Here is a 115,343-nt window from a genome sequence, read left to right as displayed (position 1 = left end):
TCGCCATGCACCAGACCAAGGTCGCCTGCCTGGTGCGTCACGGCCGCGGCAGCGCCTACATGGAATCCCTGATGCGCCGTATCGCATCCGAGCAGCTGCTGATGGCCTCGTCCACCACCGAGGGACAGAACGGCGGCAACATCCGCGCAAGCGCTGCGGCCGTCGGCCACGAGAATGGCCGCATCTCGCTGAAGCGCGACGCCACGGTCATCTCCTATGGCGCGGAAGCCGATGGCCTCGTCACGATTGCACGGCGCGCCGACGGCGCCGCCGCCTCCGATCAGGTGCTGCTGGCGCTGACCAGGGACGACTACACGATCTCGCGCACCCTTGGCTGGGAAACGCTGGGCATGCGCGGCACCTGCTCAACAGGATTCGCGCTCGAGGTGAGTTGTCCATCCGACCGCATGTTCACCGAGCCCTATGAGCGAATCCACGGCCAGACGATGACGCCGTTCGCACATCTGTGCTGGTCGTCGGCCTGGGCCGGCATCGCTGCGGCCGCAGTGGAGCGCGCTCAGCGCTTCCTGCGCAAGGCCGCACGCGGCGCCGGCGGACAGATGCCGCCGGCAGCTGCGCATTACACCGCGGCGAAGATGGCGCTGGCCCGGCTGCGCGCGATGATCGTCACCAACATGGATGCCTTCGTCGCCCATGAGTATGACGAGCGGGCGCTGGGTTCGCTCGACTTCCAATCCTCCATCACGCTGTTGAAGGTGCAGGCCTCTGAACTTGCCGTCGAGACCGTGATGCATGCCATGCGCGCCTGCGGTCTCTCGGGCTATCGCAACGACGGCGAGTTCTCGATCGGCCGCCACCTGCGCGACGTTCTGTCGGCGCCGATCATGATCAACAACGACCGTATTCTCGCAAACATTGCCACGGCCAACTTGATGAGCACGGTACCGACTTCGCTCCATGAATGATCGCGCCGATTGCAGCCATTGCCTCCACCCAGGATTTGCACAATGACGATTCCCGTTCTCCCGCAGTCGCCCGAGATTGCACCCCAGCCGGCCGACGCGCTCGATCATCTGACCGGCGCGCTGTTCCATCGCATGGGCGCGGATGGCGTCTATGCGCGGACCGCGCTGTATGAAGGCGTGGTGGAGCGGCTCGCGACGCTCATCACGCGGCATCGCGAGCCCGGCACGGAGGTCATGCGCTTTCCGCCCGTCATGAGCCGCGCCCAGCTCGAAAAATCGGGCTATCTCAAGAGTTTCCCCAACCTGCTCGGCTGCGTCTGCGGCCTGCACGGCACCGAGCGGGACATCCATGAAGCCGTGGCACGGTTCGACAAGGGCGGCGACTGGACCACCTCATTGTCACCAGCCGACCTCGTGCTGTCGCCCGCGGCCTGCTATCCGGTCTATCCGATCGCGGCGAGCCGCGGCGCGCTGCCGGTCGGCGGCCTGCGCTTCGACGTCGCGGCCGATTGCTTCCGCCGCGAGCCGTCGCGTCATCTCGACCGCCTGCAGTCGTTCCGGATGCGCGAATATGTCTGTATCGGCACGCCCGACGACGTCTCGGCATTCCGCGACCGCTGGATGGTAAAGGCACAGGCGATTGCGCGCGATCTCGGCCTGTCGTTCCGCGTCGATCACGCCAGCGACCCGTTCTTCGGCCGCGTCGGCCAGATGAAGGCGGTCAGCCAGAAGCAGCAGGCGCTGAAATTCGAGCTGCTGGTGCCGTTGCGCTCGGAGGAGCAGCCCACCGCCTGCATGAGCTTCAACTATCATCGCGAGCATTTCGGCACCACCTGGGGCATCGACGATGCCGACGGTGCGCCGGCGCACACCGGTTGCGTGGCCTTCGGCATGGACCGCCTGGCAGTCGCGCTGTTCCACACCCACGGCATCGATCCGACGCGCTGGCCGTCGCGCGTGCGGGAAGCGCTGCAATTCGAGCGCCAGGCAAGCACCGTCGGCTGACGCCACCAAGCCGCCGGCGAGGGATCGGCAGACCATCTCATGAGCGCGCTCCAGCCACCGATCCGGTGCCGCGAGATCGGAGCCTCCGATCTGGACGCGGTCGCCGATCTCTTGGCGCGCGGCTTTCCCCGGCGCCCCCGCCGCTATTGGTCGAGCGGCCTGCAGCGACAGGCCGCGCGCCCGACGCCCGAGGGCTATCCACGCTACGGCTACCTGCTCGAGCAGGGCGGCAATGCGGTTGGCGTCCTGCTGCTGATCTACAGCAATCGAGGCACACCAGCGCAGCCCCGGATCTGGTGCAATCTCTCGAGCTGGTATGTCGAGCCGGCGTTCCGCAACTACGCGACGATGCTCACCGCGATCGCCCAGCGGCGGCCCGAGGTCACCTACGTCAACATCAGCGCCGCGCGCCGGACCTGGCCGATCATCGAGGCTCAGGGGTTTCGTGCCTATTGTCGCGGCCTGTTGTTTTCCATTCCGGTACTCTCGGCTGCGGGCCAGGGTGCTCGAGTCCAACAGGTCGCGGCAGATGCGCACGCTGTAGACGGCATTCCATCCGACGAAGCGGATCTGCTGATCCGCCACGCCGGCCATGGCTGTCTCAGCATCGTGGTCAGGTCGAAGCAGAGCAGCATTCCCCTGGTGCTGCAGCAGGCGCGCATCCGGCAAGGACGGTTCGCACTGCCCGCCATGCAGCTGATCTATTGCCGCGACATCTCAGACTATGTCGCCTGCGCCGGCGCCGTCGGCCGTTTCCTGCTGCTGCGGGGCCGCGTGTCCGTCATCGTCGACGCCAACGGACCGGTCGCCGGGCTGTACGGCGTCTACACCGAACGCCGCGGCCGCAAGTACATCAAGGGGCCGCAGCCGGCGCGGCTCGGCGATCTCAGCGACACCGAGCTTCCGATCTACGGGTCCTGACCTATGCCGCCGCCCTGGCCTGGTGCGCATAGTTCCAGTACAGCGTGCGCGCACGGCTGAACACCGGACCGATCGGCATCGTCCGCTCGTCGATGCGGATCACCGGCGCGACCTTGGCGAAGTTGCCCGATGAGAATATCTCGTCGGCGTTCAGAAAATCGTCATATCGAAGCGTCGTCTCGACCACACTGACGCCGTCGCCTCGCAGCAATTCGATCACGCGCTGTCGCGTGATCCCGTTGAGGAAGGTTCCGTTCGGCACTGGCGTGAAGACAACGCCATCCTTGACCATGAACACGTTGGCATTGCCGAACTCGGCGACGTTGCCGAGCAGATCCAGCATCAGGCAATTGTTGAAGCCGCGCGAGGCCGCCTCGATCAGCGCGCGCGAATTGTTCGGATAGAGGCACGCCGCCTTGGCGTCGACCGGCGCGCATTCGGCCGTCGGCCGCCGGAACGGCGACAGCGTGATGGCGTTGCCCGTCGGCTGCGGCATCGGCGCCTCATAGATGCACAGGCACCAATTGGTGGTCTCGGGATCGAACATGACACCTCCGCCGGCGCCGTGCTGCGCCCAGTACATCGGGCGGATGTAGAGCTCGGCTCTTGCTGCGAAGCGCGCGACGCCCTCCCGCGCCAGCCCCATCCAGGTCTCGACGTCCACCACGGGCTTGAGCCGGAAATTGATCGCGGACTGATTCACCCGCGCGCAGTGCCGATCGAGATCGGGCGTCACGCCTTCGAATGCGCGCGCCCCGTCGAACACGGTCGATGCGAGCCACGTCGCGTGGGTCCGGACGCCCATGATCGGTGCATTGCCCTCGCGCCATTCGCCGTCGAAGAAGGTCCAGGTCTGCGAGTAACTGACAGGCTTGACGATGTGGGTCATGGCGGCGCTCCCGTTCGGCATCGATCGTATCTGCACTTCTGGCGTGAATATTTTAAGGATTTCCCGGTCGCGACCTGCCGCTCATGATCGATTCACTGCTGATGGGCACAATGCCCGATGCCTTGGTTAACTGGAGCTGTCATGCCGCTCGACCCTCGCGCCCAGCGCCTGCTTTCGATGGTGGCGGCCGTTGTGACGGAAAGCCGGGAGCCTCCGAGTCCCCGGCAACGCCGGCAGTCGCTGGCGAAGCTGATGCAGTTCGCGCGCAACGACTGCGGCGCCGTCATCACGCGGGACGGCGATTTCTCCGGTCCCTCCGGGCTGCTTCGTTATCGCCTGTATACGCCTGCAGCAGGCCTGGACGATACCGGGATGCCGCCCGGCTTCGTATACTTTCACGGCGGCGGTCTCGTGGCAGGCAGCATCGACACGCACGACAAGGTCGCCGCCGCGCTTGCCGCCGCCGCCGGCTGCCGGCTGCTCTCGATCGACTACCGTCTCGCTCCCGAGCACACGTTCCCCGCAGCAATCGAGGATGCGATCGCTGCGGTTCACTTCGCCATCGATCACGCGGCCGCGCTCGGCATCGACGGCAATCGCATTGTGATCGGCGGCGATTCCGCGGGCGCCACGCTCGCCGCCGCGGTTTGTCAGCAGGCTGCCGGCAGCACCGGTCTCAGGATCGCGCTGCAATGCCTGATCTGCCCGGTGCTTGATTTTTCCAACCCCTGGCCGTCGCGCGAGTTGTTCGGGACCGGCTATCTGATCGACAGGGCGACCTGGCAGGCCGACCTCGCCGACTATCTGGCCGGCGAGGTCGATGTCGCCAATCCACTGATATCGCCCTTGTGCCGCGAGACGCTGGCTGGGCTTCCCCCCGCCGTGATCCACACCGCGGAGTTCGATCCGATGCGCGACGAGGGCAATGCCTATGCCGCACGACTCGCGGAGGCCGGCGTCACGGTCGCGCATGTCTGTCACGACGGCATGGTTCACAATTTCCACGCCCTCGGTGCGATCCTGCCGCAGGCGAAGGTCGCACTGGATCTGGTCGGGCAGCAGATCCGGTCGCTCCTGCGTGTCCCTGTTGCGCGCTAATTCGAAGCTCTTCGGCCACATATCGTTAGGGTTATTTCGTCGTTCTTGTCGCGAATTATTGCCCGCTTTACGCCTGCGCTCCTACAACGACACCACTCGCGGAATACGAGCAGCTCGCCGCATTGATCGAAGCGAGCGGGGAGATCGCCGATGCGCAACGAGACGATTGCAATCCACGCCGGCTATGAGCCGGAGGCGACCACCAAGGCCGTCGCGGTTCCGATCTATCAGACCGCCGCCTACGCCTTCGACAGCGCCGATCACGGCGCCGCGCTGTTCAATCTCGAAGCCGAGGGCTATCGCTACAGCCGGATCTCGAACCCGACCACGGCGGTGCTCGAGAAGCGCGTCACCGAGCTCGAGGGCGGCGTTGGCGCGCTCGCCGTCGGCACCGGGCAGGCGGCGCTTCACTTCGCATTCGTCAATCTTGCCGATGGCGGCGGCAATATCGTCTCGGTGCCGCAGCTCTACGGCACCACGCACACGCTGCTCGGTCACATCCTGCCGCGCCAGGGCATCACCGGACGCTTTGCCGAAAGCGATGCGTCCGACGCCATCGAGCGTCTCATCGACGAAAACACCAAGGCCGTCTTCGCCGAGACGATCGGCAATCCCGCCGGCAATGTCTGCGACATCGAGGCGCTGGCGAAGGTCGCGCATCGCAACGGCGTCCCGCTGATCGTCGACAACACCGTCGCAACACCGATCCTGCTGCGGCCGTTCGATTACGGCGCCGACATCGCGGTGCATTCGCTGACCAAGTTTCTCGGCGGTCACGGCACGACGCTGGGCGGCATGCTGGTCGACAGCGGCAACTTCCCCTGGAAGGATCACGCCGACCGCTTTCCCGCCTTCACCCAGCCCGACGCGTCCTATCACGGGATGGTCTACACCGATCATTTCGGCCGCAGCGCCTATATCCAGCGCGCGCGCAGCGTCTATCAGCGGACCATGGGCGCGGTGCTGTCGCCGTTCAATGCCTTCCTGCTGCTGCAGGGCATCGAAACGGTCGCCCTGCGCATGGAGCGCCACGTCGAGAATGCGCGCAAGGTCGCCGAATTCCTGCGCAACGATCCGCGCGTCGCGTGGGTCAACTACGCCGGTTTCGCCGACAGCCGCTATTATCCCCTGGTCCAGAAATATCTCGACGGCCGGGCGTCGTCGCTGTTCACATTCGGGATCAAGGGCGGCATGGAGGCGGGCAAGGCGTTCTATGACGCCCTGAAGCTGGTCACACGGCTGGTCAATATCGGCGATGCGAAGTCGCTGGCCTGCCATCCCGCATCGACCACGCATCGGCAGATGCCGCCGGACGACCAGCGCAAGGCGGGCGTCCTCCCGGAGACGATCCGGCTGTCGATCGGCATCGAGCATGTCAGCGACATCATCGAGGATCTCGACCAGGCGCTCGCCCAGGCCTGCCCTCGCACGCGTCAGCTGGATGCGGCGGAGTAGAGCGATCAGCCGATGACCCTGCTGTTCGACCGACATCGCAGGATCGCGAGCCCTGCCCTCGCGCCCGCTGAATTCGACGACCGCGGCCGACGCCCGATCGAGCTTTCGATCGGCCTCGTCAACAACATGCCGGACAGCGCCCTGAAGGCGACTGATCTCCAGATCGGCCGCCTGCTGCGGCAGTGCGCGCCGCGGCACGTCCGCATCCGCCTGCACTGCTTCTCGCTGCCCTCCATCTCTCGCTCGCAGGCGGCCAGGAGCCACGTCGCCCAGTCCTACGCCGACATCGGGTCGCTCGATCGGCTCGGCATCGACGGCCTGATCGTGACCGGCGCCGAGCCTGTCGCCGCGGCCTTGCGCGACGAGCCCTATTGGTCGGACCTCACCTCCGTGATCGACTGGGCCAGAACCAACACGCGCTCGACCATCTGGTCGTGTCTCGCGGCCCACGCGGCCGTGCTGCATCTCGACGACATCGAGCGGCAGCGGCTGGCGAGCAAATGCTCCGGCATCTTCGACTGCGTGAAGGTCCAGGACGACTGGCTCACGCACGGCATCCATTTGCCGCTTCAGGTGCCGCACTCGCGCCTCAACGCCGTCAACGAGCCGCTGCTGGCGGAGCGCGGCTACGACATCCTGACCCGCTCGGACGAAGTCGGCGTCGACATTTTCGCGCGCTCGACGCCGAGCCGGTTCGTGTTCTTTCAAGGCCATCCCGAGTATGACGCGCTCTCCCTGCAGCGCGAATACATGCGCGACATCGCGCGCTTTCTCGCCGGGCAGCGCGACGACTACCCACGGCTGCCGAAATCCTATTTCAGCGCCGAGAGCGAGGCGGTGCTCAACGCGTTCGAGTGGCGGGCCAAGGAAAGGCGCGACCCGACGCTGGCGGCCGAGCTCCCGGGATTGACGCTGCGGCCCGATCTCGCCGCAGAAAGCGCCGCCCAGACGCTGTTCAGCAACTGGATCGGTCATCTCGGGCAAACCGGATAGCGCCAAGGCCCGCCTTTCATCGGGGCGATCGCGCAATGGCGCGCTATCTGTTAGATTGGCACGGCACACTTCGCTTGCAAGGTTCCGATGGCCCGACGCACCGGCAGCGCCGATCTTCCGCTCCATTCCGGACGCGTCCCGGCCTGGCTCGGCACGCGCATGGCCTCGCTCGGCGCCATCATCACCCAGGCGATCGTGCATCATTACGGCCGCGACGAATTCCTGGCGCGGATGTCGCATCCGTTCTGGTTCCAGTCGTTCGGCGCCGTCATGGGCATGGACTGGCATTCCTCCGGGATCACCACGAGCGTGATCGGCGCGCTGAAGCGCGGGCTGAAGCCGCTGTCCGGCGAGCTCGGCATCTACGTCTGCGGCGGCCGCGGCGAGCATTCGCGCAAGACGCCCGACGAGCTGCGCCTGCTCGGCGACCGGCTCGGCCTCGACGGCGAGGAGCTGGTGCGGACCAGCAAGCTCGTCGCCAAGGTCGACAGCGCCGCGGTGCAGGACGGCTTCGACCTCTATCTGCACGGCTTCTTCGTCACCGCCGACGGCAAATGGACCGTGGTGCAGCAGGGCATGAATGGCGACGCCCGCCAGGCCCGGCGCTACCATTGGCATTCGCAACAGCTCGCGAGCTTCGTCGACGCGCCGCACAGCGCCATCGACGGTCCCGTCCAGGGCGAGATCGTCAACCTCACCGACAAGCGCGCCGCGCCGTCGCGCGACGCCCAGCTCGAGCTGCTCACCGAGCTCGGCCCCGACCGCGTCGTCGCCGAGTTCGCGCGGCTGAGCACGCCGGAGCCGGCGCAGGGCCTGCTGCCGCATCTCGTCATGCCGGCGCATCACGACGTCAGGCCGAAGGACGTATTCGCCCGCCGCCTGCACGGCACGCTGGCGGCCGCGGCCGAGCGCGGCCCGGTCGACTTCCCCGACCTGCTGCTGACGCCGGGCGTCGGCGCCCGCACCGTGCGCTCGCTCGCCATGGTCGCCGAAGTCGTGCATGGCGCGCCGTATCGATTCGGCGACCCGGCGCGGTTCTCGCTGGCGCATGGCGGCAAGGACCGGCATCCCTATCCGGTGCCGATCAAGGTCTATGACGAGACCATCCGCGTGCTCAAATCGGCCGTCGGCAACGCCAAGCTCGGCCGCGACGAGGCGCTGTCGGCGCTGAAGCGGCTCGACGACCAGGCCCGCCGGCTGGAGCGCAGCGCGACCGGCCCCTCGCTCGATGCCTACATCGCGACAGAGCGCGCCGCCTCGCCAGAGCTCGACGGCCGTTCGGTGTTCGGCTGGGAGCGCGATCTCATCCAGCGCACCGGCGAGGCGTAGCGGCATGCCGGCGCGCAGCGCGGGCGTGCTCGCCTTTCGCCGCACCGCCGATGGACTCGAGGTGCTGCTGGTGCATCCCGGCGGCCCGTTCTGGCGCAACAAGGATCTCGGCGCCTGGTCGATCCCGAAGGGCGAGTTCGGCGCCGGCGAGGCGGCCGAGGCGGTGGCGCGGCGCGAATTCGCCGAAGAGCTCGGCACGACCCTGACGGCGCCGCTCGTTCCGCTCGGCGAGATCAAACAGCGCGGCGGCAAGGTGGTCGAGGCATTCGCCGCCGAAATCGATCTCGATGCCGACAGCATCACCAGCAACGCGTTCGAGCTCGAATGGCCGCCGCGTAGCGGCCACGTCAGGCGTTTTCCCGAGGTGGACCGCGCCGCCTGGTTCGACCTCGCCGAGGCGAGGGTCCGGATCAATCCAGCCCAGGCCGCACTGCTCGACCGTCTCGTGGCGATCGGCGGAGGGTGAGCTGTCACCATCCGCCGCCGACGTCACGCCGCTCGGACGTTGCCGAGGAATCGCCCGGTCTGGGTCTTGAGCTGATCCGACTGGCTGCCGAGCTGGGAGGCCGCGCTCAGCACCTGCGCCGCCGCGGCGCCGACCTGGCCGGACGCCTCGCGCACGCCGACGATGTGCTGCATGACCCCCTGGGTGCCCTGCGCCGCCTGCTGGACGCTGCGGGCAATTTCCTTGGTCGCGGCACCCTGCTCCTCGACAGCGGCTGCGATCGCGTCCGTGATCTCGTTCATCTGGCCGATGGTCGCGCCGATCTCGCGGATGGCGTTGACCGTCGAGCCGGTGGCGTCGCGGATGGCTTCGATCTGGCTGGTGATCTCCTCGGTCGCCTTGGCGGTCTGCGCCGACAGCGCCTTGACCTCGTTGGCGACCACCGCGAAGCCCTTGCCGGCCTCGCCGGCACGCGCCGATTCGATGGTGGCGTTCAGCGCCAGCAGGTTGGTCTGGCCGGCGATGGTCTGGATCAGCGCCATGACCTCGCCGATCTTCTGCGACGCGTGGACCAGCCGGTCGACCATCGCCTCCGTCCGCGTCGCCTGCCCGACCGCGTTCTGAGCGATCGAGGACGACTGCGTGACCTGCTTGGCGATCTCCTGGATCGATGACGACAGCTGCTCGGCGGAGGCCGACACCGTCTGCACGTTCTTGGCGGTCTGCTCGGCGGCCGCGGCCACCTTCGCGCTCTGGTCGGTCGTGCCGGCGACGATGCTCGACATCGATTGCGCCGAGGTCTGCAGCTCGCCGGCGGCGGTCGCGGTGGTCTGGATCACGCCGCCGATCGAGCGCTCGAACTCGTCGGCGATCCGCACCAGCACCGTGCGGCGCTCCTCGGCGGCCTGCTGCTTGGACTGCTCCTGCTCGGCCCGGAGACGCTCGCTCTCGGCGAGATGGTCCTTGAAGACCTGCAGGCTGCGCGCCATGCGGCCGATCTCGTTCCTGCGATCCGTGAACGGCACCTCGAGGCCCAGATTGCCCTTGGTCAGCTCGTCCATCACGGCGCAGGTACGGTCGAGCGGAACGACGACGCTGCGTCCGAGCCAGAAGGCGACGACCGCGGCCACCAGCAGACCTGCGAGCGCGCCGAAGCCGGCCCACAGCGCGCGCTGATAGACGACCGCATCGACGTCGTCGACATACACGCCGGCCTGGATCGCCAGCATCTTGTCGCCGCTGCCATAGGCGCCGACATAGGACATCTTCGGCAGCTCGGTCGTCCCCCCCGCGCGCGGCACCTTGTACTCGACGAAGCCGCCGCCGGCGCGCGCCATGCGCACGATGTCCTGGATCAGGAGCTTGCCGGTGGAATCCTTGAAGTCCCAGCGGTTGACGTTGATGTATTTCGGGTTGGCGTGGACATAGGTCACGCCCGCGTCCGACGATCCGGTTCCGTAGACGCCGAGATAGTCGTTGTACTGGCCCCAGCGCATTGCGCCGATCGCGGCGTAGGCCTGCTGCCGCGCCTGCTCCGGCGCCATCTTGCCGGCGGTCGCCGCGGCGTCATAATAGCTCAGCACCTTGACGGCGGACTCGACGAGGTTGCGGACCATGGTCTGCCGCTCCTCGAGAACGGTTCCGCGCAGCATCAGGATCTGCATGGCGGAGACGGCGAACAGTGCGATCGACATCACGGCGATGATCGCCGCGAGACGCTGATAGACAGTCAGGTGTCGCATTTTCTGGTTCTCGTTGCGTGGACTGTATGCACGATACCAACCGTACATTAATGGTTTGCTATCCGTGCCGTCCGAACCCTGGCGAACTAATTAGTTTTTGGACAGATCATGTCCACTCACGCGAACTCAAGCCTGAGAACAACCAACCCGAGCTGGGTTGGCGATCGTTCGAATAACATGCGATAATCAGAGAAGTATCGTCCAACGGGACGGCCGGTTCCCTGCCAGTTCCAGTGGGTCAGGTGTTGAGTTCCCACGAAGTTTCGTCGTCGCGACGCGTCAGGCGCCCGAACTTTGTGCAGCGAAGCCCTCACGTCATCGAGGGCGCAGGGAAGACCAGGCATCGGCTGATTCCTGCGGCCCCCGTGCGGAAAGGAATGCACGGGGCAGGAACCACAGGTTCAGCCGGGTTTGCCCGGCCTTCCCTGCGCAATGGTGTTACGGCTGCTTCGCACTCTCCTCGGGGACCGGCGTTCTTGCCCCCGTTTGCGACAACGCGCCAATGGCACGCCGCGCAGGCATCAGCGTCGGGATGCCAGGACCATGCGACTTGACCGTCCGTGCCGGCGCCGCTCGTCAGTCGGCGCCTGCCCGTCCATCACATCCCACCTCAACGCTCCTGACGATGCGCAGCGCCCCTCGTCGATGAGGCGGGACAATCAGAGAGAAGCACAAATTCCGATAAAACGAAAGAACAAAATTTGCGCAAGCGAGCGCGATTGCGCCGATGTCGTTGAGACGGCGAATGAACTTCGTGTTTCGGCGCAGGGGGAATGGGGCATGTCGCGGCGCTCCCGGCGAGCCCATGTCCGGCCCGACGGGCGACTCGGTCGAACGCCTCAGGGAGAGACCGCCGCGCGCGCCGGCCGGCGCTGCCGCAGCAGCAACAGGATGACCACCGCCGCGCACGAGCAGGCCAGGCTCAGCGCCAGCGGCGCTTTGCTGCCGTAGCGGGTCAAGAGCTCGACGAGGATGGGCGCCGACACCGCCGACAGCAGGTTGAGCGGCAGTCCGATCTGGGCGGACGCCTTGGCGAACGCCGCCTTGTCGTAGAACACCAGCGGCATCGTGGCTCGCGCCACGGCGAGCGCGCCGCTGCCAAGGCCGTAGATCAGGATGAAGCCGCCGATCGCGGCGTGCGAGCCGTCGCTCAGCATCAGCAGCAGCATCGCCACCGGCAGCGCCAGGCCGGCGACGATCGCGGTGGTGATGCCGTCCCAGCGGCCGCCGCCGAGAAAATCGATGGCGCGGGCGCTGATCTGGATCACCCCCAGCATCGAGCCGAAACCGACCGCCTCGGCCGCCGACAGGCCCTTGGCCTTCAGGAGCTCGATCAGCACGGCCCCCATCCCGAACGCGACGAAGGCGTTGAGGCCGGAGGCGCCGACCAGCAGATAGAACGTGCCGCGCGACGGCGTCGATGCGGGAGCCGACGCCGGCGCATCCGATGACGGCGGCAGATGATCATGGACGCGCCGCGGCAGCAGGAACACGAACAGCGGCAGCGAGACCAGCAGCAGCAGGCCGGCATAGACGAGACAGGTGCTGCGCCAGCCGATATGCGCGGAGAGGGCCGAGGTGACCGGCCAGAAGATGCTGCTCGACAGGCCCGTGACCAGCATCAGCGCGCCGATGGCGCTGCGCGCGCGCAGGCCCGCGATCTCGTTGAGCACGATGTAGGAGGCGGTCGAGAGGGTGGCGCTGCCGGCCACGCCGAGCAGCAGCCAGGCGGCATAATAAGAGAGCGGCCCCTGCGCCGCAGACAGCAGCGCGTAGCCCGGCGCCGCCAGCAGAGTGCCCGCGATCATCACCCGCCGCCCGCCATGCTTGACGAACGGTCGCGCCAGCAGCGGCGAGCACAGCCCCATCGACATGTACAGCACCGTCGTGCTGGCGAAGATCGCCGTCAGCTCCATCTCCAGATCCGCCGCCATCGCCCGGCCGATCACCGCCGGCAGGCTGAGCGTGCCCCAGGCGATCAGCTGGGTGATGGCGAGCACGATCAGGACGCGCAGGAGGGATGGGTCGGCGATGACGGAGGGCATTTCGGACGGGGGCACTGCACGGAGGTGACGCGCGGCGCGCGTTGCAATCCTAATCCTAGAGCATTCGCGCCGAATCAGCCCCGCTGTTTCGGAATTGCGGCCCCGCCACCGGCGGGGTGCTCGTGCCAGGTGCCGGCAACTGCACGCACGGCCGCCGGCCCGAGCAGGAACAGCATGAGCAGCGCCGCACGGGAGCAGCCGATCGTCAGCCCCCATGGGTCTCAAGGCGAAGCAAGAGCATCGCCTAACGCGCCGCAGAGCGGCGCTCCTCACCATGAGGGCCGCGAAAAAGACCCTCATCCCGAGAGGCCGCCTTAGGCGGCCATCGCGAAGGATGGCCGCGAAACGAGCGCTCGCCACAGCTTGTCGCCTCATATGCGATCGCCCCACCCTATCGGCGGAGCTCAAGCTTCGCGCGTCTGAAGGAGGTGTGATCGGAACCAGTCACGCGCAGCCGAGGATGATCGTTCGAAGTGCTCGACATAGGGCGCGAAATGCCCGCAAGGCAAACTAACAAACTGTTTTGGCTCGCCGGCGCGCGCGAACGCCTCCCGGGACGCCTCGATCGGCATCAGCATGTCGCCCTCGGCCGCGATCAACATCAGGGGCCGCGGCGCGATGCGATGTAAGAAGGCGACCGGCTCGAAGCTGAAGGTGAGCTCCAGGCTGCGCACGGTAACCTCGTTGCGCCACAGCGGCGAGATCTTCGCCGCCTCCATGCACCAGTCGTAGGCGTCCGATGTCCCCAGGATGCACGGCGTCGTCGCCGGATCCTGCGCCACAACCTGCATGGTCATCGGCGGCTCGCCCGCGGCACGGGCCAATCGCTCGCCGACGAACAGCTGCGACAGCTGCGCCTTCGTCTCCGCCGGAATGTGGCTCCAGATCGCGCCGCCGCTGAGGAACGAGACCTGCACTGCCACGCAGCGGATGCGCTGATCGATCGCCGCCGCCTGGATGGCGACACCGCCGCCATAGCTGGAGCCCCAAGCGCCGATCCTTCTGGGATCGACGCGCGGCAGGGTCATTGCGAAGGTGATGGCATCGCGGTAGTCGGCCAGTTGCTGCATCGGGTCGATCTCCTGCCGGACGCGCCCTTCGCTCTCGCCAAAATTGCGGGATCATAGACCAGCGCGCCGAGACCGGCTGCGCTGAACGCGGCGGCATATTTGTCGAGATAGCTTTCCTTGAGCCCGCTGAAGCCGTGATGAAGCACGACGATGGGCGCTGTCGGCGCGTCCCCCTGCGGCGGCACGTGCCAGCCGCGCAGCACCGTACCATCGTCGGCCTTGAAGGCCACCTTCTGGAACCCAGCCCGCAGCTCCGAACCGACCATTGCAACCTCCCTTTGCTCTCGTCTCTCCGCCTTGTCTGCACGGCGGTCACAGCCTAGGCTCTAGTCCAAGCGCGGCACCGACGTCCCGGACGGCAGCGAAAGCGAACCCGGACGACGGCGAAACGCGGGCGGACGCAGCCGCCGCAAGCGAGGGCCTCCGGGCGGCCGAGGGAAAGCGTTGCAGATGCCGAACGTGCAAGGGTTTGCCTCGCTGACCGCGCCCACGACGTCCCTCGACCCAATGCTCGGCTGGACCATTCACGAGGCCATCTCGCTCCGTCAGCAGTTGAGGCAGCTAGGCGATGCTCTCGTGATCGAAGCGCAGGTCGCACAGGGCTGCGCCGGGATGCGCCGCGCTTCCGATGCCGGTCTGGTGGTCGTGATGACCGTGATCGAAGGCCGGGAGCGCGGCGAGGACTCAACGGGCACGGTGCTGTTCGAAGCGGGCGACGTGATCGTCTGGAACACGCGCGAGACGCTCGCCTTCGCCACGCTCAGTCCGCTGCGCAAGATGATGATCGCCTGCCCTGAAGCCGTGATCCGGAATTTTCACCCCGACCTGATCGGACGCGGCCCCCTGCATCTGCCCGGCCGGCACGGCTTCGGCGCCGCCGTGTCCGGTTACTTCGAGGGCTTCGCCGGCACGCTGGCCGAGATGGACGACCGCGAGGCCCATGCCGCCGTCGATACCGGGCTCGAGATCGTCGCCAGGGCTGCGCGCCTCGTGCGCCGCGACGCTGCACCGCGCCGCTCATCCGCGCGGCTCGCGCGCATCATGAGCTACATCGACGCACAGCTGCACGACCCCGATCTCGACAGCGCCGAGATCGCCGCCCACTTCGGACTATCCGTCCGCTCCTTACAATTGTTGTTCGCCGAGCACGGCACCACGCCCTCAGAATGCATCCGCCAGCGCCGCCTCAACCGCTGCCGCCGCGACCTCCAAGCCGCGCGCCGAACCGAGAGCATCACCGACATCGCCCTGCGCTGGGGCTTCAACGACCCCTCGCATTTTAGCCGCCTCTTCCGCCGTCGATATGGCGTGCCCCCGCGCACGCTCGTGCGGAAGAGGCCGGAGGGCTGACGGCCCGCAGCGATTTCATCTTCTCGCAAATGAACGGAATGGCTGGGATGGACGACTGGCGGAGAGAGTGGGATTCGAACCCACGGTACGGTTTCCCGCACACACGCTTTCCAAGCGTGCGCCTTAAGCCACTCGGCCATCTCTCCGGCGGCCCTCTCTTGGCGGGGTCGGCGGCGTTTTGCAAGCCGGGCGGGGGCCTCGGCGGCAAATTTCCCCCAAATCGCTGATAAAAATCATCAATCCGCCCTGGTTGCGGGCTCGGCCGGGGGCCGCCGCCGCTCGCCGGCCGATCGATGAACCGGCCGGCCGGCCGGCACGACCACTGATTTGCAGCCCGTCGGTCCGGCTGCACACGAGGGACCTCGCGATGCCGTCATCCACCCCTGCCCGTCTCGCCGTGCTGCTGGCGGCAGCATTCAGCCTGACTGCCGCCGGCCCGGCGCGCGCCGATCAATGCACCAAGCAGGGCGTCGACGTGACCTGCGACGACGGCCGCAAGGGGATCTGGCAGGGCGATGCGATCCTGTGGCCGGACGGGACCAAGTCCAGCCTGAAGCCGCACCCGTCCGTCATCGTCGGCAACAAGGCATCGGTGGTGGTGGGACCCGGCGTGTTCGTCGGACAGGGCAACGGGATGGTGCCGATGGACAATCCGAGTTCGCCAAACAAGCTGCGCTGCGCCGTGCTCGACGGCGTCTCCTACTGCCATTGAGCCTCGCCGCCGTGCGGCGGCGAGGTGTAACGCCCGGTTCAGTGATAGCGCGCGCCGGGCGACAGCATCCGGCCGGCCAGAAAACCCGCCGGCGCTGCAGGCAGAGGCTCGATCTCGACCTCGGCCGAGTCACCGTCCTGCAGGGTCTCGACGAAGTCGGCAAACCATTGCTGGATCGAATGGCGGCGCAGCTTCGTCATCATGATCTCATAGCGCATGCGGCGCTCGTTGAGCGGCATCGACAGCGCCATCGCGATGGTCCGCGCCATGCCGTCGATGTCATGCGGATTGACGATCAGCGCCGCGTCGAGCTCGTTGGCGGCGCCGGCGAATTTCGACAGCACCAGCACGCCGGGATCGACTGGGCTCTGCGCGGCGACATACTCCTTCGCCACCAGGTTCATGCCGTCGTGCAGCGGCGTGACGACGCCGACCTGGGCGCTGCGATAGAGGCCGGCCAGCACGCCCTGACCATAGCCCTTGTTGAGGTAGCGGATCGGCGTCCAGTCGACCTCGCCATGGCGGCCATTGACCTCGCTGACGAGGCGCGCGACCTCGCTCTGCAGATTGCCATAGGCCTCGATCGATTCGCGCGACGGCGTTGCGATCTGCAGCAGTGACGCGGCGCGCAGCAGGCTCGGGTGCATCGTCCACATCCGGTCGAACGCACTGATGCGGTTGACGAGGCCCTTGGAGTAGTCGAGCCGGTCGACGCCGATGGCGAGCTTCTCGCCATTCAGGCTGCGGCGCAGCCGCGACACGTCCGGATGCGCCACCGCCTTGGCCGCCTGCTGCGCAAACTTGTCGGCATCGATGCCGATCGGGAACACCGCCAGACGGGTGCGGCCGTGCAGCGACCTGACCACGCCGTCACGCACCTGCAAGCCGAGATCGGCGCGGATGCAGGCGGTGAAGTTCTCACGATCGTCCTCGGTCTGGAAGCCGATCAGATCATAGGCGAGCATCGCGGTGACGAGATCGCGGTGATTCGGCACGCTGTCGATGACGCTGCGCGCGGGCCACGGCGTGTGCAGGAAGAAACCGATCGGGCTCTTGACACCGAGCGAGCGCAACTCCGCGCCGAGCGACAGGAAGTGATAGTCCTGGATCCAGAACAAGGTGTCCGGCTTCTGGAACCGGAGCAGCGCGCGCGCCACGAAGGCGTTGACCTCGCGATAGGAACGATAATCATCATGCGAGACGCTGATCAGATCGCTGCGTGAATGCAGCGCCGGCCACAGCGCCGAATTGGCGAAGCCTTCGTAGTAGCCGGCATAGTGCGCAGCCGGCAGATCCAGCAGCGCGAGCGCACCTTCACCGATCTGCTCGATCTCCGCGATCGGCTCCGTCTGCGCGCCGTCGCGCACACGTCCCGACGATCCCACCCATACTGCCCCCGATTTCTCCACAACGGGCAGCAATGCTGCCGCAAGTCCGCCGGTCATTGGCTCGTTGGCTTTGCCACGTGCCACCCGATTCGAAACCACGACGAGGTTCACAGCTCCCTCCTGTTGGTCATGTCGGTTAACAGCTGTTCATCAATATGGTTCCAGGCCACCCTTTCAACCAAATGAAACCAAATTCGGGCATTCGCGCGGTGTAATCACAGCGTCAATCAAGTCAGAACGTTTCTAATCAAGAGCGACGCATGCAACATGCGAATGCATGGCGGATGGAACTAATAACGCGGCGATACCGACCCACTGCGCAGACCGCTAGGTCGATGAATTAGTTCCGTCGTCGGCGAGGCGCGCCAGGAACGCGCGCACGTCGTCCGGAGCGTCGAAATGTCCGTCGACACCGAGTGCCCGACGGCCGACCGAGAACGACAGGCCGGCGAAATCCGGCATGATCGCGAACACCGTCTCGTCGGTGACGTCGTCGCCGATGAAGAACGGCTTGCGTCCCTTGAAGGGCGCGTGCCGCATCAGCTCGCGCACGCCGCTCGCCTTGGTGAAGCCGGCATGCTTGATCTCGCACACACATTTTCCGGGCAGCACCTCGATCGGCGCCTCCGGCAACTCGGCGCGGATGCGCGACACCTCCTCGTAGATCGCCTTCTCCGCCTGCGGCGCGAGGCGATAATGCAGCGCCAGCGAGTACCCCTTGTCCTCGAGCAGAATGCCGGGGCTGAGCTTGGCGATCGCAGCGAGCCTGCGCTTCAGCTCCTTGTCCAGCGGCGGCGCCTTGATCGCATCTGCCTCACTGCCACCGCCGAGCCGCATCTCCGCGCCATGACCGCCGACGGCGGGGTAGACCTCCGGCGCGAAGATGAGATCGATGTCGTTGAGCGAGCGGCCCGAGACCAGCGCCAGCGCCCCGGAGGTTCGTTGCAGCAACGCGTTCAGTGCCTCGGCAAGGCCCGGCGGGACCCACACCTCGCGCGGCGTCGGCGCAAGATCGAGCAGGGTGCCGTCGATATCGAGCAGGATCGCCACCTCGCGAAGATGCGGCACGAGACTCACCGGCGTCGGAACGATCTCGGCGGGCTCCGCCGCAGGAGAACCGATCAGATCGGAGTTGTCGGACATCATCATCTACTCCATGACAGCGAGCGGGCGCGCCACCTGCTCGAGCGATTTGCGCTCGGCCGCGATGGCATAGCGCCAAGCGACGAGCGCCGCCACCAGCATCAGCGCGGCACCGAACAGATAGCCGCCGAACACCGCGCCGCGCGCCCCGCTGTCGAGCAGCGCGCCGAACAGCGCGGGTCCCGCCACGCCGCCGATCCCGGTGCCGATGGCGTAGAACAGCGCGATCGCGAGCGCGCGCACTTCCAGCGGAAAATTCTCCGACACGGTGAGATAGGCGGCGCTCGCCGCCGGTGACGCGAAGAAGAAGATCACCATCCAGGCCGCGGTCTGCGTCGCGGCGCTCAGCACTCCGATCGAGAACAGATAGCCGGTGAGCGCGAGCAGCACGCCGGAGACGCCATAGGTGAAGGTGATCATGGCGCGGCGGCCGAGCGTGTCGAACAGACGGCCGAGCAGCAGCGGCCCGAGCACGTTGCCGGCCGCGAAGGGCAGGATGTACCAGCCGACATGATCGGACTTGATGCCGTAGAAGTCGGTCAGCACCAGCGCGAAGGTGAAGAAGATCGCGTTGTAGAAGAACGCCTGGGCGATCATCAGCGTCAGCCCGACCAGCGAGCGCTGACGATAGACCGAGAACAGCGTATGCGCGACCTCTCGTAACGGCGTGTGGCTACGCATCCGCAGCCGCATCCTCGGCAATTCCTTTGCGCGCGCCTCCCGGTCGTGGCCGGTGACGTCGCGTTCGATCTCCGCCACGATCCGATGCGCCTCTTCGGGATGGCCGTGAATCATCAGCCAGCGCGGACTTTCCGGAATCCACATCCGCATGACCAGCACGACCAGGCCGAGACAGGCGCCGATGCCGTAGGCCAGCCGCCAGCCGACATCCGGGCCGGCGACGTCAGGATCGAGCAGCACGATGGCGCCGACGGCGCCGAGCGCGGCACCCAGCCAGAAGCTGCCGTTGATCATGAGATCGGTCCAGCCGCGATAGCGCGCCGGCACCAGCTCCTGGATCGTCGAGTTGATCGCGGTATACTCGCCGCCGATGCCGGCGCCGGTCAGGAAGCGGAACAGCGCGTAGGTCGCGACATTCCACGACAGGGCGGTGGCGGCCGTCGCGGACAGATAGAGCGCGAGCGTGATGAAGAACAGCTTCCGGCGGCCGATGCGGTCGGTCAGCCAGCCGAAGCCGAGCGCGCCGAGCACGGCGCCGGCGAGATAGGCGCTGTTGGCAAGCCCGATGTCGAGATTGGAGAAGTGCAGCGCCGGGCTCTGCTTCAGCGCGCCCGACAAGGCGCCGGCAAGCGTCACTTCGAGCCCGTCGAGCACCCAGGTGATGCCGAGCGCCAGCACGACGCGGGTGTGAAAGGCGCTCCAGCGGAGGTCGTCGAGCCGGGCGGGGATGTTGGTTTCGATGATACGATCCTGGCCAGCCGTGTCGCTCGGCGGCGCGCTGGATTGCGGCGCTGACGTGATGACGCGGAGGTGCGGAAAGGATGCCTGTCGGGGTGCCATGGAATCCCAATGCGACGGCGCGGGTCGCACCGCATGCTCGACCGAGAGGATGAAGCAAATGCGGCAATGAAACCCTGCCGCTGCGACCCAACGTCTCGCCGCGCGCCGGGTTCCCGGAAGTGGGGCGGGGTTCGGCGCTCGACCCGTCCGGGGGCGCAGCGTCTCCTGGGTGAGGCCCAGGCGCGCCTCATTTCAGGTGTCGTCCCGAGCAAGCGGGCGGAGCGAGCGCGACCTGGCATACCGCGTGATGCAAGATTGGGGCACGCGATCGATATCGCCCGCCACATATCGGCCGCGGCGTATGGATCCCGGCGTTCGCCGGGATGACAGCGGAGGGTTTGGCCGCGGGCTCGCCAGCGCATTTGCGAGCGGCGTGAAGACCAGCCGGTCGCCGCAAGACTCACGCCGCGCGGATGTTCGCCATGAAGCGGTTGAGCTCCGCGCGCAGGCGGGCGCTTTCCGAGGACAGCGACTGGGCCGAGCGCAGCACCTCCTCCGAGGCCTCGCCGGTCTGGGTCGCGCCGCGATTGACCTGGGTGATATCGGCGGCGGCGGCCTGCGTGCCTGCCGCGACGCTCTGCACGTTCCTGGCGATCTCCTGGGTCGCGCCGCCCTGCTGCTCGACCGCGGTCGCGATCGACGAGGCGATGGTCGAGATCTGACGGATCGTGCCGCCGATCTGCTTGATCGCGGTCACCGACTCCTGGGTCGCTGCCTGCATGCCGGAGATGTGGTTGGAGATGTCGTCGGTCGCCTTGGCGGTCTGCTCCGCCAGCGACTTGACCTCGGAAGCCACCACCGCGAAGCCGCGGCCGGCATCGCCGGCGCGTGCCGCCTCGATGGTGGCGTTCAGCGCCAGCAGGTTGGTCTGCTCGGCGATCGCGGTGATCAGCTTGACGACGTCGCCGATCTCCTGCGCCGCGCGCGACAGCTTGCCGATGCGCCCGTCGGTCTCCTCGGCCTGGGCCACGGCGGATTCCGCGATGCGGCTGGACTCGCGGACCTGGCGGCCGATCTCGTCGACCGAGGCCGACAGCTCGTCGGTCGCGCTCGCGACCGAGTGGATGCGGCCGGTGGCCTGGTCGGAGGTGCCGCTCACGCGGCTCGCCAGCGACTGCGTGGTCTCGGCGGTGCGCGTCAGGGTCGAGGCCGCCTGCTCGAGGTGCTCGGCCGAGGTCGAGACGTTGGACACGATCGAGCCGACGGCGGTCTCGAACTCGTCGGCGAAGCGGATGAGCTCGGCCCGGCGCGCGGCGCCCGCAGCCTTGTTCTGGGCGTCCTGCGTCGCGGCGTCGCGCTCGGCCTTGGCGACCGCCTGGACCTTGAACTCCTCGACGGCGGCCGCCATCTCGCTGATCTCATCGGCGCGCCCGAGGCCGGGCAGCCGGACGTCGAAATTGCCCGAGGCGAGCTCGCGCATCGCCTTGCACATCGTGATCATCGGCCTGGAAATGCCGTTGCCGAGCATCAGCGCCAGCACGGCGCCGAGCGTCAGCCCGCCGATCGCCAGCATCGCGATCAGCCGCTCGATGTCCGCGATGGTGGTGTTGGCGGCGGCCTCGATGCGCTGCTGGTCGGACGCGACCTCGGATTTCAGCCCGTTCGACAGCGCGATGATCTCGGTCCCGACGACGCCCATCTCCTGTTCGAGCTTGCCGAGCGCTTTCATGTTCTCCGACAGCTTGATGAAGGCGGCGCGGTACTGCTTGATCAGGTCGCCGAGCTCGGCGACGCGCTGGGTGATCTTCTCGTCATTGGCATAGATCGTCACCAGCGAGGTTTCCAGGAAGCGCGTGCGCGCGATGGCGCTGTCGGCCGTCTTGGCATCGGGCTTGGCGATGTAGGTCCCGACCAGCGCGGACACGGTCAGGTACTGGCCGGTGAGGTCCTTGGCCGTCGTCTGCACGGACGGCAGGCCGGCGAGCGCGGCGGTGTCCGCCAGATCATCGAACTTGAAGCGGATCTTGTTGCCGATGATGCCGATCTGGTCGGTCGCCAGCTTCGCGTTCTCGCGGGTCAGGGCAACGATGCTCGAGAATGTCTTGGCGAAGGCCTGAAACTGCGCCTGCAGCTTGCCGACCTGGGCCCGCCGCTCGGCACCGGTCGCAGCCATCGATTTGTCGATCGCGGCCTGGAGCGCCTGCTGGGCAGCGGTGGCCGCCGCCTCGTCGTCGGCTTTGCCGGTCAGGGCATAGTATCGGGCGAGAGCCTGGTACGAGACCAGCTCGCGATCGATGGTGCGGGTGGTGTCGGCTTCCGCAACGCTGCTGCGATAGGCCGCCACCGCTGCGGCGACCCGCTCGAACCCCAGATAGGAGAAGCCGATGCTGACGGCGGAGATGGCCAGCACCACGGCAAAGCCCAGGAAGATCTTGCCGCGAAATCGCAGGGTCAGAAAATTGGCACGCCGCGACTGCGGCGCAAGCTGCGCAGACATTCCCACCCCCGACACGCCATTCTTTATATTGGCCAGAAACCAACTGCCCGGCAGCAACGCACCAGAGCGTGATCAAAACTACGTCACAATGGCTAAGGGGCGGTAAATGGGCGGCATCGGCCTGCGGCCTGCGCTCACCCGCGCCGGTGCCGCCTCGCATGGCGTGCCACATGCGACCGAATCGCCGGGGCCGCGCGCAAGACGTCGCAATGACATCAGAGACGAAAATTCGAGTTGCAAAGTCCTGAGGGCGCTGTTTCTAATCAGAATAAGAAAAATTCATCGGGAGGTTACTCGTGTCGACAGTCAAACTGACGGTGAACGGCAAGGCGGTCTCGGTCGAGGCCGAGGATCGCACCCTGCTCGTTCACCTCCTGCGGGATCATCTGAACCTCACCGGCACCCATGTCGGCTGTGACACCAGCCAATGCGGCGCCTGCGTCGTCCATATCGACGGCCGTGCCGTGAAATCCTGCACCGTGCTGGCCGGCCAGGCCGCGGGCGCCAACGTCACCACCATCGAAGGCATCGCCAAGGGTGACGAGCTGCACCCGATGCAGGCGGCCTTCCGCGACAATCACGGCCTGCAATGCGGTTATTGCACGCCGGGGATGATCATGTCGGCCATCGACATTGTGCACCGCCACGGAGGCGAGCTCGACGAGAGCACGGTGCGCGAGGAGCTGGAAGGCAACATCTGCCGCTGCACCGGCTATCACAACATCGTCAAGGCCGTGCTCGACGCTGCCGGACGGATGAAGGTCGCGCAAGCTGCCGAATGAGGCCGGCGAGAGCCGCCGTTTACCGCAATACCGAGACCACGACCGCTGCGCGCGATGGCCGCGGCGGGACAATAGAACTCCAGTAGGGGAGAGATTCGCATGGGTATGGAAGGCATTGGCGCCAGCGTCGTCCGCAAGGAGGACAAGCGTTTCATCACCGGCAAGGGCCGTTACGTCGACGACGTCAAGCTGTTGGGCATGACCTTTGCCCATTTCATCCGCAGCCCGCACGCGCACGCCAAGGTCAAGAGCATCGACTCCTCGGCCGCCGAGGCAATGCCCGGCGTGGTCGCGGTGCTCACGGGCAGGCAGATCGTCGACGACAAGGTCGGCAACCTGATCTGCGGCTGGGCCATCACCTCGAAGGACGGCTCGCCGATGAGGATGGGCGCATGGCCGGCGATGGCGCCGGAGACCGTGCGATTCGTCGGCCAGGCCGTGGCGGTCGTGATCGCCGAGAGCAAGAACCTCGCCCGCGACGCCGCCGAGGCCGTCGTGGTCGAATATGAGGAGCTGCCGGCGGTCGCCGACATGCCCTCCGCGCTGAAGCCCGGCGCGCCGCAGCTTCACCCGGAGGCCCCCGGCAACGTCGTCTATGACTGGCATATTGGCGACGAGGGGGCGGTCAACGCCGCCTTCGCCAAGGCCGCCAACGTCGTCACCCTGGAATTGACCAACAACCGGCTGGCGCCGAACGCGATGGAGCCGCGCGCGGCGATCGCCGAGTACGATGCGGCCGAGGAGCATTTCACGCTCTATACGACGTCGCAGAACCCGCACGTCGCTCGCCTGGTGCTGTCGGCGTTCTACAACATCGCACCAGAACACAAGCTGCGCGTCATCGCGCCCGACGTCGGCGGCGGCTTCGGCTCCAAGATCTTCATCTATCCCGAGGAGATGGTGGCGCTGTGGGCCTCCAAGAAGGTCGGCCGTCCGGTGAAGTGGACCGGCGATCGCACCGAGGCGTTCCTGACCGACGCGCACGGCCGCGACCACATCTCCAAGGCCGAGATGGCGCTCGATGCCGACAACAAGATCCTGGGGCTGCGGGTCAAGACCCACGCCAATTTCGGCGCCTACATGTCGCTGTTCTCGTCCTCGGTGCCGACCTATCTGTACGCGACCCTGCTGTCGGGCCAGTACAACATCCCGGCGATCTATGCCGAGGTGATGGGCGTCTATACCAACACCACGCCGGTCGACGCCTATCGTGGCGCCGGACGCCCTGAGGCGAGCTACCTGCTGGAGCGGCTGATGGAGACCGCAGCGCGTCAGCTTAAGGTCGATCCGGCCGAGCTGCGGCGCAAGAACTTCATCACCCAGTTCCCGCACCAGACCCCCGTGATCATGGCCTACGACACCGGCGACTTCAACGCCTCGCTCGACGCGGCGATGAAGGCGATCGACTACGCCGGCTTCCCGGCGCGCAAGGCGGCCGCCAAGGCGCAGGGCAAGCTGCGCGGCCTCGGCTTCTCCTGCTACATCGAGGCCTGCGGCATCGCGCCGTCAAAGGCAGTCGGCAGCCTTGGCGCCGGCGTCGGTCTGTGGGAATCGGCCGAGATCCGCGTCAACCCGGTCGGCACCATCGAGGTGCTCACCGGATCACACAGCCACGGCCAGGGCCACGAGACCACCTTCTGCCAGCTGATCGCCGAGCGCCTGGGCGTGCCGATCAGCCAAGTCTCGATCGTTCATGGCGACACCGACAAGGTGCAGTTCGGCATGGGCACCTACGGCTCGCGCTCGGCCGCAGTCGGCCTCACCGCGATCCTCAAGGCGATGGAGAAGGTCGAGGCCAAGGCCAAGAAGATCGCAGCGCATGCGCTGGAGGCCTCGGAAGGCGACATCGTCATCGAGAACGGCGAGTTCAAGGTGACCGGCACCGACAAGTCGATCGCGCTGCCGATGGTCGCGCTCGCTGCCTACACCGCGCACAACCTGCCGGACGGCATGGAGCCCGGATTGAAGGAGACTGCGTTCTACGATCCGACCAACTTCACCTTCCCGGCCGGCACCTATATCTGCGAGCTCGAGGTCGACGAGGCCACCGGCAAGACGTCGTTCGTCAACTTCGTCGCGGCGGACGATTTCGGCCGGCTGATCAACCCGATGATCGTCGAGGGCCAGGTCCATGGCGGTCTGGTCCAGGGCATTGGCCAGGCGCTGCTCGAGCACGCAATCTATGACAGCAACGGCCAGCCGGTGACGGCATCGTTCATGGACTACGCGATGCCGCGCGCCGACGACGTGCCGTCCTTCAAGCTGAGCCACACCACGACCCTGTGCCCGGGTAATCCGCTCGGCGTGAAGGGCTGCGGCGAGGCCGGCGCGATCGGCGCATCCGCCGCCGTGATCAACGCGATCACGGATGCGATCGGCAACAACAAGCTGGAAATGCCGGCGACGCCGGACCGCGTCTGGCACGCGATCCACGGCAACGCCTGATCGAACGGAGGAGCAACCATGTATCAGACGACTTATCATCGTGCCTCCTCGGTCGACGAGGCGGCGGCGCTGTTCGCCAAGGGCAGCGAAGCCAAGTTCCTTGCCGGCGGTCACACCTTGATCCCGGTGATGAAGCAGCGCCTTGCTGCTCCGTCCGATGTCATCGACATCGGCAAGATCAAGGACCTGATCGGGGTGCAGTTGTCGGGCGACACGCTCGTCATCAAGGCCGCGACGACCTACTACGACATCATGACCAATGCCGATGTGAAGAGGGCGATCCCCGCGATCGCCCATCTCACCTCGGTACTCGGCGATCCCGCGGTGCGCGCCCGCGGCACGATTGGCGGCTCGATCGCGAACAACGATCCGGCGGCGGATTTCCCGGCGGCGCTGATCTCGCTCGGCGCCACCGTGAAGACGAACAAGCGGTCGATCTCGGCGGATGATTTCTTCAAGGGCCTGTTCACGACGGCGCTGGAGGACGGCGAGATCATCACCGAGGTGTCGTTCCCGGTGCCGGAAAAGGCCGGCTACGCCAAGATGCGCCACCCGGCGTCGCGTTTCGCGCTCACTGGCGTGTTCGTCACAAAGACGAAGGGCGGCGACGTCCGCGTTGCGGCCACCGGCGCTTCGCAGAGCGGCGTGATGCGGGTGCCGGCGATCGAGGCGGCGCTGAAGTCGAACTGGTCGGCCTCGGCGATCGACGGGGTCACGGTGTCGGCGTCAGGCCTCTTGAGCGACATCCACGGCTCCGCCGATTACCGCGCCAATCTGGTGAAGGTGATGGCGCAGCGCGCGGTGCAAGCCGCGGGCTAAGTCCGCGGCGCGGATCATTCCGCGCAACGGCAGATCAAATTCCACACGGCGCGCAGCGATGCGCGCCGTTTTGCTTTGCGGCATACGGCGCGCTTGCGTTGGCCTGATGCACGCGGGACAATCAAAGGATCAGGAAACGCATCGCGCGTGATGATGTTTGATTGATGCGGACAGCAGCCAAGCACACCCACCCTCCCCTGGAGGCGGAGGGTGAAGGTCACGGCGACCATCTTTGTCCGATCGACCTCATCACGCGCCGAAGCACCGCAGGGACAAGACAAACGTGCTCGACAAGACCGCACCACAGACCGAGATCCGCGCCACCGGACCGCTCGCGGGCTTCCGCATCGTCGAGTTCGCCGGCATTGGACCGGGTCCGTTCGCCTGTATGCTGCTGGCCGACATGGGCGCGGAGGTGGTGACGCTCGATCGCGTCGGTGCGCGCAAGACCATGAAGTCGGTCGCCGGCCGCGGCCGCAAGGTGATCGAGCTGGATCTCAAGGACAAGGGGGTCATCCCCCAGGTGCTCGATCTGCTCGCCGGTGCCGACGCGCTGATCGAGGGTTTCCGGCCCGGCGTGATGGAGCGGCTGGGCCTCGGCCCCGAGGTCGTGCTCGCGCGTAATCCGAGGCTCGTCTACGGCCGCATGACCGGCTGGGGCCAGGACGGACCGCTGGCGCATGCGGCCGGTCACGACATCAACTACATCTCGATCACCGGCGCGCTGGCCGCGATCGGACCCAGGGAGCGGCCGGTGCCGCCGCTCAACCTGGTCGGGGATTTCGGCGGCGGCGCGCTCTATCTGGTCGTCGGCGTGCTTGCCGCACTGCTCGAAGCCTCGAAGTCCGGTAAGGGGCAGGTGGTGGATACCGCGATGTGCGACGGCGCGGCCTCGCTGCTCGCGATGTTCTTCGACCTCACCGCGATGGGCCGCTGGACCGAGGGGCGCGAGCGCAACTTCCTCGACGGCGGCGCGCACTTCTACGGCGTCTACGAATGCGCCTGTGGCAACTTCATCTCCATCGGCTCGATCGAGCCGCAGTTCTACGCGCTGCTGCGGCAGCATGCCGACCTCTCCGATCCCGCCTTCGATGCGCAGATGGACCCGCGCGCCTGGCCGGCGCTGAAGGAGAAGCTGGTCGCGGTGTTCAAGAGCAAGACGCGCGAGGAATGGTGCGCGATCATGGAGGGCACCGACATCTGCTTCGCGCCGGTGCTGACGATGTCGGAGGCGCCGAAGCATGCGCACATGGCCGCGCGTGGCGTGTTCGTCGAGCGGCACGGCGTGACGCAGCCCGCGCCGGCGCCAAGGTTCTCGCGGACGCCGTCGAATATCCGCGAGCCGAAGGTGACGGAGATCGGCGCTGTGGTAAGCGCTTGGCAGGCAGGGCGGTAAAGCTCGATCGCTGCAGCAGCGCCGATCGAGCGCTGCTCGACTGTTCCGATGTCAACGAGTTGGCTACGCCGTCGCCTCAATCTCAGTGTCGTCCCCGCGAACGCGGGGACCCATAACCACCGGCCGTCCTGAGACGACGATTATCTGTCGCCGTGCCTCATCGACGCACCCTGCGGTATGGGTCCCGAGTCGGTGCCCAACGCCGCTTACGCGCCGTCGGGCTGGCCCGGGACGACAGTTGAGAGTTTGGCGGCAAACTGCCTCCAATCACGCCGTCATTGCCAGCGAAGCCAAGCATTCCAGGGACAGACGGAAGTCTGGATTGCTCGTCGCTCCGCTTCCCGCAATGACGGCCTGCTTCCTTCGCCTACTCCGCCGCCTCCACCTTCAGCACGCCGCGGCGGATCTGGTCTTCCTCGATCGACTCGAACAGCGCCTTGAAGTTGCCTTCGCCAAAACCGTCGTCGCCCTTGCGCTGGATGAACTCGAAGAAGATCGGCCCGATCGCATTGGCCGAGAAGATCTGCAGCAACACCTTGGTGTGACCGCCAGCGACGACTCCCTCGCCATCGATCAGGATGCCGTTTCTCTGCAGGCGGGTGAGGTCCTCGCCATGTTTGGGCAGGCGAGACTCGATGCGCTCGAAATAGGTGTCGGGCGGCGACGGCATGAACGGCAGGCCTGATGCGCGCAGGCCCTCGACGGTGGCGTAGATGTCGCGGGCGCCGCAAGCAATGTGCTGGATGCCTTCACCGCAATAGATCTTGAGATACTCCTCGATCTGCCCGGAATCGCCGGCATCCTCGTTGATCGGAATCCGAATCTTGCCGTCGGGGCTGGTCAGCGCGCGCGAGAACAGGCCGGAGGCGCGGCCCTCGATGTCGAAGAAGCGGATCTGGCGGAAGTTGAACAGTTTCTCGTAGAAGCCGGCCCAGACATCCATTCGGCCGCGGTGCACGTTGTGGGTCAGGTGATCGATGTAGTACAGGCCGGAGCCTACGGGGCGCGGGTCGCGCGCGCCGGTCCACTCGAATTCGAGATCATAGGCCGAGCCCTTGGCGCCGTAGCGATCGACCAGATACAGCAGGCTGCCGCCGATGCCCTTGATGACAGGAACGTCCAAGGTCTTCTGCGATGCAGGCAGGTCGGCCGGCTCGGCACCGAGCGCGATCGCGCGGTCGTAAGCCTTGTTGGCGTCGACCACGCGGAACGCCATCGACGGTGCACACGGCCCGTGCGCGGCGACGAAGTCGTGGCCGTGGCTGCCCGGCTCCTCGTTGACGAGGTAGTTGATGTCACCCTGGCGGTACAGCGTGATCGCCTTGGTCTTGTGGCGCGCGACCGCGGCGAAGCCCATCAGCTTGAACAGCGCGTGCAGCTCGCTTGCTTCGGGGTGCGCATATTCGACGAACTCGAAGCCGTCCGTGCCCATCGGGTTGTCGGCGGAGATGGTGGCAGGAGGCGCATCGTGCGGAAATGGACCCATCGGGGGAAGCTCCTTCAGCTTGATGTGCCGATCATCTCCCGAATTCCGCGCACAGGGCATGCAAACCATTGTCATTTTCGCCTGGATATGCACGATCCATGCACGACCAGAGGAAATGGCGCATGATTTCGGTCGACAGCTTCGATCTCCGTATCCTGGCCGCGCTGCAGGACGACGGCCGGCTCACAAACCAGGAGCTGGCCGACATCGCCGGCCTGTCGGCCTCGCAGTGCTCGCGGCGCCGGATGCGGCTGGAGCAGGACGGCGTGATCGCGGGGTATCGCGCGCAGCTCGCCAGCCAGGCGCTCGGCTTCGAGCTGATTGCCTTCATCCAGATCACCCTGGCGACGCATTCGCCCGACAATGCGCAGAAGTTTCGCGCGCTGGTCAACCGCGTCGACGACATCCAGGAGGCCTACGCGCTGACCGGCGATTCCGACTATTTGCTCAAGGTCGTGCTGCGCGATCTCAAGAGCCTGTCCGACATCGTCAACAACGTGCTGATGCCGCACCAGAGCGTGGCGCATGTCCGCTCGTCGATCGTACTCGACCGTCTCAAGGAGAGCACCAGGCTGCCGCTGGCGTTGCTGCCATCGAGCTGATCCGGCCTGGCGCAAATCGAGGGAAATCCGCCATTCAACATCGCTGGCACCTCTGCGACACTCACCTGTTTCAATCACCCGGCGAGACGACCATGGCCCTGCAGCTTCGTCCCAACTGCGAGTACTGCGACAAGGACCTGCCGCCACAGGCGCAGGACGCGCGCATCTGCTCCTATGAATGCACCTTCTGCGCCAACTGCGTCGAGACGAAGCTATTCAACGTCTGCCCGAATTGCGGTGGCGGCTTCGCGCCGCGGCCGATCCGCCCCGAACACGAATGGCGGCCGGGCGTCTGCGCGGTGAAACAAGTGCCGTCGGACAAGCGCGTGCATCTGAAATATTCGGCCGAGGATGTAACTGCCTTCGTCGCTGGCGTGAAGGACGTGCCGCCGGTGGAGCGCTAGGCCCTTCCCCCCGTCATTCCGGGGCGCGCGTAGCGCGAGCGCGGAATCCATACTCACAAGCGAACGTGTAGCTCGAGCTATTCGTGGCTATGCCCTCCATCCACACTCTCGATCGTGATTATGGATTCCGGGCTCGGCCCTGCGGGCCGCCCCGGAATGACTGCGGAGGGTATGGCGGCTATTCGGCTACGACGATCGTCCCTTCCACCTCGCCGAAGCCGACGCGATAGCCCTCGCCCTGACACCAGCCGCGCATCACCAACGAATCGCCATCCTCCAGGAATGTGCGCTTGATTCCACCCGCGAGCTCGACCGGCTCGGTGCCGTTCCAACTGATCTCCAGCAGGCTGCCGCGCTGGTGCTTTTCCGGACCGGAGATGGTGCCGCTCCCCAGGAGATCGCCGACACTCATGGCGCAGCCGGACGAGGCATGGTGCATCAGCTGCTGCACGCTCGACCAGTACATGTACTTGAAATTGGTCTGCGCGATGGTCTGCGCGGCGTTGCTGCCGGAGGCGCGCAAGGCCACGTCGAGGGAGAGATCGTAGTTCTGCGCCTCCTTCTGCCGCAGGTAGGGCAGCGGCGTCGGATCCTGCGTTGGCCCCGACACGCGGAACGGCTCCAGCGCCTCCCGCGTCACCACCCACGGGCTGATCGACGTCGCAAACGCCTTGGCCTGGAACGGGCCGAGGGGCACATATTCCCATTGCTGGATGTCGCGCGCGCTCCAGTCGTTGAGCAGCACGAAGCCGAAGATCATCGCCTCCGCCTGCGCCTCGGTCAGCATCTCGCCGAGCGGCGAGGACTGGCCGATGACGACGCCCATCTCCAGCTCGAAATCGAGCCGCTTGCATGGCCCGAAGCTCGGCACGTCAGCGCCCGGCGGCTTCAGCTGTCCGCGCGGCCGACGCACTCGGGTGCCCGACACGACCACGGTCGACGCGCGGCCGTTATAGCCGATCGGCATGTGCAGCCAGTTCGGCTGCAGCGCATTGTCCTTGCCGCGGAACATGACGCCGACATTGGTGGCGTGCTCCTTCGACGAATAGAAATCCGTGTAGCCGGCGACATGGAACGGCAGATGCAGCGTAACGTCGGAGCGCGGCAGCAGCGCCCGGCTACGCAACGGCTTGTCGTCGCGCAGCCGCGGATTGTCCTGGCGCAAGAGGGCGCTGATCGCAGCCCGCGTCTTCGACCACACGGCGGGGCCGAGCGCCATGAAGGCATTCAGCGAGGATTGCGCGAACACCTCATAGGCCGGCGCCAGATCGAGCAGGCCTTCGTCCTCGAGCACCGCGAGGTCGAGGACGACGTCGCCGATCGCCACGCCGACGCGCGGCTTCGGCGAGTCGGCGGCGGAGAACACGCCGTAGGGCAGGTTCTGGATCGGGAAGTCCGAGGCCGGATCGACCGGGATGAAGGAGCGGAGCGAGGGATCGTTGGGGTGGGGCACAGTTGTCTTCCTGAGTTCGGACCATGTCTCCGCTCGTCATTCCGGGGCGCGCGCAGCGCGAGCCCGGAATCCATAGCAACGGGCAGATGTGTGGGGCACAGTGGTTGTGGCCGAGCTTTGCATCCCCACGGCCGATCGTGGTTATGGATTCCGGGCTCGCCGCTGCGCGGCGCCCCGGAATGACGGCGGAGGTCGTGGCTACGGCCGGTTCGGATCGAAGCGCTTTTCGAGCCCGTTCCAGCAATCGGCATAGTCCGGCTGCAAGGTGCCGGACTCCGCCGCATGCTTCGTGATGCGCTGGGGAAAGCGCGTCTCGAACATGAAGGCCATGGTGCCTGTGAGCTTGACCGGCTTCAACTCGCCATTGCTGGCGTGATCGAACGCCTCGCGATCCGGCCCGTGCGGCAGCATGCAGTTGTGCAGGCTCATGCCACCCGGCACAAAGCCCTGCGGCTTGGCGTCGTAGACGCCGTAGATCAGCCCCATGAACTCCGACATGATGTTCATGTGATACCACGGCGGACGGAAGGTGTTGTCGGCCACCATCCAGCGCTCGGGGAAGATCACGAAGTCGATGTTGGCGGTGCCGGCCGTCTCCGACGGCGAGGTCAGCACGGTGAAGATCGACGGATCGGGATGGTCGAAGCCGATGGCGCCGACCGGCGAGAAGGTGCGCAGGTCGTATTTGTAGGGCGCGTAGTTGCCGTGCCAGGCGACGACGTCGATCGGAGAATGTTCGAGCTCGGTCTTGAACAGCGCGCCGCCCCACTTGACGTAGAGCTCGGTCGGGGTGTCCTTGTCCTCGTAGGAGGCGACCGGCGTCAGGAAGTCGCGGGCATTGGCGAGGCAGTTGGCGCCGATCGGTCCGCGCTCCGGCAGCGTGAAGGCGCCGCCATAATTCTCGCAGAGATAGCCGCGCGCCGGCCCCGCCGGGATCTCGACCCGGAACTTGACGCCGCGCGGGATCACGACGATCTCGCCGGGCTCCGCATCGATGCGGCCGAACTCGGTGACGAGCTTGAGGCGCCCCTGCTGCAGGACGAACATCAGCTCGCCGTCGGCATTGTAGAAATGCTGGTCGACCATCGACTTGGTGATGACGTAGACATGCGCGGCCATGCCGGCCTGCGTCGCGGCGTCGCCGGCCGTCGTCATGGTCTGCACGCCCTGCAGGAACGTCACATCGCCCGATGGCAACGGTGTCGGATCCCAGCGCAGTTGCTGCACCGTGATCTCCCGCTCGTGGCAGGGCGCGGTGCGCCACAGCCCGGCATCGACCTTGGCGAAGCGGCCGGAATGCTTCACCGAGGGCCGGATGCGATACAGCCAGGAGCGCTCGTTGGACCCGCGCGGCGCGGTGAACGGCGAGCCCGAGAGCTGCTCGGCATAGAGCCCGTAGGCGCAGCGCTGCGGCGAGTTGCGCCCGATCGGCAGTGCGCCGGGCAGCGCCTCGGTCTCGAACGAATTGCCGAAGCCGGACATGTAGCCCGGCATCACCTGCCCGGTGGCGCGGTTGAGCTGGTCAGGCGATGTGTTGACGTTCATCATCCTTCTCCTTGCAGGCGGGCCCACATCTCGCGGTCGCGCTCGGCGGTCCAGATCACGGGATCGTCGATACCGCTGGCCTCGTCATAGGCGCGCGACACGTTGAACGGCAGGCAGTGCTCGTAGATGGCGAAGCTCGAGAATTTCGGATCCATCACCTCGCGCGTCGCCGCCATCGACTCCTTCAGGCTGCGTCCCTTCGCGACCGACATCTCGGCCGCGCCATACAACGATGTGACGAAGTCGCGCGTCATCGCGATCGCCTCGCGCACGGTGGCCTCGCCCTTCAGCGCATCGCCGCGGCCTGGCGCGATCGACTTGGGATTGAAGTCGCGGATCTCGTTCAGGGTCGACGGCCATTCGCGCAAATAGGCGTCGCCGCAATAGCAGGCCGAGTGATATTCGATGAGATCGCCGGAGAACATCACCTCGGCGTCCGGCACCCAGGCGACGATGTCACCGGAGGTGTGGCCCGCACCGAGCTGGATCAGTTGCACCTCGCGCTTGCCGAGATGGATCGTCATCTCGCCTTCGAAGGTGAGCGTCGGCCAGGTCAGGCCGGGAATGCTCTCGGCGTCCTGGAACAGCCGCGGGAAGCGGCCGTATTCGGAGTCCCAATCCTGCTGGCCGCGCTCGACGATCAGCCGGCGCGTCTCCTGCGAGGCGACGATGCCCTGGGCATGATAGGCCGAGGCGCCGAGCACGCGCACGGCGTGGTAGTGCGACAGCACGACATATTTGATCGGCTTGTCGGTGACGGTCCTGACGCGCTCGATCACCTTGTTGGCCATCGCCGGCGTGGCCTGCGCGTCGAACACGATGCAGCCGTCGTCGCCGACGATCACCGCCGAGTTCGGATCGCCCTCTGCCGTGAACGCATAGAGATCCGGACCGATCTCCGAGAAGGTGACCTTCTTCTCGGCGAGATCCGTGGTCGATGCGAAACCTTTCGCCATCAGTTCATTCCTTGTGTGCGCAGCAACCTATTGCTGCTGCTGTTGTTGCTGTTGACCGGTATCGGCCATGCTGCGTTTCGCCAGCGCGATCGCCTCGCCCAGCACACCGATGTCACCGATGTGATTGGCGAGGATCAGCACCAATGCCGCATCGAGATCGGCGCTTTCGAGGTCCGAGAGGCCGCGATGCGCTTCGACAATGGCGCGGAAGGCATCGTCGGGCTTGGCGAAATTGGAAACGGTCGAGAGTGTCATCGTTGCGGCTCCCTCAGCTCAGACCGGAGGCGCGCGCGACCGCTGCCGCGATGGTGGCGCGGCTCGGGTGCCGGAAGCGCGCCGCGACATAGCCGTCCGGACGCAGCAGATAGGATGTGCCGGGTTCGGCCCCGTAACGCTTGCCTGCGAAACCCTCGCCATCGGCAAGTCCATTCGGACCGCCGATGCTGACGACACCGACATCGTCGGGCACATCGATCGCCTCACCATTGGCAAAGGACAGCAGGGTGAAACGCCGGCCCTGAGCATTGAATGCATCGGTGAGGTGAAGGTGCCGTCCGTCTGCCGTCTCGAGCGGCGCATCCGGCATCGATGTTCCCGGACGAGGGCCACTATGCCAAGCCTCGTCGTCGTCGGTCGACAGCGGCGTCTGGTAGACCGAGGGAACCGACAGCCGTCCGCCATTGACCATGCGCTTGCCGAATTCGGTGTCCCTGGCGAGCGCGAGCACCACCTTGCGCAGCCGCGCCTCCTGGTGCGAATTCGGCGCCATGAAATCCGTCGCCCGCGTGGATTCGCGAATGTTTTCGTCGGCGGCCGCGCTTCGCTCCAGATGGTAGGTCTCGAGCAGCGCCGCGGGCGAGGTTCCGCGCAGCACGCGATCGAGCTTCCAGGCCAGATTCTCGGCATCCTCCAGCCCCGAATTGGCACCGCGCGCGCCGAACGGCGAGACCTGATGGGCGGAATCGCCAGCGAAGACGACGCGACCATGAATGAAGCGCTCCATGCGCCGGCACTGGAATTTGTAGAGCGAGATCCATTCGAATTCGAACTGATCATGGCCGAGCATGCGTGCGATCCGGGGCCGCACATTCTCCGGCTGCTTCTCGACGTTGGGATCGGCATAGCGGCTGAGCTGCAGGTCGATGCGCCAGACATTGTCCGGCTGCCGGTGCAACAGCGCCGAGCGCCCGGCATGGAACGGCGGATCGAACCAGAACCAGCGCTCGGTGGGAAATTCGGCCGTCATCCTGACGTCGGCGATGAGGAACTGATCCTCGAACACCTTGCCGGAGAAACCCGCGCCGACCATCTGGCGCAGCGACGAGCGCGCACCGTCGCAGGCGATCACATATTGCGCCGACAGTCGATAGGGGCCGTCCGGCGTCTCGATCGTCAGCACGACATGATCGTTGCGCTGTTCGAGCGCGGTGACCTTGTTACGCCAGCGCAGCGAGATCGAAGGCAGCGCGTTGACGCGATCGACCAGATAGGCCTCGGCATAGAACTGCTGCAGGTTGATGAAGGCCGGCCGCTTGTGTCCGGGCTCCGGCAGCAGGTTGAACTGATAGAGCTCGGACGGACCGTGAAAGATGCGGCCGACGTTCCACACCACGCCCTTGTCGACCATCCGGTCGCCAACGCCGAGACGATCCCAATATTCCAGCGAGCGCTTGGAGAAGCAGATCGCGCGCGAGCCCTCGCCGATCCGGTCGGCATCATCGAGCACCACGACCGCATGGCCGCGCTGGGCAAGATCGATGGCAAACGACAGCCCGACGGGACCCGCGCCCACGACGACGACCGGATGCGCGGCCGGCGTGGCCTGATCCTGGTCTTCGTGCCGATGATAGCCGAACTGAACCTTCGCCTGGCTCGCGCCCTGCCCCGGATTGGCCTGCACCATGGCTTGCTCGCCTTGTGGTTTTCTTGGACTTTCGAAGCGACGACTTTCGAAGCGACCGACATTTCCTCGGGCGAGGCATCTGGCCGTCTTGCCAGATAGTCTCACCTGCAACTATTCTAAAGCCGACGGCTTCGGCCGCGTCAACTCAAAAATCGGAGCGCGATCTTGGCGAAGCCATCTACCGCGGCGTCCGGGCGGCAGGCGAAGCCGGTCGAGGATGACCGAAATGCGGCAGTGCCGCAGGACGACGAGCGGCTCGACCTGTTCAAGTTCGCGCCATTCCGGCTCAACCGTCTGGCCGCCGAGGTCAGCGCGGCGCTCGCCGTCGAGTATCGGGAGCGCTACGGGCTCGACATTCCGGAATGGCGCGTGCTGGCGACGCTCGGCTTCCGCCGCGAGGCCTGCAGCGCGCAATATGTCGCAGCGTGCACCCGCACGCACAAATCGACTATCAGCCGGGCCGTGACGTCGTTGCTGGAGCGGCGGCTGATCGAGCGCGTCGAGAACGCCGAGGACCGCCGCGAGTTCCGTCTGCGCCTGACACGTAAGGGCAAGACGCTGTACGAGGAGCTGATCCCGCGTTTGCAGCAGCGCGAGCGCGAAATCATGGCATGCCTCTCCGCCGACGAGCGCAAGACGTTCGACCGCCTGATCGGCAAGATCGAGGCGAGCCTCGATCTGATCCAGACCAGCGAGGAGGCCGACGCGAAGCAGGCCTATTGAGCCGAGCTTCGTCGGGTGGGCAAAGCGCCGAAGGCGACCCGTGCCCACCATCCTTCGTCAAACGACAGCGATGGGCACGGGCGCGCGCGAGACTGCCGTCGACGACGAGCAAGGCGCCGCGCGCCTTTGCCCGCCCTACTTGTTAGTCGCCGACGATCGCCGCGGCTCCTCGACTTCGACCACGTCGGCACCCTCCCCCCGCCAGCGCAAGATCTCCATCGCCAGCACCGGGTGATTGAAGCCCTTGAGATGCAGGTCGTCGATCGGCCTGGCATCGACCGACTGTTCGACGACGCCGAACACCCGGCGCGACACGATCACTTGGCCTGCCTTGGCCTCGTCGCACAGCCGCGAGGCGAGATTGGTGACGCTGCCGATCGCGGCGTATTCGAGCCGGTGCTCGAAGCCGACCTGGCCGAGCGTCGCATATCCCAGTGCGATGCCGACGCCGAACCCCAGGCTGTGGCCGCGATTTTTCCAGCGCTCCGTCAATTGGCCGATCTCGTCGCGCATTTCGAGCGCCATCTTCACCGCGCGCGTCGTGTGGTCCTCGAACGGGATCGGCGCATTGAACAGGATCATCACGCCGTCGCCGGCATAGCGATCGAGCGTGCCCTCATATTTGAAGATGAGCTTGCCGAGCGCGGCGTGATATTCGCGCAGCACGTTCATCGCCTCTTCGGGCTCGGTCGTCTCGGTAAACGCTGTGAAGCCGCGCAGATCGCAGAACACCACCGTGACCTCGCGGCGGTGGCTTTCCAGCAGCGCATCATGGCCGTCCGACGACGCGATGATCTGCGCCACCTGCGGCGCCAGGAAGCGCTCCAGCCGCCTGATCCGCTCGATCTCCGCCAGTTGCTTCTCGACGCGCTCCTCGAGCGACTTGTTCCATTCGCGCAGCTGCTCGGTCTGCTCGGTGAGCTTTTCGGCCTGCTGCTGCACCGTCGCGTGGGTCAGCGCGAGCTCGCGGCCCTTCTGATCGACCTCGGTGAACAGTCGTGCGTTGCGCATCGCCAGCACGGCCTGGTTGGCGAACGTTCGCATCAGTCCGATCAGGTTCGGCGGGAACGTACCGGCCGACCGGCGGAGCACCACGAGCGCGCCGAGCACGCCCTGCTGATCGACCAGCGGCGTGAACAGCACGGCGTGAAAGCCGGCGGCAACCGCGACGTCGCGCAGCGGGTGATCGGGCGCGTTTTCCAGCTCGGCGATCGCGATCGGCTCGCCGCTGCGCACGGAGTCGGAGAGCAGGCTCGTCCGCTCGTCCAGCACATTGTGCGGGCCGTCCCGGTCGACGCCCTTGGCCTCCACCAGCCTGAAGCGGCGTTCGGCGGCCTCATAGGAATAGATCAGCACGGCGTCGGTCTTGGTGATCTCCAGTGCCCGGGCCGCCACCGTCGGCAGCACCGCATTGAGATCGAGCGAGGAGGCCACCGCGCGGCCAACCTCCTCGAGCACCTTCAGCTCATTGATCGACTGGGCCAGATCCCGCGTGCGTTCCTCGACCTTGGCTTCCAGCACGGCATAGGACTGCGCGAGCTGGCCGGCCATGCTGTTGAACTGATCGGCGAGCTCCTCCAGTTCGTCATGCGTCCTCACCTCGATGCGCTGGGCGAAATCGCCGGCGCCGAGCTTGCGCGCGCCGGCGCGCAACGCGGTGATCGGGACGAGCATGCGTCGCGCCAGCACCGAGCCCGCGAGGATCGCAACCGCAAGGCCGAGCGCGATCAACAGCGCACCGCGCAACAGCTGATCGCGGATCGGCGCCAGCGCGTGAGCCGTGGACTGCTCGAAGAACACGGCCCAGCCGAGCTTGGGCAGCGTCGCGGCCGCCGAGAGCACCGCGTGCCCCTCGCCGTCGGTGCCGGAGGCCAGCGGCTCGCCATCCGGCGTGAGCACCGCCGCGACCTGCGGCAGCTTGGAGAGGTCCTGACCGACCGCCGGTCCCCTCGCCGAGCTCGCCAACACCTGGCCCCGCGGATCGACCACGTAGGCGGTGCCGACCTTGCCGATCTGCGCCTCGGTCATGAAGTCTTCGAGAAAGTCGAGGTCGATGTCGGCCACAGTCACCCCGGCATTGAAGCCGGAATGCGCGACCGAGATCGACATCATCGGCTGCGCGCCCTTGAAGGTCACGGCGGAGAAATTGCTTCCGTGTGTGACGGTGTCGGTGAAGCGCAGATCGCGTGACAAGTCGTTGCCCGAGGCAAACGAGATCGAGGTGCGCGACACGCGGAGCTGTTCCCGGCCCTGGCCGTCGAGCTGATACAGCTGCCGCACAGCCGGCGCCTGACTCAGCAGTTGTACATAGTCGGCGCGGCGGAGCTCCAGCGTATTGGCGCTCGCCCGCGTCACCCAGCTGATCTGTCGCTGCAGATCCGAGAGCGCCTGATCGATCCGCCGGGCGCTGGCGTCGGCCTTTTCGGCCATGGCGGCGGTCAGGCTCGCCTTGGTGGACTGATAGCTGATCCAGGTTTCGGTCGCGCCATTCACGGCCAGGACGAACACGACGAGCCCGACCAGCGACACGACGTATTTGGCGAACAGGCCCTGCCGCAACGACCAGCCTCTGTTCTCGACCTCGTTCATCCGGACCCCTCACGCGCATCATCGCCGAGGTCAGCCTCGGACAAGCGCGTCCGCTGCCGTCCTCGCGGCAGCAACACTTTGGAGGCGGGACCGCTCGGGTGCGAGACGCTCCGTCGCCGGCACCCGTTTAGCACAGAATGGCGTGCACAGCGGCGCCCATGCCGGCGCCCCGCGCCAACTCGTTATTGCTCGGCTGGCCCTGAATCGCATGCACCGATCGAGGAGATCCTCCGCGAGCTCGGTCGATCGCGGCTATATATTACCTATTGAAGATGCGCTTCAGAACGTCGTTCATCGGCTGGCTGTCCTGCACACCGTCCTGCAAGGGCTCGGCGGGAGCTGCCTCTGCCGCGCCCTGGCCGGCGGCGCCCGGAGGCCGAGAAACAGCGCCGTCCTGGGGCGCAACCAGCGTACGGCCGCGGCTCTTGGCTGGCGGCTGCGCGGCCTGCAGTCCTTGCTGAATCAGATTGCCGATCGCCGATCCGAGATCGCCGCCGAGCAGGTCGGATTGGCCGGCCGCCGGGGCCTGCGCATTCGGGGCTGCCGTTGACGGCGCGCCGTTCGGACCAGCAGCACCGGTGGGCGCAGAATTTCCGATGAGGCCGCCGATGCCGTTGATCAAATTGTTCAGCCCGACCCCGTCCTTGCCGAACAGGCCCTGGCCCATCTGCTTGAGCCTGGCGTAGGCAGCATCCGGATTGTCGAGGATGCCGGCCATGTCGGGGTAGAAGCGCGGCTGACTCCAGGGGCCGTCGATGACGACGGGAATCCCGAGGCCTATCGGCTCCGAGGTGCGGCCCTGCCCCTCGGTCGTCATCACGAGCTTCGGCTCGACCCGCATCGCCAGCGCCCGATTCCCCAGATCGATCGTCCCCGTACCGGTGACCTTGACCAGCGGTCCGACCAGGTTGAGGTCACTGGTGGCGGCCTGCCCGCGCTCGACCTGAAACGAGGCCGAGAGCTGCGTGAGATCGGTCGTCAGTTCCTTGGAATCCTGCCATCCGGACAGCGGATTGGACGTCAATGAGCGGATCATCTGCGCAACGTTGATGCCGCGGATCGCGCCGTCCTGGAACAGCAGGAACGCCGAGCCGCTCAGGTTGCTCATGAGAGCCTGCTGGCTGGCGCCGGTGGAGCGCAAGGCCAGCTTGCCCTGCATCCGCGCATCCAGCTTGTCGAATCCGGCGACGCGCGAGAGCAGCGGCAGCGCCCGGATGCCGACGAGATCACAGTGCATCGCATAGGCCGGATTGCCCGTGGAGGCGTCGATCACGACCTCGCCACTGGCCTGCCCCTCATAGGCGCCGAGATTGGCGACGGTCGCCTTCAGCAGGCCGCCGGCCAGCGAGGCTTCGAGATCGAGCGGACCGAGGCGAGCCCCGGAGAGAACGACATCCGTCGCCGACAGCTTCACGCGCGCATCGACGTAGTTCAGACCGCGCAAGTCGATTGCCGCCGTGCTCCATCCCGACGCGCCGGCAGAGCCCTGCGCGGCAGGCGCTCCCAAGTCGAGCCGGCGAACGTCGAGATCGACCTTCACCAGCGGCTTGCTCGCCAGATCGACCGAGGCCCAGCCGTTGAAATCGCCGTCGCCAAGCGTGCCGCTGAGGCCGTTGATCATCACCACCGGGCCATTCAGCCGAACGTCGGCGCGGCCGGCAAGGCTTCCGCGAAATGCAGAAGCCATTTCGATCTTGAAATCGACCGGCAGCGTCTGGCGCTCAATAGGCAGCGCGGGCGCGGCCGCCGTGAGGTCGAAGGTCACCGGGCGGTCGCCGGCCCGGGCCGCGCCCGTGATCTTGACCTTGCCATCGGACAGAGACGCCGTCGCACCGATGCCCTCGAGCCGATTCTCGACGCGGTCGCGCGGGTTGGAGAGGACGACGGCGCCGTCCCTGACGGTGACCCGTTCGATCCGGACCGCAAGCGCCGCTTCCGGCTTCGCCGAGGCACGGCTGCGGGGCGCATTGTCCCGCAGCCGTTCGCGCAGCAACGGCAGATAAAGTGTGGGCTTGTCGATGATGATCTCGCCGATGTCGGGCCGGCCGGACCACAGGCTCGACAGCGCCACGTCGGCCTGCAGCTTGCCGATCGTCAGCCGATTGTTGCCGTCACGCTCCTTCGGATCCTGCAGGGTGATGTCCGTCAGGGTCGCATGCAGCGACGGCCACAGGCTGACGCTCGCCGAGCCGGCGATGCTCAGGCGATAGCCGGTGTCACGCTCGACGCGGTCCTGGATGGCCACCGTGAGGAAGCTCGCCGGAAGTCCAAAAGCCAGCGCCAGAGCCAGCACGACGATGACGGCGCCAATCAAACCGCCTGCGATCTTCAATGCCTTCATGTCGATGTCCCAAGCGCGAGGCGCGAGCGGTCTCCACGGGTTAGCGTGCGGCAATGCCGACCCGGTTCAATCCGAAATTTTCTCGGAACGAAGACCGCTCCCAGCGCGACCAAAATAGTCGGAAGCCCGTGCGTCATTATGTGACTTATGACACACTTCCGCCCGGGGGGTTTCTGTAACTGAGGCTTTGAACCGTTGCCGAAGGTATAGTGATGAGCAAGCAGGCCGAATTTGCGGTCATTCTGAAGATGAACCCGATGTTCGCCGACCTCGGCGCGGACGAGCTGCAGCGAATCTCGAGCCTCTGCCACACCCAGCATCTGTCGTCGGGCGAGGTGCTGTTCCAGAAGGGCGACCCCGGCAATGCCCTGTTTGGGGTGCGGCGCGGCCAGATTCGCATCGAGACCGGTGCCACCGACGGCAGCCGGCTGACGCTCAACTTCATGGGGCCCGGCGATCTGTTCGGCGAGGTCGCCGTGCTCGACGGGCAGGAGCGCACGGCCGACGCCACCGCCGGTGAAGCGACCGAGCTGTTCGTGCTTCGCCGCGAGGATTTCCTCAGCTTCCTGGAACGCGAGCCCAAGGTGGCGATCAGGATCATTCAGCTGCTGTGCCAGCGCATCCGCTGGCAGAGCGAGCGAATGGAGGAATCGGTGCTGCAGCCGCTGCCGGTCCGGCTGGCACGCCGGCTGTGCGCCTTGGCGGAGGATTTCGGCTCCGAGGTTCATATCTCGCAGGAACAGCTTGGCGTCTTCGTCGGCGCGGCGCGTGAAAGCGTGAACCGCCAGTTGCAGGCCTGGCGCAAGGACAAGATCCTGGATCTGCAACGCGGCCGCATCCTTCTGCATGACCTGACCAAGCTGAACACGATCGCACGCAACGACTAATTGGCCGAGCGCGCAGCTTCGCTCACCGCAAATTTGTCGATTGCGGGTCCGGTCCATGGCGGGAACCGCCCGCCATGCATCGTTTCGTATCAGCATCGGCCAAACATGATCGCAATTGGGCCACCACGCCTCACAATTTGCGACATGAACTCTTTTTAACAATTCTAACAGGGTTCAATCCGGCAGCGGAGAGTTCCATTTGCTCGCGCGCGGCGGCGCGCGGGGTGGAGCTTTGCGCGCCAGGCAAGCGTGGTTGGAAGTGACGTCATGAGTCTTGCGTTGCCGGCAATCGCCATCGAGGCCAGTGGTTCTGTTGGCCGTTGGCGCAGAGCTCTCGCGGTCTGGATCGACGCCGTGGAGGACGGCTGGGCCGTTCCGGCCTTGATCGTCGGGTTCGTCGCGGTCTGGATGGTGTATTTCTCGATCGCCTATCTCGGGGGCGATCTCCACCAGGACGTGATCGAGACCTGGTCGCTTGGACGCAGCTTCGACTGGGGTTCGACCAAGCATCCGCCGCTGATGGGCTGGGCGGCGTGGGCCTGGACCACCGTGTTTCCGCTGACCAACTGGTCGTTCAACCTGCTGGCGCTGACCAACGCAGCCGTCGGCCTCTTCGCCGTCGACCTCATCACGCGGCGTTTCGCGCGCGGTGACAAGCGGCTGGTCGTGCTGCTGTTGCTCATGCTGCTGCCGGTCTATCAACTGCATGCGCAGCGCTTCAACGCCAACGCCGTGCTGCTGTCGAGCTGGCCGCTGGCGACCTGGTGTTTCCTGCGCTCGTTCGAGACACGTCACGTCGGCTGGGCCATCGCGGTCGGCCTGACCGGGGCGCTCGCGATGCTCGGCAAGTATTACTCGGTCTTCCTGATCGCGAGCTTTGCGGTCGCAGCGTTGTGCCACGGCGAGCGTCGGGCCTATTTCACCTCGCCCGCGCCGTGGATCGCGGCGCTGTCCGGCCTGGTCGCGCTCGCACCTCACATCTATTGGCTGGCCACGACCGGCGCCCAGCCGTTCTCGCATGCAATCGAGCATCACGTCGGCAAGACCGCTGCGGCCGCCCTGGTCGAGGGCGGCGGCTTCCTGTTGGCGATGGCCGGCATCGCCGGTATCCCCGGCCTCATATGGCTCGCCATGACGCGGCCTCGCCCCACCCGCGTGCTGAACGATGCGCTCAGCCTCGACTCCGGACTCCGGCTGCTGGCGATGATCAGCATCGGGACCGTGCTGTTCCCCGCACTGGTCTCGATCGTGTTCGGCACCGACATGCCGCCGCTGTGGGGCCTGCAGGGCGTCTTCCTGTTCGTCATCGTGATCGTGTGTGGCGCGAGCTATCACGCCCCCCGCGACATCACTATCAATCTCGCCGTGGCGACGATCGCGATCGCCGCATTCGCGGCCACCGTCGTGGCGCCCCTCCATGCAGTGTACCGGAACTACGTTCCGTTGAACGAGGGCCGCAACTTCTACGAGCCGGCCGTGACCGAGCTGGACCGCCTGTGGCAGACGGCATCGAACGGCGCCCTTGTCTCCGTCGGCGGCGATGACGGCCTCGCCTTTGCCGCAGCGTTCTACAGTCCCGACCATCCGCACTATGAAATGGCGCTGGTGCACCCGCATGAGCTGCAACCTCCGTCCGAAGCGCTGACTGCGCAGGGCTGGGCGGCGCTGTGCTACGACACCGACATCTCCTGCATCTCCGGCATGCAAGCCGCGGCGGCGCAGGCGCGGCGTTCGGTGCGGGCCGATTTCACGCTCCGGACCAAGCTGTTCGGCCTGGAAGGCGCCAGCCAGGGCTTCGTTGCCCTGATCGTGCCGCCTGAGACCGCCGCGCCAGTCGACGGCGCCCCGAGCGGGGGTCTCGATCTCAGCGCGCGCCGCCGCATGCCCTCGACCGCGAACTGAAACAGCTCGTTCCGGCACGTCATCTCATTCCGCTGCCGGCGACATCGCCGACGGCGGCTTTGGCTGATGCGCCGCCTCCGGCCCATGGCCGGACTGCGCCTCGTCGGCGGCATCGCCGGAAGAGACGATCAGCTTGCGGCCAAGGCGGGCGAACAACGCGCCGACATCGTCCATCACCAGGAACATCGCCGGCACGAACAACAGCGACAGCACGGTCGAGAATACCAGCCCGCCGATCACCGCCAGCGCCATCGGCGAGCGGAATTCGCCGCCGGCACCGACCGCGAGCGCGCTCGGCATCATGCCGGCGACCATCGCGATCGTGGTCATCACGATCGGACGGGCCCGCTTCATGCCGGCATCGATGATCGCCTCGTCACGCCTGACGCCGGCATGGATCGCCTCGACCGCGAACTCGACCAGCATGATCGCGTTCTTGGTGACGATGCCCATGAGCATCATCATGCCGATATAGACGGGGATGGTGAGCTGCTTGCCCGTCAGCATCAGCGCGGCGATCGCACCGCCGATCGACAACGGCAGCGAGAACAGGATCGTGATCGGCTGCAGGAAGGTGCCGAACAGCAGCACCAGCACGGCGTAGACGATCATCAAGCCCGCCGTGATCGCCGTGATGAAGCCCGACGCCAGCTCGTTCAAGCTTTCGGCATCATCGGACGGGATCAGCTTGACGCTGGCCGGCATGCTCTTTCTGACCGGCAGCTCGTCGATCTGCTTGGTTGCGTCGCCGAGCGCCGCAAGTCCGACGAGGTCGGCGGCGACGGTGGCCTGCCGCCCGCGATCGTAGCGACTGATGCTGGTCGGGCCCTGGTCGAGCTTGATGTCGGCGACGACGGCCAGCGGCACGCCGCCTTTTTCGCCGTACTGCCCGAGCGGCACCCGCAACTGTTCGAGGATCTTCACGTCGCTGCGCGCCGCGTCCTCGAGTTGTACCCGGATCGGGACCAGCCGGCCGCCGGCGTCATACTTCGCCAGCGCAGGTCCAACATCTCCGATCGTGGCGACGCGGATCGTCTGCGACAGGCTTTCGGTCGACACGCCCAGACGTGCCGCCAGATCCGCGCGCGGCTGCACCCGCAACTCCGGCCGGTCGAGCGAAGTGTCCGACACCACGTTGGAGATGATCGGAATCCGCTTCATCTGCGAGGCGAGCTCGCTCGCAACGTTGTCGACCAGCTTGGGATCCGAGCCCGTCAGCACCAGCTTGATCGGGCGCAGACCATTTTCGTCGGTGAACCAGAAACGGATGTCCGGAATGGTTTCGAGATCCTTGGTGATCTCGAGCTCGAGCTCTTTCTGGGTGATCTTGCGCTCGGTCTTCGGCGTGTAGTTGACGATCATTCCGGCGCGACGAACCTCCATCGCGCCCTGAAGCCGGCCGCCGTCGACGAACACGCTGCGGACCTCGGGCCGCTTGCGCAGGCGCGCGACGATGTCCTCGGTGACCTTCTCGGTGTAGGCGAGCTGCGCGCCTGGCGGCAGCTCGATCGCGAGCAGCGATCGCGCCGCGTCCTGCGCCGGCAAGAACCCTTGCGACAGCAGCGTCGTGCTCCAGATCGAGGCAGCGAAGATCCCGATGCCGAGCAGCACCGTGACGAAGTAGTGCTTTACCGACCAGGTCACGATGCGCTGATAGGCACGCAGGATGAACCCCGGCGGCGGATCGTCGTGCTTGTGGTCCTTGAGGAAGTAGGCCGCCAGCATCGGCGTGACGAAGCGCGCCGCCAGCAGCGAGAAGAACACCTGCACCGAGACGGTGATGCCGAACTGCTTGAAGAACTGTCCGGCGATGCCGGACATGAAGCTCGCCGGCGCAAAGATCGCGATGATGGTGAGGCTGATCGCGATGACCGCGAGCCCGATCTCGTCGGCGGCATCGAGCGCCGCGCGATAGGGCGACTTCCCCATCCGCATGTGGCGCACGATGTTCTCGATCTCAACGATGGCGTCGTCGACGAGAATACCGGTCGACAACGTGATCGCCAGGAACGACACCATGTTCAGCGAGAAGCCGAGAATATCCATCGCCCAGAAGGCCGGAAAGATCGACAGCGGCAGCGAGATCGCCGCGATCACCGTGGCCCTGAAGTCGCGCAGGAACAAGAGCACGATGATGACGGCCAGGATCGCGCCCTCGAACAGGGTCGAGATCGCCGCTTCGTAATTGCCCTTGGTGAAATCGACCGACGTATCGATCAGCTTCAGCTCGACATCGGGATGGGCGGCTCTGACCTGGTCGATGCGCTTCTGGACCGCGGCGGCGACGACCACATCGCTCGCGCCCTTGGCGCGCTTGATGCCGAGCGCGACCACCGGCTCGCCGTTGAAGCGCGCAAAGGTGCGCCGATCGGCAATCGTGTCGGTGACCGTCCCGAGATCGGCGAGCCGGACCTCGCCGCCGCCGAACAAGGGAATCATCGTGTTGGACAGCTCGTTCAGCGTCTTGGCGCCGGCAAGCGTGCGGATCGCCTGGTCGTTCTTGCCGATCTCGGCGCGGCCGCCGGCGACGTCCACATTGGTGCCGCGCAGACTCTGGCTGACATTGACGGCGGTGAGACCCATGGCCTGCAGCCGGTCAGGATCGAGCGAGACCAGAATCTCGCGCTCGACGCCGCCGATGCGCTCGACCTGGCTGACGCCGCGCACGCCCTGCAGCTCGCGCTTGACGACGTCGTCGACGAAGAACGACAGCTGCTCCGGGGTCTTGCCCGGTGAGATCGCCGCATAGGTGACGATCGGCAGGCCGATCTTGTCGACGCGCGAGATCAGCGGCTCGGTGACGTTCTGCGGCAGGTCGGAACGAACCCGGGTGACGGCGTCCTTGACGTCGTTGATGGCGCGATCGGTGTTGGTCTCGAGCGCGAACGTAATCGTCGTCACCGACAGGCCGTCGGTGATCAGCGACTGGATGTGGCGCGCGCCCTCGACGCCGGAGACGCCGTCCTCGATGATCTTGGTGACCTGGGATTCAAGCTCCGACGGCGCCGCGCCGAACTGCGCCACCGCGACCGAGATCACCGGAATGTCGGCGTTCGGCAGCCGGGTGACCGCGAGCTTGGTGAAGCTCATCCAGCCCAGGATCAGCAGGATGATGGAGAAGAGGATCGACGGCAGCGGGTTCCTGATCGACCATGCCGAAATGTTCAGTGCCATCAGCGTACCCGCGTGCGATCGATGTCTTCGGCAAACATGGTCTTGATCTGGTCGCCATCGTGCAGCGAGCTGCCGGCGTCGGCCACCACGATTTCACCCTCCGTCAATCCGTCGAGGATTTCAGTCGACGTATCCGACACCAGGCCGACCCGCACCCGGCGGGTCTCGATCGTGTTGCCCTTCACGACCTGGATGGTGAGATGATCGATCGCCGTATTGGGCACGGCGACGCCGCAGCTCCGCCGGGCATCGATATTGGCGCGCGCGAACATGCCGGGCTTGAGCGACGGATTGCTGGTCAGCGCGATACGCACATGGCCCAGCTGGGTGGTCCGGTCGACCTGCGGCGCCACCACGCGCAGGCGGCCGACAATGTCGGGTAGGTTGTCGCGAGTGATGCGCACCGGCGCGCCCGTGCCGAGCTTCAGGAGATGAACGCTCGGAACTTCGGCGTCGAGCTCCAGCTCGTTGTTCACGGCGATGCGGAACATCGGACCGGCCTGCGGCGAGGCCGGCGCACCGGCGATCGTGCGGACCTCGGTGACGAGTCCTGCGGCCGGCGCGCGCAGCGACACCGGCCGGTTCGCGGCCGCCGCCGGCGCTCCCGGCTGCGGCGGTGACGGCGTCAGGTGCGCCAGCTCCTGGTTCTCGGTAACGGTGTCGCCCTCCTTGACCAGAACGTCGATGACCCGCGAGCCTTCCTGGTCGGCGCCGACCACCGCCTCGCGGCGGGCCACGACGAAGCCGGTGACGCGCACGAGATCTGAGAAGCAGGCCTTCACCGCCTTGGTCACCAGCACCTGGGCCTGCATTGGCGGCTCCTCGGCGGTGTGATGGGGACGATGCTCATACCAGTAATAGCCGGCGAACAGGGTCACGAAGACGACCGCACTGGCCGCGGACTTGAGGGATTTTGGCAGCTTCATCGGCAGGGGGATCCGGTCGGCGCGAGATGCGGGTTATGGATGCTGCGAATTTGGCACGGCGCGCTCCGACAAGGCGATGCGCCCCGCAATCCTGCGGGACGCATCCGGCCACCTCGATCTCCGGCCACGCGACCTCCGACGGCGCTTGATGGACGCGGCGCTACTTGGCCGCCGCCGTCTTGCTCTGCATGTTGACGACCTGAACGCGGCGATTCACCTCGGCGAGCGGCTGGCTCGGATCCTTCAGCTTGCTCTTGCCATAGCCCACCGTCACCAGGTCGGCGCCGGCGATGCCGAACTTCTCGACCAGATAGCGCTTGATCGAATCGGCGCGGCGCTCGGAGAGATCCTGATTGTAGGCCTCGCCACCGGCGGCATCGGTATGACCGGCGACGACGAAGGTCGACCCTTTCAGCTCGGCGTTGGTCAGCGCCCGGCCGAGCGCCTGCACCGACTGCAGCGACTTCTGGCTGATGTTGGCGGAGTTGTAGTCGAAGGTGATCTCGAGGTCGATGTTCGGCTTGGTCTTGGCGACCGCCGCGATCTCCTCGCGCTCGGCAGTGGACAGCGACCGCGTCGAGCGGCCGCGAATGCTCTGCAGGAACTTATCCTGCTCCGGCGCGACCGCGGGTGTGGCCTCCGACGGCGGCGACATCGACAGTCCCCGCGTCAGCGGCTTCTTCTGCCCGGCCAGGGCGCGGACGATCTGATCCTCACTGACATCATCGGCCGCGAAAGCCGGCATCGTGCCGAACAAAGCGGCCGCGCTCAGGACCGTCGCGGCCAGGAGAGCCGTCAGGCCGGCGGTCATGGTCGAATTCGTTTTCGGTGCGGTCATTGCCAATCCCTCCTCACGCGAACTGATCGTCCCGGTCTCCGCCGCGCCCGGCGCGACACCCGGCTGTTCGCTGTTATGTCGGTCCGGCCTGCCGCATGGTTCGAGCCGGCCGGCCGACGCGCGCAACAAATCAGCGCACGCCGTAGGCTTCGAACTCGCGGACGATGTTGGGGTCCATCGCCTTGGCGTTGGCGATGTCGAGCGCGCCCTCCTGCGCGGCGCCGTTACGCTGCTTGGCGAGACCGCGGCCATACAATGATGACGTCAGGCGCGGATTGATCTTCAGCGCCGCATCGAAATCGGCGATGGCGTTCTTGACCGCGCCGCTCTTGAGGTTGACCAGCCCGCGGCTATCGAGCGCGTCCACGAAATTCGGCCGCAGCCGCAGCGCCTCGTTGCAGTCGCGCAGCGCAGGTTGCAGCTCGCCGACGACGGTGCGCGCCCAGCAGCGGTTGTTGAGCGCCTCGACGTCCTTTGGATTGATTCGGATGGTGTCGTCGAAATCGCGGATCGCTTGCGCGTAGGCGCCCTTGCTCGCATACACTTGGCCGCGTCGGTACAGCGCGCCGGCATCCTCCGGATTGGCCGCGATCTTGGCGCTCAGGCTCTTGATCGTCGGATCGTCGGCGAACGGATCCTGCGCGGGCGCTGCTGGGGCCGCGGGCGCAGCAGGCGCGGCGGGCGCCACGTTCGCGATCACAGGAGATGGCGCGGGCGCCGGCGGCGCCGGAGCAACCGGCGCTGGCGGCGGAGTGTCCACCTTCTGCACCGGCGTCGGCTGCGGCGCGGGCGGAGCCGGCGGCAGCGGTGACGGCACCGGCGGCGCCACCACGACCTGCGTCGGGGTCGGCGCAGGTACAGGTGCAGGCGCCGGCGCCGCATTGCTCTCGGCCGGCGGCGGCCTGACGCCATTGCCCGGCACGAAGGAGAAGTCCTCCGCCAACGACGACGAGATCCACGGCACCTGCTCGCTGCGCGAGGCGCGGGTGACGCCGACGCGGGTGCGGTTCAGCGTCTCCTCGGCGGTGAGGTCGGGAACGCGGATCTCCTTCAGGAGCTCCTGCACGAACAGGCTGCGATCGCGCCCGCCATCCGTCACGACAGCGGACAGCGCCGCCGAGTACATCACCAAAGTACCGCTCGGTGCGATGACCGGCGCGAGGCCGGCCGAGGCGGTGCGGAACCTGCGCTCATAGGGATTGCGCCGGGAAGCATCGAGCAGCGCGATCTTCACGCCGGCGCCGCGGCTGTTGATCTCCTGCAGCACCTGCTCGAGGCCGATGCCGTCGCGCCGCACGTCGGCCTCCTGCCAGATCTGCGCATCGACCGGGATCATGTAGCTCTGCCGGCTCGACTGGATGCCGTAGCCGGAGAAGAACAGCAGCGCCACCGAGCCCGGCTTGATCTTGCCATAGAGCCGATCGAGGCCGCGGCGCATCGCGTCGCCGCCGGCATTTTCCAGCGTCTCGACGCTGAAACCGTCGCGCTTCAACTCGTCGGTGAGATCGCGGGCATCGTTGACCGGCTCCTTGAGCGGCGCCTCAGCATCCGGATATTTCGCATTGCCGATCACCAGGGCGAAGCGGTCGCCGGCCGCATGCGCGGGCCAGGAGACCACGGCCGAGAACGCGACGGAGAACATCAGGCCGAGCGGCAACAGCAGGCGGAAAGTCATCACGATGGCGGTCCAGCGGTCAGCAATCAGGCGCCGTCCAGCTTGCGCCGCGGCGACCATATCCCACGCGTCAGGCATTATCAAATCGCCGTGACGGCACGTCAACCGCTTGCAGAGGTTGACGAATCGTCTGAGGCGGCGACCGCCCGCAGGAGCCTCTTGCGAGCTGCGGGCCATGACACGAGCGGACCATGCAACGATCCCAATGGCTTGAAATGTGAGATGCCTCACGCTGTGTCGCAGCAGCGCAGCGTCCGGTTCGACGAGCACCGCGATTGACCTCGATGCGATTGACCTCGATCCGTGCCGATGGCTCGATGGTGGCCGCGCCCAACCAACGAGAAGGCCATCATGGGGAACGCCGCCGAGATCTACGCGCTGCGCTACGCGACGATGTCGCCGCGCACGCCGCACATGAACTTCCTGCAGCCCGATCCGCACGACAGCGCGGCGCAGGACCTCGACTATTTCGTGTGGCTGATCCGCCGTGACGGGCGTGACATCCTGGTCGATACCGGCTTCAACGCCGGGGAGGCCGAGATCCGCCACCGCACCCTGACGCGCGATCCGATCGACGCGCTCGCTTCCTTCGGCGTCGCGGCGGCCGACATCCGCGACATCATCGTGACCCATCTGCACTACGATCACGCCGGCAATCTCGACCGCTTCCCGAACGCGCGCTTTCACCTGCAGGAGCGCGAGATGGCCTATGCCACCGGCCGCTGCATGTGCAACGGCATGCTGCGCTACCCGTTCACGGTCGAGCATGTCACCACGATGGTGCGCCACGTCTATGGCGAGCGCGTCACCTTCCACAACGGCGACGGCGAGGTCGCGCCGGGCGTCACCGTGCACCGGGTCGGCGGCCATTCCGACGGGCTGCAGGTAGTGCGCGTCGACACCGCGCGCGGCCCGGTCGTGCTCGCCTCCGACGCTGCGCACTACTACGCCAATCTGCAGCGCCGCAGCCCGTTTCCGATCGTGCTCAATATCGGCGACATGATCCAGGGCTGGGAGATCATCGAGCGCCTCGCCGGGCATCCGGATCGATTCATTCCGGGCCACGATCCGCTGGTGACCGAACTCTATCCGCGCGTGAGCGAGGCGGCCGATGCCTACGCACTGCATGTGGCGCCGTCGCGGTCGTTTGCGAGATAGCGGCGCGGCAGGACCAAGTGACGTGACAGGAATGAGCATCGTTTCCGCCATCCCGAGGCGGTGCTGATTTTCTCCGCCGTCATCGCCCGGCTCGATGTTTAACCCGGAGCGGGTGATGACACCTGAATCGACGAAGCGCCGCGCGAACATGACACTTCGGTCTCGCGGCGCGTTTCGCGTCCGAGCTTTACTCATCGAGACACCCTCTTCTGAACAGAGGGCGCAGGGAGAGCCAGGCCTCGGCTGAGGCCTGCGGTCCGCCTGCGAGAAAAAATGCAGGCGGCAGAACCACAGGTACAGCCGGAATGACCCGGCCCTCCCTGCGCGATGGCTTTACGATTTATACGCAGTCTCCTCGGTGACCGGCTTGTTTGTCACCGTGGCGACGACGCGCGCATCACGCGCGCCGCGCGGACCTCAGCGTCGGGAGGCCAGGACCCTGCGACTTCACCGTCCGCAGCATGGCGTACGTCCGCGTGCTCTCACGCTGCGCCCCGCCGCGGCCATCGCATCCCACCTCAACGCGTCGTGACGTTCGCGAAAGCGCCCCTCTTCAATGAGGCGGGACGGGCGGAAGTCTCCACCTGATTTGCCCGACGGCGCAAGCGGTTTCTTTTTATCGGAAGATCTGGACAGGCCAGATCAGTTTGAGATCACTGGACGAATTGACCGTTGCGCGCACGCATTGGCGTCGCGATGACGGTGTAGGGTAGGCAAAGGCGCGACGCGCCATCTCTCGGCATGCACCAATGCTCGGCGCGCCGTGCCCACCATCCGATCGCTGATGGGAGCGGTGGCACGGCGCGCGATGCACCACGCGCGGGGCTGACAGCGTCGCGGGCGAGCCTTTGCCCACCCAACGGCCGTGAACCAATTGACTTGCTCCGTCCTGCGCGCACCGTGAACAGTGCAGAGTCTCGCGCCTCTGCACTGTCGACGGGTGTAGCCCGAGTGACAACCTTACATTTGTCAACGGACGTGAAGTGCTAGAGCGCACAGCCGCGCGCATGGCGCTGAGCTTTGGCAACGGCATAAAGTCGACGGTTTTCGGATCTTCTCCGGATGCGGCAGAAACGCCGCTATGTCGCAGCACGTGTTACCCAAGGCAGATCTTCGCAACCGAGTTGCCGGCGTCCACTGGTGGCGGCCGGCTGCTCTCAGTTGGTGCGCTTAGGCACTGCGACGCCGCCCTTGCGCAAGATTTCAGCCTCGACACGAAAGATGTCGGGAACGTTGATCTTGCCGTTCGCACGTTCTTCCATGACGCCGACGTCACGCATGGAAGACAGCAATGCGGAAGGTTCGTTTCCGGAAGTGAACTTTACTGGCGTGTATCTGGGCTCGGTGGCTGCATTGCTTTCAATCGCCTCAATCACGTGTTGATTCTTCCAGATTTCAAGCAACTGCTCGCGTTCCATCGGGACGAATTGTCGCCGAAGGGCTTCGAGCGCTGGCTTAATCCAGGGGTAGTCCTCGTAAAGTTCCTCCAATCGGTTTCTCGACGCCAAACGTACGCCCTCAAGGAGGCCCAGATGGTCGATGGCTCTCCCCGCAGAGGTCGGGTGATGCTCGGCTGCCTTCTTCCACGCGGTCAGGAAGCTGCGTGGCGAGCAGGTGTGCGCGGCATCGCTCAGATGAAGCGGCAACCAAGTATAAACCCGGCCACGTTTCTTATTGGTTCCCATAAACTCGCCGGCGATTCCGTTGATCAGCCGTGCCTGCGCCTCGGGATCGGCTCTACTATCGATACCGGCCACGGGGAGCACATTGCTCGCGCCTTCCCGCCGCGCCAACGCCTTAAGCGGTTCTCGCGCGGCATCGTTGCGGAGCAACTCAAACAGCAACAGCCCATAGAGATCGATCGGGCGCCAGAGTAGCTCCACATAGTCATTCTTAATCTTGGAGCTATCGGGAAAGCGGAAGAGTTCTTGATCGGCAAACTGGTCCGCACGCATGAATATCTTGGCGCGAATGGAACGGAACGATTGCAGACCGACTGCTAGTGAGAGCAGGGCTCGCGTCAGGCTACGAATGCTGTCCCAATCGCGACCGAAACGGTCGAGCGCATCGAACACCACCAGCAGAGTCTTTTTAGACCGCACCAATTCGTCATCCGCCACCGAGAGCACCACTGAATAGCGGTTCGGATCGGCCTTGAGACCATCGATGACATCGCCGAGTGGTTCATCAGTGCTGCCTGGGACCAGCCTGCATGCGATCCTGATTAGGACCGCCCGCCAGATCAGATCTGGACTTTTGCCTTGTGCAAACAAATTAGTGATTTCGTCAATCGTGGGCGCGCTTTCGCTGACCTTGTCTGAGCCGTTGAACCCGACAACTACTTCGGCAGTTGATAGAAGTCGTTGTCCATACGCCTTAGCAAGCCGCTCGCGCAGCGGCTTGCTAAGCAGCGCATGGGTCCAAAAACTCTTGCCCATGCCACGGTTGCCAACAACCAACTGTCGCCGCAGGTCGAGAACGCCACGATGCCCCTCCGGCAGAAAGGCCTGCTCGACCGAGATCATCGCATTCGGTTCAACGCGAGGCGATGGATCGAACGTTGCCATGGCCTCACGGATTTTCGATAAATCCGGTTCGGATGCACTCATGCTTTAAGTCCGTTGACTGTGCCGCCGAACGACATTGCCGTCTCGAGCCCCGAAAGGAAGGTTCGGTAGGTCTGCTCATAGAAAGATTCGGTAAGCTGGTCCGGAATGCGACCAGGATCGAAGTCAATGAAGCTCTGATTGAACGGAATGATCAAGGGCCAGTGCGGAGCTGCCTCGTCGCTCCGCGCGAACCTCAGCGAGTCCGGCGCGTCCTCGCCGCTATCCTCTGCGTCATAAATGTGCGCCGAATAGAGTTCATAGATATCGTCGATGAACCGCTCGGACACGGTCGTATCGAGGCTTGCCTTGGCATAGACTGGTCGAATCATCGTTCGCCATTCGGTGTCGCGCCCCTGTGCTTTGTCCCGCTGGGCGAGCAGTTGGAGAGCTGCGAATAGCGCCCGATAGCCCTCGATCGTCTGCTTCTGCGCGGTGCCAAACAGCAACACGGTAGCGCCAAGTCCAAGAACCGCGGGTGCCGCAAGCTCCGACAGCCCGGCACGACTGTCAATGAACACCACATCATATTGATCACGCTCCGTAATACGCGAGATCATCGACGATATCTGCTCGACGAGTGGGATGGCGCGATCTTCGACAACGTCTTCGATCATCGCTCGCGAAATTTTGGGCAGGATGTTCCAGGGATGGGCGAGCGAACGACGGCCGAGCGCGGGTAGCACATCGACCCGGCCGCCACCGGCAGCCGTAAGGGCGCTCGACCCGATGTAGGCATGAAGACTGGCCATAGGTACCCCGCCAAGTCCATTCTCGACCAGATAGTCGATCACGCCAAACTCGGGCGTCCGATCTGCATCCAAGAGCAAGTCACCTAGCCCCGGCGCTTCCAAGTCGAGGTCAACGACCAGTACGTTGTAGTTCCGACGCGCGAAATCGGCGGCAGCGATGGCCAGCGCGGTCGAGCGGCCGACTCCGCCTTTTAGCGTGGCAAAAACCACCCTCGGAGGCTGCGTTTGCGCAGCCATGGGTGCATCGAGCCATCCCGCGCCTACGATTCGACGATCGACTAAATAGCAGAAGCCGTCGCTTATCTGGACTGGCAACCGCTCGGGAGATGCCAGGATCTGTTCGGTTCCGCCGTCGCCCTTGAAGCTGATTGGTCTGTCGGTTCGCGCGTAGGAGCCAAGGCTGGCGATTAACGCCTGCCCGAGCATTTCCCGCTCATTGTCATCCTTTGGTGGACGATTCGCGATAAAGGTAAGACGGCCGGAAGCGTCTCGTAGCGCCGTTCCAGTCTCGACGAACTCCCGGCCGGCGAGATTGGTCAGCGTCATTACAAGTTCTGGCAGCGATTCATCGAACAGGGGCTCAGCCATCAGAACGAATCCATTCGGTTAACCAAATCAGTGGCGCTCGTTTTCCACGATTCGATCCATTCATCGCGAATATCCAAGGTCTTCGCATACCGCATATCGGTGTCCCAATATCGAAATAGAGCTGACGTGTTGGCGATTGTCAGGAGTTCACCGGACCGCCGTCCCTTCGCCGTGTTCAAAAGAAAGGTCTTGAGCTCGGGAAAATGCTTATAATATGGATCTTCGCGGCGACGATCTGGCTCCAACGGTGGCATTCCGCTATCTCGCATGATTGCTTTGACTGCGAGTTCTCCGCAAAGGCCGAACAGATATCCCGCAACCGCGCGGCATCCGGGCTGCGCACCGGCGGACGCCAGTCCGTACAGCTCGCTGGCCGCCCGCAGATGCCGCCTTGCCGAGTTTGATAAATCCTGCCGATACGTCATGTCGCCTCCCAGGGGGACATCTGGCAGTTTCGGCTGCGAGCCGTCAATTCCGCGATCACTCTGACCATTGCCGGTCTCACGATCGTCCACGCATCATGCGGCTCTAAACTCTGCTTAAGGGTTCGGAAACGGATAGCAGTTTGGCGGCGAGAGTGCCAACCTGTCCAACTTGTCGGCTGCCTCGCCACGCCCGCTCTTCGCCCCGAAGGGATAATCCCGGACTCCGATGTGAGGTGCGCTGTTGCCTACGGGCTGCCGACTTTGGCGCTGCGGCAAGTCCCGCGCCATCTTGAGGCACGCCTGACGTCTCTCGCAGCCCGCAACGATCTCCCGTGTAGAAGTACTGGCCGCGGGTGACGTTTGGATTGCTTCCGCCTTCGCCCGTTGAGCCTCTGCGGACGGGTTGCTGCGCTCGCAGTGACGTGACACCGTGATCATGAACGATCATGTCGAGATTCGGGACTTGGTCGTTGTCGGCGCCCACCGGAATGACGGGTATGGCTCATAGAACGGCGTGTCGCTGACCGAGATTCGCTGCGGAGATGCGCGAGGCTTGCACGTCGCCTCAATGCAGCTCCACCTTCGCCTTCTTCGCCAGGTGGTCGCCGAGGAATCGCACGTCCCAATTGGTCAGCCGCACGCAGCCATGCGACTCCGACTTGCCGACCTTGGACGGCTCGGCCGTGCCGTGGATGCCGTAGCCGTTGCCGACCGACAGGCCGATCCAATAGGCACCGACCGGGTTGTTCGGGCCGGGCTTGATGGTGAACGGCTTGCGCGACTTGACGCCCTTGAACTCGTAGTCCGGATTGTAGCGGTAGTTGGGATCGGCATCCCGCGAGGTGACCTTGAAGGTGCCGTCGGGCGTCGGCTTTTCGTCGCTGCCGACCGTGGCGGGAAACACCGCCACCAGCTTGCCGTCGCGGTCGAACGCCTGCACCGTGCCGGCGTCCTTGCTGATGTCGAGCCGCATGATGTCCGGCGACTTCTCGTCCGGCCTGATCACATTGGCGACGGCGATCTGCTCGCCCTCCTTGTCGAAGCTGGCTTTCGGATTGAGCGCCGACAGCAGCGCCTCGCTCATGTGGAATTTCTCGGCCAGCGCCTCGCGCGGCGAGGTGTAGCCGAGCGCCGGGAGGTCCTTCATGTCCTCCATGTGCTGCGGCAGCTTCTTCAGGAACGGCCCTTTCACATCGTCGCGGGTGATCGTGTAGGAGACGATCGCCGGCGCCTGGTCGCCGCGCAGCAGCGCCTCCCACAGCTCGGGCGTCAGCTTCGCATCACCGGCAAGCTCCTTGGCGCGCGCGAACGCGGCGAGCGCCTTGCGCGCATTGTCGCCGAAGCGGCCGTCGATCTCGCCGGGAGAGACATGCGCGCGATCGAGCAGCACCTGGGCGCGGATCGCCACCGGATCCATCTTCTCCTCGGCAGGCGGCCGCTTGCGCAGCTCGGCGCTGTTGACGGCGTCGGCGGTGAGCTCGGCGGAGACCGCAGGCGTGACGACGACGGCGCAGAGCAGAAGCGGTATCCAGAGCCGAAGCATGGTCGTGAGTCCCAGGTGAAAGACGGCTGACATTCGGCAGCGTCAACGTGGACCCGGCCGAGAAGTTCGGCACCATCGGCTGAACGTCGCGGCATCCTGGCGCGACTACCAGGGACGCGGGTCGGCTGGCCCGGCGGCGGCACGTCTGCTATCCCGGCGACAGCCGTGCAATGAATTGGGTTCGCGAGGATCGGTTTCGGATGGGACATGCCGCAATTGCCGCCACGATGCGCCGGATGCCGATGCTCGCCGCCGCCGGCCTGCTGGCGATGATCCAGGCTGCGGCAGCCGATGACGGCGCGCCGAAGGGCGCCGCGGTCAGCGTGCTCAAGGCGACCAAGGCCTGCTTCGACAACACGGTCGAGGTGTCCGGCATGGTGCTGGCGCGCGACGAGACCGCCGTCAGGCCCGATCGTCCCGGCCTGAAGGTCGCGGAGGTGCTGGTCGATGCCGGCGACACCGTCACGGCCGGACAGAACCTGGCGCGGCTGACGCCGCCGGAGGGCGGCACGATCATGATCCAGGCGCCGGTCGCGGGCACCATCCTGTCGTCGAGCGCCACCATCGGGGCGTTCGCCTCCGGTCGCGGCGAGGCGCTGTTCTCGATTCTCGCCCGCAACGAATATGATCTCGTCGGCCTGGTGCCATCAGCCCAGCTCGGCAAGCTCGCGGTCAACCAGACGGCGCGGATCCGCATCGTCGGGGCCGGCGAGGTCGAGGGCAAGATCCGAAGGGTGGCGCCGACCGTCGAGCCGAACAGCCAGCTCGGCCAGGCCTTCATCGGCATCACCGGCACGGCGCGGTTGCTGGTCAATTCGTTCGGCCGCGCCGTGATCAAGATCGGCCAGAGCTGCGGCGTCGCGGTGCCGCTGACCGCCGTGCTGTACGATCCCGACGGCACGGTGGTGCAGGTGGTCCGGGCTCAGCGGATCGAGACCAAGCGGGTCGAGATCGGCCTGATGGCCGGCGGCCAGGTCGAGATCCGCGACGGCCTCGCCGAGGGCGACGTCGTCGTCACCCGCGCCGGCGCGCTGCTGCGCGAGGGCGACCCGGTGCGGCCGGTGATGGCGAGCAATTGAAAGACGCGACGCCGCAGGGGTCTGAGGGGCACGCGGCCCCACCCTCCCCCGGAGGGGGAGGGTCGTCGCGCGGCGCGCCAGCGTCGTGCGGCGGGGGGTGGAGCCAGGGATGACGGTGCAAGTGGAGAGATCACCCCACCCCGCCCCACGGTTCGCTTCGCTCGCCGTGAGGCGACCCTCCCCCTCCAGGGGAGGGTGGGAGGCCGCCGAGAGGGCGGAGCATCTCAGGCGCGGGACAGGCTAAGCTCAGCTGCCGGCGTTCGCGACGTCGGCGCTGAAGCGGATGTCCTCGACCAGCGAGGATGACACGGTCGGCACCTGCTCGCCGTCGGAGCTGCGGGCGATGGCGTTGCGGGTCTTGTTGAACACGGTCTCGGCGCTCGGGCTCTTGCCGAGCTGGTTCAGCAGCTCGCCGACCAGCACGCTGTTCTGGCCCTTCGGATCGTCCAGCACCTTGCCTGGCGTCGCCGACGACAGGATCAGGGCGTTGGCCGGCGCATTGATCGGCGCCAGGCCGTGCGAATAGGCGCGGAAGCGGCGCTCATAGGGATTGCGGCGGGCGGCGTCGATCACCACCAGCTTGGCGCGCGCACCCTGCTCGCGGACGGTGTCGAGCAGGCGCTCGATGCTGGTGCCGTCGCGGCGCACGTCGGCTTCCCGCCAGATCTTGGCGTCGACCGGGATCATGTAGCTCTCGCGTCCGGCCTGGATGGCGTAGCCGCCGAAGAACAGCATCACGACCGAGTCGGGCTTGATCCTGGCCTTGAGGCGCTCGACCGCGCGGGCCATGTCGTCCTTGTTGGCATCCTCGACGACATCGACGTCGAAGCCGTCGCGGCGCAGCGCGCCGGTCAGTGCACGGGCATCGTTGATCGGCTGGACCAGTGGCGCGTTGGCGTCGGGATAGTGACCATTGCCGATCACGAGCGCGAGGCGCGCGCCGTTGCCGGTCGCCACGCTGCTCTGCTCGGAGGCCGCGGCCTTGGGCGCCTCGAGCGAACGCTTGTTCAGGGCAGCATGCGCGCCGATCGCGAGCGACACCGTGCAGAGAAGCGCGGCGGCGATCACGGCCGATCGGCGGGAAAGAGAAGGCTGCCTTGCGGTCATCACGTCAATCCTGGTCCGAGCCTGCCCATCGATGCCAAAGGGGTGCACCCTTTGGTCGCGCTGGCGCCTCTGAGGTTTGAGGGGTTGCGAGACGATGTGTCGTCTCAATGCGCGCAAATTGCGGCGCCGCAACGAAGAAAGGCTTAACCCGAACGCGCATCCCAAGCAACATCGGAACACCATTGACTTTTCAAGCACTTGAAGAGAAACGCAAATTTAACCATGACGGCGATCTCCAAACGGCCCCGGACGGACCGCCGGGAGACCACATTGCCGCCAAATCCGCCTCCCGCGCCGTGACCGCCGTCACGTTGTCTTTGGCCGTCCAGCGTGTCAGTTTGCCCAATGCATGCGCGTGACGCGCCGTTTGCCGGGCGTCTCGAGCAACGCATGCCGCTCGTCCTGCCTTCGACAACCCGCGAGTCCTCGCTTGAGTTTCCAGTATTTCGCCGGCGCGGCCTGTCGCGCACTGACGGCCCGGAAGGATGGGCCCTCGCTGTACGAGGTCTGCGATCCCATCCTGCGCCGGCCCGGCAGCGGCGACCCGCATCTGTCGAAATTCTACCGGACCGCGCTCGGGAACCCGGCGCTGCGCGCATTGCTGCGCCGTGCCGGCCTGCCCGAGTTGAACGATCCCGCTGTTCTCAATGCGCTGCGCGACGCGCTGGTTCTTGCCCGCGACAATCCGACGCCGGATTGGGAGCAGGTCGGCCGCCCCGTCGCCGATCTGGTCGACAGCGTCGCCTTGCACCACCCTGCCCCGCCGCGCCGGACTGCGGCGGCGGCCATGCCGCCGGCCGGCGAGGTCGATCGCGTGATCCGGGCCTGTGGCGCCGACCTGCTCGGCTCGTTCAGCCGCAATGGCTTCATCCCGACCTATGCCGCCTTCAACCTGATCGGCGATCCCGACATGAAGGGCCGCGAGGTCAAGATGGCGCTGCAGGGGCTCGACGCCCGCGGCTACAAGAACTCGACCTTGCTGTTCAACCTCGCCCGCGTCTTCATCGCGCGATCGCCGGCGGCCGCGGTGATCAATCCGCCGTGGCGCGGCATCGCCGAGCCGATGTGGGAGCCGGTGCAGATCCGCCACCGCTCGGCCTATTACGACGCGTTCTTCACCGAGGCGCTGCTGAGCTATCTGGAGACGGGCCTCGCGTCATCGGAGCAGACAAGCGCGGCGCGCAGCGCCATCGCCGCCATGGTCGAGTTCTGCCTGACCATCAGCCGCGAGGAGGTGCGCGGCGCCGACGGCAAGAGCTACAATGTCGTCACCGCGCTGGCGCCGCCGCCGCATCCGCGCTTCTCGCGCTTCTTCACCCAGATCAAGCAGGACCTCGGCTTCGGCATCTACGTGCCGGATTGCGACACCACGGCGTGCTCGTTCTCGGCGGCGACGCAGGCCGGCTCGGACGATCCGATGTTGAGCCAACCGCTGCTGGATTTCTATGCGGGCTACCAGGTGCGCGCCGGCGGCAACGAGCCGCGCGTGACGGTGCCGATCAACGACAACATCGACTATGAAGGCGGTGTCGCGACCTGGATCGACAGCCTGGCCGGCGAGCGGCCCTACGGCAATGATCTCGATCCGACGTTGAACCTCGACGTGCTCGAGGTATCGTTCCGCAATCTCGGGCGCTGGCAGATCCTGGAGACGCAAGCCCGGCTCGACGTCGTCAGGCGGATCGTCGGCTTCCAGCAGCGGCTGGTGCTGAGCGGCGCCTTCGCCGACCCCCGCTCGCACATCTATTATCTGCCGGAGCTGTACTGCGCCTATTTCGGCCGCTGCTACCACGCCTTCATGGCGCTGCCGCCGGCGGCGCGGCAGGCGATCGATCCCGACGGCGCGTTCGAGCTCATTCGCCTGCGCGTGCTGGCCTATGTCGAGGACGAGCTGGTCGGCCGCGAGATGAACCCGTTCGACGCCGCGCTGGCGCTGATCGCGCTCGGCCATCTCGGCGGCGCTGCGGCGAGCTTCGCGCCCGCAGTGCATTGCATCGTGACGTCGTTCGGCGAGGGTGGCCGGCGGCATCCGTACCGCGCCTATGAGTGGAACAAGATGAAGACCCCGACCCGCATCCTGGTCGGCGGCCCCGAGGTCACCTCGGCCTTCGTGCTGATGGGCCTGGCGCTGGCAAAGCGGGTGGCGGTGAACTGATCGAGCGATATGTCAGCGGCCCCGGCGGTGCACTCCCCTCCCCCTTGCGGGGAGGGGAGCACAGCGACGCCCTGGCAATAGCTCGGCTCCTCCTTTCAGCCGCCATCGCGCGAAGTTGAGCGGCTCAGCCAATCACGGCGCTGGAACCGCGGGCCGATCCGCCGCACAATTGCTCCAGCCTTCCCATCCCCAAGGACGACCCGCGCCCGTTGATGTCGATGAAACCAGCTTTGCTTGCGCTCCTCCTGCTGCTGCCCTCCGTCGCGTCCGCGGCCGACATCACCGGGATTCCCAAGATCCGTGAGGCCGATGGGATCACGATCGGGACCACCCGCATCCGGCTCGGCGGCATCGACGCGCCCTCCGTGGATCAGCTCTGCCTCAACAAGAACGGCGAGCGCTGGACCTGCGGCGTGGCGGCGCGTGACGAGCTGATCAAGTACGTCGACGGCAAGAGCTGGACCTGCCATCCGCGCTCGATCGACCGCCGCGGCCGCCAGGTCGCGCGCTGCGACGTCGATGGCGAGGACATCCAGAAATGGCTGGTGCGCAGCGGCTGGGCGCTGGCCTATCGCACCCTCTCGCATGACTACGAGCCCGACGAGGCGGAGGCGCGCGCAGCCAAGGCCGGCATGTGGCAGGGCGCGTTCATCGCGCCATGGGACTGGCGCGTGCGCAACAAGAAGACTGCGATCCTCGGGGCCACCAACCCGCCGGAGGGCGCGCGCAAAATCCTGCTCGCCTCGGCCTCGGGCCCGGTCGCGCCCTCGCCGGACTGCACCATCAAGGGCAATGTCAACGGCGCCGGCGAGTGCATCTATCACACGCCGCAGAGCCGCTGGTACGCGCAGATCAAGATGCACGTCGCGAAGGGCACCCGCTGGTTCTGCTCGGTCGAGGAGGCCGAGGCCGCCGGCTGCCGCGAAACGAGGCGCTGACGGCCCAACCCGCCGGCCTGCCGGGGCATGCCAGCCCCCCGGCTTCTCCGGCTTTTCTTAATGCGCCGCGCCACGTAAAACGACCATGGGCCGGCCGTGTGCGAGAGCCCGTCACCACCCTCAACCGCCAAACCACATCGCCGAGGACACTGACAATGACCGTTCGCGCGGGCCGGGAGTTTCTGGCCATCCCGGGACCCACCACGATGCCCGACGAGGTGCTGCAGGCGATGCACCGCCCGGCGCTCGACATCTACTCCAAGCAGATGGTCGAGCTGACCGACGGCATCATGTCCGATCTCGGCCGGCTGTTCGCCACCAAGGGCAAGACCTACATCTACATCGCCAACGGTCACGGCGCCTGGGAGGCGGTGCTCTCCAACGTGCTGGCGCGCGGCGACAAGGTGCTGGTGCTGGAGAGCGGCCGCTTCGCGATCGGCTGGGGCAATGCGGCGCGCGCGATGGGCGCCGAGGTCGAGGTGCTCCGCGGCGACTGGCGCCGCGCGGTGCGGCCGGCCGAGGTCGAGGCGCGGCTGCGCGCCGACAAGGAGCACAGCATCAAGGCGATCGTGGTGGCGCAGATCGATACGGCGTCCGGCGTCGTCAACGACGTCGAGGCGATCGGCCGCGCCATCAAGGCCGCGGGCCACCCGGCACTCTACATGGTCGACACCGTGGCCTCGCTCGGCTGCATGCCGTTCGAGATGGATGCCTGGGGCATCGACGTCGCGATGTCCGGCTCGCAGAAAGGCCTGATGACGCCGCCGGGTCTCGGCTTCGTCGCCGCCAATGACCGCGCACTCGAGGCGCACAAGCGCGCCAACATGCGCACGCCCTATTGGGACTGGAGCGAGCGCGAGGGCACCGAGCACTATCGCAAATATGGCGGCACCGCGCCGGTGCATCTGCTGTTCGCACTGCGCCAGGCCATGGACATGCTGTTCGCCGAAGGGCTGCCGCACGCCTTCCGCCGCCATGAGCTGTTGGCCGAGGCCGTACGCCGCGCGGTGGCGAAGTGGAGCGAGGGCCAGGTGATCGGCTTCAACATCGCAGACGCCGCCGAGCGCTCCAACACCGTGACCACTGTGCTGGTCGGCGAAGGTTATGATCCGGCCGTGTTGCAGACCTACTGCAAGGAGCAGTGCGGCGTCGTGCTCGGCACCGGGATCGGCGATCTCCAGGGCCAGGCGTTCCGCATCGCCCATATGGGCCATGTCAACGCGCCGATGGTGCTGGGCACGCTCGGCGTGATCGAAATGGCGCTGGTGGCGTTGAAGATTCCGCACGGCCGCGGCGGCCTCGACGCCGCGATCCAATGGCTCGGCGAGAGCGTGACCCCGTAAAGGACGACATGACCGACTTGAGCACCAAGGCGCCGGTGGCGCCGCGCCATCCGCACAGCTTCACCCGTCACGGCATCACCGTAAGCGACGACTATGCGTGGCTGAAAGACGCGCGGTGGCAGGAGGTGCTGCACGATCCGTCGCTGCTGGATGCTGATATCCGCGCCTATCTCGAGGCCGAGAACGCCTATGCGGAATCCGTGCTCGGCCACACCTCACCGCTGCAGAAGAAGCTCGTCGCGGAGATGCGCGGCCGCATCAAGGAGGACGATTCCTCGGTGCCGTCGCCGGACGGGCCCTACGCCTATTTCCGCAAGTATCGCGAGGGCGGCCAGCACGAGCTGTTCTGCCGGACGCCGCGCAACGGCGGGGCGGAGACGATCGGGCTCGATGGCGATGCGCTGGCGCGAGGCCACGACTATTTCAAGTTCGGCGGCAGCAGGCATTCGCACGACCACAAGCGCGTCGCCTGGAGCGCCGACACCAAGGGCTCCGAATATTTCACCATCCGCGTCCGCGACTGGGATAGCGGCAACGATCTCGACGACGTGGTCGAGGAGACCGACGGCGGTGTGGTGTGGTCACGCGATTGCACGAGCTTCTTCTACGTCAAGCTCGACGACAATCACCGCCCGATGCAGGTGTGGCGGCATAAGCTCGGCACCAGGCAGGCCGAAGACGCGCTGGTGTACGAGGAGAAGGACACCGGCTGGTTCACCCATGTGCACGAGTCGACGTCGGGCCGGTTCTGCGTCATCGCCGGCGGCGACCACGAGACGTCAGAACAACGTTTGATCGATCTCGATGCTCCCGAGGCGCCGCCACGGCTGGTGGCCGCGCGCGAGAACGGCGTGCAATATTCGATCGCCGACCGCGGCGACGAGCTGTTCATCCTGACCAATGCCGACGGCGCCATCGACTTCAAGATCGTCACCGCGCCGCTGGCCGCGCCCGAGCGCGCCAACTGGCGCGACCTCATTCCGCACCGCGCCGGCATCTACGTGCTCGATCACGATCTCTACACCGGGCACCTGGTGCGGCTGGAGCGCGCCAATGCGCTGCCGTCGATCGTCATCCGCGATCTCGCATCCGGCGAGGAGCACGCGATCGCCTTCGACGAAGGCGCCTATTCGCTCGACGCGATGGGCTCCTACGAGTTCGACACCACCAATCTGCGCTTTGCCTATTCGTCGATGACGACGCCGTCGGAGGTGTGGGACTACGACATGGTGACGCGCGCAAAAACCTTGCGCAAGCGCCAGGAGATTCCGTCCGGGCACAATCCGGCCGACTACGTCACCACGCGCATCATGGCCAAGGCGGAGGACGGCGCCGAGGTGCCGGTGTCGCTGCTGCACCGGCGCGACCTCAGGGCCGATGGCTCAGCGCCGCTGCTGCTCTATGGCTACGGCTCCTATGGCCATGCGATGCCGGCCTCGTTCTCGGCCAACCGGCTGTCGCTGGTCGACCGCGGCTTCGTCTACGCCATCGCCCATATCCGCGGCGGCACCGACAAGGGCTGGGGCTGGTATCTCGACGGCAAGCGCGAGAAGAAGACCAACAGCTTTGACGATTTCGCGGCCTGCGCACGGGCGCTGATCGCGGCGAACTACACCAGCGCCAGGCGCATCGTCGGCCATGGCGGCAGCGCCGGTGGCATGCTGATGGGCGCGGTCGCCAACCGCGCGGGCGAGCTGTTCGCCGGCATCGTCGCCGAGGTGCCGTTCGTCGACGTGCTGAACACGATGCTCGACGATACCCTGCCGCTGACGCCGCCGGAATGGCCCGAATGGGGCAACCCGATCGAGAGCGAAAAGGACTTCCGCACCATCCTGTCCTACTCGCCCTACGACAACGTCGCGGCCAAGGAGTATCCCGCGATCCTCGCGATGGCCGGACTGACCGACCCGCGCGTCACCTATTGGGAGCCTGCAAAGTGGATCGCGCGGCTGCGCGCGACGATGACCGGCGGCGGGCCGGTCCTCCTGCGCACCAACATGGGCGCCGGCCACGGCGGCGCCTCCGGCCGCTTCAACCGGCTGGATGAGGTCGCGATCGTCTACGCGTTCGCGCTATGGGCGGTGGGTCTGGCAGATCGGAGCGTTTGAGCCATGATCGCGCCTGAACACCAATGTCGTCCCTGCGAACGCAGGGACCCATAACCACCGGCGGCAATTGTTGAGCGCGCTGGAGCTACGTCCCTCGTCATCACAACCGCCTGTGGTTATGGGTCCCTGTGTCTGGAAAGTCTGCCATGATGATGGTGGGCGGGAAGCCGTTGGGTCCTTGGCGCTAGACGCCGTGAGCCGGCTCGGTCTCCCGCCCGTTCCATTTATCAACCTGAACAGTTGCACGAGGCTGCGCCAACAGACCTCGCATCACAGGGACAGGCACCGTGATCGTACCTTTTCGTTGCGTCGGAATCGACGTTTGCAAACCCTATCTCGATATTTTTGATGAAGCCGTGGGGGCGCCGGAGCGCATCGCCAACGGGCCACAGGCCATCACACAGCTGGTGGCGCGTTGGCGATGCGATGTTCTGGTGGTCTTTGAGGCCACGGGTGTCTACGACCTCGAACTGCGCGAGGCCCTGCGTCGGGCGGGCATCCGCTTTGCGCGGATCAACCCGGCTCGAGCTCGCGATTTCGCCCGCGCCAGCGGCCAACTCGCCAAGACCGATCCGATCGACGCGCGAACGCTGGCAGCCTTTGGGCGCGCCATGCAGCCAGCCACCGAGCAGGCCATGACGCCTGCCCAAAGCGCCCTCGCGAGGCTTGCAAAACGGCGGGATCAACTGGTTGCCATGCGCGCCCAGGAAAAGAACCGCCGCAGCGAGGCCGAGGACCGCGCCATGGCCGAACGCATCAGCCGCCTGATCGAGGTCCTCAATGACGAGATCGTCGAGATCGAGGCCGAGATCAACGCGCTCATCAAAGCCGAGCCGGTGCTTGCGGAGCAGGCACAGCTGATGCGCTCCGTGCCCGGTGTGGGACCCGTCGCCTGCATGCAACTCATCACCCAGATGCCGGAACTCGGCCATCTCGGGCCAAAGGAGGTAGCCGCTCTTGCGGGCCTGGCTCCCTTCAATCGCGATAGCGGGGCGTATCGTGGCAAGCGCAAGATCGGCGGCGGCCGGAAGCGTGTCCGCGACGCCCTCTACATGGCCGCCCTCAACGCCGTCCGCCGCGCCGATCGCTTCAAGATCTTTTACAACCGTCTGCGCCAAGCCGGTAAACCCGCCAAGCTCGCCCTCATCGCCGTCGCCAGGAAGCTTCTAACCATCCTGAATGCCATGATGCGCGACCGAAAACCTTATGCGATCACTCCATCAACATAACAGTTGCCGGCTCAAGGCCGGGACGACAGCGGAGTATGGGGCCAATCTCGCCTCGCAATCGGCGTCGCATCCGCAACGACAGCCGAGGACGTAGCGGCTACCGGTTGTTCTTCGCGCGCCACGCCGCGAAGTCGGCGGGCGTCTGCGGATCGGTCGCCGGATAGAGGCCGAGGATCGAGCGGCCCTTGGCAACTTCCTCGGCAACGAAATCCTCGAACGCGGTCATCTCGAACGTCTCGTCCGCGATCTCGTCGGCGAGATGGGCGGGGATGACGATGACGCCGTCGGAATCGCCGAGGATGACGTCACCGGGAAACACCGGCGCGTCGCCGCAGGCGATCGGGCCGTTGATCTCGATCGCATGATGCAGGGTGAGATTGGTCGGCGCGCTCGGACGCTGGTGGAAGGCGGGGATGCCGAGCTTGGCAATCTCGGCGGCGTCACGGAAGCCGCCGTCGGTGACGACGCCGGCGACGCCGCGCTGCTGCAGGCGGCTCACGAGAATTGCGCCGGCCGAAGCGGCGCGCGCGTCCTTGCGGCTGTCCATCACCAGCACGGCGCCGGGCGGACAATCCTCGACGGCCTTGCGCTGCGGATGGCCGCGGTCGCGAAACACCTCGATGGTGTTGAGATCCTCGCGCGCTGGGATGTAGCGCAAGGTGAAGGCTTCGCCGACCATGGTCGGCTGCGCCGGGCTGAGCGGATGGACGTTCTCGATGCACTGGATGCGCAGGCCGCGCTTGAACAGCGCGGTAGCGACCGTGGCCGTCGAGACGGTCTTGAGCTTGTTGCGGGTGGCGGTGCTGAGTCTGGTCATGCGGTGCTCGTCGTTCTCCCCTCCCCCTTGCGGGGAGGGGTTGGGGGTGGGGGTCCACATCAACGGTGTCGCTTTGGGTACCCCCCTCCCCCGCAAGGGGGGAGGGAGCGCACCTCGATCGCGGAAACAGCGCGGGCTAACGCGGCGCTATGAACTAATAAATCGCGGGTTCCCCGACCGGCGCGCCGAAGCCGGTCTCCAGGAAGTCGAAGTCGCAACCGTCATTGGCTTGGCGGATGTGGCGGGCGAACATCCAGCCATAGCCGCGCTCGAAACGCGGCGCCGGCGGTGTCCAGGCGGCGCGGCGGCGCGCCAGCTCCTCCTCGGGCACGTCGAGATTGATGGTGCGCGCGGCGACGTCGAGCGTGATCAGGTCGCCATTCTTCACCAGCGCCAGCGGGCCGCCGACATAGGCCTCCGGCGCCACATGCAGGATGCAGGCGCCATAGCTCGTGCCGCTCATGCGCGCGTCGGACAGCCGGACCATGTCGCGCACGCCCTCGCGCACGAGCTTGGTCGGGATCGGCAGCATGCCCCATTCCGGCATCCCCGGCCCGCCCTGGGGCCCGGCATTGCGCAGGATCAGCACATGGTCGGCGGTGACGTCGAGATCGGGATCGTCGATCGCCTTCTTCATCGAGGGATAGTCGTCGAACACCAGCGCCGGGCCGGTGTGCCTGAGGAAGCGCGGATCGCAGGCAGAGGGCTTGATGACGCAGCCGTCCGGCGCAAGGTTGCCCTTGAGCACGGCGAGCGCGCCCTCGCGGTAGATCGGGTTCGACTGCGGACGGATGACGTCGTCATTGTAGACGCCGGCGTCAGCGATGTTGTCGCCGAGCGTACGGCCGTTGACAGTGAGGCAGTCGAGATGGAGATGCTCTTTCATCCGGCTCATCAGCCCGGGCAGGCCGCCGGCGTAGTAGAAATCCTCCATCAGATAGGCGTCGCCGCTCGGCCGGACATTGGCGAGCACCGGCACCTTGCGGCTGGCGGCCTCGAAATCGTCGAGGCCTATATCGGCGCCGGCGCGGCGCGCCTGCGCGATCACATGGATGATGGCGTTGGTCGAGCAGCCCATCGCCATGGCGACCGCGATCGCATTCTCGAACGCTGCGTGGGTCTGGATCTTCGATGGCGTCAGGTCCTCCCACACCATCTCGACGACGCGGCGGCCGCATTCCGAGCTCATGCGGATGTGCTCGGCATCGGCAGCCGGAATCGACGAGGCGCCGGGCAAGGTCATGCCGATCGCTTCCGCGATCGCGGTCATGGTCGAGGCCGTCCCCATGGTCATGCAGGTGCCGTGGCTGCGGGCGATGCCGGCCTCCATGGCATTCCAATCGGCGTCCGACAGCTTGCCGGCGCGGCGTTCATCCCAGTACTTCCAGGCGTCGGACCCGGAGCCGAGCGTCTTGCCCTTCCAGTTGCCGCGCAGCATCGGCCCGGCCGGGAGATAGATCGCCGGCAGGTTCATGCTGGTGGCGCCGAGCAGCAGCGCCGGCGTGGTCTTGTCGCAGCCGCCCATCAGCACGACGCCATCGACGGGGTGTCCGCGCAAGAGCTCCTCGACATCCATCGCCAGCATGTTGCGATAGAGCATCGTGGTCGGCTTCAACAGCGACTCCGACAGCGACAGCGCCGGCAGCTCGATCGGGAAACCGCCGGCCATCAGCACGCCGCGCTTGACGTCGTCGACGCGCTGCTTGAAGTGCATGTGGCAGGGCTGCGCGTCGGACCAGGTGTTGATGATGGCGATGACCGGACGGCCCTTCCACTCCTCCTGGGCATAGCCCATCTGCATCACCCGCGAACGATGGCCGAAGGAACGGAGATCGTCGGGCGCGAACCAGCGCGCGCTGCGCAGCTGATCGGGGCTCTTCTTGTGGCTCATGATTGCGTTCCCCAGGTCAGCACGGTCTTGCGCTCGATGGTGCGGAAGATCAGATTCTCGACCACGAGGCCGATCAGGATCACGGTCAGCAGGCCGGCGAACACCGCGGGGATCTCGAGCAGATTGCGGTTCTCGAAGATGAACCAGCCGAGGCCGCCCTGCCCCGAGGAGACACCGAACACCAGCTCGGCCGCGATCAGGGTGCGCCAGGCGAAGGCCCAGCCGATCTTCAAACCCGTGAGGATGGCGCCGAACGCCGCCGGAATCAGGATGCGGATCACATAGGAGAAGCCGCTGAGACCGTAGTTGCGCCCGACCATGCGCAGCGTGTTCGAGACGCTTTTGAAGCCGGAATGGGTGTTGAGCGCGACGGGCCACAGCACCGAATGGATCAGCACGAAGACGAGACTGCCGCTGCCGAGCCCGAACCAGATCAGCGCCAGCGGCAGCAGCGCGATCGCCGGCAAGGGATTGAACATCGCCGTGATCGTCTCGAGGAAATCGGTGCCGATGCGGGTCGAGATCGCGAGCACAGTCAGGATCGCCGCGAGAACGATGCCGGCGGCATAGCCCATGAACAGCACCTTCAGCGAGGTCCAGACGCGCATCGGGATGGTGCCGTCGCGGACCTTCTCCCACAGCGCCGCGATGGTGTCGGAGAAGGTCGGGAACAGCAGGGGATTGTCGAGATAGCTGCCATAGGCCTGCCAGATCGCGGCGAGCAAGACGATGATCAGGCTCTTGCGCACGAAGCCGTCGTTCCACAGCAGCTCGAGCACGCCGAGCTTGCGCGCGACATCTGCAGGCGCGGCGCTCGCGGGCGACGTATCGCGCAGGATGATCTTGGCTTCAGCCATGGGCGCCGTCCTCAATGCGTCGTTGCAGGTTCGGAGAACAAAAGATCATGGATCTGCTTCTCCAGGCGCGCCGCGCTGCCGTCCTCGGCCGAGACCTTGTCGACGTCGACCACCTCGGCCTTGACGCGGCCGGGATGCGGCGACAGCAGCAGAATGCGGTTGCCGATCTTGATGGCTTCGGCGATCGAATGCGTCACGAACAAGACGGTGAATTTCGTCTCGTTCCACAACTGCAGCAGCTCGTCCTGGCAGGTGCGCCGCGTCAGCGCATCGAGCGCGGCGAACGGCTCGTCCATCAGCAGGATGTCCGGCTCCATCGCCATGCCCCGGGCGATCGCGACGCGCTGCTTCATGCCGCCCGACAGCGTGTGCGGATAGGCATCGACGACGCGCGTCAGCCCGACTTTCTCGATATAGGTGCGGGCGCGGCTCTCGGCCTCCTCGCGCGGCATGCGCCGCGCCGTCAGCAGCGGGAACATCACGTTGGCGAGCACGGTCTTCCACGGCAGCAGCTGGTCGAACTCCTGGAAGATCATCATGCGATCGGCGCCAGGACCGGTGATCTCGCGGCCGCTGATGCGCATCCGGCCCTCGCTCGGCTTGATGTAGCCACCGACCGCCTTCAGCAAGGTCGACTTGCCGCAACCGGACGGTCCCAGCAGCACGAAGCGATCGGAGCGGTCGACGGAGAAGCCGACCCGCTCCGTCGCGGTGATTACCGCGCTGGAGGTCTTGTAGCGCAGGGTGACGCCATCGACGTCGAGCAGCGCGGACATCAGTTGCCCTTCAGATCATGCGCGACCGGCAGATAATAGTCGGTCCAGGCCTTGGGCTGGGTCTTGATGGTACCGATCTTGGCGAGATGGGCCGCGAACTTCATGGTGCCCTGCGGCTCCAGATTCCATTCCATCATGCCGGGCTCCTTGAGCCAGGCGAGCAGGTCATCGACCGAGGTCTTGTCGCCGGTGATCTCCTTGTAGATCTCGACCGCCGTCCTGGTATCGCTGCGGATCAGGTCCTGCGCTTCCTTGGTCGCATCGCGCACCGCCTGGATGATCTTCGGATTGGCGTCGGCGAACTTCGTGGTGGTGAAGAACTGCGCCTGGCTCAGCGGTCCGCCCATGACGTCGGGCGAATTCATCACGACATGCGCGCCGGGCACGTTCTTCAATTCGAGGAACGTGTAGGGCGGGATCGAGAAATGATTGTGCACCTCGTGCTGCGGGTTCGACAGCGCCGTATAGGCGTCGGGGTGACCGAGCTGCACGGTGTTGGCGTCGAGCTTGTTCCACTGATCGGCGCCGAACGCCTCGGCGGCCGCGATCTGCAGCACGATGGCCTGGGTCGAGACCTTGACGGTCGGCACGGCGATCTTGTCACTGGGACCGAAGTCCTTGATCGACTTGATGTTGGGATCGCGGCTGATCAGGGTCATCGGCTGCGCCGAGGTGGCGACGATGCCCTTCACGCCACCGCGGGTACGATCCCACAACAGCAGCAGATTGCCGGTGCCGGTGTTGAGGATGTCGACGCTGCCCGACAACAGCGCATCGGTCTGCGCGCCGCCGCCGGAGAAGGTCAGCCATTTGGTGGTGACGCCGGGCACGCCGAGCGCGGCCGCATGCTTCTCGATCAGCTTGTTCTTCTCGATGATGTGGCTCGGCATGTAGAAGATGCCAGGCTGGCGCGACAGCGAGATTTCGGTCTTCTGCTGGGCCTGCGCGGCGTCATTCCAGGCCGCCGCGACCAGCAGCGTGGCCAGCAGGCCGCCGGCTCGTGCGGCCGAGCGCGCGAACTTCTCGAACATGGGACATCCCTCCTCGCGTGCCGGCTCCTTCTTGACGGCCAGCGGAGAGATGCACTAATGCATTAGTGCATCTCTGACAAGGGCTGTTCTCCCCCTGCGACATTCGAGCCGGACGTCCCACCAAATGGCATTGCCCGCGACGCGTGCGGTTCTCCCGCCCGAACGGCTCGATCCGAGCCGGCGCGCGGCACCGCAGGTCTTCGAGCGGTTGCGCGACCAGATCATCGCCCTCGCGCTCCCACCGGGAGCGCCATTGTCGCGGCCGGCGCTGCAGGCCGAGTTCGGCCTCAGCTCGACGCCGATCCGCGACGCGCTGATGCGCCTCGCCGAGGAAGGCCTCGTCGACGTGTTCCCGCAGCACGCGACCCTGGTCAGCCGCATCGATGTTGGTCGGGCGCAGCAGGCGCAGTTCCTGCGCCAGGCGCTGGAGCTCGAGATCGTGCGCCTGCTCGCGCTGCGGCCGGCGGCGGCGCCGATCGACGAACTCCATGCTCTGATCGCCCAGCAGCGGCGATTCGCCAGGGACGGCGACTTCGCGTCATTCACGGTGGTCGACAACGCATTCCACGAGCGGCTCTACACCGCCGCGGACAAGCACGAGCTGTGGACCCTGGTGCGCAGCCGCAGCGGTCACATCGACCGGTTGCGCCGGCTGCATCTGCCCTCGCCCGGCAAGGCGCAGACGATCCTGCGCCATCACAAGCAGATCGTCGATGCGATCGCCGCCGGCCGGCCGAACGACGCGCAGACGCATCTGCGCGAGCACCTGACCGGGACGCTGAGCGACCTCGCGACCATTCGCGGCCGCTGGCCGGACTATCTCAGTGGCTAGCAGCCCCGCCCAATCGGAGGACGTGAGCGGTGTCACGCCGCACGCTGGTCCGCACCGTCTGTCGCGCCACCTGGGATCGCAAATCCTCAGACATGTGCTCAAATATTGTGCATTCGGCGCGAGGACGAGGCGATTATGGAGCGCTCCGTGCCATGCAACTACGGCGCGAGCGCCTCGAATGCAGGCCCGGCGCCCGGATAGTCCACCCTTGTCCCGTACAGGACATCGATCACCGCGCCCCATCCTGCATGTGACTTGCCCGGCGAAACGCTTGCGGCGCGCCGCGAATTGGGCAAAACCTTACAACTGACCGTTGGTCTTGCTGCCAGCCAATCGGGAGATGCGGAGCGTGGCGAAGATTCTGGTCGTGGACGACGATCCGCTCATGCAGCTGACAATTCAGCGCGTGCTCGAACGGGCCGGTCACGTCGTCGGCATCGCGGGCGACGGCCAGAAGGCGCTCGTCCGCTTCACGAGCGAGAGCTTTGACTTGGTGATCCTGGACATCTTCATGCCGGGCATGGACGGGCTGGAGGCGATGCGCTTGATCCTCAAGCACACGCCCGGCGTTCCGATCATCATGACCTCGGGACGTGCCCACACCCCGACCTCTGCGATAGAGCCCGATTATCTTACCATGGCCACGAGGCTGGGAGCGGTGTCCGCATTGCCCAAGCCGTTCAAACCGGCAGCCCTCCTGACGATGGTTTCCGAATGCCTGGCATCGGCAGGCGATCGGGCTGCTCGACCCCGGCCAGGCCAAGATGCTGTTCCGAAATCCTGACGGCCGAACCGAAGGGCTCCTGCTCAGCGGCGCGCAGCGCGCGAGCGAGGCGCCGCGGTTCGGCGGCCGCCTCACGCTGACGACGCGGCTGGCCATCGCGATGATCCTGCTGGTCGCGATCGCGGTGTTCGCCGTCGGCTGGCTCGGCTATCGCAGCCTCGAGCGGGCGCTGTTGCCGCGCGCGCTCGATCGAATCGAGTCGCATTCGCGCCTGATGGCGACCGAGCTCGAAAACTATGTCGGCAGCGCCCGGAACGACATCAACGGCTATCGCGCCTCTCCGAATCTGGCAACGTTGATACGCACACTGAAGACGGGAGCTCCCGATCCCCGCGAAGGGCTGCCGGCGCAGTCGTGGCGCGAGCGGGTCGCAACGCGCTACTTCGCCGAGCTGCAGGCCAAGCCGACCTACGCGATGATCCGCCTGGTCGGGATCGAGAACGATTATCGCGAGCTGATCCGGGTCGACCGGCTCGGGCCGGGCAACACGGTTCGGATCGTTCCGGAGAACGAGCTGATCACGCGCGGCGAGCGCAACTACATCAAGGAGACGCTGAGCCTGCCGCCCGGCGGCATCCGGCTCTCGCCGATCATTCTCGACGGCAACACGACGGACCCCAAGACAGGCGTGCCGATGCTGTGCGTCGGCACGCCGGTGTTCGCGCCGGACGGCAAGCCGTACGCGATCCTGATGGTCGATCTCGACATGCGCCCGATCTTCGCGCATCTGCGCATGGCGGCCCGCCCGGGCGCGCAGCTCTATGTCGTGAACGCCCGCGGCGACTATCTCTTCCATCCCGAATCAGACCGGGAATTCGCCTCGAAACGCGGCCGATCGACGCGATGGCAGGACGATTTTCCGACGCTCGCAGGCGCGACCGGCACCGCCGAGGGTTTCGCGCAGATCCTGCACGACGAAGCCGATCGTCCCGGCGGTGTCGCCTTCGCCCCGGCGCTGCTCGCGGGACAGGAATGGGTGGCGGTGATCGAGACGATCCCGAACACCGCCTTCATGGCGCCCGCCCTCGCCATCCGCAAGACGGCGATCGAGGTCGGCCTGATCGCGATGCTGTGCGCGGCCGCGCTCGCCTTCGTGGTCGCGCGCTCGCTGACGCGGCCGATCAACCAGCTGACCCAGGCCGTCGAGGGCGTGGGGCGCGGCGAGGCGGTGAATATCCCGCTCGAGGCGGTCGGCGAGACCGGCGTGCTGGCGCGCGCCTTCGCCCGCGTGCTGGACGAGGTTCGCACCAAGACCGCCGAGCTCGAGCGCGAGGTCCAGGAGCATTACCTGACCGAAGCAGCGCGCGACCATTTCGCCGCCCGCGAACGGCTCTACAGTGCCGCGGTGGAATCGTCGAACGACGCGATCGTGACGCTGTCGCTGGACGGCACCATCACCGCCTGGAATCCGGCAGCCGAGGCCATGCTGGGCTACTCCGCCGAGGAGGCCGTGGGCCGCCTTGCGGATTTCCTCGTGCCGCCCGAGCGCATGGCCGAGGCCCAGGACCTTCTGGCGCGCATGGCCCGCGGCGAGCGGATCCAGCATTTCGAGACGGTGCGGATCCGCAAGGACGGTGAGCTGGTCCAGGTCTCGCTCAGCGTCTCGCCGATCAAATCACCGACGGGCCAGATCATCGGCGCCTCCAAGATCGCACGCGACGTCACCGAGAGCCGCCGGACCGAACTGGCGCTGCGCCAGCAGACCGAGGAACGGCGGCGCATCTTCGAGACGTCGCAGGACCTGATCCTCATCACCGACCGCAATGGCATCCTGGTTCAGGTCTCACCGAGCGTGGAGGCGATTCTCGGCTATACGCCGGCGGAGATGATCGGCCGCAGCGGCGCGGATTTCATCCACCCGGACGATCTACCCAAGGCACGCGAGGAGCTTCGCGCCTCGCGCCTAGGCCTTCGGGCGCGCACCTCCGACTGCCGCTACGTCCACAAGGACGGCCGCGTGGTGACGCTGTCCTGGACCTCGAACTGGTCGGAGCCGGTGCAGCGCCACTTCTTCATCGGCCGCGACATGACCGAGAGCCGGCTGGCGCAGGAGACGCTCCGGGAGAGCGAACAGCTCGCCCGCAACATCGTCGAGACCGCGCTCGATGCCTTCGTCCAGGTCGACGACAACGGGGCCATTCTCAACTGGAACTCCCAGGCCGAGAAGATCTTCGGCTGGTCGCGCGCCGAGATCATCGGCAAGGACGTCTTCGACGTGATCACGGTCGGGGACGTCGGCGAGGAGCTGCGCGCCGCGCTCGGCCGCATCCTGATGACCGGACAAGCGAGCGCACTCGGGGTCGGCCGCCGACGCGAGGTCATGGTGAAGCGGCGCGACGGCCGCGAGTTCAAGGCCGAGCTCAGCGTGACCGCGCTGAAGACCCGCAACGGCTTCGTGCTGAACGGCTTCTTCCGCGACCTCACCGACAAGATCGCGACCGAGGAGCGGATCCGCCAGTCCGAGAAGATGGAGGCGATCGGCCAGCTCACCGGCGGCATCGCACACGACTTCAACAACATCCTCACCGTGATCACCGGCACGATCGAGATTCTCGCCGCGGCCGTGGCCAAGGAGCCGCAGCTCGCCGCGATCACCAGGATGATCGACGAGGCCGCCGCGCGCGGGGCCGATCTCACCCAGCATCTGCTCGCCTTTGCGCGCCGGCAGCCGCTGCAGCCGCGCGAGGTCGACGTCAACACACTGATGATCGACACAGCCAAGCTGCTGCGGCCGACGCTCGGAGAGCAGATCGAGATCGAGTCCGTCTTCCAGGACGAGACCTGCGTGGCGCATGTCGATCCGAACCAGCTCGCCACGGCGGTCATCAACCTCGCGCTCAATGCCCGCGACGCGATGCCGAATGGCGGCAAGCTCATCCTGGAGACCGGCTGGGCCGACCTCGACGAGAACTACGCAAGTCTCTACGACGACGTGCGGCCCGGTCGCTACGCGATGATCGCGGTGAGCGACAGTGGCAGCGGCATTCCCGCCGCCATCATCGACAAGGTGTTCAATCCGTTCTTCACCTCGAAGGGGCCTGGCAAGGGGACGGGGCTCGGATTGTCGATGGTGTACGGCTTCGTGAAGCAATCGGCCGGCCACATCAGGATCTATAGCGAAGAGGGCCACGGCACCACGATCCGGATGTACCTGCCGCCGGGCAGCGAAGAAGCGATCACGCAGCCCTCGGGCGACGCGCCGGCGATCCAGGGCGGCCAGGAGACGATCCTGGTGGTGGAGGACGACCGGCTGGTGCGCGGCTACGTTCTCGCCCAGCTCCATGCACTGGGCTATGCGACGCTGGAGGCGGCCAATGCCGCCGAAGCGCTGGCGATCACCAATGCCGGAGAGCCGTTCGATCTGCTCTTCACCGACATCATCATGCCGGGGACGATGAACGGCCGCCAGCTCGCATCCGAGATCCAGCGGATTCGTCCGACGCAGCGAGTCCTGTTCACCTCCGGCTACACCGAGAATGCCGTGGTGCATCACGGCCGGCTCGACGAAGGAATTCTTCTGCTGCCGAAGCCGTACCGCAAATCCGAGCTCGCCAAGATGATCCGCAAGGCGCTCGCCGCGACCGAGGCTTGAAAAACCAGGCATGAAAAACGAGGCTTGACCGATGCGGCCCGACCAACGCGGCCTGGCGCTTGCGGTTGCCGCTATTCCAGCTTGAGGCCACGTGCGGGCGGCCCGGCCATCGGCTCAATTGGCGCGCGACGCCGTCATCACGATGCGGATCAGATCGGCCGCGTTGCGCGCGCCGAGCTTCTTCATGATGTTGGCGCGGTGATCCTCGATCGTGCGCGGGCTGATGCCCAGCGTGCGCCCCGCCTCCTTGTTCGAGGCCCCCGCCGTGAATTGTTCCAGGACCTCGCGCTCGCGCCGCGTCAGCGGCTCGCGACCGGGGAAATGCAGCGAGCCGATCTTCGGCGAGGCATTCTCCTTCTGCCGCCGCGCGAACGCGCCGATCGCCTCGTTCAGACGGGCCACGATCTCACTGCCGCGGAACGGCTTCTCGATGAAGTCGAGCGCCCCGTTCTTGATCGCATTGACGGCCATCGGGATGTCGCCCTGGCCCGAGATCATGAAGATCGGAGCCGGATAGTCCTCGCCGTGCAGTTCCCTGAGAATGTCGAGACCGGACTTTCCGGGGATGTGCACGTCGAGCAGGATACAGGCCGGTGTCCTGCTCCGCGCCACCGCCAGGAGCGCGGCGCCGTCCGCAAAACAGATCACTTCATACCCACCTGCCGACAAGACCATCGAGAGGGTGTCGCGCACGGCTGGGTCGTCATCGACGACAAAAATCTCTCCGCGGGAAGTTGTTTGTTCGGCCATGGGCGATTGCTCTTGCAAAGGAGAAGAAACAATGAAAGCGCGTCTTATGATACCATACTCGTCGGGTGCTTTGGGCACCCGTATTTGTACGGTTTATGATCCTAACCCACAAGTAGTAGCTGCAGATCGGTGATCGCCTTCACGAGACCATGATCTGGACACGATCTCAAGGCAGTCGTCTCGGGCAGCATGCTGCCTTGCAAAAACACATCGACGCCGACAGCGTCATGATCGACATCAAACTCTGATCGCATCAGCGTTGCCCGCGTGCACCACGCCCACAGACATGCTCGGCGGCGGACGCGTGCACGGCCCTCAGCCCACGAAAATCTGCACGGCATTTGACACAAGAGGTACAGCCGTCAGCCGGCCTTGCCCTCGTTTTGATCAGAGATCGGCGGGATTCGGACGTTGCATAGGATTGTGCGCCCTGGACCGCGGCTTGCGCCGATGCAGCTCTGTCAGGACCGATGCTTCGCGGCAACACTTTCGGCTGCGACGCCGCCCCAGGTGTGAACCACGGGCAGGCCGAGCGCAGTCTTGCCGAGATTCGCCAGGCAGATGCGCAACGCCGCCAGATCGACTGGCTTCGGCAGGCTCTGCAGGTCGATTCCGAGCGAGCGCGCGAACACCCGGGCCTCAATTCGCTTCGCCGCATCCATGCCGCTGATCACGATCACGGAACCGGCGAAGCGGGTATCTGCGATGACCTTGAGGACCTCGGTCCCCTCGCCATCCTCGAGCATGAGATCGAGCGTCACGCAGTCAAAGCGGTTGTTGCGCACCTCGCGGATCGCATCGCTGCACGTGGCCGCGACCGTCACGGCGTGGCCGGCCTGCTTGGCCGCCAGCGCGATCAGCGTCCGCTGCGCGGCGTCGTCGTCGACGACCAAGAGCTGCAGCGCGCGCCGTTCGCCATCATCGGCGCGCTCCGACCGGCTGGATGCAAGTTCCGAACTCATGACCGGCATTGGCCGTCCCTGGAAAATTTGACCGACGTCATTGTCATACACGTCCGACCCTGCGGCGACGTAAAGCGGCTCTCCGAAAAAAGGCCACGCGTCTTAGGACTTGCGCAGGACCCGGGCTGGCGCGTCTCCTCGTCGCTCCGCGCGCGGAAGTTTCCCGAGCGGCGGGCGAGCAATGCGCCGTGCTGCCGCAAGGCGAACTAGTTGACGGTCGTTTCCTGGCCGGCGGAAGCGTTGCCACGTTTCTTCTTGTTCTTTCCCTTGATGAACTGGATGTCCATCTCGGAGCCGTTGACCCGGACCAGCTCGCAGCGGCGGTAGGCGAGCCCCGTCGAGGACAGCAGCAGAAAGAACTCTTTCAGATTCAATCCCTGGATCGATCCCTCGACCGTCAGCACCGCGTCGGTGTCCGAGATGGCGTTGAGCTGGCAGTCCCTGCGCCAGGTCCCGTCGATGCCCATGATGCAGACATCGTAACCGCGGCTGAAGGTGACGCGCTCCGTACCTTTGTTGTCGTCAGACATCTTCGCGTCCTGCTCTATTGGGCTGCGGGAACATCTAGTTGCCCGCGGCCGCGATCCTGGGCATTCCCGGAGCCGGCGCCTTCGCCGCGGAAGCGATCCCGCTCGGGCGATACAGGCCACGCCGGTCCGCGAGCGGCTTGAACACGTCGGTGAGGCCGACGACGGTCTCCGCAGCACCGAGTACGAGGAAGCCGTCCGGCTCCATCTGCTTGGCGAGCCGGCCGAAGATGTTGATCTTGGTGTCCTGATCGAAATAGATCAGCACGTTGCGGCAGAACACGACGTCGAACGTGCCGAGCTGTGAGAAGTCGTGCAGCAGATTGAGCTGGCGATGCTGGACCATGCCGCGCACGTCGGAATTGATCTGCCAGAGTTCGCCTGCCTGCTTGAAATATTTGACCAGAAGCTGGATCGGCAGCCCGCGCTGCACCTCGAACTGGCTGTAGAGACCCGCTTTGGACTTCTCGAGCACCTCCTGGGAGAGATCGGTGGCGATGATCTCGATGCGCCATCCACTGAGCGCAGATCCCATCTCCTTGAGCGACATCGCCAGCGAATACGGCTCCTGGCCGGTCGAGCAAGCAGCGCACCAGATCCGGATCGACTTGCGGTTGGCGCGCGCCTTGAGGAGCTCCGGCATGATCACGTCGCGGAAATGATCGAACGGGACCTTGTCGCGGAAGAAGAACGTCTCGTTGGTCGTCATCGCTTCGACGACCTGGCTGATCAAGGCGCTCGACCCGTCCTTCAGCTTCTGGACGAGATCGCTGATGCTGGCCAGGCCGGCCTTGCGCGCGAGCGGAAGCAGGCGGCTCTCGATCAGATATTGCTTGTCGGCAGACAGATCGAGACCGGACTTGTCTCGAAGCAGCTTGCGCAGGAACTCATAATCAGGCTGGTTCACGGGCGGCCTCTTCTGGGCAGACGAAGGGATCAGGCGGATTCGGCTGACAGCGCCTGGATGAGACCAACTTCCTGGAATTTGGCGGCCACAATCTCTTTGTCGAATGGCTTCATGATGTATTCGTTGGCGCCGGCGTTCAGCGCGCGCGAAATGTGATCGATGTCGTTTTCGGTGGTGCAGAACACCACCTTCGGGCCTTCGCCGCCCGGCAGCCGGCGCAGGCGCCCGAGAAAATCATAACCGTCCATGACGGGCATGTTCCAGTCGAGCAGAATGGCGTCCGGCAGGCTCTTGGTGCAGATCTCGAGCGCCCGCTCGCCATCCTCCGCCTCGACGACGGAGAAGCCCAACTCCTCCAGGATACGGCGTGCGATCTTGCGCACGACGCTGGAGTCATCCACGACCAGACAGCTCTTCATTGTTGTCTCCCCTATGGGACGGTTGACGGGCTAGGCGGCGATTGCTGCCTTCGGCAGGAGCTCGAGCACGCGATCGACGTCGAGAATGACCATCAGCTGGCCGTCGAGGCGGTGCACGCCGCCGGCAAGCTTCGCCATGCGCGGATCGAGATTGACGGGGTTCTCCTCCCGGCCCTCCTCGGGCAGCCGCAGCACCTCGCCGATCTGGTCGATCAGGAGACCGTAGGACTCGCCGCGCAGATCGACGCCGACCGCCATCGGCGGCTTGCCGTCCTCGGCGCGGGCAAGGCCGAGCCGCGCCCGCATGTCGACGACGGTCACGATGCGGCCGCGCAGGTTCAGGACGCCGGCGATCTCCGCCGATGACAGCGGCACCCGCGTCACCCGCTCCGGCATGAACACGTCCTGTACCCGGGAGATCGGCAGGCCGAACAGCTGGCCGCCGATCATCGCAGTGACGTATTCGACGGCGGCGCCCTCGGTGGTTTCGATCTTGCTGCTCATCGCACGCTACTCCTGTCCGCTTGCTGTCACGCGGCCCGCCGGTTGGCTTCGGCGCGGGCCCGTTCCTCGATCTGTTCCTTCAGCGCCGCGATCAGGCCGGGCCGGTCGAACTTGGCGATGTAGTCGTAGAGACCCGCCTGGCGGCCGCGCTCGATCGCCGCCGGCGACACCAGCGACGACACCGCGATGACCGGCATCTGGCTCAGGTTCTGGTCGGCGCGGATCGCCTCGGTGAACTCGAAGCCGTTCATCTCCGGCATCTCGATGTCGGTGACGACGATGTCGAAGCTGTGCCCGGAGCGCAGCGTGGCCAGGCCCTCGATCGCCGAGGCCGCCGTGCGCACCTTGTAGCCGGCCGACTTCAACACCGGCGCCAGCATGTTGCGGAAGAACGGCGAGTCGTCGACCAGCAGCACCGACTGCGTCTGCGCGTCCGTGTGCATCTCCTTGCGGATGAACCAGTCGGCGAAGGCCATCGGCAGGAAGTGGCCGACGTCGATCACCTCGGTCGCCTGGCCCTTGATCACCGCCGAGCCGAGGATGCCGTCCTTGGCGCCGGAGACCTGGATGTTGAGCCGCTCCTCGACGATGTCGATGATCTCGTCGACCACGAGGCCCATCGCGCGGGTCTCGTCGGCGAACACCAGGATCGGCTGCGAGCCCGACGTCTGCACCGACACGCCTTCCATCTGCACCAGGGGCATCAGCTGGTCGCGGTACTGCACCATGTAGCGGCCGTTGGAGATCTCGATCTTGTCGGCCGCGATCTCCTCCAGCCGCGTGACCAGCGCCAGCGGCACCGCCTTGGGCTGCGCCGTGCCGGCGCGGAACACCAAGAGCGAGGTGAGCTGCTCGCCGCCGATGGCGTGATGCGCGGCGTGCTCGTCGGACACCGCCTGCGAGGCCGAGCCGGCGGCGCCGAGCGCTTTCGCAATGCCGTTCGGATCGATGATCATGATCACGGCGCCGTCGCCCAGGATGGTGTTGCCCGAGAACATGTCGATGTGACGCAGCTTGGTCGACATCGGCTTGACCACGATTTCCTCGGTGTGGAACACGCAGTCGACCACGATGCCGAAGGTCTGGTTGCCGACCTGCGTCACCACGATGAAGCCGTTCTCCGGATCGGTCGACGAGCCGTCGTCGATCTTCAGGAGCTTCTTCAGATGCATCAGCGGCAGCAGCTTGTTGCGCAAGCGCAAGACCGCGGTGTCCTTGATGCGCTCGATGCGGTGCTCGGAGTTGGCGCGCGCACGCACCAGCTCGACGACCGACAATTGCGGGATCGCGAAGCGGTCGCCGCCGGCTTCGACGATCAGCGCCGAGACGATCGCGAGCGTCAGCGGGATCTTGATGGTGACCGAGGTGCCCTCGCCGAGCACCGACTTGATGTCGATGGTGCCGCCGATCTGATCGATGTTGGTGCGCACCACGTCCATGCCGACGCCGCGGCCCGAGACCGAGGTGACGGCGGCCGCGGTCGAGAAGCCCGGCTCGAAGATGAACTTGTGGATCTGCGCTTCCGTCATCTTCTCGAGCTCGGCCTCGGTGACGAGGCCGTTCGCCAAGGCCTTGGCCTTGATGCGCTCGGTGTTGAGGCCGCGGCCGTTGTCGGCGATGCAGATGATGATATGGCCGCCTTCGTGATAGGCGGACAGCCGGATGGTGCCCTGCTCGGCCTTGCCGGCCGCGGCGCGCTCGGCCATCGTCTCCAGGCCGTGATCGGCGGAGTTGCGCACCATGTGGGTGAGCGGGTCCTTGATCAGGTCGAGCACCTGGCGGTCGAGCTCGGTGTCGGCGCCGTGCATCTCAAGCTCGATCTGCTTGCCGAGTTCGGTGGCGAGGTCGCGGACGATGCGCGGCAGCTTCTGCCAGGCATTGCCGATCGGCTGCATGCGCGTCTTCATGACGCCCTCCTGCAGCTCGGCGGTGACGTTGGACAGCCGCTGCAGCGGCACCTTGAACTCGGTGTCCTCGTTGCGGCGGGCGATCTCCAAGAGCTGGTTGCGCGTCAGCACCAGCTCCGAGACCATCGTCATCAGATGTTCGAGCGTGTCGACGTTGACGCGGATCGACTGGTTGGCGACCTTGTCGTTCTCGTGCACCTCGCCGTCGGCATTGACCTTCGGCCGCGCCGCCTTCTTCGGCTCGGCCTTGGCCTCTGCTTCCGCCTTGGCAGGCCCGGCCTTGGCGACCGGCGCCGGGGCAGCGGCCTTGGGCTCAGGCGCCTTCTCATGCGCGGGCGGCAACTCGATCGCGGTCTCGCGGAAGGCCCGCTCGAGCTCGTCGAGCGACACTTCGCCCGGACGCAGCGGACGCTCCAGCGTCTGGTCGATCAGCGAGCCGTGCGTCACCGCGGGGGCGGGCGGCGCGGCCGGCACCAGCGGCGGGGCCGCCTCGCCGGCGGCCATCGCCGCCATGCCGCGCTCGACCATCGCCTCGAGCTCGCTGATGAGGTCGCGGTCCTCGCCCTCGGGCTCGGCCTCGTTGGCCTCGAGCTGTCCCAGGATGTCCTTGATGCGGTCGATCGTGGTCAGGATCAGCGTCACGGCCTCGCCGGTCACCGGCATGCCGTCGCGGAATTTGCCCATCAATGTTTCGGCGGCGTGCGCCAGCGCCTCGAGCCGCGGCAGGCCGAGGAAACCGCAGGTCCCCTTGATCGTGTGCACCAGCCGGAAGATGTTATCGAGGATCTTGGCGTTGTTCGGCTCCTGCTCGAACCGTACCAATTGATTGTCGACGGTGTCCAGGCTCTCGCTGGTCTCCGTCAGGAACTCACGCAACAGATCGTCCATGAAACTGGCCTTCCAAGAATTGGCGCCGCGGTCACGGGCGACCGCTGATCCTGTCAGAGCGACGGCCGGTCCCGGCCTTCACCAGCAGCGCGGATCGATACCCGGCCCTCGCCGACTCGGCTGAACAGACTTTCGTCCACGCCATCGTTAGGTGGGGCTTTTATCCGTCCCGTTAATTTTATTGTCCGTGCTAATACGGACGTAGTACCGACCTCTCAGGCTGTGGCGAGCCCGGCTCCTTCCGCGGCCGGAATGTCAAGGCATCGCTTCGGCCGGCGCGACTGCGCGATCCTCTCGCTCGATCAGCGCCCTGATCTCCTTCAGCGCCTTGTACAGCGCTCCTTCCGTGACATGGCGATCCACCATCTCGGCTTGGCCGGCGGCTTCCGGAATCGCCCTGCGCAACTCGTTCATACAGGCGAGATAGGACGCGCGATAACGGATCGCGTCGTTCTTCAGATACATCGTCTGGACGCAGAGATAGAGGCGCTTGGCCGGCGTATCGGCGGTCTCGGCGGTGACGGTGTCACGCTCGCGGAGGATGGGCGCGTCGCCTTCGACGATGAAGCGGGCGCGCGTATTCGAATTCACGATGACGCTGTCGCCGATCACGATGCGCTCGAAAGGCTTCAGCTCGACCCGCAGGGGCATGGCCCAGTCTCCTCTCAGAAGGCTCCTCTCGGGAGTCTCCTCTCGGGAGCGGCGTCGTCGGCAGGCTGCATTCGCGTCGACACGACGTTGCTCTCGTGCTCGCTGTCCGGCTGATCCGGCGCCGCAGCCGAGCGGCGTCAATTTGCGAATAGTCTAGAGCCGAAAACGGCGGGGCAAGCCCCGCCGCCTCCGATATTCGTGGGTGCCGCCCGCGCCTTAGCGCAGGAGCTGCAGCACGCTCGCCTGCGACTGGTTGGCGAGCGACAGCGCGGACACCGCGATCGACTGGCGGGTCGACAGCGCCTGGCTGTTGGCCGCTTCCTCGTTGGTGTCGGCCAGCGTCAGGTTCGACGAACCGGTCTGCAACACGTTGATCAGGTTCTTGTTGAAGTCCTGACGAACCTGCACGACCGAGAGGTTCGAACCCAGCGTCGAGGCCTCGTTGCGCAGCGTGGAGCTCGCCGAGTTGAGGACGCCGATGACCTTGTTCGCCGAGTTGTTGTCGAGGAAGTCGGTGCCCGAGGTCAGGTTCGACAGGCCGAGACCAGCCGAGTTGAACGTGACACCGGTGATCGACAGCGTCGACTTGCCGGTTTCGTTGAAGGTCAGCTTCAGCGTATCGCCGTTCAGCAGGTTGATGCCGTTGAACGAAGCGTCAGCCGCGGTCGTGTTGATCTGCGCCAGCACGTTGTTGTACTGGGAGACCAGGCTCGCGCGCTGCGTCTGCGCGGTCGCGTCCGCCACCGGAGCCGCCGCCGTCAGACCGTTGAAGGCCTGGCTGGATGCAGCCGACGTACCGCCGATCGCACCGATCGTGGCCGAAGCCGCGTCGTTGGTCGTGGTGATCGAGATCTTGCCGGTGGACGAGTCGACCGTGGCCTGCAGGTTGTTGGCTGCGAGCTTCGCGTTGAGATCGTTCAGCGACTTGACCTGTCCTGTCCCTAGACCGAACGTGATGCTTGTCGCCGTGCCACCTCCTGTGGCGCCGACCGTCAAGGTCTGACCTGACAAGCCGTCGCCGACAGCAGTCAGCCCGAGCTTGCCCAAGGTGCCGGTGCTGCCCGAGAGCGTCAATCCCGCCGCCGGCGGCGTCAGGGTGATCGCACCCGCGGTGATCGACGCGGTCACGCCGGTCTGGGTCTGGATCGCCGACAGCAGGTTGCTGACGCTGTCGCCGATGCCGATGTTGGTGCCCGTCGAGGACGTGCCGGTGATGAAGGTGAAGGTGGTGCCGTTGACGACCAGCGTCTCACCGGAGGTGATGCCGGAGGCGAGGTTGTTCGACGCGGTGCCCGCCGTGCCCGACAGCTTGGTCGAACCGGTGATCGCCACCGCGCTCGAGGTATTGTCGTTGTTCACGACCGAGCCGGTCACAGCCGTCGAGCTGGAGCCGAGCAGGTCGGTGGCGGTCGCACCGGTCAGAGCCGCCGAGGTCACGCTCGACTTGGTGGAGTAGCCCACCGCGCTCTGCAGCACCTGGTTGGCGATCGACTTGGCGCTGTCGACGAGCTTCTGCAGCGAGGTGATGCCGGTGTTGGCGGCCTGCAGCACCTGCACGCCGTTGCCGATGCCGTCGAGCAGATTGGAGATGTCGGAAGCGCGGTTGTCGAGACCCTGGGCGGTGAAGAAGTTGGTCGGATTGTCGAGCGCCGAGTTGACCTTCTTGCCCGTGGAGAGGTTGTTCTGCGTGGTGGCGAGGAGCTGAGCCGTCGACTGGAGCGAGAGCAGGTTCTGGCGAACCGACGCAGAGAGTACGATACCTGACATTGTCATTCCCTTCTGGATGAACATGAGTAGACATCGCCGCACCGTTCTGTCGGCGATGGCGCAGACTGGTCCGCGGAATCCTACCCGTTCGTTAAATTGACTTCGGAACGGCCGCGCGCAGCCTCCGCCGCCGCCGTTAATCCTAATTGGCCGCTAATCAGTTTGATCAAATGCGTGCAGGCCGCCGCGATTCACGGTAAAATGGCGCACGGATCCACGTCTGACGGGCGCGCGCCGATACGCGGTGCGACCGTTAAGGCAGTGCTAACTATGAGCTTGCGGAAGAGCGGCCGGTTACGCGGGGGTGCGGTCCGCGTGCGGGAGGACGATCTCGACGCTGGCGGTCCGGCCGTGCGGCTCCTGGAGCTCCAGACGTCCGTTCGAGCGCCTGACGAAATCCTCGACCAGCCGGATCTCCGAGAACACGGGATCGGCTGGACCGGCCTCCGCCGCACTCACCGACGCCGTCAACACGATCTGCACGTCGGAGGAGATGCCGCCGGCGCGCGAGGCGTCCGCACTCATGCGCCTGGCCTGGATGTCGATGCGGCCACCGTGCTCCAGTCGATGTCGGGCCCCGATCGCAAGACACAGCAATGCCGCCATCAACTGGCCCGGATCAGCGAAGACGGCCGGCACGTCCGCGCCCACCGACGTCGTCACCTCGACCTCGGTGCCCAATGTCGGACGAAGCAGGCGAGCGACGTCGACCAGGAGCTCGTTCAACTCCACCGCACATGGCTGCGGCGGCCGGCCCCTTGCGAACGACAGAAGCTGCGACGTCAATCGAGCGCCCCGGGTCGCGGCCTCGTCGATCAGACGCGCGACGGCCGCCAGTTCGGGCTTGTCCTCGACCGCTTCGGCGAGAATGTCGATGGTCCCCGTGATCACGGTGAGAATGTTGTTGAAGTCGTGCAGCAGGCCACCGGCAACCTGACCCACGATGGCCATCCCTGGGTGGATGTCCGGCGTCGCTGCAGCCGGAATGTCTGCGCCCGGGCTCGGTAGCGACTGATTGGACCGCTGGTAGGTGGAAGAGGCCATGAATCCTGCAATACCTGTTGGGGGGGAGGACGGCGGGGCTATCGGGACGCAAACGCACGGACGCCGCTGCGATGTTCAGCTTCGTCTTGATGCTCAGCCTTGGCGCTCAGTCTCACCGCTGACCATCGATCGCGCTCCGGCTGGATGCAGCATCAGTTGGACTCCTGCTCCTGCCAGGACGACAACCTCATCACCGCCAGCCGCAGGACACCGGCCGATGCCTCCACTGGCGACGAGAGTTGCATCCGACAGAAAAAGATCCGTCAACGAATCAGCGCGCTTATTAGCGATTTTGGCCTCAAGATGTCCGCTGTCAATTGCGGCGCTTGCTACGTGGCGTCCGTGTCCGGCGGAGCTGCGGCGGCCGGAGCAACGAGACGTTCGCCGCAAGCGTGCTGCGCTGCTTTCAGGAGCCGAGGCGGAGGCCGGATGCGTGCCGACTGTATACAACCGCGCGCGATCAGATCAGCACATCGCACACACGTTGATGGCCCAAATCCGCAACGCGCATTCGCGCCTGTCTGCACGACAACGCACACAGCAGGAACGAATGGTCTTTACTGGGAATATTACCCGTGATTCTTCTTGTCAGCGGATGGGACGCAGTTCTATGGAACCATGAGGGCATTGAGATCTGCGAGGCTCCGTTACTGCAATGCAGGAGATGGCTTTGGACCCCAGCTTGCGTTCTCCGAACGGTTTCCTGTCGTCGTTGACCGACGATGATTTCGAGCTGATCCGACCCTATCTGCGGACCGTGGATCTGGTGCAAGACTCCATTCTCGCCGAGGTCGGCGAAAAGCTTTCGCGCATCTACTTTCCTCATCGCGGCGTGATCTCGCTGGTCGTGAACCTCGCGCGCGGAGAGCGCGTTCAGGTGGCGATGATCGGTCGCGATAGCTTCTTCGGAAGCATGTCCCTGCTCGCGGGCGGCGATCCGGTGGTGCTGAACAGCGCGGTGGTCCTCGTTCCCGGTGCTGCATCGGTCGTCGACATCGATAGGGTACGGGCAGCCGCCGAACAGAGCCCCTCGTTTCGCGCGCTGATGTTGCGCCACGCACTCGCCATCTACGTGCAGAGTCAGCAGACCGCCGGTTGCAACGCCGCCCACACCGTCGAGTCGCGTCTCGCCCGTTGCCTGCTGCAGACGCATGACCTTTCAGGCGGCAACAAGCTCTACATCACCCAGGAGTCCCTGGCGCAGATGATCGGCGCCCGACGCAACAGCGTTTCGCTGGTGGCGAGCACGCTGCAGCAGGCGGACTTCATCCACTATAGCCGCGGCCATATCGAGATCATCGATCTGGAGGGGCTGAAGAAGACGGCGTGTGAGTGCTACGGCGCCGTGAAGGCCCACTACGAGAACCTGGTCCGGCCGCGCAGCCTGCCGTAAGCAGGCGTCGTTCCAGCCGTCGCGCGCCGGCGCCTCGCCGACCGCCCTTGCCTCCGTACAACTACGGCCCATTGCATGATCCCCATCACCGATGCGGACGGAATTAACGCGCTGTTCAACGGGCGCTGATAATTGTCGACGTGCTGACGAGCGCGAGTTCCAAGAAGCGTCGAATAATCTTCGTGCTGATATATCTCGCCCGTGTTCGGCTTTTGACCAGACGCGCGGAGTAATGACATGGCCTTTGATCTGTCGATGCCGATCCTGGTGGTCGATGACTACGCCACTATGATCCGGATCATCCGCAACCTGCTGAAGCAGCTCGGATTCGAGAATGTCGACGACGCCAGCGACGGATCGGCCGCGCTCTCCAAGATGCAGGCGAAGAAGTATGGCCTCGTGATCTCCGACTGGAACATGGAGCCGATGACCGGCTACGACCTGCTGCGCGAGGTGCGCGCCAGCCCGGAACTGTCGAAGACGCCGTTCATCATGATCACGGCCGAGTCGAAGACCGAGAACGTCATCGCCGCCAAGAAGGCCGGCGTGAGCAACTACATCGTCAAGCCGTTCAATGCTGCGACGCTCAAGACCAAGATGGAAGCCGTGTTCGGCCCGGCCGAATAGCCGAACTCCCCGGGAATGCCCTGCGCGGCGGCCGGACCGGTGTTCGGCCGCTTTCTCTTTGGCGGACGAACACCGCGCGGTTGACGACGGCAGGACGCATACATCGCCGCACGCTCCCCGTAGTCGTACGGAAACCAAAATTTACGAGGGGGTCAGAGCCGGCCGGTAGACATGATCCTGCTTGCCGATGACCGTGTCAGGGCGGCAACGGGACAGGGAATTCATGCGCAACGAACTCCTCGTGATCGAAGATGCCGCCGTGCATGTTTCAATCTTGCGAAAGATTGCAGCACAGGCCGGCTTCAACGCGACGGACGTGAGCTCGGTCGACGCAGCCTCGATCGTCCTGCAGAAGAGGAGCTTGGACTGCATCATGCCGGACCTCTCGCTGGGCAACCGCTCCGGCACCGAGGTTCTCGAGCTCAATATAGGTTCCCCCTTCTCGAAGCCGATCGACCTGATGCGGCCCCGGCAAACTCTGAAGCAGATCGCGCAGCAGACCGATCGCCGGCGGCTGGTCAGAGCGGCGGGCTGGTAGCAGGCGATGAGCAAAAAGAAGCGCTTTCTGGGAGCGCCTGCAGCGATCGCGCTGATCCTCGTCTGCGTCATTGCCGGCAGCAACCTCTTCTTCCTCACCAATCTGCGCGAGAACGCGCTTCAGCACGCCGAGGAAGATCTCAGCCGCCATAGCCTCACGCTTGCCGAGAACGCCGACCGTTCGGTGAAGTCCGTCGACCTCGTGCTCACGAGCGTGCGCGACTACCTGGTGCGCGGCGGCGCCATCGACGCTGCGGCGTATCGCAAGGTCGCGTCAGACCATCAGACCCACCTCCTGCTCAAGGAAAAGATCGCGGGACTGCCGCAGATCGATGCGGTGACGCTGATCGACGCGCAAGGCAGGCTCCTGAACTTCTCGCGCTACTGGCCGATCCCGGACGTCAACATCGCCGACCGCGACTACTTCAAGGCGCTGAAGGCCGACCCTGCACCGCACACGTTCCTCAGCACGCCGGTTCAGAATCGCGGCGACGGCACCTGGAACATCTATTTTGCCCGCCGGCTCGACGATTCCAATGGCGAGTTCATGGGCATGATGCTCGGCGCCATGTCGGTGCCCTATCTGGAGAACTTCTTCGGCTCCACCGCGCAGGGTCTCGATGCCGCGGTGTCGCTGATCCGCGAGGACGGGACGCTGCTCGCGCATTTTCCGCCCACGAGCGAGATCGGCAGGCGGACCTCCGGCTTCGGTCAGCGCGCGCTGTCGGCCGGCGGCGTGCTGCGCGAGCCCTCCGCACGAACCGGCGAGATGCGCCTGCGGGCGGCAAAGATGCTGCCCAATTATCCCGCGATGATCGTGGTGTCGGTATTCGAGCACGACGTCCTGAAGGCCTGGCGCGACATGGCGACGCTTCTGGTCATCGTGTCGCTGGTGAGCGCGATGGCCGTGCTCGCGGCCGCGGTCCTGATCTCCCGCTGGTGGGAACGCCACGAGCACCTGATCGAGGCCGCCGAGGCCGCGAATGCGGCGAAGTCCACCTTCGTCGCGATGATGAGCCACGAGATCCGCACGCCGATGAACGCGGTGCTCGGCCTCGCCACGACGCTGCTGGAAACCAATCTCGATCCCGAGCAGCGCCGTTCGGTGGTGGCGATCCACAATGCCGGCGACAACCTGCTCGAGATCCTCAACGACATTCTCGACTTCTCCAAGCTCGAATCCGGCCAGCTCTCGCTCGAGGACATCGCGTTCTCCGCCGAGGCCCTGGTCCACAACACGCTCAGCATCATCGGGCCGCGGGCTTCCGCCAAGGACCTGAAGCTGAGGAGCGTCGGCGACCCATCCGTGCCGCCGGCGCTGGTCGGCGACGCCGGCCGCATTCGCCAGATCCTGCTCAACCTGGTGTCCAACGCGGTCAAGTTCACCTCGTCCGGCGAAGTGGTCGTCACGACGCGCTGCATCGAGAAGGATGACGAGAAGGCGACCGTGGAATGGACGGTGACCGACACCGGCATCGGCATTGCCGCCGACAAGATCGGCTCGCTGTTCGCGAACTTCGTCCAGGCCGACAATTCGATCAGCCGCCGGTTCGGGGGCTCCGGACTCGGACTCGCGATCTGCAAGCGACTGATCGAGCAGATGGGGGGTGACATCAGGGTCACCTCGACGCTGGGCAGCGGATCCACCTTCTCGTTCCGCCTGACGCTGCCGATTGCCGAGACCATCGCGGTGCCAGAACAGAACGACGACGGCATCTACACCTCGCTGCAGAACCGGATCGCAGCGTTCGGCCGGCCGCTGCGCGTCCTCGTGGTGGACGACAATCCGACCAACCGCCTGGTCGCGACCAAGATGCTCAAGGATTTCGACATCCAGACCGACACGGCCTGCGACGGCGCCGAGGCCGTCACCGCCGCCAGCCGCTTCAACTACGACCTCATCCTGATGGACGTCCGCATGCCGGAGATGGACGGCTTCCAGGCGACCCGGACCATTCGCGCGCGAGGCGAGCGCCGCTCCAACGTGCCGATCATCGCCTTCACGGCGAACGCCTTCATGGAGGATATCCGAGCCTGCCGGGAAGCCGGGATGAACGATTTCGTCGTCAAGCCCGCCCGCAAGAAGGCGCTCGTGGAGGCCATCCTGCGCGTGCTGCCCCTGCCCGTTCCGGTGCCGGAAACCGCGGCGTCAGACGCCCCGCTGGTGCCGGCTCAGGCGGATGCCGCGGCCGCCGACATTGGCGCCGATACCGAAATTGCTCCCGAAGCTGCGCTGGACCGCGAAGCCTACGCCGAGCTGGTCGGCGAGATCGGAGACGAGGCGGCGCAGGAGATCCGCGACGTGTTCTTCAGCGAGACGGATGCGCGGCTGAAGCAGCTCCGCCAGCTGACGCTCGACGGCGAGCGCATCAAGATCGGCCGCGAGGCGCATTCGCTGAAGAGCGCAGCCGGAACCTTCGGGTACCGCCGGCTTGCAACCTACGCGCTGGCGCTGGAGAAGAGCGCACCACGCCTGTCCGCCAAGGAGTATGCCGAGCTGCTCGACAGCATCGAGGCCGCCTACGCCGCCGCCCGCGCCCAGGAGCTGCAATATTGAAGCGGGAGGCCGCAGGCCTCCCTGGGGCGCATGCCGATCTGCGCGACGTCCCCGCACGGTGCACCGCGGCGACGAGGACGGGCTCCGACGATCGAGATGGCAAACGAGACGTTCACGAACGCGGATTCGCCGAACCTGACCTTCATAATCCCTTACAATGGGTTGACGCCGTACTTCTACGGCTCACGATTTTCACAATCAACTAATCATGAGCTGCGAGACTCGGGGTCACATAGGAGATGTGTCCCATGTTTACTTTTGAAACCGCCGACCAGAAGGAAGTCAGGCGTTTCCGAATTGCGCAGTTCAACGGCCGGACCGCGACCGTGAAATCCGGCGGATCGACGATCACCGGCCACGTCCGTTCAGTCATGGAAAAGGAAGCGAGCGTACCGCCGCGCTGGACCATTACGATCGTGCCGACGCCGCCCAAGGCGCAAGCGCCGCTGCGCCCGACCTCCCGGGTTCGTCCCTTCGCCGAGGATTATTTCTGATAGCACGGACATCCGCGTCCGCAATCAGCGCGTTCGACCGAGCCGGTCGACGCCGATTGTCGTTGTCTGCATCGCAGGGCCCACCTCGAAGGCACGAGCGCGGCATTCGCACTCGTCCGCCGTCATCCGATCTGGTTGAGGAGTGCTGCGCGGACGAGTTCGGCGGTATTGCGCGCGCCAACCTTGCGCATGGCTTCGGCGCGATGGCTCTCGAAGGTGCGGGGGCTGATGCCCATGCGCAAGGCGCCCTCCTTGTTCGAGTGCCCCTCACTGATCAGCTTGAGGACCTCGTATTCGCGCGGGGTCAGCGACTTGCTGGCCCGGCCGGGTGGCCGCGCGGGCACCGCGCCCTCCTCATGAGCCGGCACCGCCCGCGACAGCGGTCCGAACTGCCCGTGCGCGCCGGACATCTGGTTGACCAGGGCGCAGATCCGCTCGGTCTGCAGCAACGCGTTGTCGACGACGAGCTGGACATGCCGGCGCTCGCCGGGCGTCCTGGCAATCTCGTCGCTGCGCTGCTTGATTTCCTCCATGTAGAGCATCAGGGCGGTGAGCGAACCGTTCAGCTGACGCGCCAAAGCGAGCCTGCCCTGGTCGTCGTGACGTCCCATCGCAAGCGGCGCAGACATGCCGGAACGGGTCGCCAGGAGATCCGGGTCGTTAACCTCTTGGCTGCCCGGAGCAGGTGCGGCGTGAGCGTCGGAAAGGCTGTTGTTCAGCTGTGCCATGCCTCATTGTGACGCGACGGCAACTTTAACATGGTTAATTATGCCGTCCGTAGCAATACGGGATTGTTCCGGCAACTCGCGCAACCGCCGATCATTTCCCCAAAAAGTTGCAAGCTGCAATGGTTAAGCCGGGGCGTGATGCCACCCTTCAAGGAGACGTCCGCGGCGCGTGCGGCGGCGGCTGTCCACGATGCCGTGCATTGCTACGATTGTTTACTGACATTAATTTCGCACCAACTGTTTCGTGCTTCCATGCGTTCCGTGCCCGTCCGCGGAGACGAGCGACCTTGACATATAGCTGACAGCCTGACGCCAATGGGACCGGTCGACCGGATCTGGGAATTCCTGCAGCGGTTGTCACCGCTGACACGAAGCTGTCTGCTCAGCGAGCTCGAACGGCTTGAGCTGAGCGGCGTCGACATGCCGGGATCCGCCGACCTCCAGGCCCGGCTGCGCGCCGAGATCCGCAACAACAATGGCGGCGGCGGCCACCGCACCATCAATCCTTCGCGCTACTTCTTCATGCCGGTCGAGCAGCTTCTCATCGACGGTTCGCCGGAGCATGCCAATGAGGGTCGCATTGCCCGCGGCTCCCTCACGCCGATCTGGGAATGGATCTCGCGCGATCTGCTGCCGACCATGGCGCGCGACTATAATGCACAGATGAAGGACCTGATCGCGGCCGACAAGCAGCGCGAGATCCGCCAGGCGGCGAGCGCGTTCCAGACCAAGGTGACGAAGTCGCTGGAAGGCACGTTGGCGCGCGCCGAGGGCATCGAGCAGGTCCGCAGCAAGCTGAAGGCCTATACGGCCTCGCCGTCGGTGTTCGACGATGTCGTCAAGCTGATGAAGGCGCTGCGCGCCCGCGAGGAACTTGCAAAGTTCGCCGATTCGCTGCCGGACCGGATCGCGGAGTTCGACGATCCGCAGGTGAAGAAGATGGTGCTGCTGCTCGATGCGCTGCGCAAGAAGCAGCCGGAAGCCGTGCCCTTTGCGTTGACGCTCGTCGCCAAGCGCCTGAAGGAGCCGTGGCAGGTGATGCGGCTGGCGACGAAGGCGGCGCGCTCGAAGAACATTGCCGACGTCATCGCGGCGCCCTACGCGATGACCGTGCCGATGGTGCTCGACCAGTTGGAGGACAAGCGGCTCGCGCTCCGGATCGCGTTGAAGAACAACCGCGTCGTGACCGCCAAGGAAATCCTGACCAGCATCTATGACATCGAGTATGCGATCCAGGTCCGCATCGATCGCATCGAGGACTCGGACTGGGGTACGCGCCTGAGCACCATCATGGCCAATACCGACAGAATGGTGCAGGCCGAGGTCAAGCGCTTCCCCGAAGAGGTCGGACACGTGCTCGGCTCGAACAGGCTGCGCAGCCATCGCTCGTTCGGCGGCCGCCTCACCTATTTCGCCTGGAAGGGCCGCGACGCGATCAAGACGGTGCTGCGGTCTGCAACCGGTTGACGGCGGCGCGTCGAGACGGCCTTCCGGCCATCCTATCCCTGGGCCATGCGTTCGCGCGCCGACTTGAAGCCTGCCACGAAGCGCGCCAGCGTGTCCGAGGTCTTGCCGCGCGGCAGCATCACTTCGATCAGCGAGAAGCGTCCGCGCCGATGCACCGCGCGCTCCAGCGCGGCGACGAGCTCGCTGCGGGTGGCGACGCGCTCGCCGGTGCCGCCGATGGAATTGGCGATGTCGGCATAGTGCCAGTCGTCGAGATCATTGAACCGCGATTCCGGCTGGAACACGCGCAGCATCTCCCAGCTGCAATTGTTGAACAGCACGACGATCGGATCGAGCCCGTAGCGGCGGCAATTGCCGAGCTCCCATCCGGTCATCTGGAACGCGCCGTCGCCGACCAGGATCAGGGGACGAAGTCCGGTCGCGGCCACGCCGATGCCCGCCGGCACACCGAAGCCCATCCCCGCGTAGTAGCCCGGCGCGGCCAGCGCGGTATTGTCGATCTCCATCGCGGTGAACAGGCAGTCGCCGATATCGGAGGTCATCGGCATCCGGCCGTGGCGGTCGAACATGTCGTTGACCGCGGTCGCGATGTCCGAAGGCGCAATCGGCGCGCCATCGGCAGCGAGGCCGCGCGGATAGGCCGAGCGCTGCCGCGGCAGGCCGGGAGCTGCGGCCCGCGGTGCCGCGCGCTCGTCGAGCGCATCGATCAGATCGCCGAGCGGCATGTCGCGATAGGCGTGATGGCCGATCTGGACCTCACGGCTGGCGGCCAGGATCATGCGGCGTGGATCCGGCGCCCGGTTCGACAGCGCGAAATTGGTATCCGACAGGATGACGCCCAGCATCAGCACGAGATCGGCATTCTCGACCAGCTCCGTGATCGCCGGATTGCCCGCGGCGCCGAGATAGGTGCCGGCAACGACATCGTCGGCCCTGTCGAGCAGGCCGCGGCCCATGAAGGTCGTCACCAGCGGGAGACCCAGCTTGCGCGCCAGCGCGGCGATCCTGTCCTCGACGCCGTAGCGGCGGATTTCGACGTCGACGACGATCACGGGACGCTCTGCCTGCGCGATGCGGGCGAGGATCTCCTCGACGCATTCGTCGAGCGCCTCGCGGCTGGCCCGCCGCGGCGGCAGCGGCACCACCGGCTCGACCTCGGCATCGACCATGTCGCGCGGAAATTCGAGATACACCGGCAGCGACATCTCCTTCGCGCTGCGCAGCACGCGCGCAATCTGGGCCGGGGCGGTGGCCGGATCGCTCAGCACCGCCTGATCGCAGGTGATCTCCTTGAACACCGCGAGCTGCGTGTCGACGGTGCGGGCCTGGTGGTGCAGCAGAAAGCCGGAGACGCGCTCACGCGCGCCGGGCGCGCCCGCGATCACCACGACGGGCGAGCGTTCGGCATAGGCGCCGGCGACTGCGTTCACGACGTTGAAGGCGCCGGCGCCGTAGGTGACGACGGCGACGCCGAGGCCGCCATGATAGCGCGCGGCCGCATCCGCGGCGAAGCCGACCGCCGGCTCATGGCTCAGCGTGACGCTCGGCAGGATGTTGCTCTCCTCGATGACCTTGAACAGCGGCAGCACGAAGTCGCCGGGAATGCCGAAGATCTCGCGGGCGCCATGGTCCTTCAGGGCGGCGAGCAGCGCATGGGCAAGAGCAGGCATCCGGATCCCCTGAGCGTGGCGTGAGGTTCAGCCGGTGCTACACGATGAGGGGCGGACTGCCAACCGGCGGCCGTTCGATCTGTGAGCCGTCCCGTCCGGATCGCCTCGTCCAAACATCATGCTCGAGCGGCAAGGCCGGAGCTCACCCGCGCCACATCAGTTTGCCGTCAGCACCAGGGCGTGGGCGGATGGTGCGCCGCCATGCGGGACGGCCAGCGTAACCGTGAACAGGATGGCGACGACCATGATCATGCAGAGCTTCATCATGACCGTCCTGCGATCGGTGATCGGCAGGAACAGGAAGAACAGCAGCATCGCCGCCAGCGCGAGTTCGAAAACGTAAGACATGGATGACCTCCTCCGTTGCCAGGAGGATGGCGCATGCCGGAAGCCCAGACTGTGCGTGCCGTCACACCGGTCCCATAGACCACGCGAGCGAGTATCCCGGCCGCCGCAGCGGGACCATGCAACCCAATCGATTGCCACCTCTCAGCCGTCGAACAGCGCGGCCTCGGTGAAGGCGAGATCGCCGAGATGCGGCGGATGCGGACCTTTGGCATATTTGCGTCCGCGCTTGTCCGAGTACCAGCCGGCCAGCCCTGCGATGGGCCCGTTGGCATCGAGCCGCACCAGCAGGCCGCCGCGCCGCAGCAGCAGCCAGCCGATGTTGCCGGCCAGCCGCACGAGGTCAGCGACATCCCGGCAATACAGCAGGCGATACACCGGCAGCGCATTCATCACCCGGTGCTTCTGAAACACGAACGGATACGCCGCATCGGCCTCGCGCGCGACGAGACCGAGACACCCCCATTGCGCATGCTGCCGCAACAGATCCGCCTCATCGGGAGAGAGCCCGTGCACATCGTCCTCGGAGAATTCTTCAACACGGACATCCGAGCGCGGTCGCGACAGGGCCAGCGCGGCGTAGACCTGTCCCTTGCAGTAGACCGAAAAGCCCTGAGCCTCGACCTGTGGCCAAGTGTGCGGGGCCGGCGTGATGTTGAAATAGGTCACCGTCTTGTCGCGCGTCGCCGCGCGCACGAGCATCGAGCTGAAGGCACGGAACGCCGGCTCGACATACCAGCTCGAGACATTGGCCCTGACGATCGGCTCACCGCCGATGTGGAGCTCGGAGAACAGCAGCAGGATCACGCCGACAGGCACCCCGGCTTGGTCGAGACAATAGCCGAATGCCGGATAGCCGGCCGGCCGCGGGCGCGCCGCGTGGCGTTCGAGTCCGCGCAACCAATAGGCCTCGCTGCGAAAGGCGAATCCGCGCGTCAGCAGTGCGGCGACCTCCGGCAGATCCGCCGCGCCGATCTCTCGGATGCGAACGCCGGTCACGGCCTGCGCGGGAGCCGGCCTGTCATTTGCAATCTCAGCCTTTTTGATTGGCTGCATTCCAGCATCACCCGAGAGAGATCCGGCGCGCCACCCATGGCGCGGCGGGATCGTCATGACGGCAATTATCGTAAAAAGCTTTGGCGGCAGTGAACCACGTCGTGCTGGCCTTACTTTTCAGTTAATGGAACATGCGAGCCACACCCGACAGGCTTCGATCAGCGCCGACATGATCTTCGCGATCCGAGCCGCCGCTCACGGCCGCGGGACGCGAAACATGTAGGTTTCATCGGCATTGAGGCCGTCGACGAAGAAACGTCCGGGCTTTGCCTCGATCCGGCGCCGCAGCCCATCCCAGCCCCAGACCTCAAGGCTGCGCGTCCCTGCGGGCAGCTCGAGCTCGACCGCGCGGCCCGGCCGCTCGGTCCAGCCGGCAATGTTCTGCCACACGATCAAATCGGCATCCGATCCGCGCAGCGTGTACAGCGCCAGCCGCCGGTCGATGGACACGATCCTCATGTGACCGGCGAGCTGCAGCACCGTCTTCACCACGAGGCTGCGCGCCTCCGGGGTCCAGGGATCCTTGCCCGTCGCCATCGCATAGGCCAGGCCGTCGACATCGGGCGTGTCGCCGAGATTCCAAGGAAACGCCAGCATGGACACCGGCATGCTGCCATCCTTGCCAACCACCGCAAGCTGGTCCCACATCGCATTGAGAAACAATCTCGCCGCGTCCGTATCGCTGTCCCACGCGCCGGCGCGCGCGACGTTGAACTCGGTTGCGTAGAAGTTGATGTCGCGGCTCAGCCCCATCGCCTGCTTGATACGGTCGAAGCAGGTCTGCACCGAGAACTCGCGGCCGCGGGTCATCGGATACCATTTATCATTGTAGTAGGTATGCAGGTCGATGCCGTCGAGACGGCCGTCCTCGAGCAGATCGGCGATCGCCGGACCGTAGCCGCGCAACGTCGCATCGCCATGCGAGTTGCAGGTGGCAAAGCCGCCGGGAACGACCCGCAGCTTGGGGGCGACGCTGTGAACACCGTCGGCAAGCCCGGCCAGCGCGTCGTGATAGTCCTGGCGCGGGATCGTGGCCTGCACATCGGGCTCGTTGATGGCGGTGAAGACGGTAGCACCCCAATCGGGAATACCGTTTTCGCGGCCCCATTCGCCGCCGGGGCGGAAACGTCTCGCCATCGCCTGCCCAGCCGCGAACCAGTCCTGATAGGACCCGATCGGCTGCGGCGGAGTCAGGCTCTGATAGCTGCCTTCATACTCCAGCAGGATCAGCGGCATGATACCGTTCTTGTGCGCCTCCAGCATAGCGGCATCGAAATCGTGCGGCGTCGGTACCCGCGCCAACGTCCGCCAGCCGTAGGAATCCATTCGGCCCATCCTGGCACCAACACCGTGCAGTGCCTGATAGATCTGCGCGCTCTTGCCGGCCAGATGCGTGACCAAATTGCCGCCGCCGATGCGCTCGTCGATCCGCAGCGCCGAGGCGCTCGTTTCGATGGCGTGGACAGCGCTCGGCCATGGCGACGTGACAAACGTTAACAGGGCTGTGCTAATGACCAGCAGATTGGAACGAAGTCGCAATGTCTGATCCCTTAGATTTCCGCTATGACGTTTGAGATCGTCCAGGTCGTTCAAGAGATAAGCAATGCCGGCGGCGTGGAAACAGTCGCTATCGAGCTGGCGCGCGTTTTCGGCCGGAATGGTTTATCGAACATCGTGCTCGCGAGCACCGTCGCGGACAATCTCGAACACACGATCAGAGTCGAGCGCGTTGCGCCATGGCTGGCGCGGATTCCGACTCGCGGACTGTTCCGGCACATCGGCCGCGCCATTGTCGTGCCGCTGTTCACGCTGGCCGCGACACGGGCGCTGGCGCGTCACCCCGACGCCGTCGTCATCAGCCACGGCGACAGCCTCAAGGGTGACGTGCTGATCGTGCATGCCGTCAATGCGCAGAGCCTCGCCGAGAAACGCGCCGCCGGCAGCTGGCGCTGGATGCTCAACCCTATGCATCTGTGGGTCGCGCTGCGCGACCGGTTCATGATCGGAGGCCTACGGTATCGGGCGTTCGTGGCGGTGTCCTCCCGCGTCACCGCGGAGCTGCAGCGCTTCTTCCGCGTGCCGGCCGCCCGCATCCACGTCATCTCCAACGGCATTGATCTCGCGCGCTTCAAGCGCGACGCCGTCGGCGGCCAGGCGATCCGGCGTGAGTTCGGCATCCCGGAGAACGCGCGCCTGCTGCTGTTCGTCGGCCACGAATTCAACCGCAAGGGACTGGCGCATGCGATCGGCGCGCTCGATCGGCTCGGCAACGACGTCTGGCTGCTGGTCGTCGGCTCGGACAATCCCGCGCCCTACCGCAGACTGACGCGCAACGCCCAGCAACGACTGATCTTCGCCGGCCCACGCTCGGACCTGCCGGCGCTGTACTCGGCGGCCGATGCCTTCGTGCTCCCCACGAGCTACGAGACCTTCTCGCTGGTCTGCATGGAGGCCATGGCCTGCGGGGTGCCGGTGTTCGCAACGCCGGTCGGCGGCATCGAGGACTATCTGCGCGACGGCGTGAACGGCTTCCGCATTTCAGCAGACGCCGACGACATCGCGGCCAAGCTCGCGGCGGTCTTCGCCGACCCCGCACTGATGCGCCGGCTGCAGGACGGCGCCCAGGCCACCGCGCAGATCTATGGCTGGGACCAGATCGGGCTGCAATACATCGAACTGCTCAAGCAGATCGATGCCGCCAAGCGCCAGTCCGGCCGCGCAGCGATGGCGCTGCCGGTGAAGGCCTAGCTAATTCGTCTGCAGCCGCTGTGGGCGGGCGAGGCCGGATGCGGTTCTCGACTGATGCGCCGCACGGCATGCCGTTTCAATCGCCGCTGCGACCGCATCATAGGTGAAGCGCCGGAGCACGTTCGCGCGGGCCGCCTCACTGCGAACGGCGAGCTCCGCCCGCCGGCCGCTGAGCTCATCGATGAGCCGACACAGGCTGCCGGAATCCTGCTCCGGCACGATCCAGCCGCCGTCGCCAACGACATCCGGAATCGCTCCGCAGGTCGATCCGATCACCGGGATGGCGCAGGCCTGGGCCTCGATGATCACGCGGCCGAACTGCTCGCGCACCGCGTCCGTGGTTCGCGTCAGCAGTAGCAATGCGTCGAGGCCGCGCAGAAAAGCCGCGACCGCAGCGGGTGAAGCCCAGCCCTGGATGGTGACGCGCCCGCCCAAACCAAGTTCGGCCACGCGCCGGCGCAGATGCGGCTCGTGCGGACCTTCGCCCATGATGCTCAGCGTCGCCACCGACTTGCTGCGCGCTAGCGCTTCGAGCGCATCGTCGAGGCCCTTCTCGACCACCAGCCGGCCGACATAGCCGAGCCGCAGCGGCGAGCCGGCCGTCGCATTCGATCGATCACCCGCCGGCATGAAGGTCGCGAGATCGACACCATAGCCGATCGGCGTCACCGGACCCGTGTAGCCGCACGCCCTCACGACCTCAGTCGCATCGGGACTGCGCGACAGGATGTGGGCGGTGCGGCCGAGGACGAATTTGCGGATCGCCTCGAATGGTGGCGGCAGCCGTTTCAGGATGTTCTGGTCGACCTCGAGCACGAGCGCCGCACGGCCGCGCAGCATCTGCGCCTGCAGCGCGACGATGCTCCAGGGCTCTTCCCAAAGGTGAATCACGTCGGGATCGAGCTCGCGCAGCAGGCGGCGCAGCGCCGGATAGAAGTGCAGGTACCATTTCATCGGACCCGCGTCCGGGAGTCGGATCGGGAGCCGATGGATGGGAAAGGCTTCGTTGGAGTGAGCCGCGGTGATGGTGCGGCCGAATTCCTTCCACACCTCGGGCGTCACGAGATGCAGATCGACGTCGGGCCGGGACGCGAGATGGCGGTAGCGCAGCCGGCCGGCCTCGCTGCTGGTGGCCGGATGCGCAATCGAGACGATTCGCAAGCGCCCCCTGCTAGACACGGCCCATCACCTTCGCTGCAGTCCCGCTGAAGCCCGTGAGATGCAGCTCCATCGCCGCAAGCGTACGATGCGCGCCATTCATGGTGTTGCGCGGAATCGAGAACGCATCCTGCCCTGCTTTGACAAGGCCCTTGCGCGTGGTCGCGGCACTGGCGAATCCGGCCTGCCGCGCCAGCGCAAAGTCCCGCGGTCCGCAATCGGCGGCGCGCCCGTAAGGAAATGCGAAGTGCCGGACGTCGATGCCGAGCCGCTCGTTCAATCGCAGCCGCGCGCCGGCCAGCTCGCAAAGGGCGTCTTCGGAAGACAGCGACGAGATGCGCGCATGCGAGACGGTGTGGGCTCCGATCTCGATGAGCGGATCCGCCGCCAGCACTTCCAACATCTCCCAGGAGATCGCATGTTTCCAATGCATCGCCTCGATGTCGATGGCGTTGGCGGCACAGAACGCGGCGTAACGATCCGCCGCCTGCGGGCCATCCCAGCGCGAGGCGATCTGCGCGAACACCGCGCGGCGCTGCTCGGCGCTCGACAGCGCGATCCGCTCATCGTCGACCCTGACATGGTCCCTGTGCAGCAGCGCATCCTCCAAGCCGGCGGCCCACAGCGGCAACGTGCCTTCGGGAATGCCGGTCGTCACGAACAGCGTCACCGGCACCTTGTGCCTGCGGAACACCGGCACAAGCAGATCGAACGTATCGCGGTAGCAGTCGTCGATCGAGAAGTTGACGTAGCGGCCGGACGGTTCGGCGCTTGCCGTCCGGCGCAGCGCCTCGCTGATCGTCACGACATCCCAACCCTGGTCGAGGACATAGCCGAGGAAGCGATCGAGAAAGTCGGCATCGACGTAGAAGTCGCGATTGGGCAGACGCTCCCACTGCTCTGCCGGCGCGGTGCGATGGAACGTCAAACAGCAGCCGCGCGGGCCGAGCACACGATCGACCGCCTTGGCGACGGGAAGGACGAAGGCACCGGATGCCATCATCGCCTTGGCGGCAGCGAGGGCCAGCAGGGTCAACTCAGCTCTCCCTTCATCCTGAACGTACGACGAACATGACGGAGCGCCGTGCCCACCACGGCCGGCAGCAGGATGCCGATCGCGAAGGCCAGGCAGAGCAGATACGCCAATCCGCCGGCGAACAGGCGCGGCAGCAGGCCCGGCACGGAGGTCTGAATCATCAGGCCGAGCACGACCATCAATGCGGTCGGCAGCAGGGCCAGGCCGATCACGAGCAGGAGCTTTCGCGCATCGCCGAGCACGAACACCACGCCCGACAGTAGCACGAGGCTGCGGATCGCTTCGCCAACGCCGAGCAACTGCATGCCGGCCGCCGGCGACGGATCGAACAGCGGCATCAGCAGGTTGAAGCCCATGTTGGCGAGATAGGCCGAGACGATGATGACCGCAGCGACGCCGTTGCGCCCCGCGCCATTGAGCAGACGGATCAGGATCCAGCCGAGGGTCGCGGCCCAGACGCCGCAGGCGATGCCCTTGAGCGCATGCGAGGTCAGCAGCAGGGCCTCGTCGCCGAACGCGCCGCGGAAATAGATCAGGCGGACGATGTCGGTCGAGAAGACCAGAAGGAACGCCGAGGCCGGCAAGGTCAGCGCGAGCAGCGGCCGCAGCAGCGCCTCGGTCTGCGCACGCGGATCGCGTGGGGCATGCTGCGACAGCACCGCCATGCCGAGCGGTTGGCTGATCAGCAGCAGCGCGCTCTCGGTCAGCGAGCGCGCGTAGTCCAGCGACGCGACGGCACCGGTCGTCAGCCGCGATGCCGTGAAGCGCTCGATCCAGACATTGCCCTGCTCGGCCAACGGCAACGCCAGCAGGACGCGCAGCCGGCGGAAGAATTCGATACCCTTGTCGATCACCATGCCGGCGGTCAGGCCGGCGACGCTCAGCGCGCCCTCGCGCCACAGCGTGAACAGACCCCAGGCGGCGAGGCCATTGAAGGCGACGGTGAAGGCGCAGGCGAGCATGTAGGCGTCGCCGGTCAGCACCAGCAGGCCGATGCCGCCGATCACCGCGACGTTGAGCAGGCTGGCACGGACATTGGTCAGCCGCGTGCGGCCGAGCGCGATCTCGCCGGCGGCAAGCACATTGAGCACCGCCGACGCCGGCATGCCGAACGCCATCATGCGCACGAAGTGCAAGGTCAGCTCGCGCCCCTCCGCCGAGAAGCCGCCGACGACGGCGTTCACCCAGAGCTCACCGAGCAGCAGGATGATCGCGGTCACCAGGCTCGAGACGACGGCAATGACGATCGTCAGCGCACCGAGGCTGCGCGCGGCATCCGGCCGCTGCAGCGCCTCGCGATGCATCGGGATCATGATCGCGGGCACGCTCTCGTTCTGCAGGAACGCAAGCGGGATGAGCACGGCCGCCATGGCGGCCCGGAAGCCGTCGGCGATGAGCGAGGCGCCGAGCACGTGCGCCATCAACACCTCGCGGCCGAAGCCGAGCATCTTGCTCGCCAGCGCACCGCTGATCAGCAGCGCACTGAAGCGCTTGAGCGAAGGACCGGAGGCGCTCATGCGGCATCCTCCGACACGGCCGTCGGCCCTTTCCATCGCGCAGGGGCTTGTCCGTCCTCGAGCAGTTTCGACCACGACGGCACCGGCGCGAGAATGGCGAACGGCGGATCGCAATCCACGACGAGATCGACCATGCGCCGCTCGGAGGACGGGGCAGGTGTGACGATCGTGCTCACACCGCCGCTCCCGCACCGACATTGCGGATCAGCAGCCCGATCGAGTCCAGCATGCGTGTCAGGCTGTAATGGGTGCGCGCGCGGCGCGACGCGTAGTCGAGCTGGGGCGCGAGGAACTCGGGTTGAGCCAGCACCGCGTCCAGAGCCTCGGACAGCGCACGCGCATCACCAGGCGGCACAAGCAGGCCGGCCCGGCCATGTTCGAGGATGTCCGGCGCAGCGCCAGCGTCAGTGGCGATCACCGGCACGCCGGCGAGCATCGCTTCGACCAGGGTGCGGCCGAACGGCTCGGGATCGATCGACGGATGCACCATCGCGTCCACCGCCTGCATCAGCAGCGGCACGTCGCTGCGATGCCCAAGGAAGTGAACGCGATCGCCGAGGCAAAGCTCCGCGACCAGCCGTCTCAGCTCAGCCGCGTAGTCCTGCTCGCCGAACAACGCGTCGCCAACGATGATACCGTGCACGTCCGGCAATTCGGCCAGCGCCTCGATCAGAACGTGCTGCCCCTTCCACCGCGCGAGCCGGCTGAACACGCCGACCAGCGGTCCCGACGGCAGGCCGAGCCGTTGCCTCAGCTCCTCGCGCGACACGGGTACGGGTTCGACGGCGAGACCATTGGGCACGACCTCGACGAGCGAGCGTCGACCTCCGGCCTCGATGAAGGCGGCTGCGGCAGCTTCGGAGGGGACGACGACCTTCGCCGCGAAGCGGTTGGCGAGAAAGATCTGCATGCGACGCTGCAGCGCGCCGAAATGAGCCGGGCTGATGATGTCGTGCAGATGCCAGATCAACGGCCGCCGTGCCGCGATGTTGGCGATGGCCGACAGGACAAAGGCCTTCTGCGAATTGGCATAGAGGACGTCATGCTTGCGCGCGGCATGCGCGAGTTCCGCGGTGATCGCCGCGAGTCTGCCGAACAGCGGCAGCGCCTCGAGCCACGAACTGTCGCGTCTGAACTGCCCCAGGCCGTGGCCCCAGCGCGACGTGACGACCGACATCCCGCGCTCAGCCAGCACCTGGCCGAGCGGGCCCGGCTCGAACAGGAACACCGACGAATCCTTGCGGCCCTGGACGACATCGAGCAGGATCAACTCGGCGCCGCCGATCTGCCCGGTGTGATCGACGAACAGGACACGCTCGGTCGACATCACCCGGCTCCGGCGTAGGCCGCCACGGGCGCGGTCTGGACCACAGGCGCGCTGCGGTGCTCGACGTCGGTCATGGTGACGACGATGCCGACATCGCGGGCTCCGAGTGCCCTGCTCCTGCTCACCGTCGCGACCGCCGGCTCGATCAACGACCGGTCACTGCGCACGCAGACGATCGCCCAGTCCGTACCGGCAAGGAAGTCGTTCCGTTGCGACGGCAATGGTGTGTCGACGATCACGGCATCATAGCCATCGAGACCAGCGAGGAGACGGTCGAGGCTGATCGCGTCGAGAATGTCGCCGACCGGACCGGTCGCCTCACCAACCGGCAGCACGTCGAGCGAGGGATGCGCGGTGGGCAGGACCATGTCCCGGAGCGGCGTCCCGCGCTCCAGCGCGCCGAGCCATCCGGGGCTTGCCGGCAGCGCCATGATCTCTGCAAAGGCGGGATGCGAGACGTCGCACTCGACGACCAGCACGCGCCAGCCTGCGGCCGCGAGGTGCTCTGCCAGCGCACAGGTCGTGGTCGTCTTGCCATCTGCTGCATCGGGAGAGGTCACAACGATGCGCTGCGATCGGGCGGACCGCTTCAAACCGAGTTCGTGGACGAGATCATGCAGCGTGTGCTGAAAATCAGTGTCCTCGGAGGCGAGGCGCAAGACGCGCGGGATCGCCAGCGGTTGGTGGCTTTGCAGGATCGCGCCGAGCGCCGACATCTCACGCAGGCTCTTCAGGCGCGGCAGGCAGGCCAGGATCGAAACGTCGGCGACGCTCGGGAGATGGGACCTTCGTTCAGGCGCTGCCGGTGGCGTCGCCGCTTGCGGTCCGGTCACACGCTCGGCCAATTCAGGGACGATGGCCGGAGCTTCGTCGACAGCGGGCGCCTCGACCTGCTCGGCCGGCGCTTCCGGCGTGACGGGCACGGGCGGGCTGATCAGGCGCGCGCCGAGCCTGTCGGCGAGCAGCGCAGCGCCGACACCGAAGATCAACGCGAGCGTCATGCCGGCGGCGAGGAACGGGATCTTCTTCGGGAAGAACGGCTTGCTCGGCAGCTCAGCGAGGCTGACGAGACGCGTGCTGCCGCGCAGGACACGCCGTTCGGTCTCGAGCTCGCTCGCCTTCTTGTAGAGCTCGGCATATTGCTGCCGCTTGATCTCGGTGTCGCGCACCATGCTCTCGATGGAGGCCTCGTCCAGCGTGGCCGAGCCGGCCTCCGCCTTCGCCGTCTCCATCTGCTTCTTCAGCGAGTTCACCAGCGCGGTGTTGGCATCGTACGTCTTCTGCGCGCTCGCCGCGATGCTCTGCATCTCGGCGATCAGCCGCTGCTGGATGATCGCCTGCTCGCGCGTCAGCGCCAGGATCGAGGGGTGCTTCGGCCCGAGCACACCGGCCGCACTGGCAAGCTGCGCGCTCACGGTCGTCAGTTGCTGCTTGAGGTCGGCGATGGTGCGGCTCTGCAGCACCGACGGGGCGTCGGTCGGCCCGCGCTCCTGCTCCGACTTGATCTCCTGCAGCCGCGCCGCGGCGTCGGCGCGCGCGGCCTCCGCCTGCGACAGCTGCTGGCCGATGCTGGTCAGCCGCTCCGAGGAGATCGGCGCATTGGCGCCACGCATCAGGCCCTTGGTGCGCCGGAACTTCTGGATCTTGTCGTCGGCCTCGCGCAGTTGCTGGTCGAGCTGCTTCAATTCCTTCCAGAGCCAGGAGCTCGCGACCTCGCGGCTGTTGGCGCCTTCGGTGCGCTGGTCCTCGAGAAAGGTCTGCGTCAACGCGTTGGCGAGCGTCTTCGCAACCTCGGGACTGCTCGACTGATAGGAGATGTTGATGACGCGCGAACGGCCGGCCGAGGCGATGCTGAAGCGGCCGTCGACATGATCGATGAACGCGCCCGGATCGGTCTTGAGGCGCTGGCACGCATCGGCCGAACCCATGAGACGGCCGCGCTCGCATTCGCCGACCACGGCGTCGACCACGCCGGGCGACGACATGATCTGACGCAGCAGGCGCGGCGAGCGGATCACCAGGAGCTGGCTTTCCATGTCGGCGGGATCGCCGATCTTCTGCGCCCACGCCGCCGAGGTGTTGGCACCCGGCTCCTGCTCGGCGATGATCACGGAAGCGGTGGCGAGATAGCGCACCGGCAGTAGCACGAGCGCGGCCACGGCAAGCGCGAGAACGGCGCCGGCCACGATGGCGAACACGCCGCGGCGGCGCCAGATCCGGGCGACGGCGTCAATGCCGGACAAGGCCTCGCCGAGAGCCGCCTGCCTCATGATCTGCACCCGTACCACATCCAATATTACGCAATCAGCCGCGTCGCGCGGCCCTGATGTCCCGCACGGAAACTGTCGATCTCCTCGTTGACCGCCGCGACGAACTGGCTGCGGAAACGCTCGGCCGAGAAGAAGCCGGCGCGCTGGCGGCAGTCGAGCCGCGAGATCGATTTCTCCTTGGCCACGAACGATCGCACGCAGGCCGCGATCGCCTCGGGCTCGGGCGAGCCGAAGAACATGCCGGTCGGCCGCGGCCCCGTGGTGAGGATCGACTCGCGTGCACCGCCGCGGCCGAGCGCCAGCACCGGTGCGCCTTCGGACTGCGCCTCGACCGGGATGATGCCGAAATCCTCTTCCGCCGCGAACACGAAGGCGCGGGCGGTGGTCATGAGGTCACGCAGCTGCTTGTCGGGCACGAAGCCGGCGAACTTGACGTTCGGCCCCGCGATCGACTTCAGCCGCGCGGCTTCCGGACCGTCGCCGGCCACGACCAGCTCGAGGTCCGGCATGATGTTGAAGGCGCGCACGATCGGCTCGATGCGCTTATAGGGCACGAGCCGGCTCGCGGCGAGGAAGTGGCTGCCGACCGGCAGGATCGCATCGCGCTGCGCGATCGTCACCGGCGGATAGATCACCTTGGCATCGCGGCCGTATATCTTCTTGATGCGGCGAGCGACGAACTGCGAATTGGTGAAGATGGCGTCGGGACCGTGCGCGGTGCGCGCATCCCAGATCCGCATCTTGTGCAACAAGGCGCGAGCGATCAGGCCCTTGACGCCGGTGGCGTAGCCGCTCTCCTGCAGATACTGGTGCTGCAGATCCCAGGCATAGCGCATCGGCGAATGCACATAGGCGATGTGCAGCTGCTCCGGCCCGGTCAGAACGCCCTTCGCCACCGCGCAGCTCGAGGAGATCACCAGGTCGTAGCTCGACAGATCGAGCTGCTCGATCGCGAGCGGCATCAGCGGCAGATAGGAGCGGTGATACTTCCGCAACAGCGGCATCTTCTGCAGGAAGCTGGTGTGCGACGTCTCGAATCCCAGCTTGGCGCGGTCCTCGGGACGCAGCAGGTCGAACAGCGTGAAGACGTCGGCGCCGGGATAGCAGCGCAGGATCTCCTGAAGGACCTTCTCGGCGCCGCCAAGAACGTAAAGCCAATCGTGGACGATCGCGACGCGCACCGCACTCTCCCAATTCCCGGGGTATTTAATAAAACCCTTAAGGGAGGCGTTCACGCGCACAAACCCAATCCTAAACTTCTAGTTAATCGCCCTTGTCGTCCGACCCGTCGAATCCGCTGCTATCAGGTAAGGATCGATTAAGGATATGCCAGCCGCATTGCGTCTCATGCCGTGACATGGTGTGCCGGACCAGAACGCGAAACGAGGCCATGGTCCCGCTTCGGCACACTCCGCACCATAGGCCGCCTTGCTTAACAGGCCCTTGCTGATCGCAACGCCTGCGCGAATGCAGCCATGCATGGCGACGGCCGCGACGACGCGCCGCGGCCTGATCGTTAGCGCATTCCGCCGCACGCGAACGTGATCGCGCGCCGCCTCAGCCGGCGATGGCGAGCTGCTCGATCGCGTATCCGTGGCGGATGGCGCGGTTCAGCACGGGATCGACCAGCTCGAACTCGAAGCGGTCGGCGGGGCGGATGCCGCCCCTGGCGGCAAAGGTGCCGCCGAACATCGCGGTGCCCTCGGGCAGGCCTGCCTCACCATAGCGGCGCGCGATCAGGTCGAAAGGCGCCAGCATGCCCCTCAGCGCGCCCTCCTGGTACAGCACGCGCTCGCCGCCAATGGTCGCGAACGCGCGCAGCATCAGCCGGTCCCAATGCGCGGCGACATCGTCGACCAGCCACAGCTCGGGGGCCACCGGCTTGTCGCACATCTGCTTGGACACGGTGATGTTGTAGGTCTCGACCTTGCGGTCGGTATGATCGGAGCCGACGCCGACCAGCAGCCTTCCGCCCGCTTGCACCAGCACGAACTCGACCTCGCCGGAGGAGTCGCCGCCGCTGACCTCGATGCTGTCCGACGTCGTCAGGCGGCTGGCCGCGACCTCGTAATAGATCGGCGTCGTCGCGGGCCTGGCAATGCCGAGCTCTTCCAGTTCGGCGATGTGCTTGTCGCGGGCGACCGGATCGCGCCCGGTCCAGCCGGCGATGACGAGGCGGCTCAGCGTGATCCGCTGCCGCGTCGCCGCACCATCCGCGTGAACCAGGAAATCGATCGTCGCACCGCTCATCGTCTCATTGCCTCTTGCTGACCAGCCCGCCGCTTAGCCGTCCGGCCGCTCGCTGGCAAGGCGCCCAGCCGTTCACTCCTGCTCGGCCTTCTCCGCTTCGTGATCCTCCTTGAGATGCCGCTTGCGGATCTGGTGGGTCGTGAACCAGATCAGCGCGATCGCGACCGGCACGAAGGCGGCGGTAGCCAGCGTCGGCTCGACCGGCAGGCCGGTGTCATGCGCGCCCTTGGCGAGATAGCCGAACAGGCTGACGACGTAATAGCCGATCGCGGCCACCGACAGCCCCTCGACCGTGCTCTGCAGGCGCAGCTGCAGCTTGGTGCGCTCGTTCATCGAGCGCAGGAGATCGCGGTTCTGCTGCTCCAGCTCGACATTGACGCGGGTGCGCAGCAGGTCCGCGGCGCGCGCCAGCTTGAGCGACAGGTTCGACTGCCGTCCCTCCAGCGCGTTGCAGGTGCGCATCGCCGGCGCGGTGCGCCGCGCCAGGAACGACGACCAGCTCGAATACGGCGCGACCGGCTCACCCTCGATCACCGTCAGACGGGCCTGCACCAGGTCGTAATAGGCGCGGCTCGCGCCGAACCGGAACAGGCTGCCGGTGGCGCCGCGCTCCAGCAGCGCCTCGAGCTCGGTCAGCTCGCGCAGCAGGTGGTTGTTGAGCTTGAACGACTGCGCGCCTTGCATCTCCGCGAGCACCTCGACCAGCCGCCGCTCGATGCGGTCGACGTCCGGCGCCAGCGCCAACGCAGCCGGCAGGCCGAGCAGCGCCAAAGTGCGGTAGGTCTCCAGCTCCAGCACGCGCTGCACCAGCGCCCCGAGCCGCTCCGGCGTCGGACCGTCGGCGCAGACCAGGATGCGGGTGAAGCCGTCGTCGTCGAGGCGGAAGTCGGAGGCGACCGTGCCGGCGCTGCCCTTGATCGTCACGATGGCGAGGCTGCTCTTGTCGAAGATCTCCTCCGCGCGCGCCACCGGATCGGCCGCGTTCTCGACCTCGAGCTTGACCGCCACCAAGAGCTCGCCGGCCTGCGGCAGCGCCGCGATCAGTGCCTGCAGCTCGGGCGCGATGGCCCCGAAGCGGCGCGGTCCGGCGCCGGCCGGCGGGCTCCAGATCCAGGTCAGCGTGGCGAATTCCGAATGCTGCTCGAAGCGCAGCCTGACCGGGCCGAGATCGACCTGGTGATGCTTGACGCCCGGCTCCGGCGGCGGCGCACCGCGCTGCGCGCAGAACGCGGCGAGGCTGGCGCGGTCGACCGCCGGACTGTCGCCCTTGGCCATGAAGGCGAAGCGGATCACCAGCACCGGCTGCGTCAGCGGCGTGAACGGCCGCGCATGCACCTCGTTCAGCACGCTCTCGCGCAGGGCATGCGACGTGAAGGCGGACTTGTCGAGCGACGTCATCGGGAGAGTCCGCGCGTGAGAGCGACACCTGACGCAGACGATCGCGCTGCGCCTGAATTGATCACCCCCATCATGCCGTGCATCCCCCCTGAGTTGCATTGTCGCTCTGCCGCCGTCGCGCCGGCAGCGTGTGACACCAGTGTAGCGCAATTCGATGACGGCGCCACGGCTGCGGCAACGTTGTGCGCGCTGGCGGCTCTCCTGGCGTCACGGCAAGTCGATCATGATGCACGCAGACACACCAACACCTCCCGCGGCGCATCTGCACCCGAGATTGCCCTCATCAAAACCCTCCGAAAATGCCGAGGGCGCAGGGAAGGCCGGACCTCGACTGAGGCCCGTGGCCCCCGTGCGGAAAAATTGCACGGGGCAGGAACCACAGGTTCAGCCGGACAGACCCGGCCCTCCCTGCGCGATGGGTTGAACGTCTGCTCCGCGCTCTCCCCGGGGACCGGCTTGTTTGCCCCCGTCGCCTGATGACACGTCATGTCATCCAGACTTGGCGCCAGCATCGGGGCGCCAGGACCACACGGCTTGAACGTCCGCGAGCTGCCAATCGTCCAGCGCATCAGCACCTGACAACACTCGCGGCCACCGCTCCCCGCCTCAACGTATCGTGACGACGCGTACGCCCCTCTGCATGAGGACGGGATGCAGGGAGTAGAGCATGATTTCGGAAAAATAGCAAGTAAGAATTTTGACGAGATGGGCTGGCCGAGGATGATGCGGGGCGACCGCATTTCGGGAAGATCGTGCCCGTCTCTTTCCTCATCGTCATGGCCGAGCTCGTCCCGGCCATCCTCGTCGTTGGTCGGGGAGAGACGTGGACGCCCGGAACAAGCCCGGGCATGACGGGCAACCGATCTGCGCGCTTCAGCGTCGCAACGGCCCATTTCGTTGCAAGCAATCGCGCCGATATAGTTGGGCTTGAGCAAGCCATGCCAATTGCCGATCGGCACTGCACGATCAACCGCAGCGCCCCGCATGCCAGACGCCGCCGGAGGTTGGCTCTGATACGTGAATGCGTGCCAGGTGAAAGCCCCGGGTTCCGCAGCCCCGATCCGCGACCCATGCAATTGTCACGGTGGGCGTGGTAGATCATAACAGATTGGCCCTTTGCCATCGCTCGATGGTCCCTCGCCCATCAGATCCCATTTGCATCAAAGCCCTCACAGGACTCCCATGACAACCCTTTCCTCCATCGTTGCGCGCGGCGTCGCGCTGGTTGGCAATGCGGCGCTGCAGTGGCGCAAGCTGCAGGGGGAGACGCCGCAACCGGCGTGGGGGGCGCAGCCGCAGATTCCCCTGGCGAAGCCACAGGGCCTGCTGCCGACCTTGAAGATGCCGACGGCGCGGGGCTGGCGCGACGGCGAAAAGCCGGTGGCGGCGGCGGGGCTGAAGGTCAATGCGTTCGCGACCGGGCTCGACCATCCGCGCTGGATCTATGTGATGCCGGACAAGTCGGTGCTGATCGCCGAGGCCACCCAGATTCCAAGCCCGGTGCGCAACATGT

92 protein-coding genes and 1 tRNA gene (2 of these 93 only partly in view) are annotated in these 115,343 nt (G+C 66.0%); 37 read left to right on the top strand and 56 right to left on the bottom strand.

Translation table 11 applies throughout. From position 1 onward, the window contains the following. The 3 genes in view from QW863_RS11505 to QW863_RS11495 are tightly spaced (at most 42 nt apart) and all read left to right on the top strand, a layout consistent with a single transcriptional unit that may run on beyond the window. Nucleotides 1-926: the 3' portion of an acyl-CoA dehydrogenase family protein gene (locus QW863_RS11505; protein ID WP_409977914.1), read on the top strand. Its footprint begins 226 nt before the window's first position; the window shows 926 of its 1,152 coding nt (coding positions 227-1,152); the start codon falls outside the window, past its left edge; it ends in the stop codon at nucleotides 924-926. A 42-nt stretch (nucleotides 927-968) separates the two neighbouring features. Then, nucleotides 969-1,931, top strand: a complete 963-nt coding sequence (locus tag QW863_RS11500; RefSeq protein ID WP_315717036.1) for an amino acid--[acyl-carrier-protein] ligase — start codon at nucleotides 969-971, stop codon at nucleotides 1,929-1,931. Nucleotides 1,932-1,970: 39 nt separating this feature from the next. Beyond that, on the top strand, nucleotides 1,971-2,852 hold the full coding sequence (locus tag QW863_RS11495; protein WP_315717035.1) for an acyl-CoA acyltransferase: 882 nt from the start codon (nucleotides 1,971-1,973) through the stop codon (nucleotides 2,850-2,852). A 1-nt stretch (nucleotide 2,853) separates the two neighbouring features. On the opposite strand, the gene QW863_RS11490 is transcribed toward QW863_RS11495, so the two are convergent. Beyond that, a complete protein-coding gene (locus tag QW863_RS11490; RefSeq protein WP_315717034.1) occupies nucleotides 2,854-3,741 on the bottom strand; it encodes a branched-chain amino acid aminotransferase in 888 nt (295 codons plus the stop codon). Nucleotides 3,742-3,882: 141 nt separating this feature from the next. On the opposite strand from QW863_RS11490, the gene QW863_RS11485 reads away from it, so the two are divergent. From QW863_RS11485 to QW863_RS11465, 5 genes are all read left to right on the top strand, one after another. Further along, nucleotides 3,883-4,839: an alpha/beta hydrolase gene (locus tag QW863_RS11485; RefSeq protein ID WP_315717033.1), complete on the top strand. Its 957-nt coding sequence runs from the start codon at nucleotides 3,883-3,885 to the stop codon at nucleotides 4,837-4,839. Between the two features lie 150 nt (nucleotides 4,840-4,989). Next, nucleotides 4,990-6,294: an O-acetylhomoserine aminocarboxypropyltransferase/cysteine synthase family protein gene (locus tag QW863_RS11480; protein ID WP_315717032.1), complete on the top strand. Its 1,305-nt coding sequence runs from the start codon at nucleotides 4,990-4,992 to the stop codon at nucleotides 6,292-6,294. A 12-nt stretch (nucleotides 6,295-6,306) separates the two neighbouring features. Then, nucleotides 6,307-7,287: a homoserine O-succinyltransferase gene (locus QW863_RS11475; RefSeq protein ID WP_315717031.1), complete on the top strand. Its 981-nt coding sequence runs from the start codon at nucleotides 6,307-6,309 to the stop codon at nucleotides 7,285-7,287. Between the two features lie 87 nt (nucleotides 7,288-7,374). Beyond that, on the top strand, nucleotides 7,375-8,616 hold the full coding sequence (locus QW863_RS11470) for a DUF763 domain-containing protein (protein WP_315717030.1): 1,242 nt from the start codon (nucleotides 7,375-7,377) through the stop codon (nucleotides 8,614-8,616). Between the two features lie 4 nt (nucleotides 8,617-8,620). Continuing rightward, a complete protein-coding gene (locus tag QW863_RS11465) occupies nucleotides 8,621-9,082 on the top strand; it encodes an NUDIX domain-containing protein (RefSeq protein WP_315717029.1) in 462 nt (153 codons plus the stop codon). A 23-nt stretch (nucleotides 9,083-9,105) separates the two neighbouring features. On the opposite strand, the gene QW863_RS11460 is transcribed toward QW863_RS11465, so the two are convergent. From QW863_RS11460 to QW863_RS11445, 4 genes are all read right to left on the bottom strand, one after another. Next, entirely contained in the window at nucleotides 9,106-10,803 is a 1,698-nt protein-coding gene (locus tag QW863_RS11460) for a methyl-accepting chemotaxis protein (RefSeq protein WP_315717028.1), read from the bottom strand. A gap of 839 nt (nucleotides 10,804-11,642) precedes the next feature. Beyond that, on the bottom strand, nucleotides 11,643-12,848 hold the full coding sequence (locus QW863_RS11455; protein WP_315717027.1) for an MFS transporter: 1,206 nt from the start codon (nucleotides 12,846-12,848) through the stop codon (nucleotides 11,643-11,645). 404 nt (nucleotides 12,849-13,252) lie between these two features. Beyond that, a complete protein-coding gene (locus QW863_RS11450; protein WP_315717026.1) occupies nucleotides 13,253-13,918 on the bottom strand; it encodes an alpha/beta hydrolase in 666 nt (221 codons plus the stop codon). Then, nucleotides 13,873-14,184, bottom strand: a complete 312-nt coding sequence (locus QW863_RS11445; protein ID WP_315717025.1) for a hypothetical protein — start codon at nucleotides 14,182-14,184, stop codon at nucleotides 13,873-13,875. The genes QW863_RS11450 and QW863_RS11445 overlap by 46 nt, the downstream gene beginning before the upstream one ends. A 184-nt stretch (nucleotides 14,185-14,368) precedes the next feature. Here QW863_RS11445 and QW863_RS11440 point away from each other — a divergent pair, with 184 nt between their 5' ends. After that, a complete protein-coding gene (locus QW863_RS11440) occupies nucleotides 14,369-15,268 on the top strand; it encodes a helix-turn-helix domain-containing protein (RefSeq protein ID WP_315717024.1) in 900 nt (299 codons plus the stop codon). 56 nt (nucleotides 15,269-15,324) lie between these two features. On the opposite strand, the gene QW863_RS11435 is transcribed toward QW863_RS11440, so the two are convergent. Next, nucleotides 15,325-15,414: transfer RNA gene (locus tag QW863_RS11435), tRNA-Ser, on the bottom strand. A gap of 221 nt (nucleotides 15,415-15,635) precedes the next feature. Here QW863_RS11435 and QW863_RS11430 point away from each other — a divergent pair. Continuing rightward, the gene (locus tag QW863_RS11430; protein ID WP_315717023.1) at nucleotides 15,636-15,980 is read left to right on the top strand and encodes a hypothetical protein; all 345 of its coding nucleotides are present in this window, start codon (nucleotides 15,636-15,638) and stop codon (nucleotides 15,978-15,980) included. A 38-nt stretch (nucleotides 15,981-16,018) separates the two neighbouring features. Here the strand turns inward: QW863_RS11430 and QW863_RS11425 are convergent, their stop codons facing one another. The 4 genes from QW863_RS11425 to QW863_RS11410 form a co-directional block, all read right to left on the bottom strand. Continuing rightward, nucleotides 16,019-17,479: a trehalose-6-phosphate synthase gene (locus QW863_RS11425; RefSeq protein ID WP_315717022.1), complete on the bottom strand. Its 1,461-nt coding sequence runs from the start codon at nucleotides 17,477-17,479 to the stop codon at nucleotides 16,019-16,021. 216 nt (nucleotides 17,480-17,695) lie between these two features. Continuing rightward, complete coding sequence (gene otsB, locus QW863_RS11420; RefSeq protein WP_315717021.1) at nucleotides 17,696-18,517, bottom strand: trehalose-phosphatase; 822 nt, start codon at nucleotides 18,515-18,517, stop codon at nucleotides 17,696-17,698. Then, nucleotides 18,518-20,032, bottom strand: coding sequence for an MFS transporter (locus QW863_RS11415; RefSeq protein WP_315717020.1), 1,515 nt, complete (start codon nucleotides 20,030-20,032; stop codon nucleotides 18,518-18,520). A gap of 400 nt (nucleotides 20,033-20,432) precedes the next feature. Continuing rightward, nucleotides 20,433-22,469, bottom strand: a complete 2,037-nt coding sequence (locus QW863_RS11410) for a methyl-accepting chemotaxis protein (protein ID WP_315717019.1) — start codon at nucleotides 22,467-22,469, stop codon at nucleotides 20,433-20,435. Between the two features lie 296 nt (nucleotides 22,470-22,765). Here QW863_RS11410 and QW863_RS11405 point away from each other — a divergent pair, with 296 nt between their 5' ends. The 4 genes from QW863_RS11405 (at nucleotide 22,766) to QW863_RS11390 (ending at nucleotide 27,911) form a co-directional block, all read left to right on the top strand. Next, nucleotides 22,766-23,251, top strand: a complete 486-nt coding sequence (locus QW863_RS11405; RefSeq protein ID WP_315717018.1) for a (2Fe-2S)-binding protein — start codon at nucleotides 22,766-22,768, stop codon at nucleotides 23,249-23,251. A gap of 99 nt (nucleotides 23,252-23,350) precedes the next feature. Continuing rightward, nucleotides 23,351-25,696 carry a xanthine dehydrogenase family protein molybdopterin-binding subunit gene (locus QW863_RS11400; protein ID WP_315717017.1) on the top strand — a complete coding sequence of 782 codons (2,346 nt, stop codon included), beginning with the start codon at nucleotides 23,351-23,353 and terminating at the stop codon, nucleotides 25,694-25,696. Between the two features lie 18 nt (nucleotides 25,697-25,714). Next, on the top strand, nucleotides 25,715-26,515 hold the full coding sequence (locus QW863_RS11395; RefSeq protein WP_315717016.1) for a xanthine dehydrogenase family protein subunit M: 801 nt from the start codon (nucleotides 25,715-25,717) through the stop codon (nucleotides 26,513-26,515). Between the two features lie 283 nt (nucleotides 26,516-26,798). Further along, nucleotides 26,799-27,911: a CaiB/BaiF CoA-transferase family protein gene (locus tag QW863_RS11390; RefSeq protein WP_315717014.1), complete on the top strand. Its 1,113-nt coding sequence runs from the start codon at nucleotides 26,799-26,801 to the stop codon at nucleotides 27,909-27,911. A 367-nt stretch (nucleotides 27,912-28,278) separates the two neighbouring features. Here QW863_RS11390 and hppD read toward each other — a convergent pair whose 3' ends face one another. Then, entirely contained in the window at nucleotides 28,279-29,397 is a 1,119-nt protein-coding gene (gene hppD, locus QW863_RS11385; protein ID WP_315717013.1) for a 4-hydroxyphenylpyruvate dioxygenase, read from the bottom strand. 122 nt (nucleotides 29,398-29,519) lie between these two features. Here hppD and QW863_RS11380 point away from each other — a divergent pair, with 122 nt between their 5' ends. Continuing rightward, a complete protein-coding gene (locus QW863_RS11380; protein WP_315717012.1) occupies nucleotides 29,520-29,999 on the top strand; it encodes an Lrp/AsnC family transcriptional regulator in 480 nt (159 codons plus the stop codon). Between the two features lie 92 nt (nucleotides 30,000-30,091). Then, nucleotides 30,092-30,403, top strand: coding sequence for a DUF1272 domain-containing protein (locus QW863_RS11375; RefSeq protein ID WP_315717011.1), 312 nt, complete (start codon nucleotides 30,092-30,094; stop codon nucleotides 30,401-30,403). Nucleotides 30,404-30,581: 178 nt separating this feature from the next. Here QW863_RS11375 and fahA read toward each other — a convergent pair whose 3' ends face one another. The 5 genes from fahA to QW863_RS11350 all read right to left on the bottom strand — a co-directional run bounded on the left by fahA (nucleotide 30,582) and on the right by QW863_RS11350 (nucleotide 36,260). Further along, a complete protein-coding gene (gene fahA / locus QW863_RS11370) occupies nucleotides 30,582-31,856 on the bottom strand; it encodes a fumarylacetoacetase (protein WP_315717010.1) in 1,275 nt (424 codons plus the stop codon). Nucleotides 31,857-32,054: 198 nt separating this feature from the next. Further along, the gene (gene hmgA / locus QW863_RS11365; RefSeq protein WP_315717009.1) at nucleotides 32,055-33,401 is read right to left on the bottom strand and encodes a homogentisate 1,2-dioxygenase; all 1,347 of its coding nucleotides are present in this window, start codon (nucleotides 33,399-33,401) and stop codon (nucleotides 32,055-32,057) included. Further along, nucleotides 33,401-34,357, bottom strand: a complete 957-nt coding sequence (locus QW863_RS11360; RefSeq protein WP_315717008.1) for an MBL fold metallo-hydrolase — start codon at nucleotides 34,355-34,357, stop codon at nucleotides 33,401-33,403. The genes hmgA and QW863_RS11360 overlap by 1 nt, the downstream gene beginning before the upstream one ends. A gap of 27 nt (nucleotides 34,358-34,384) precedes the next feature. Continuing rightward, nucleotides 34,385-34,612, bottom strand: coding sequence for a DUF2783 domain-containing protein (locus QW863_RS11355; protein ID WP_315717007.1), 228 nt, complete (start codon nucleotides 34,610-34,612; stop codon nucleotides 34,385-34,387). A 13-nt stretch (nucleotides 34,613-34,625) separates the two neighbouring features. Beyond that, on the bottom strand, nucleotides 34,626-36,260 hold the full coding sequence (locus QW863_RS11350; RefSeq protein WP_315717006.1) for an FAD-dependent oxidoreductase: 1,635 nt from the start codon (nucleotides 36,258-36,260) through the stop codon (nucleotides 34,626-34,628). Between the two features lie 165 nt (nucleotides 36,261-36,425). Between QW863_RS11350 and QW863_RS11345 the strand changes: the two genes are divergently transcribed. Next, nucleotides 36,426-36,983, top strand: coding sequence for a MarR family transcriptional regulator (locus QW863_RS11345; RefSeq protein WP_315717005.1), 558 nt, complete (start codon nucleotides 36,426-36,428; stop codon nucleotides 36,981-36,983). A gap of 135 nt (nucleotides 36,984-37,118) precedes the next feature. Here the strand turns inward: QW863_RS11345 and QW863_RS11340 are convergent, their stop codons facing one another. Beyond that, nucleotides 37,119-39,572: an adenylate/guanylate cyclase domain-containing protein gene (locus QW863_RS11340; RefSeq protein WP_315717004.1), complete on the bottom strand. Its 2,454-nt coding sequence runs from the start codon at nucleotides 39,570-39,572 to the stop codon at nucleotides 37,119-37,121. Nucleotides 39,573-39,831: 259 nt separating this feature from the next. Further along, a complete protein-coding gene (locus QW863_RS11335; protein ID WP_315717003.1) occupies nucleotides 39,832-41,913 on the bottom strand; it encodes an AsmA family protein in 2,082 nt (693 codons plus the stop codon). A 212-nt stretch (nucleotides 41,914-42,125) separates the two neighbouring features. On the opposite strand from QW863_RS11335, the gene QW863_RS11330 reads away from it, so the two are divergent. After that, complete coding sequence (locus QW863_RS11330; RefSeq protein WP_315717001.1) at nucleotides 42,126-42,800, top strand: Crp/Fnr family transcriptional regulator; 675 nt, start codon at nucleotides 42,126-42,128, stop codon at nucleotides 42,798-42,800. A gap of 267 nt (nucleotides 42,801-43,067) precedes the next feature. After that, on the top strand, nucleotides 43,068-44,702 hold the full coding sequence (locus tag QW863_RS11325; protein ID WP_315717000.1) for a glycosyltransferase family 39 protein: 1,635 nt from the start codon (nucleotides 43,068-43,070) through the stop codon (nucleotides 44,700-44,702). 24 nt (nucleotides 44,703-44,726) lie between these two features. Here the strand turns inward: QW863_RS11325 and QW863_RS11320 are convergent, their stop codons facing one another. The 4 genes from QW863_RS11320 to QW863_RS11305 form a co-directional block, all read right to left on the bottom strand. Continuing rightward, nucleotides 44,727-47,876, bottom strand: coding sequence for an efflux RND transporter permease subunit (locus tag QW863_RS11320; protein WP_315716999.1), 3,150 nt, complete (start codon nucleotides 47,874-47,876; stop codon nucleotides 44,727-44,729). Then, entirely contained in the window at nucleotides 47,876-48,802 is a 927-nt protein-coding gene (locus QW863_RS11315) for an efflux RND transporter periplasmic adaptor subunit (protein WP_315716998.1), read from the bottom strand. Before QW863_RS11315 ends, QW863_RS11320 begins: the two co-directional genes overlap by 1 nt. 160 nt (nucleotides 48,803-48,962) lie before the next feature. Beyond that, nucleotides 48,963-49,640, bottom strand: coding sequence for an OmpA family protein (locus QW863_RS11310; RefSeq protein ID WP_315716997.1), 678 nt, complete (start codon nucleotides 49,638-49,640; stop codon nucleotides 48,963-48,965). Between the two features lie 130 nt (nucleotides 49,641-49,770). Next, nucleotides 49,771-51,315, bottom strand: a complete 1,545-nt coding sequence (locus QW863_RS11305; RefSeq protein WP_315717166.1) for a caspase family protein — start codon at nucleotides 51,313-51,315, stop codon at nucleotides 49,771-49,773. 351 nt (nucleotides 51,316-51,666) lie between these two features. On the opposite strand from QW863_RS11305, the gene QW863_RS11300 reads away from it, so the two are divergent. Further along, nucleotides 51,667-52,473, top strand: coding sequence for an N-acyl homoserine lactonase family protein (locus tag QW863_RS11300; protein WP_315716996.1), 807 nt, complete (start codon nucleotides 51,667-51,669; stop codon nucleotides 52,471-52,473). A 1,157-nt stretch (nucleotides 52,474-53,630) separates the two neighbouring features. Here the strand turns inward: QW863_RS11300 and QW863_RS11295 are convergent. The 4 genes from QW863_RS11295 to QW863_RS11280 form a co-directional block, all read right to left on the bottom strand. Next, the gene (locus QW863_RS11295; RefSeq protein ID WP_315716995.1) at nucleotides 53,631-55,082 is read right to left on the bottom strand and encodes a hypothetical protein; all 1,452 of its coding nucleotides are present in this window, start codon (nucleotides 55,080-55,082) and stop codon (nucleotides 53,631-53,633) included. Then, a complete protein-coding gene (locus QW863_RS11290) occupies nucleotides 55,079-56,419 on the bottom strand; it encodes a KGGVGR-motif variant AAA ATPase (protein ID WP_315716994.1) in 1,341 nt (446 codons plus the stop codon). Before QW863_RS11290 ends, QW863_RS11295 begins: the two co-directional genes overlap by 4 nt. Beyond that, nucleotides 56,419-56,844 (bottom strand): hypothetical protein, encoded by a 426-nt coding sequence (locus tag QW863_RS11285; protein ID WP_315716993.1) that lies wholly within the window; start codon nucleotides 56,842-56,844, stop codon nucleotides 56,419-56,421. Before QW863_RS11285 ends, QW863_RS11290 begins: the two co-directional genes overlap by 1 nt. 565 nt (nucleotides 56,845-57,409) lie before the next feature. Further along, nucleotides 57,410-58,387, bottom strand: a complete 978-nt coding sequence (locus QW863_RS11280; protein ID WP_315716992.1) for a L,D-transpeptidase — start codon at nucleotides 58,385-58,387, stop codon at nucleotides 57,410-57,412. Between the two features lie 200 nt (nucleotides 58,388-58,587). On the opposite strand from QW863_RS11280, the gene QW863_RS11275 reads away from it, so the two are divergent. Further along, nucleotides 58,588-59,466 carry an efflux RND transporter periplasmic adaptor subunit gene (locus QW863_RS11275; protein WP_315716991.1) on the top strand — a complete coding sequence of 293 codons (879 nt, stop codon included), beginning with the start codon at nucleotides 58,588-58,590 and terminating at the stop codon, nucleotides 59,464-59,466. 246 nt (nucleotides 59,467-59,712) lie between these two features. Here QW863_RS11275 and QW863_RS11270 read toward each other — a convergent pair whose 3' ends face one another. Beyond that, on the bottom strand, nucleotides 59,713-60,573 hold the full coding sequence (locus QW863_RS11270) for a caspase family protein (RefSeq protein WP_315716990.1): 861 nt from the start codon (nucleotides 60,571-60,573) through the stop codon (nucleotides 59,713-59,715). Nucleotides 60,574-61,003: 430 nt separating this feature from the next. Here QW863_RS11270 and QW863_RS11265 point away from each other — a divergent pair, with 430 nt between their 5' ends. From QW863_RS11265 to QW863_RS11245, 5 genes are all read left to right on the top strand, one after another. Then, entirely contained in the window at nucleotides 61,004-62,728 is a 1,725-nt protein-coding gene (locus QW863_RS11265) for a hypothetical protein (protein WP_315716989.1), read from the top strand. A 212-nt stretch (nucleotides 62,729-62,940) separates the two neighbouring features. Then, nucleotides 62,941-63,666 carry a thermonuclease family protein gene (locus tag QW863_RS11260; RefSeq protein ID WP_315716988.1) on the top strand — a complete coding sequence of 242 codons (726 nt, stop codon included), beginning with the start codon at nucleotides 62,941-62,943 and terminating at the stop codon, nucleotides 63,664-63,666. Nucleotides 63,667-63,821: 155 nt separating this feature from the next. After that, on the top strand, nucleotides 63,822-65,009 hold the full coding sequence (locus QW863_RS11255; RefSeq protein WP_315716987.1) for a pyridoxal-phosphate-dependent aminotransferase family protein: 1,188 nt from the start codon (nucleotides 63,822-63,824) through the stop codon (nucleotides 65,007-65,009). 8 nt (nucleotides 65,010-65,017) lie between these two features. After that, nucleotides 65,018-67,117: a S9 family peptidase gene (locus tag QW863_RS11250; protein WP_315716986.1), complete on the top strand. Its 2,100-nt coding sequence runs from the start codon at nucleotides 65,018-65,020 to the stop codon at nucleotides 67,115-67,117. 287 nt (nucleotides 67,118-67,404) lie between these two features. Next, entirely contained in the window at nucleotides 67,405-68,346 is a 942-nt protein-coding gene (locus QW863_RS11245) for a transposase (protein WP_315767724.1), read from the top strand. Between the two features lie 97 nt (nucleotides 68,347-68,443). Here QW863_RS11245 and QW863_RS11240 read toward each other — a convergent pair whose 3' ends face one another. From QW863_RS11240 to QW863_RS11220, 5 genes are all read right to left on the bottom strand, one after another. Further along, nucleotides 68,444-69,163, bottom strand: coding sequence for a ribonuclease activity regulator RraA (locus QW863_RS11240; protein ID WP_315716983.1), 720 nt, complete (start codon nucleotides 69,161-69,163; stop codon nucleotides 68,444-68,446). Nucleotides 69,164-69,317: 154 nt separating this feature from the next. Continuing rightward, nucleotides 69,318-71,054: an L-arabinonate dehydratase gene (gene araD, locus QW863_RS11235; RefSeq protein WP_315716982.1), complete on the bottom strand. Its 1,737-nt coding sequence runs from the start codon at nucleotides 71,052-71,054 to the stop codon at nucleotides 69,318-69,320. After that, nucleotides 71,051-71,911 (bottom strand): ABC transporter permease, encoded by an 861-nt coding sequence (locus tag QW863_RS11230; RefSeq protein ID WP_315716981.1) that lies wholly within the window; start codon nucleotides 71,909-71,911, stop codon nucleotides 71,051-71,053. The genes araD and QW863_RS11230 overlap by 4 nt, the downstream gene beginning before the upstream one ends. An 11-nt stretch (nucleotides 71,912-71,922) precedes the next feature. Then, nucleotides 71,923-72,687, bottom strand: a complete 765-nt coding sequence (locus QW863_RS11225) for an ABC transporter ATP-binding protein (RefSeq protein WP_315716980.1) — start codon at nucleotides 72,685-72,687, stop codon at nucleotides 71,923-71,925. Beyond that, nucleotides 72,687-73,718 carry an ABC transporter substrate-binding protein gene (locus QW863_RS11220; RefSeq protein ID WP_315716979.1) on the bottom strand — a complete coding sequence of 344 codons (1,032 nt, stop codon included), beginning with the start codon at nucleotides 73,716-73,718 and terminating at the stop codon, nucleotides 72,687-72,689. The genes QW863_RS11225 and QW863_RS11220 overlap by 1 nt, the downstream gene beginning before the upstream one ends. Before the next feature lie 124 nt (nucleotides 73,719-73,842). Here QW863_RS11220 and QW863_RS11215 point away from each other — a divergent pair, with 124 nt between their 5' ends. The 3 genes from QW863_RS11215 to QW863_RS11205 all read left to right on the top strand — a co-directional run bounded on the left by QW863_RS11215 (nucleotide 73,843) and on the right by QW863_RS11205 (nucleotide 78,926). Continuing rightward, nucleotides 73,843-74,550, top strand: coding sequence for a GntR family transcriptional regulator (locus QW863_RS11215; protein WP_315716978.1), 708 nt, complete (start codon nucleotides 73,843-73,845; stop codon nucleotides 74,548-74,550). A 349-nt stretch (nucleotides 74,551-74,899) separates the two neighbouring features. Then, on the top strand, nucleotides 74,900-75,334 hold the full coding sequence (locus QW863_RS11210) for a response regulator (RefSeq protein ID WP_315716977.1): 435 nt from the start codon (nucleotides 74,900-74,902) through the stop codon (nucleotides 75,332-75,334). Next, a complete protein-coding gene (locus tag QW863_RS11205) occupies nucleotides 75,315-78,926 on the top strand; it encodes a PAS domain S-box protein (protein ID WP_315716976.1) in 3,612 nt (1,203 codons plus the stop codon). Before QW863_RS11210 ends, QW863_RS11205 begins: the two co-directional genes overlap by 20 nt. Before the next feature lie 114 nt (nucleotides 78,927-79,040). Here QW863_RS11205 and QW863_RS11200 read toward each other — a convergent pair whose 3' ends face one another. From QW863_RS11200 to QW863_RS11155, 10 genes are all read right to left on the bottom strand, one after another. Continuing rightward, entirely contained in the window at nucleotides 79,041-79,676 is a 636-nt protein-coding gene (locus QW863_RS11200; protein ID WP_315717165.1) for a response regulator transcription factor, read from the bottom strand. 461 nt (nucleotides 79,677-80,137) lie between these two features. After that, nucleotides 80,138-80,647 (bottom strand): response regulator, encoded by a 510-nt coding sequence (locus tag QW863_RS11195; RefSeq protein WP_315716974.1) that lies wholly within the window; start codon nucleotides 80,645-80,647, stop codon nucleotides 80,138-80,140. Nucleotides 80,648-80,844: 197 nt separating this feature from the next. Continuing rightward, on the bottom strand, nucleotides 80,845-81,168 hold the full coding sequence (locus QW863_RS11190; RefSeq protein ID WP_315716973.1) for a PilZ domain-containing protein: 324 nt from the start codon (nucleotides 81,166-81,168) through the stop codon (nucleotides 80,845-80,847). A 34-nt stretch (nucleotides 81,169-81,202) separates the two neighbouring features. Then, nucleotides 81,203-82,072, bottom strand: coding sequence for a protein-glutamate O-methyltransferase CheR (locus QW863_RS11185; RefSeq protein WP_315716972.1), 870 nt, complete (start codon nucleotides 82,070-82,072; stop codon nucleotides 81,203-81,205). A 29-nt stretch (nucleotides 82,073-82,101) separates the two neighbouring features. Next, nucleotides 82,102-82,491, bottom strand: coding sequence for a response regulator (locus QW863_RS11180; RefSeq protein WP_315716971.1), 390 nt, complete (start codon nucleotides 82,489-82,491; stop codon nucleotides 82,102-82,104). A 30-nt stretch (nucleotides 82,492-82,521) separates the two neighbouring features. Beyond that, nucleotides 82,522-82,995 (bottom strand): chemotaxis protein CheW, encoded by a 474-nt coding sequence (locus QW863_RS11175; RefSeq protein WP_315716970.1) that lies wholly within the window; start codon nucleotides 82,993-82,995, stop codon nucleotides 82,522-82,524. Nucleotides 82,996-83,021: 26 nt separating this feature from the next. Next, nucleotides 83,022-85,790 carry a hybrid sensor histidine kinase/response regulator gene (locus tag QW863_RS11170; RefSeq protein WP_315714011.1) on the bottom strand — a complete coding sequence of 923 codons (2,769 nt, stop codon included), beginning with the start codon at nucleotides 85,788-85,790 and terminating at the stop codon, nucleotides 83,022-83,024. A gap of 255 nt (nucleotides 85,791-86,045) precedes the next feature. After that, on the bottom strand, nucleotides 86,046-86,441 hold the full coding sequence (gene flbT, locus QW863_RS11165; RefSeq protein ID WP_315716969.1) for a flagellar biosynthesis repressor FlbT: 396 nt from the start codon (nucleotides 86,439-86,441) through the stop codon (nucleotides 86,046-86,048). Nucleotides 86,442-86,657: 216 nt separating this feature from the next. Then, the gene (locus QW863_RS11160; protein ID WP_315729343.1) at nucleotides 86,658-88,208 is read right to left on the bottom strand and encodes a flagellin; all 1,551 of its coding nucleotides are present in this window, start codon (nucleotides 88,206-88,208) and stop codon (nucleotides 86,658-86,660) included. A 294-nt stretch (nucleotides 88,209-88,502) separates the two neighbouring features. Next, entirely contained in the window at nucleotides 88,503-89,252 is a 750-nt protein-coding gene (locus QW863_RS11155; RefSeq protein WP_409977909.1) for a histidine kinase dimerization/phospho-acceptor domain-containing protein, read from the bottom strand. A 670-nt stretch (nucleotides 89,253-89,922) separates the two neighbouring features. Between QW863_RS11155 and QW863_RS11150 the strand changes: the two genes are divergently transcribed. The 5 genes from QW863_RS11150 to QW863_RS11130 all read left to right on the top strand — a co-directional run bounded on the left by QW863_RS11150 (nucleotide 89,923) and on the right by QW863_RS11130 (nucleotide 94,860). Next, a complete protein-coding gene (locus QW863_RS11150; RefSeq protein WP_315715994.1) occupies nucleotides 89,923-90,645 on the top strand; it encodes a Crp/Fnr family transcriptional regulator in 723 nt (240 codons plus the stop codon). Nucleotides 90,646-90,882: 237 nt separating this feature from the next. After that, entirely contained in the window at nucleotides 90,883-91,272 is a 390-nt protein-coding gene (locus tag QW863_RS11145; protein ID WP_008968243.1) for a response regulator, read from the top strand. Between the two features lie 223 nt (nucleotides 91,273-91,495). Then, a complete protein-coding gene (locus QW863_RS11140) occupies nucleotides 91,496-91,810 on the top strand; it encodes a response regulator (protein ID WP_315716189.1) in 315 nt (104 codons plus the stop codon). 6 nt (nucleotides 91,811-91,816) lie between these two features. Further along, complete coding sequence (locus QW863_RS11135) at nucleotides 91,817-94,366, top strand: hybrid sensor histidine kinase/response regulator (RefSeq protein WP_315767719.1); 2,550 nt, start codon at nucleotides 91,817-91,819, stop codon at nucleotides 94,364-94,366. Between the two features lie 248 nt (nucleotides 94,367-94,614). After that, nucleotides 94,615-94,860 carry a hypothetical protein gene (locus QW863_RS11130; RefSeq protein ID WP_006614403.1) on the top strand — a complete coding sequence of 82 codons (246 nt, stop codon included), beginning with the start codon at nucleotides 94,615-94,617 and terminating at the stop codon, nucleotides 94,858-94,860. 122 nt (nucleotides 94,861-94,982) lie between these two features. Here the strand turns inward: QW863_RS11130 and QW863_RS11125 are convergent, their stop codons facing one another. Further along, nucleotides 94,983-95,588, bottom strand: a complete 606-nt coding sequence (locus tag QW863_RS11125) for a helix-turn-helix transcriptional regulator (protein ID WP_315715992.1) — start codon at nucleotides 95,586-95,588, stop codon at nucleotides 94,983-94,985. Nucleotides 95,589-95,903: 315 nt separating this feature from the next. Here QW863_RS11125 and QW863_RS11120 point away from each other — a divergent pair, with 315 nt between their 5' ends. Further along, complete coding sequence (locus QW863_RS11120; RefSeq protein ID WP_315715991.1) at nucleotides 95,904-97,055, top strand: hypothetical protein; 1,152 nt, start codon at nucleotides 95,904-95,906, stop codon at nucleotides 97,053-97,055. A gap of 32 nt (nucleotides 97,056-97,087) precedes the next feature. Here the strand turns inward: QW863_RS11120 and ipdC are convergent, their stop codons facing one another. The 4 genes from ipdC to QW863_RS11100 form a co-directional block, all read right to left on the bottom strand. Beyond that, complete coding sequence (gene ipdC, locus QW863_RS11115; protein WP_315715990.1) at nucleotides 97,088-98,725, bottom strand: indolepyruvate/phenylpyruvate decarboxylase; 1,638 nt, start codon at nucleotides 98,723-98,725, stop codon at nucleotides 97,088-97,090. 156 nt (nucleotides 98,726-98,881) lie between these two features. Continuing rightward, the gene (locus QW863_RS11110) at nucleotides 98,882-99,073 is read right to left on the bottom strand and encodes a hypothetical protein (protein ID WP_315715989.1); all 192 of its coding nucleotides are present in this window, start codon (nucleotides 99,071-99,073) and stop codon (nucleotides 98,882-98,884) included. Between the two features lie 141 nt (nucleotides 99,074-99,214). Continuing rightward, the gene (locus QW863_RS11105) at nucleotides 99,215-100,126 is read right to left on the bottom strand and encodes an acyl-CoA acyltransferase (protein WP_315715988.1); all 912 of its coding nucleotides are present in this window, start codon (nucleotides 100,124-100,126) and stop codon (nucleotides 99,215-99,217) included. A gap of 195 nt (nucleotides 100,127-100,321) precedes the next feature. Further along, nucleotides 100,322-101,581, bottom strand: coding sequence for a hypothetical protein (locus tag QW863_RS11100; RefSeq protein WP_409977913.1), 1,260 nt, complete (start codon nucleotides 101,579-101,581; stop codon nucleotides 100,322-100,324). 108 nt (nucleotides 101,582-101,689) lie between these two features. Here QW863_RS11100 and QW863_RS11095 point away from each other — a divergent pair, with 108 nt between their 5' ends. Beyond that, entirely contained in the window at nucleotides 101,690-102,874 is a 1,185-nt protein-coding gene (locus QW863_RS11095; RefSeq protein ID WP_315715987.1) for a glycosyltransferase family 4 protein, read from the top strand. Here QW863_RS11095 and QW863_RS11090 read toward each other — a convergent pair whose 3' ends face one another. The 9 genes from QW863_RS11090 to QW863_RS11050 all read right to left on the bottom strand — a co-directional run bounded on the left by QW863_RS11090 (nucleotide 102,875) and on the right by QW863_RS11050 (nucleotide 113,830). Continuing rightward, nucleotides 102,875-104,053, bottom strand: a complete 1,179-nt coding sequence (locus QW863_RS11090) for a glycosyltransferase (protein ID WP_315715986.1) — start codon at nucleotides 104,051-104,053, stop codon at nucleotides 102,875-102,877. It abuts the gene before it with no gap. Beyond that, entirely contained in the window at nucleotides 104,046-105,068 is a 1,023-nt protein-coding gene (locus QW863_RS11085; protein ID WP_315715985.1) for a polysaccharide deacetylase family protein, read from the bottom strand. The genes QW863_RS11090 and QW863_RS11085 overlap by 8 nt, the downstream gene beginning before the upstream one ends. Further along, entirely contained in the window at nucleotides 105,065-106,585 is a 1,521-nt protein-coding gene (locus tag QW863_RS11080) for a lipid II flippase MurJ (protein ID WP_315715984.1), read from the bottom strand. The genes QW863_RS11085 and QW863_RS11080 overlap by 4 nt, the downstream gene beginning before the upstream one ends. Continuing rightward, entirely contained in the window at nucleotides 106,582-106,761 is a 180-nt protein-coding gene (locus tag QW863_RS11075; protein WP_315715983.1) for a hypothetical protein, read from the bottom strand. The genes QW863_RS11080 and QW863_RS11075 overlap by 4 nt, the downstream gene beginning before the upstream one ends. Next, nucleotides 106,758-107,915: a glycosyltransferase family 4 protein gene (locus tag QW863_RS11070; RefSeq protein WP_315715982.1), complete on the bottom strand. Its 1,158-nt coding sequence runs from the start codon at nucleotides 107,913-107,915 to the stop codon at nucleotides 106,758-106,760. Before QW863_RS11070 ends, QW863_RS11075 begins: the two co-directional genes overlap by 4 nt. After that, nucleotides 107,912-110,182 carry an exopolysaccharide transport family protein gene (locus QW863_RS11065; RefSeq protein ID WP_315715981.1) on the bottom strand — a complete coding sequence of 757 codons (2,271 nt, stop codon included), beginning with the start codon at nucleotides 110,180-110,182 and terminating at the stop codon, nucleotides 107,912-107,914. Before QW863_RS11065 ends, QW863_RS11070 begins: the two co-directional genes overlap by 4 nt. A 26-nt stretch (nucleotides 110,183-110,208) precedes the next feature. Continuing rightward, nucleotides 110,209-111,363 carry a glycosyltransferase gene (locus QW863_RS11060; protein ID WP_315715980.1) on the bottom strand — a complete coding sequence of 385 codons (1,155 nt, stop codon included), beginning with the start codon at nucleotides 111,361-111,363 and terminating at the stop codon, nucleotides 110,209-110,211. Between the two features lie 376 nt (nucleotides 111,364-111,739). Then, nucleotides 111,740-112,432, bottom strand: coding sequence for a DUF2848 domain-containing protein (locus QW863_RS11055; RefSeq protein WP_315767713.1), 693 nt, complete (start codon nucleotides 112,430-112,432; stop codon nucleotides 111,740-111,742). 72 nt (nucleotides 112,433-112,504) lie between these two features. Continuing rightward, nucleotides 112,505-113,830 (bottom strand): DUF3422 domain-containing protein, encoded by a 1,326-nt coding sequence (locus QW863_RS11050; RefSeq protein ID WP_315767711.1) that lies wholly within the window; start codon nucleotides 113,828-113,830, stop codon nucleotides 112,505-112,507. A 1,182-nt stretch (nucleotides 113,831-115,012) separates the two neighbouring features. Here QW863_RS11050 and QW863_RS11045 point away from each other — a divergent pair. Continuing rightward, on the top strand, nucleotides 115,013-115,343 hold the beginning of the coding sequence (locus QW863_RS11045; protein WP_315767709.1) for a sorbosone dehydrogenase family protein. 974 nt of this gene lie beyond the right edge of the window; only the first 331 of its 1,305 coding nucleotides appear in the window; its start codon is at nucleotides 115,013-115,015; its stop codon lies off the right edge, out of view.

It is taken from the genome of Bradyrhizobium sp. SZCCHNR1017 (assembly GCF_032381375.1).
In the GTDB taxonomy this organism is placed as follows: domain Bacteria; phylum Pseudomonadota; class Alphaproteobacteria; order Rhizobiales; family Xanthobacteraceae; genus Bradyrhizobium.
The sequence above is the reverse complement of the archived record's forward strand: the minus strand, read 5'-3'. Positions and strand labels throughout refer to the sequence as shown.

What these genes read in the sequence shown, in the direction of transcription:
- QW863_RS11440 (WP_315717024.1), top strand. Translation starts at nt 14,369, where the DNA reads ATGCCGAACGTGCAAGGGTTTGCCTCGCTGACCGCGCCCACGACGTCC.
- QW863_RS11475 (WP_315717031.1), top strand. Translation starts at nt 6,307, where the DNA reads ATGACCCTGCTGTTCGACCGACATCGCAGGATCGCGAGCCCTGCCCTC.
- QW863_RS11215 (WP_315716978.1), top strand. Translation starts at nt 73,843, where the DNA reads ATGGCATTGCCCGCGACGCGTGCGGTTCTCCCGCCCGAACGGCTCGAT.
- QW863_RS11270 (WP_315716990.1), bottom strand. Translation starts at nt 60,573, where the DNA reads ATGACCGCAAGGCAGCCTTCTCTTTCCCGCCGATCGGCCGTGATCGCC.
- QW863_RS11500 (WP_315717036.1), top strand. Translation starts at nt 969, where the DNA reads ATGACGATTCCCGTTCTCCCGCAGTCGCCCGAGATTGCACCCCAGCCG.
- QW863_RS11105 (WP_315715988.1), bottom strand. Translation starts at nt 100,126, where the DNA reads ATGCAGCCAATCAAAAAGGCTGAGATTGCAAATGACAGGCCGGCTCCC.
- QW863_RS11130 (WP_006614403.1), top strand. Translation starts at nt 94,615, where the DNA reads ATGTTTACTTTTGAAACCGCCGACCAGAAGGAAGTCAGGCGTTTCCGA.
- QW863_RS11470 (WP_315717030.1), top strand. Translation starts at nt 7,375, where the DNA reads ATGGCCCGACGCACCGGCAGCGCCGATCTTCCGCTCCATTCCGGACGC.
- QW863_RS11320 (WP_315716999.1), bottom strand. Translation starts at nt 47,876, where the DNA reads ATGGCACTGAACATTTCGGCATGGTCGATCAGGAACCCGCTGCCGTCG.
- QW863_RS11160 (WP_315729343.1), bottom strand. Translation starts at nt 88,208, where the DNA reads ATGTCAGGTATCGTACTCTCTGCGTCGGTTCGCCAGAACCTGCTCTCG.
- QW863_RS11350 (WP_315717006.1), bottom strand. Translation starts at nt 36,260, where the DNA reads ATGGTGCAGGCCAATCCGGGGCAGGGCGCGAGCCAGGCGAAGGTTCAG.
- QW863_RS11125 (WP_315715992.1), bottom strand. Translation starts at nt 95,588, where the DNA reads ATGGCACAGCTGAACAACAGCCTTTCCGACGCTCACGCCGCACCTGCT.
- QW863_RS11240 (WP_315716983.1), bottom strand. Translation starts at nt 69,163, where the DNA reads ATGACCAGACTCAGCACCGCCACCCGCAACAAGCTCAAGACCGTCTCG.
- QW863_RS11055 (WP_315767713.1), bottom strand. Translation starts at nt 112,432, where the DNA reads ATGAGCGGTGCGACGATCGATTTCCTGGTTCACGCGGATGGTGCGGCG.
- hppD (WP_315717013.1), bottom strand. Translation starts at nt 29,397, where the DNA reads ATGGGTCCATTTCCGCACGATGCGCCTCCTGCCACCATCTCCGCCGAC.
- QW863_RS11330 (WP_315717001.1), top strand. Translation starts at nt 42,126, where the DNA reads ATGAGCAAGCAGGCCGAATTTGCGGTCATTCTGAAGATGAACCCGATG.
- QW863_RS11400 (WP_315717017.1), top strand. Translation starts at nt 23,351, where the DNA reads ATGGGTATGGAAGGCATTGGCGCCAGCGTCGTCCGCAAGGAGGACAAG.
- QW863_RS11170 (WP_315714011.1), bottom strand. Translation starts at nt 85,790, where the DNA reads ATGGACGATCTGTTGCGTGAGTTCCTGACGGAGACCAGCGAGAGCCTG.
- QW863_RS11220 (WP_315716979.1), bottom strand. Translation starts at nt 73,718, where the DNA reads ATGTTCGAGAAGTTCGCGCGCTCGGCCGCACGAGCCGGCGGCCTGCTG.
- ipdC (WP_315715990.1), bottom strand. Translation starts at nt 98,725, where the DNA reads ATGCCTGCTCTTGCCCATGCGCTGCTCGCCGCCCTGAAGGACCATGGC.
- QW863_RS11140 (WP_315716189.1), top strand. Translation starts at nt 91,496, where the DNA reads ATGCGCAACGAACTCCTCGTGATCGAAGATGCCGCCGTGCATGTTTCA.
- QW863_RS11340 (WP_315717004.1), bottom strand. Translation starts at nt 39,572, where the DNA reads ATGAACGAGGTCGAGAACAGAGGCTGGTCGTTGCGGCAGGGCCTGTTC.
- QW863_RS11290 (WP_315716994.1), bottom strand. Translation starts at nt 56,419, where the DNA reads ATGGCTGAGCCCCTGTTCGATGAATCGCTGCCAGAACTTGTAATGACG.
- araD (WP_315716982.1), bottom strand. Translation starts at nt 71,054, where the DNA reads ATGAGCCACAAGAAGAGCCCCGATCAGCTGCGCAGCGCGCGCTGGTTC.
- QW863_RS11255 (WP_315716987.1), top strand. Translation starts at nt 63,822, where the DNA reads ATGACCGTTCGCGCGGGCCGGGAGTTTCTGGCCATCCCGGGACCCACC.
- QW863_RS11410 (WP_315717019.1), bottom strand. Translation starts at nt 22,469, where the DNA reads ATGTCTGCGCAGCTTGCGCCGCAGTCGCGGCGTGCCAATTTTCTGACC.
- QW863_RS11250 (WP_315716986.1), top strand. Translation starts at nt 65,018, where the DNA reads ATGACCGACTTGAGCACCAAGGCGCCGGTGGCGCCGCGCCATCCGCAC.
- QW863_RS11225 (WP_315716980.1), bottom strand. Translation starts at nt 72,687, where the DNA reads ATGTCCGCGCTGCTCGACGTCGATGGCGTCACCCTGCGCTACAAGACC.
- QW863_RS11295 (WP_315716995.1), bottom strand. Translation starts at nt 55,082, where the DNA reads ATGAGTGCATCCGAACCGGATTTATCGAAAATCCGTGAGGCCATGGCA.
- QW863_RS11355 (WP_315717007.1), bottom strand. Translation starts at nt 34,612, where the DNA reads ATGACACTCTCGACCGTTTCCAATTTCGCCAAGCCCGACGATGCCTTC.
- QW863_RS11155 (WP_409977909.1), bottom strand. Translation starts at nt 89,252, where the DNA reads ATGGCCTCTTCCACCTACCAGCGGTCCAATCAGTCGCTACCGAGCCCG.
- flbT (WP_315716969.1), bottom strand. Translation starts at nt 86,441, where the DNA reads ATGCCCCTGCGGGTCGAGCTGAAGCCTTTCGAGCGCATCGTGATCGGC.
- QW863_RS11195 (WP_315716974.1), bottom strand. Translation starts at nt 80,647, where the DNA reads ATGCCGGTCATGAGTTCGGAACTTGCATCCAGCCGGTCGGAGCGCGCC.
- QW863_RS11230 (WP_315716981.1), bottom strand. Translation starts at nt 71,911, where the DNA reads ATGGCTGAAGCCAAGATCATCCTGCGCGATACGTCGCCCGCGAGCGCC.
- QW863_RS11360 (WP_315717008.1), bottom strand. Translation starts at nt 34,357, where the DNA reads ATGGCGAAAGGTTTCGCATCGACCACGGATCTCGCCGAGAAGAAGGTC.
- QW863_RS11310 (WP_315716997.1), bottom strand. Translation starts at nt 49,640, where the DNA reads ATGACCGCACCGAAAACGAATTCGACCATGACCGCCGGCCTGACGGCT.
- QW863_RS11110 (WP_315715989.1), bottom strand. Translation starts at nt 99,073, where the DNA reads ATGTCTTACGTTTTCGAACTCGCGCTGGCGGCGATGCTGCTGTTCTTC.
- QW863_RS11430 (WP_315717023.1), top strand. Translation starts at nt 15,636, where the DNA reads ATGCCGTCATCCACCCCTGCCCGTCTCGCCGTGCTGCTGGCGGCAGCA.
- QW863_RS11495 (WP_315717035.1), top strand. Translation starts at nt 1,971, where the DNA reads ATGAGCGCGCTCCAGCCACCGATCCGGTGCCGCGAGATCGGAGCCTCC.
- QW863_RS11415 (WP_315717020.1), bottom strand. Translation starts at nt 20,032, where the DNA reads ATGGCACCCCGACAGGCATCCTTTCCGCACCTCCGCGTCATCACGTCA.
- QW863_RS11325 (WP_315717000.1), top strand. Translation starts at nt 43,068, where the DNA reads ATGAGTCTTGCGTTGCCGGCAATCGCCATCGAGGCCAGTGGTTCTGTT.
- QW863_RS11300 (WP_315716996.1), top strand. Translation starts at nt 51,667, where the DNA reads ATGGGGAACGCCGCCGAGATCTACGCGCTGCGCTACGCGACGATGTCG.
- QW863_RS11305 (WP_315717166.1), bottom strand. Translation starts at nt 51,315, where the DNA reads ATGACTTTCCGCCTGCTGTTGCCGCTCGGCCTGATGTTCTCCGTCGCG.
- QW863_RS11200 (WP_315717165.1), bottom strand. Translation starts at nt 79,676, where the DNA reads ATGGCCGAACAAACAACTTCCCGCGGAGAGATTTTTGTCGTCGATGAC.
- QW863_RS11395 (WP_315717016.1), top strand. Translation starts at nt 25,715, where the DNA reads ATGTATCAGACGACTTATCATCGTGCCTCCTCGGTCGACGAGGCGGCG.
- QW863_RS11285 (WP_315716993.1), bottom strand. Translation starts at nt 56,844, where the DNA reads ATGACGTATCGGCAGGATTTATCAAACTCGGCAAGGCGGCATCTGCGG.
- QW863_RS11135 (WP_315767719.1), top strand. Translation starts at nt 91,817, where the DNA reads ATGAGCAAAAAGAAGCGCTTTCTGGGAGCGCCTGCAGCGATCGCGCTG.
- QW863_RS11065 (WP_315715981.1), bottom strand. Translation starts at nt 110,182, where the DNA reads ATGAGGCAGGCGGCTCTCGGCGAGGCCTTGTCCGGCATTGACGCCGTC.
- QW863_RS11490 (WP_315717034.1), bottom strand. Translation starts at nt 3,741, where the DNA reads ATGACCCACATCGTCAAGCCTGTCAGTTACTCGCAGACCTGGACCTTC.
- QW863_RS11145 (WP_008968243.1), top strand. Translation starts at nt 90,883, where the DNA reads ATGGCCTTTGATCTGTCGATGCCGATCCTGGTGGTCGATGACTACGCC.
- QW863_RS11260 (WP_315716988.1), top strand. Translation starts at nt 62,941, where the DNA reads ATGTCGATGAAACCAGCTTTGCTTGCGCTCCTCCTGCTGCTGCCCTCC.
- hmgA (WP_315717009.1), bottom strand. Translation starts at nt 33,401, where the DNA reads ATGAACGTCAACACATCGCCTGACCAGCTCAACCGCGCCACCGGGCAG.
- QW863_RS11275 (WP_315716991.1), top strand. Translation starts at nt 58,588, where the DNA reads ATGGGACATGCCGCAATTGCCGCCACGATGCGCCGGATGCCGATGCTC.
- QW863_RS11080 (WP_315715984.1), bottom strand. Translation starts at nt 106,585, where the DNA reads ATGAGCGCCTCCGGTCCTTCGCTCAAGCGCTTCAGTGCGCTGCTGATC.
- QW863_RS11485 (WP_315717033.1), top strand. Translation starts at nt 3,883, where the DNA reads ATGCCGCTCGACCCTCGCGCCCAGCGCCTGCTTTCGATGGTGGCGGCC.
- QW863_RS11175 (WP_315716970.1), bottom strand. Translation starts at nt 82,995, where the DNA reads ATGAGCAGCAAGATCGAAACCACCGAGGGCGCCGCCGTCGAATACGTC.
- QW863_RS11190 (WP_315716973.1), bottom strand. Translation starts at nt 81,168, where the DNA reads ATGTCTGACGACAACAAAGGTACGGAGCGCGTCACCTTCAGCCGCGGT.
- otsB (WP_315717021.1), bottom strand. Translation starts at nt 18,517, where the DNA reads ATGATGATGTCCGACAACTCCGATCTGATCGGTTCTCCTGCGGCGGAG.
- QW863_RS11480 (WP_315717032.1), top strand. Translation starts at nt 4,990, where the DNA reads ATGCGCAACGAGACGATTGCAATCCACGCCGGCTATGAGCCGGAGGCG.
- QW863_RS11450 (WP_315717026.1), bottom strand. Translation starts at nt 13,918, where the DNA reads ATGCAGCAACTGGCCGACTACCGCGATGCCATCACCTTCGCAATGACC.
- QW863_RS11445 (WP_315717025.1), bottom strand. Translation starts at nt 14,184, where the DNA reads ATGGTCGGTTCGGAGCTGCGGGCTGGGTTCCAGAAGGTGGCCTTCAAG.
- QW863_RS11465 (WP_315717029.1), top strand. Translation starts at nt 8,621, where the DNA reads ATGCCGGCGCGCAGCGCGGGCGTGCTCGCCTTTCGCCGCACCGCCGAT.
- QW863_RS11375 (WP_315717011.1), top strand. Translation starts at nt 30,092, where the DNA reads ATGGCCCTGCAGCTTCGTCCCAACTGCGAGTACTGCGACAAGGACCTG.
- QW863_RS11380 (WP_315717012.1), top strand. Translation starts at nt 29,520, where the DNA reads ATGATTTCGGTCGACAGCTTCGATCTCCGTATCCTGGCCGCGCTGCAG.
- QW863_RS11280 (WP_315716992.1), bottom strand. Translation starts at nt 58,387, where the DNA reads ATGCTTCGGCTCTGGATACCGCTTCTGCTCTGCGCCGTCGTCGTCACG.
- QW863_RS11455 (WP_315717027.1), bottom strand. Translation starts at nt 12,848, where the DNA reads ATGCCCTCCGTCATCGCCGACCCATCCCTCCTGCGCGTCCTGATCGTG.
- QW863_RS11095 (WP_315715987.1), top strand. Translation starts at nt 101,690, where the DNA reads ATGACGTTTGAGATCGTCCAGGTCGTTCAAGAGATAAGCAATGCCGGC.
- QW863_RS11050 (WP_315767711.1), bottom strand. Translation starts at nt 113,830, where the DNA reads ATGACGTCGCTCGACAAGTCCGCCTTCACGTCGCATGCCCTGCGCGAG.
- QW863_RS11120 (WP_315715991.1), top strand. Translation starts at nt 95,904, where the DNA reads ATGGGACCGGTCGACCGGATCTGGGAATTCCTGCAGCGGTTGTCACCG.
- QW863_RS11205 (WP_315716976.1), top strand. Translation starts at nt 75,315, where the DNA reads ATGCTGTTCCGAAATCCTGACGGCCGAACCGAAGGGCTCCTGCTCAGC.
- QW863_RS11180 (WP_315716971.1), bottom strand. Translation starts at nt 82,491, where the DNA reads ATGAAGAGCTGTCTGGTCGTGGATGACTCCAGCGTCGTGCGCAAGATC.
- QW863_RS11315 (WP_315716998.1), bottom strand. Translation starts at nt 48,802, where the DNA reads ATGAAGCTGCCAAAATCCCTCAAGTCCGCGGCCAGTGCGGTCGTCTTC.
- QW863_RS11460 (WP_315717028.1), bottom strand. Translation starts at nt 10,803, where the DNA reads ATGCGACACCTGACTGTCTATCAGCGTCTCGCGGCGATCATCGCCGTG.
- QW863_RS11335 (WP_315717003.1), bottom strand. Translation starts at nt 41,913, where the DNA reads ATGAAGGCATTGAAGATCGCAGGCGGTTTGATTGGCGCCGTCATCGTC.